This is a genomic window from Halobacillus sp. SY10 (assembly GCF_045401165.1).
GTDB lineage: Bacteria > Bacillota > Bacilli > Bacillales > Halobacillaceae > Halobacillus > Halobacillus aidingensis.
In genome coordinates this window covers 3,261,708-3,377,050 of record NZ_CP174345.1, presented here as the reverse complement: position 1 = coordinate 3,377,050, position 115,343 = coordinate 3,261,708, and the positions used below count along the sequence as shown (strand labels likewise).

Sequence of the window (115,343 nt, the reverse complement as noted above, 5' to 3'; positions counted from 1 at the left end):
TTAAAGAATTATCTGCCAAAGTAAAACTAAGCGGGCAGTTATTGGCTACCTTGGTTGTTGTTTTGGGCGGCGTTCAAATTGATTTCATCAACCTGCCTTTTGGCGGCCAAATCGAATTTGGGTATTTGAGCATTCCTATTACGATTTTGTGGATCGTCGGGATAACGAATGCCATTAATTTAATTGATGGACTTGATGGGTTAGCTGCAGGAGTGTCAGCCATCGCTTTGCTGACGATCTCGGGAATGGCCATTACGATGGGGAATGTATTTGTCGTTTTTGCTGGCTTAATGATGCTTGGAAGTACCGTTGGATTCCTTGTTTATAACTTTTATCCGGCTAAGATTTTCATGGGGGATACAGGCGCGTTATTCTTAGGGTTCATGATTAGTGTGCTCGCACTTCTGGGCTTTAAAAATGTCACATTGTTTTCTTTCATCATCCCGGTCATTATCTTAGGTGTACCTATTTCTGATACCTTGTTTGCGATTGTGAGAAGGGTCATTCACAGGAAACCGTTGTCTGCACCTGATAAATCACACTTGCATCACTGCTTATTGAATTTAGGTTACAGCCATCCGGAGTCTGTCCTGATGATTTATGCCGTTAGTGCCTTGTTCAGCCTGGCAGCCGTCATTTTCTCACAAGCCACGATGTATGGCGCGGTCATTGTACTTGCCATGTTGGTGTTGATGATCGAGATGATTGTAGAAATGACAGGTTTAATTGGCAAAGACTATAAACCGATCTTGAATATGATTAAGGGTCCAAAAGAAAAATAAGAAAAACGGCTTCCTTTTAGGAGGCCGTTTTTTATTTCACATTGATTCTTCAACATCGTCCGGTTCGCTGTTGGTTGAGGATGGATCTTCAGAAGCAAGCGGATTTCGTAATCCAAGGTGATCTTTTAATTCTTCACTGGTGGTTTCAATATCTTCTTTTGCTAATTGATAATACCAGCCTTTATCTGTAAAGCCACCTTCTCCATCAAGCTGCATTTTTTCGAAAGTGAAGCCTTCTTCTTGGAGGAAATAATCTTTAAAGGTGATGATCTCTTCAAAAGTTAAATTTGTACTCATGTTTTCACTGACGGAGGCCAAAATGTCATCGAAATGATTTAAGCCACGGGTTGAAGCTGTTTCACGGAAGATTTGTTGAATGATTTCCATCTGTCTCTCTCCGCGCGCCAAGTCACTATCGTATTTACGAGTTCTCGCTAAAGCCAGCGCCTCTTCTCCGTTCAACGTTTGTTGTCCTTCTTCGAGCTCAATGGCCCCTGCAAGGTCAGAACTGTTTTGCTCCGTAATCGCAAAAGGAACATCATAGGTGATGCCGCCGATAGAGTCAACAATTTCTACAAAAGATTGGAAGTTCATACGGACATAATAATCGACAGGCACGTCAAGCATACGCTCCACTGTTTGAACCGTAGCATCAATTCCTCCAAAAGCGTGGGCATGAGCAATTTTGTCTTCATATCCTACTTCCGGGATGTACGTTAAAGAATCCCGGGGGATGTTAAGCATTTTGATGGATTTATCATCATCGTTGAAAGTCGCTAGAACGAGGGCATCCGAACGGGACGTATCTTCAGACCTAGCTTCACTGTCATCAATTCCTACAAAAAGAACAGATGTGTGATCTTTGGCTGGGTTTACAACCTCCACCCGCTTTTCTGATTTGTCCCCTCTCTCGAGTTCCTGGTGGGATTCTGTAGCTGTTTCTTTCACCTGATCGGTAAGGTAGACGGCATAGCCGGTGGCAGCGCCAACGCCGATTAACACGATGAAAGCCACGGACCACATGAAAATGGCAAGCTTGCTGTGTTTCATGTTGATGTGAGCTCCTTTACTCAGCTGTGACATCAAATTCCACGTAGGAAGCGTCTCCTCTTTCAATCGTGGCTTGACCACTAGTCAAGTCAGTCATCCAATGTTCGAAGTCTTCTTCAAGGCCGCTTTCTACATATACTATTAATTCCACATTCTCCAAGTAATTAATCGTCTCCAATGTGTAGGTTGAATTCCTTACGGCGTTTTCTACTTTACCGAGCAGGTGGTATTCAATCTTCACTTTCATCTCCTGCATCAATTGGCGCTTCACAACACCCGTTGTATCAATAGCTGCTGATGTCGTTGAACCATAGGCACGAATCAGTCCGCCCGCACCCAGCTTGATCCCGCCAAAGTAACGGGTGACTACGACAGCCGTGTCCTTAAGACCTCTTTTTTTCAAAACTTCGAGCATCGGAACGCCAGCTGTGCCGCTCGGTTCTCCATCATCATTCGCTTTTTGTATAAGGTCATTCTCCCCAATCATGTAGGCGGAGCAGTTGTGGGTGGCATCATGGTGCTTCTTTTTGATTTGCGCGATAAAGTCCTGGGCTTCCTCTTCGGTTTCACAGCGTTTGACATAGCCAATAAAGCGGGACTTCTGGATCGTGACTTCTTCTGATCCATCTGGTTTTACGGTATAATAGCTTTCTAACATGGTCTTCAAAACCTCCTAAGGTTTTATTATATCGATGGGGAAAACAATCGGCAAACGGTTGGATTGCTGTTCATTATTTTACCTTTTTACTGAAAAACACCCCCATAAATGGACATGGGACTTACGAATGAGTATGTGAATATTGATGGAGGGACTTATGATGAGTGTACAAAAAACTGGGGATATCGCCCTTGATCATATCATCGATGAAATGGTTGATACGGTCACCAATAGTAAAGATGAAATCTTTCAAATTGGTGAAGAATCCCGCAATGAGTTTGAAAAGCTGAACAAGGAATTAAATGAAACGAAAAAGCAGGTCATCTCCCTCATTGATGAAGGGGACAAGCTTGACCAGAAGGTCCGTTCATCCCGTATGCGCTTGTCAGAAGTCAGCAAACACTTCCAAAAGTATTCAGAAGAAGAAATTCGAAAAGTGTATGAACAAACACATGGCCTTCAAATGGATTTATCCATGAAGCGTGAAAAAGAAAAGCAACTGCGCGAGCGAAGAGATGATTTAGAAATCAGACTTCGCAACCTGGAAGAGACGATCGGTCGTGCAGAAGCTCTTGGTGGCAAGATTTCTGTTGTTCTTAACTATTTGACAGAAGACTTCAAGCACGTCAGCGATGCGCTTGAAGATGCCAAAGAAAAGCAGGAGTTCGGTCTGCAGATTATTGAAGCACAAGAAGAAGAGCGGAGGCGACTATCAAGAGAGATCCATGATGGTCCAGCGCAAATGCTCGCAAACGTCATGCTGCGGTCTGATCTTGTTGACCGTACCTATCGTGAACGAGGGGTAGAAGAAGCCATGCAGGAAGTAAAAAGCGTACGAGCGCTTGTACGTTCTGCATTATATGAAGTAAGACGGATCATTTACGATCTGCGTCCGATGGCTCTCGATGACCTTGGGCTTATTCCTACGCTGAAGAAATACTTGGCGACCATCGAAGATTACAATAAAAGCATTCACATTTCTTTTGCTTCGTTTGGAAAAGAGCGTCGACTAGACACAAAATATGAAGTTGCACTTTTCCGCCTGGTACAGGAAGCCGTGCAAAATGCGGTCAAACATGCGGAGCCAAAGGAAATTAAAGTGAAAGTAGAGCTGAAGTCGAACGCAGTAATGATCGTCGTCAAAGATGACGGAAAAGGCTTCGACACGACTCAAAAAAAAGAAAAATCCTTTGGTCTCGTCGGAATGAGGGAGCGCGTCGATATGTTAGAAGGCGAACTCAATATCGACTCAAGTGTAGGAGAAGGGACGATTGTCACGATTCATTTACCAATAAATTGATATTTCAATGAAAAACTATGTAAATGGACGTGAATCGTTTATAATAGGGAATAGGATTAGGGTAGATTCACATTTCTAAAAAATAGAGAAAACAATAATAGAGAGATAGAGAATAGGTTAGGGGAACAAAAACCCATTCTATGTAGGAGAAACAGGAGGAAATGACCATGACGACCAGAATAGTCCTAATTGATGATCATAAATTATTTCGTGAAGGCGTAAAGAGAATTTTGGACTTTGAATCAAGCTTCGAAGTTGTAGCCGAAGGTGATGATGGGGATACAGCGGTTAACCTTATTGAAAACCATATGCCGGATGTAGTCTTGATGGATATCAACATGCCGAGCATGAATGGGGTAGAGGCAACAGCTGAAATCACAAAACGCTATCCAGATATGAAAGTGATCATTCTATCGATCCACGATGATGAGAACTATGTGACCCATGCACTGAAGACAGGGGCACAGGGGTATCTTCTAAAAGAGATGGATTCAGATGCCTTGATCGATGCGATTAAAGTTGTAGGTGCTGGTGGTTCTTACCTGCATCCTAAAGTCACACACAACTTAGTGGCTGAATATCGTCGTCTGGCAGATAGCAAAGGTGGCAGTGCGTATCGTACGATTGAATATCGTAAGCCATTGCACTTGCTTACACGTCGTGAATGTGAAGTGCTGCAACTGTTGGCGGACGGAAACAGCAACCGTGGCGTAGCAGAAGCGCTTTATATCAGTGAAAAGACCGTAAAGAACCACGTCAGTAACATCCTACAGAAAATGAATGTTAACGACCGTACTCAGGCTGTAGTCACAGCAATCAAAAACGGCTGGGTCGAAGTCATCTAAATAAAATCATTTAAAAAGAGTTAGGGCTGTTTTTTTTAAGGTGCAGAAATGTATACCTGAAAAAACAGCCCTTTTTTGTGTGCGGAGATGGAGTTTCAATGGGATTATTTGGTGCACCAGGTCATCCAGAATCTGGATGACCTGGTACACCAAATATAGACATACGGACGACTGTTTTCGTATTAGTTGGTGCATTGTGGGGTGGGTTCATGTAAAATAGAGAGGGAGAATATCGGAAATTATATTACATATATTCATAGAAAAACGATAAAGATAACAAGGAGTTGGATCGGATGAAAACAGCGGTAATCACAGACAGCACAGCTTACCTTCCGAGAGATGTACGCAAAGCCAACAACATACATATGGTTCCGTTGAACGTGATTTTTGGTCATGAATCCTATCAGGAAGAAGTAGATATCAACACAGATGACTTTTACGATATGGTGAAAGAGGGAGGAGAACTTCCAAAAACTTCTCAGCCTTCGATCGGCATCATGACTCAGAAGCTGGAGGAGCTCTCTCAAGACTATGATTCGGTCATATCTATTCACTTATCCAGCGGGATCAGTGGTACGTATCAGGCGATGGTTACCGCAGGCGAAATGGTCGAAGAGATCGATGTTCACGTATTTGATTCAGAAATCAGCTGTCACATGCAGGGTTTTTACGCACTTGAAGCTGCTGAGTTAGCGAACAACGGTGCAACGCCCGATCAAATCATCAGCCGTTTGAATGAAATGAAGAAATCGATGAGCGCGTACTTCATGGTCGATGATCTTAGTCACCTACAAAGAGGTGGTCGTTTGAATGGAGCTCAAGCCTTTGTGGGCAGCCTTCTACAAGTGAAGCCTGTTCTTCATTTTGTGGATACAAAAATCGTTCCGTACGAAAAAATCCGGACAAGGAAAAAAGCGATAAAGAAGATTGTGTCTCTTTTTGAAGAGAAGGTGGAAGAAGGCGGGACTTATAAAGCATGTCTGATTCACGCCAACCGACCGGAAGAAGCGGCGGAATTGAAAAAAGAATTGGAAGAAAAACATGACAATGTCGATGTCGTCCTCAGTTACTTCGGCCCCGTTATCGGCACGCACCTTGGTGAAGGGGCCATGGGCCTTGGATGGTACCGTCAATCCTAATAGAAAAGAGCCTGTTTGTGAGACTCAAACAGGCTCTACTTTTCTATAGGATGGTGGTTGTATGTTCAAAACGGTTAAGAAATACCTTCGAAAAGATTTCTCCTGGATTCCTCTTGAAAATCCTACTCACAGCTACTCTTATCTTACCGGAAAACTCCTTCTCCGTCATGAAATCCCTTATGAAGATGAAAAAGTAGATCAGCTATTAGCGCAACCTATTTTGACAAAAGTAACCAGCATTGAGTCCTACCCATGGGGTCATTGCTGCAGGCGTTGCGGAAACACGAAGTCCTACTTTTTTGCGAAAATGCCCCATGCGTCATGTGGTCAATCCTGTTTGTATTGCCGCTCCTGCATTCAAATGGGCAGAGTGATTGAATGTGAACCGTTATACTATGGAAGTTCTTCGTATGAATGGCCTATTCATGAAAATCCCTGCCAATGGGACGGGGAATTAACGGTGCATCAACAAAAAGCAGCGGATGAACTTGTAGCCCTCGTCCAAGAAGGTAAGGGTGAAAAGTTAGTGTGGGCGGTATGTGGAGCTGGGAAGACAGAGATTCTTTTTCCTGCCCTAACGGAAGCGCTGAAAAAGGGGAAGCGTATTTGTCTGGCCACGCCTAGAACGGATGTTGTAAGAGAACTGCTCCCTCGCTTAAAGAAGTCATTTCCTGGGGTGAACATTCAGGCTCTCTATGGAGATAGTCCAGATAAAGTTGGTGATGCTCCGTTTATTATAGCTACAACGCATCAGCTCCTACGTTTTGCGCATGCCTTTGATGTCATGATCATTGATGAAGTGGATGCTTTCCCGTTTCACAATGACGTATCCCTCCATTATGCAAGTGAACGAGCGGCCAAACCGCAAGCTTCCATCATCTATTTGACGGCCACACCAAGAAAGAAGCAGAAGCGAAGGATTCGTGCTAAAGACCTTCCCGTCGTTTTCATTCCTCAAAGATTCCACGGCCATCCTCTCCCTGTGCCACAACTCAAACTTACTCCTACCCTTCACCGTTATTTGCAAAAAGGTGAACTTCCACCAAAGGTTCTTCAACAAATCATTTACCAACAACAGACACCGAGGCAACTGCTTCTTTTTCTTCCTTCGATAAAAATGGCCGAACAGATAGCGGTATACTTGAAAAAACGGGACTTTGAGGTCCAATCGGTTCATGCCGAAGACAGTCAGCGGGCAGATAAGATCCAGGCGTTCCGGAAAAAAGAATACCGTGTACTCATCACAACGACGATTTTGGAACGAGGAGTGACGTTCCCTTCTGTCGATGTTTATGTCATTGACGCAGGGCACGTGGTATTCGATGAAGCTGCGCTCGTTCAGATCGCAGGAAGAGCTGGAAGAAGTCCAGACGATCCTACGGGAGATGTAATCTTTTATCATATAGGAAAAACCGATGAAATGCTGGATGCTGTGGAGTCGATCCGTTTCATGAATAAACTGGGACGGAAGCTATGAGGTGTCTGGTCTGCCATGTTGAAACCATTCCTGATGTCACGTGGGGAACGTTTTGGAAGCCTCCTGTTCAGAAAAAGACATGTCAGGAGTGTGAGGAGCAAATGGATAAAATAACAGCTCCTTTTTGTCCGGGTTGTCACCGTCCAGAGCATGAAGGGGTTTGTCGAGATTGTGAAAAATGGGAGGAAACAAACCCTGATCTCTTAGAACGAAATGTAGCTGTTTTTCCATACAATGAGTTTAATAAGGACCTTGTGGCACGCTGGAAATATAGAGGGGACTATGCGTTGTTGGAAGCTTATACGGAACACCTACGAAACATGTGGTTAGCTTCAGGTTTTAAAGGGAAGCAGTTTCTGAGTGTTCCTCTTAGTTGTAAGCGTCTCTATGAGCGTGGATTTAATCAGTCAGAAGCTATTATCAAGGCGTTGGAGGAAGAGCACATCTCTATATTTGAACGGTCGCATAGTGAGAAACAGTCGAAAAGAGGACGGAGAGACCGAATGCAATCTGAAAACCCATTCCGTCTCCTGCATCCAGTTACAGACCCTGTAGTCATTGTAGATGACATTTACACAACAGGAAGAACCGTCCGCCATATGGCTTCGTTGCTGAAAAAGCAAGGTTGCCCTTCCATTTCTTCTTTTACAATTTTTCGCTGAATGGGCTATAGGACTTTTGAATCTCTCCTTTTCTGCCGATATAATAGATAAATAGAGAACATGGAGGACGAGGAAGATGGGGGAATTAGCGAATTGCTCACTTTGTAATGGACTATTTTTGAAAGGATCAAGCACGGTTTGTCCAGAGTGTAGGAAGCAGGAAGAAAAAGATTTTCAGACGGTTTATGCCTTTTTAAGGAAAAAACAAAACCGGACAGCGACCGTTGAAGAAATTGAAGCAGGGACAGGGGTTTCTGAACAACAGATTCGTAAGTTTGTCAAAGAAAAAAGGCTTCACCCTGCGCACTTTCCGAATGTAAGCTATTCCTGTGAGAAGTGCGGAGCGTCCATTAGAGAAGACCGTTTATGCGTTGCCTGTAAAGATTCGATTCAAAAGGGTCTCGATGTACAAGAGCGTAATGATTCATTGGAGAAAAGAAAAGAAGAGAAGGAACGGGAAAAGGCAAACAGGACTTATTATTCATGGTGAAATGAATCTTAAGCATGATTTATATCTTCATGAACCTTGTCGATATTATAAATAATAAACAGTCGGTAGGAAATGAGGTGACACAATTGAAAATCAACGGCCCGAATCAAACGAATTTAAATCCATATCAAAAACAGATGAACAAACAGGCAGAAACCGGACCGAAGAAGCAAGCGAGCGATAAAATCGAGATATCTGAGACTGCCAAGCAGATGCAGGAATCTGGGAAGAGCGATTCTGTACGGAAAAAGCTGGTCAACCAAGTGAAGTCAGATGTACAGCAGGGAAATTATCAGTTGGATGCTAAGGCGACCGCAAAAAAGATGCTTGATTTTTGGTCGAAGTAATTATAGAGGAGAATCATCATGACGATCAATTCGGTCATTACTCATATGAACCAGCTTCAACAGTTGCATGAAAGTCTTTTGTCTTTGTCGCTAAGAAAAACAGAGGCATTGAAAACGAACGATGTAACCGGTATTCAACAGCTGTTGATTCAGGAAAAGAAGCATGTTCAGGCGATTGAAAAAATCGAAAAACAAAGAGAACGGTCTGTGAATCAGTGGGCAACGGAAAAGGGCATCCCTCCACGTGAGCGGACCGTATCCGAACTTATTGAAATTCTTAATGGAGAAGAAAAAGAGAAGCTTCAGAACGCATATGAAGCTCTCATCCTAGTGTTAGCTGACTTGAAACAACAGGAAAAGTTAAACACAGAACTGACTCAGCAATCGCTGCAGTTCATTAACATGTCGCTGGACCTTCTCCAACCGTCCATTCAATCTGTGAATTATGGAGGGCAAGAGGGAAACAACAGTGGAGCGGCTAAACGTTCCATTTTCGATTCAAAAGCATAAAGCAGAGGAGTAACCATCATGGGATCAACGTTTCACGGGTTGGAAGTAGCGAAGCGCGGGCTTTTCACTCAACAATCCGCATTATATACGACAGGACATAATATTGCCAATGCGAATACAGAAGGATACACGAGGCAGCGCGTCAATTTTGAACAGACGGGACCTTATCCGCCGGCTTCAAGAAACCGTCCGGAGATTCCTGGTCAAGTCGGGAGCGGTGTGGAAGCAGGATCGATTGAACGTGTAAGAGTCGGCTTCCTTGATCATCAGTATCGTGGTGAAAGTAGCAAGTCCGGCTATTATGATACTCGCTCTGATGCGTTAGGAAGGTTGGAAAATGTGATGAATGAACCTTCTGAAGATGGTCTTGCGAAGACGATGGATCGCTTTTGGCAATCGTTGCAGGACTTGTCCGTCAATCCAGAGGACTCTGGTGCGCGCTCTGTTGTACGTCAACGTGGACAAGCCGTAGCAGAAACGTTCAACTACCTTTCCAACACGATCCAATCGATGCAGAAAGACGTTAAAACAGAGGTTGGTGTCACGGAAAAAGAAATCAATTCATTGGCGAACCAAATCAATAACATTAATCAGCAAATTGCTGAAGTGGAACCACACGGCATGGTTCCGAATGATTTGTATGATGAACGTGATCGGTTGGTAGATCAACTATCACAACATATGAATATCGAAGTGAAATACGAAGATACACCATCCTCTGCTGATCCATTGGCTATGGGGAAAGCGAGCATTTCGATTGTAGGTAACAATGGGCAGCCACTGGATCCACCGGCCACACTTGTCGATGGAGCAGCGAATGAAGTGAACACCCTGAAAATCAATTATGATGAGGGGGAAGTTCACGCAAGCAGTATCCAAGTTGGGGACAGTGCTTCCTATACGATAGAAGACTTTTCTTCTAAAGGTAAATTGAAAGGTTTGCTTGATTCCGGGGGATATATGCAAGGCGATGAGAAAAAAGGAAACTATTCGCAAATGCTCTCGGATCTGGATAGGATGGCGACAGGATTTGCCCGTGAGTTTAACAAAGTCCATACACAAGGGGAATCTTTAAATAGTATAGAAAACGGGGATGAGGTTCCTCACTTTTTCAATATTGATATGGAAACAGAAGGAGTCATTGAAGGTGTAGCGGGTACCATTGGTTTGACTGATGAAATTAAAGCGGATGGGGACAATATTGCCGCAGCTGTATCAAATAAAGCCGGGGACGGAGAAAATGCTTCGAATTTAGCGGATGTCCAAAGTGAACCGAATGCAGTGTTTGGTGAAGAGACTTCTATGGACAGCTTTTATGAATCGATGATTGGTACGATGGCTGTCGAGACACAGGAAGCCGAGCGGATGTCAAGAAACGCGGGCACACTTAAAAGCTCTGTAGATGAACAAAGGCAGTCCGTCAGTTCTGTGTCATTGGATGAAGAAATGTCGAACATGATCAAGTTCCAACATGCGTATAATGCAGCGGCGAGAAACATTACTGTCGTCGATGAAATGCTTGATCGCGTCATCAACCAAATGGGGCGAGTAGGAAGGTAGGTGAATGACTGATGCGGGTAACTCAAAGTATGCTTTCGAATAATATGCTTCGAAACTTGAGTGATAGTTATAGAAATATGGGGAAGTATCAGGAGCAATTGTCGACAGGGAAGAAAATTTCCCGACCATCCCAAGATCCTGTGGTAGCTATGAAAGGCATTAATTACCGCCAGCAAGTAACCGAAGTGGAGCAATTCCAGCGTAATATCGGCGAAGTCCATAACTGGATGGACAATAGTGATGCAGCCCTTGATAAAGCGACACAGGCGATGCAGCGGGTTCGTGAACTGACCGTGCAGGCGAGCAATGATATATATGATGAAGGTCAGCGTGAAAATATTGCCAAGGAAATTCGTCAGCTGAAGGAACATATCGGATCGATCGCTAATACGAAAGTGAATGATAAATACATTTTCAATGGATCGAATACGACGGAAGCTCCTTTTGATATGGATGATTTAGAAGGTTCAGAACCACCTGGGAATGACCCAGTTAATATCGAGGTTTCGTCCGGTGTTAAGCTTCAGACGAATGTTACACCTGGGAATGTGTTCAATCAGCAACTTTTTGAAGACCTCGAGAATTTTGCATCTGCCCTCGAAGGTGATACAACTGAGGGAGAACTTGGCGATTTCATTGAATCATTCGACGGTCATATTGGAAATATCGTCAACGAACGTGCCGATTTGGGGGCACGAATGAACCGTGTCGAGCTGATTGAGGATCGTTTGGAGTCACAAAAAGTAAGTGCAACGAAAATGATGTCCGATAACGAAGATGCAGATATTGAGAAAGTGATCACGAATTTGAAAACTCAGGAAAGTGTCCATAGAGCGGCGATGGGCGTCGGAGCCCGGATCATCCAGCCGACGTTGATGGATTTTCTAAGATAAGGCTGTCTCGCTTTGAGACAGTCTCGTTTTTTGAATAAGCTTTTCATTGCAAGAAACCTTCATGAGGGGGGACACGGATGAATATTCCTAAGCTTCAAATGCAGTCCACTCCAGGACGGATTGGGGTGACAATTAATAAGCCGGAACAAACGATCAAGCAGCATAAAGCACAACAGTCGATTCAGCAACCGAAAGCGGATATGAAGATTGAACAAAAGCCTGGGAAGCTGACGATTGATCAGACAAATGCTTGGCACAACCTAGACATGAAAAGTGTAATGGTGCGAACCGAAGAGCTTGTCGGCATTGCGAAGAATTTGTGGATGGAAGGTCTTGCTCGTGTCTCTCGTGAAGGAGATGAGCTCATGCGCATTGAAAATGGTGGAAATCCCATTGCTGCGCAAGCGAAGCGGAATACAGGGTATGATTTCACCTTTCAACCTGGAGGACGTCCGACATATGAGCTCGTTCAGGTGAACTATCAACCAGGAAAAGCACAAATTGATATCCAACGGCGTGAACCGATTATTGAAAATAAGAAACGGAATCCTGAACATCACTACCGTCCTGGTGAAATTGATGTGAGTCTGGAACAGATGCCAGACTTGAAGATTGATTGGAAGGTGTAAACATGAAGATCGAAACGAAATACTTTGGTGCGATTGAAATTGAGAAGAAGGATTGTGTTGAATTCCCTGCTGGACTGCCAGGGTTTGAAAGTTATCAATCTTTCGTTCTTTTACCTGTTGATGAGTTAGGTACATACTTTGCGTTACAGTCTGTTGAAGAAGCAGGTCTGTCGCTCATCGTTACAAATCCTTATTATTTTTATAAAGATTATGAGTTTGACATTGATGAAGAAGATTTGGGTATAGGTCGTCCTGAAGATGTTGCCGTTTATAATGTCGTGACATTGCGAGATCCTTTTGAGATGTCTACGCTGAATTTGCAGGCTCCCATTGTTATGAACACGACTAAGGGAACAGCAATACAGTTAATCTTGAACAATCCAGACTACAAAACGAAGCATCCGTTGATTCCTTCTGAGAAAGGTGGTGAATCTCATGCTCGTCCTTAATCGCAAAGAAGGAGAAACTGTCAGAGTAGGGGATGACATCACCATTACCGTTGTCGGTGTCGAAGGTGGACAGGTGAAACTGGGTATTGAAGCACCTAAAAGTGTGGGTATTCATCGTCAGGAAGTGTATGTGGCGATTGAGAAAGAGAATGCGGAAGCGGCGAATGTGTCTGGGGATTTGCTGAATCTATTAAAAAATGCAAAAAAATATTAAAAAGATTGGGAAGTCGGTCGATATAAGTAATGTAAAACATTACATAAGTCGGCCGACTTTTTGTTTTGTAACTAGAGGATGCCACAAGGATGTGGGGTCACTTATTTCAAGGAGGAATTTTAAAAATGAGAATAAATCATAACATCGCGGCGCTTAATACGCACCGTCAACTAGGTCAAGCCAACCAAGCAAACCAGAATTCGATGGAAAAACTTTCTTCAGGGCTTCGTATCAACAATGCATCTGATGATGCAGCAGGTTTAGCTATCTCTGAGAAAATGCGTGGACAGATTCGTGGTCTTGAGCAAGCGCAGACAAATGCTCAGGATGGTGTAAGCCTACTCCAAACAGCTGAAGGTGCGTTAAATGAAACTCAAAGTATTCTTCAACGTATGCGTGAATTAGCTGTACAATCATCAAATGATACTAATACAGAAGCAGATAGAAAGGAAATTCAGAAAGAGGTTGAGGAATTAACAAACGAGATTGATAGAATTGGTAATACTACTGAATTTAACACTCAAAAACTTCTAAATGGTGATAAAGAAGGACTTAAAGCAGCTTCCACAGGTGAATATACAATTCAAAATAATAGTAAAGCAGATATCAGCTTAACTGTTACTGATTCTGATGATTTAGATGTTACTGGAACTATTACCATTACTAGAATAAATGATGAAACTGGATCAACAAATTTTGAAGTGAATGATCCAGCAAGTACTGGTATAAGCTTAGACGCAACTGATGAGACTGCAAGTGCACTTACAGGGATTACTGATGCGTCAGCTATAAGTGGTCTAACTGATATGGCAGTTGGTGAAAGTGTAACTCTAAGCTTTAAAGCTCAGGAAGATGCTCAAACTGATGCATCGAAATCATTATCATTCCAAATAGGAGCTAACAGTGGGCAAAACATGTTAGTGGGGATCGACGACATGCGTGCTGAAGCACTAGGTGTACGTGATTCAAACGGAGATGCTCTAGACCTTACAGATTCTGCATCAGCAAGTACTGCTGTAACCACTATTAATAATGCAATTGAACAAGTTTCTGCTCAACGTTCTAATCTAGGGGCATTTCAAAATCGTTTAGATCATTCAATCAATAACTTAGGTACATCATCTGAAAACCTAACTGCAGCGGAATCCCGTATCCGTGATGTAGATATGGCGAAAGAAATGATGAATCAAACGAAACAAAGTATTCTTTCTCAAGCATCTCAAGCAATGCTTGCAAAAGCAAATCAACAGCCACAAGGAGTTCTTCAACTTCTACGTTAATAATAAAGCAAAAAGGACCTCAGTATTGAGGTCTTTTTTTACAACATTCTAAATAAAGTACTTAAAAAACCCTCACCCTAAATAGTTTAATCTCCTCAACAAAAATATCTTCCATCCGATATAAAAAGAAACTACATAAAACAAGGGAGTTGTTGAAGGTGAATGTGAGAAGTTTTTCATCCCACTCACAACTCCTGCAGAGAAATCAAGAACAACTGGGTGTCCGTTCATCAGTTCAGGAGAAAACAAATAAAAATGAAGTATCAAAATATGAGCTTTCAAAATCAGATCAAAAAGATAAGTTAATGAAAGCAACAGATAATATGAATGAAATTTTGAGAAAGCTGAAGACATCCCTACGCTTCCAATTTCATGAAAAGCTTGAAGAATATTATGTAACGATCGTAGACAACCAAACAGAACAGGTTACAAAAGAAATCCCGCCAAGAAAAATACTCGATATGTATGCTTCAATCATAGAGTCTATTGGAATTATGGTGGATGATAAAATATAAAATATAAGTAGGTGAAAAGATGAGTGATATGCGAATTGGAGGCTTAGCTTCCGGCATGGATATTGATAAGCTTGTCAATGATCTGATGCGTGCAGAACGCCAACCATTAAATAAAATGGAGCAGGACCGTGAATGGTTGACGTGGCAGAGAGATGCGTATCGTGATGTGAATAAGCAGTTGAGTGAGCTGGATACACTGGCATTTGATATGAAATTGGAGCGGACGTTCAATTCGAAAAATGTGACTTCCTCTGATTCTGCTGTTTCAGCAACAGCAACAGCTACCTCGGGGAATGGTGATTATACGCTAAGCGTGGAACAGGTGGCGACAACGGCCTATAACTACAGCAGAAACCCGATTACTACAGATGGAAAAACATTGGACCCTAACGCCAACCTGAGCACTCAGACAGGGAACTTTAAACACGGGCTAACGCTTGGGGAAACGTTCTCTATTACTACATACAACGAAGATGGTTCAAAGAATACCCAGTCTTTTGATGTAACGGGAGATAAATCGCTGAACGACATCCTTTCAGAAATCAGCGATTCTGATTTAGGTGTACGAGCTTTTTATGATAAAAGCGCAGATCAAGTGATGATTGAACGGACAGTGACAGGGAACTTTAACCAGAATGAAAATGAGTTCCTAGGAGCAGAAATCGGCTTTGATGGAAATGCGGAGTTTTTAGTGGCGACTTTAGATATTAAAAACGGCGATAATTCGACTGGAACATGGAAGTTGAATGAAAAAGGTGGAGAAGATGCCAAATTCACCTATAACAATGGTTTGAAAATTACATCTCATTCGAATCAATACACATTGAACGGGGTCAACTTTCAGTTCAATGATGTCACAGACGGAAATATCAAAGTGAATGTCTCCAACAACGTCGATGACGCTGTCGATAAAATTGTAGAATTCGTTGATAAATACAACAAGGTCATCGAAGATCTAAATGAAAAGACAGATGAGAAGAGATACCGTGACTTTCCTCCTCTTACAGAAAAGCAGAAAGAGGACATGGAAGAGCGTGAGATTGAACTGTGGGAAGAAAAAGCTAAAAGTGGAATGCTCAAGAATGATTCTGTCATTGAAGGCGGATTGAATCAGATGCGTACGAACTGGTACACGCCGATTGAGAATGATGGAGCCTTCAAGATGATGTCTGAGATTGGAATTACAACTTCCTCCAACTATAGAGATGGAGGCAAACTATTCATTGACGAAGATGATTTGAGGACAGCCTTAAGTCAGGATCCGGAGTCTGTTCACAAGTTATTTTCAGGAACGGATGAGAACCCTGGTATAGCTCGCAGATTAGAACAGACCATTGATAACACCGTCCAGTCGATTGAAAAGAAGGCTGGAAAATCTACCACGGTAGATAACAGCTTTTTACTTGGCCGTCGAATTGAGGATTTGAATAAAGAAATGGATGACTTTCAGGACCGTTTGGTTCAGATTGAAGACAGGTATTGGCGTGAGTTCGGTGCGATGGAAAAAGCGATTCAGAGAATGAACCAGCAATCTGCTTATATTATGCAGAACTTTGGTTAATGGAAAAGGGAGTGTGCGGCTAGATGTCTATTCAAGCCTATCAAAATAATTCAGTAGAAACGGCTTCCCCTGGCGAATTGACGCTGATGCTTTATAATGGGTGCATCAAGTTCATTAAAGCGGCACGGAAGTCTATGGAAAATAAAGAGATTGAGCAAAGGAATACCAACATACAAAAGGCACAGAAGATCATTCAAGAATTGATGGTGACCATGGATCAGCAGTATGCCATCACCAAAGAGATCATGCCGTTGTACGATTACATGAACCGCCGGTTGATGGATGCGAATATTGCAAATGATGTGGAGATCTTGGATGAGGTTCAGGGACTTGTTGAGGAATTCAGGGATACGTGGAAGCAAGTCATTCTGGAAGCACGCAAATCACAGTATGGACAAGGTGGCAATGCTTGATGAGTGGTTGGACTGATTTTTTGTCAATCACGAAGGAACTGGATGAGCTCGTTCATTGTCCTATTCATGAAAAGAACCGCGCCTCCATCGTTGAGCAGGTCGATGTTCTTCTAGATAAGAGGGAAGCAATGCTTAAGGATTTGCGAAAGCCTACTCATGAGGAAAAAGAGATGGTTCAGGAAGCCATCCAACGTGATTTGAAGGTGAATCAGAAGCTCGAGTTTCTTTTTGAAGGATTGAAACGTGATATGCGCAACATGAAGAAGCAGAAGGCTAGTAAGCAACGCTACATCAATCCATATCAGAGCATTTCCGGGTACGACGGGACGTATGTAGACCATAAAAAGTAGAATAGGTGATTTTTTGTTAGAACTTACAGCAGAACAACACCATATGCTAGAGCAGTACGACCAACTGTTGGATACAATCAGTGAAGGTTTGGAGTACTTAGAGAATAACATTACCGCAGAGGCTCCTCCTCAAACCCAGCAAGTATTTCAGGACGTCCTGCTTGGCTTAGAACAAGTGAGCAGAAGCCATGACCAGATGGCCGTCCTATTTGAGGAGCGTGAAGAAATTCAACCGCTTATCATAGACTTCCATAAGGTCGTCCAGCTGCTTCAGGGCTGGTTCACACTTGAAACAAACGAAGAAAAACGAAGTTTGCTTGTAGAAAAAATTGTGCCTGCCTATGAGGCGTGGCGTACAAGAATGCAGGGCTTTGTAAAACCTTATATCTCTCATTGAATGGAAAGCGTCTACCCCTTTGTAGGCGCTTTTGTTATGCCGAAATCTATCAATTTCTGTCCTTCATTTCCCAGTGGGATACTTATTTTCTACTTATCCCAACAATTACCGACACAAATTAGACAAAATATTTCGAAAGTTTATGCAGGAATGGGCGTGGGTATGATAGAATATATATCACATAAGGATGAAAGGAGGACACTTCTAATGCTACAATACAACATTCGTGGTGAAAACTTGGAAGTGACGGATTCTATTAAAGAATATGTGGAGAAAAAGGTGAGCAAGCTCGAACGCTACTTTGATACTCCGCCGTCTTCCGAGGTACACGTTAATTTAAGTGTCTATAATGATGAGCAGACAATCGAGGTCACAATTCCGATGAAGAATCTACTTCTTCGTGCTGAGGAACACAACACAGATTTATACGCTGCCATCGACCTTGTGGTAGATAAATTGGAACGACAAATTCGCAAGCATAAAACGAAGGTGAATCGTAAGTTCCGCCAAGAGGGTGCTCCGAAATACGTCTTTGCCGAGCTTGAACGTGAAGCTCAGCAGCAAACGCAAACACTTGATGATGAGTTTGATGTTGATATCGTGAAAACAAAGCGTTTTGATTTGAAGCCGATGGATAGTGAAGAAGCGGCACTGCAGATGGATATGCTTGGTCACAACTTCTTCGTCTTTACAAACGCGGATACAGATGAAACGAACATTGTTTATAAACGTCGTGACGGCCGTTATGGTTTGATCGAAACTTGATAGCTTCATAGAGTAAGCGCCTCTGCTTCGGCAGAGGCGTTTTTTTGTTTTTTGCTAAAGAAATGGAATAGGAAAAACGAATTTTTGCTAGAGGAAAATCAATCTTTCATCATGATTAGGGACGTAAAATGGAGTTTTGTGTGTTCGCTCATTTTTAGGATAAGTAGTATAAAGGATACATCAGGAGGTGATGGCATGAATGGCAAGGAATGTGAGTACATTTATAAACGCTTAAACCAGCAGGAAGAAACGATCGCTCAGCTTGTGGAAATCATTGGGGCGACGAATCGACGCATTACGGATTTGGACCGCCGACAGCTCGGGGTTGAACACCAAATCATCCGCGAACGGCCCCTTTCTTTTACTCCCTCTACATAAATCCTCAACCGGTGTCCCTGGTCCTATGTCATTGATTGTCAGGCCGCTTCTCTTAGTGTTATGATAATAGAGGATTAAACTATTCAACCGAAGTTCGGAAATCAACAGAGGAGCGGTTGCAATGCTTGGTACTTTAAAGAAGATCTTTGGCGATGGAAATACACGTCAATTGAAGCGATTGGAAAAAATCGCGGATGACATCGAAGCGATGGAATCGCAAATCGAAAAAATGTCTGATGATGAATTAAAAAATAAGACAGATGAATTCAAAGAACGCTATCAAAATGGCGAAGATTTAGATGATATGTTGGTCGAAGCTTTTGCGGTTGTACGTGAAGCTTCTAAACGTGTGCTTGAAATGCGCCCGTTCCGCGTACAGCTCTTAGGCGCGATTTCCCTTCATGAGGGAAACATCGCGGAGATGAAAACCGGTGAAGGTAAAACACTGGCGTCTACGATGCCGGCGTACTTGAACGCAATCACAGGTAAAGGCGTGCACATCATCACGGTTAACGATTATTTGGCGAGCCGTGACGCGACAGAGATGGGCGAACTTTTCCAATTCCTTGGACTGACGGTCGGGTTGAACTCAAACGGCATGTCGAAGGATGAAAAGCGTGAAGCGTACCTAGCGGATATTACGTATGGTACAAACAACGAGTTCGGTTTCGACTACTTGCGTGACAACATGGTGCTTTACAAGGAGCAGATGGTTCAGCGTCCGCTTCATTTCGCTATCATTGATGAGGTCGACTCGATCTTGATTGACGAAGCGCGTACACCATTGATCATCAGTGGTTCGGCTTCAAAATCCGCTGACCTCTATCAAGGAGCGAACTCTTTTGTTCGTTTACTCGCGAATGAAGAAGACTACACGTATGATGAAAAAACGAAGAACGTTCAGCTTACAGAAGAAGGAATCAACAAAGCCGAGCGCTTTTTCAAAATTGAGAACTTGTTCGACCTTTCCAACGTATCCTTGATTCACCACATCAACCAGGGGCTCAAGGCGCATACGTCGATGCAGAAGGATACCGACTATGTTGTGGAGGACGGCGAAGTGGTCATCGTTGACCAGTTCACCGGTCGTCTTATGAAAGGGCGCCGCTATAGTGACGGATTGCACCAGGCAATTGAAGCAAAAGAAGGGCTCGAAATTCAAAATGAGAGCCAGACGCTTGCTTCCATCACGTTCCAGAACCTCTTCCGTATGTATGAAAAGCTTTCCGGTATGACCGGTACAGCGAAGACCGAGGAAGAGGAATTCCTGAACATATACAACATGCGTGTTATCGTTATTCCGACGAACCGTGATATCATCCGTGATGATAAAGCGGACCTTGTTTACAAGACGATGGACGGGAAGTTTAAAGCTGTTGTTGAGGATATTAAGGAACGTCATGAAAATGGACAGCCGGTGCTTGTCGGTACCGTAGCGGTCGAAACATCCGAAATCATTTCCCGTTACTTGACGAAAGCAGGAGTTCCGCATAACGTCCTGAACGCGAAAAACCACTTCCGTGAAGCGGAAATCATCGAGAACGCCGGTCAGAAGGGCGCGGTAACGATCGCGACGAACATGGCCGGTCGTGGTACGGACATTAAGCTCGGAGAAGGTGTCAGAGAAGCTGGAGGGCTGGCGGTCATTGGTACGGAACGTCACGAATCCCGCCGTATCGATAACCAGCTTCGTGGTCGTTCTGGTCGTCAAGGAGATCCGGGTATGTCCCAGTTCTACCTGGCGACTGATGACGAATTGATGCGCCGCTTCGCTTCAGATAATATTCGCAGCATGATGGACCGTCTTGGAATGGACGATTCGCAGCCAATTGAAAGTAAGATGATCTCTCGTGCTGTCGAATCTGCACAAAAGCGTGTGGAAGGAAACAATTTCGATGCGCGTAAGACGATTCTTTCTTATGACGATGTCCTGCGTCAGCAGCGTGAAGTCATTTACAAGCAGCGTTATGATGTGCTCACTTCCGAAAACTTACGTGAAATCATTGAACAAATGATCGAGCGTACCGTTTCTAAAACAGTCGGCACTCACACAAGTGAAGAAGAAGAGGAAAACTGGGAGCTTGAAAGCCTCGTCGAATACCTTCGTGCGAACTTGCTGCATGAAGGCGATGTAACGGTGGATGACTTGAAAGGAAAAGATCCTCAGGAAATGGAAGAGCTTATCCTTGAAAAAGTGAAACAGCGTTATGACGAGAAAGAAGAAGAACTCACGCCTGAACAGATGCGCGAGTTTGAAAAAGTCATCCTCTTACGTACGGTCGACCAGAAGTGGATGGATCACATCGATCAGATGGACCAGCTGCGTCAGGGAATCCACCTGCGTGCCTATGGTCAGAACGATCCGCTTCGTGAATATAATTTCGAAGGTTTCCGTATGTTTGAACAGATGGTTGCCAATATTGATGAAGAGGTCTCCCGCTATGTCATGAAGGCACAGATCCGCAACAACCTGCAGCGGCAGGAAGTGGCTCAGGGAGCACAGGCCGTCTCCGGCGGCAGTGAAAACAAAGAGCCGAAGAAGAAAACCCCGATCGTGAAAAAGGACAATGTCCGTCGTAATGATCCATGTCCTTGCGGAAGCGGGAAGAAATATAAAAATTGTCACGGAAAATAAGAGGTTGAGGCACTCTCTTTCTAGAGGGTGTCTTCCCTTGTGTGAAGAATCATATAGGAGTGATTGATATGGATATGGCAGAAATCCGCCATGCATTGGATAATACAGCTAAGCGATTAGCGGACTTCAGGGGGTCTCTTTGACGTCGATCAAAGAAAAACCCGTATTGCAGAACTAGAAGAACAAATGACAGAGCCAGGCTTTTGGGACGACCAGAACACGGCGCAAAAAGTCATTGACGAAGTGAACGGACTGAAAGGGTTGGTCCATACGCTTGAAGAGCATGAAGAAACGCATGAGAATCTGGAAGTTTCTTATGAGCTTGTCAAAGAAGAAGATGATGAAGAATTGCGTGAAGATCTTGAACAGGAAGTGCAGCAGCTGAAAAAGGACCTTGACCAATTCGAACTGAACATTCTTTTGAGCGAGCCTTATGACAAGAACAATGCGATTCTTGAGCTTCACCCTGGCGCTGGTGGTACCGAGTCCCAGGACTGGGCGAGCATGCTTCTACGCATGTACACACGTTGGGCAGAGAAGAAAGGTTTTTCAGTTTCGACGATGGACTATCTCCCAGGGGATGAAGCAGGTGTGAAGAGCGTGACCCTGCTCATTAAAGGGCACAATGCGTATGGCTATTTGAAAGCAGAAAAAGGCGTGCACCGTCTTGTCAGAATTTCTCCTTTTGATTCATCAGGCCGTCGTCACACTTCCTTCGTATCGTGTGAAGTGATGCCAGAGTTCAACGATGAAATCGAAATTGATGTTCGGACAGAAGATTTGAAGATTGATACGTACCGTTCCAGTGGTGCCGGTGGACAGCACGTCAACACGACAGACTCTGCCGTTCGTATCACGCACTTGCCGACAAATACGGTCGTGACGTGTCAGTCCGAACGTTCTCAGATTAAGAACCGCGAACAAGCGATGAAAATGTTGAAGGCGAAGCTTTATCAGCTGGAAATCGAACGTCAACAGCAACAGCTTGATGATATCCGCGGTGAGCAAAAAGAAATCGGCTGGGGAAGCCAGATCCGTTCTTACGTGTTCCACCCTTATTCCATGGTCAAAGACCATCGTACAAATGAAGAGGTTGGAAACACGCAAGGCGTGATGGATGGTGACCTCGATAAATTCATTAACTCATATCTCCGTTCTAAAATGGATGGATAATAGGGAAGACTCTCACTATGGTGAGGGTCTTTTTTTGTATAGAAAAGGTTAATCTTTTCCAAATAATAGAGAATCCCTACTTCCTCGCTGTCCAACTTGATAAAATTTTGCTACTATGAAGATACTTACATAGTAGGAGGCGAATGAAAGATGAAGGTGAAAAAAGCGATTATACCGGCTGCGGGTCTTGGAACGAGATTCTTGCCGGCGACAAAGGCGATGCCTAAAGAAATGCTTCCGGTTGTAGATAAGCCGACGATTCAATATATTGTTGAAGAAGCGATTGAGTCCGGGATTGAGGATATTATTATTGTTACAGGTAAAGGGAAGCGTGCGATTGAAGACCACTTCGATCATGCGTTTGAACTGGAAGATAACCTATATAAAAAAGAAAAGTTTGATTTGTTGGAGAAAGTTAAACAGTCAGCAAAGGTGGATATTCACTATATCCGTCAAAAAGAACCGAAAGGACTCGGTCATGCCATTTGGTGTGCGCGTAAATTTATCGGAGATGAGCCTTTTGCGGTGCTTTTAGGTGATGACATCGTCCGTTCTGATGAGCCGTGTTTAAAGCAGCTGATCAATCAATATGAGGAGACAGAGTCTTCGGTAATCGGAGTGAAACAGGTTCCGAAAGAAGAGACGGACCGCTATGGCATTATTGCTCCAAAGCATCAGGAAGGTCGACGTTATGAAGTTGAGCACTTTGTAGAAAAGCCAGCTGTTGACGAAGCACCATCGAACTTAGCGATCATTGGCCGCTATGTTTTCACTTCGGAAATCATGGATCTATTAGCTACGCAAGAAACAGGTAGAGGCGGAGAGATCCAGTTGACCGACGCCATTGAGCGTCTGAATGCCGATCAACCGGTATATGGTTATGAATTTGAAGGAGAACGTTTTGATGTCGGAGACCAAATCGGTTTCATCAAAACAACCTTAGCGATTGCTATGGAGCGTGATGAGATGCGTGACGATGTGCTGGAGCTTATGAAAGAAGTTATGGATAAACAAAAATCTATAAATATCTAATTTTTAGCGGCGGGTCTTAAGACTCGCCGCTTTTTGTATAGAAGTACCGAGGAAACAAAAACTAAAAGGAATACGACATCTTGCTCCTTTACCGTGTTAATACGTTATTCTACTCTCATTTACAGGAGAATTCCCTAGTGTTATACTCCTTACGGTTTATGGAGAATGATACATAGGGAGAGTCGAACAGCATGATGATGATGGCAAAAAAATATCGTCGGGAGCCGATGCCGCCGGCACTTAGGCAGACACTAGATTATGGCTTGGTCATTCTTGGATCATTTTTTGTAGCCTTAGCATTCAATTTATTTTTATTACCGAATAACATCGCCTCTGGAGGGGTTGCGGGTGTTAGTACGATCACAAAGGGCGTGTTCGGCTGGGAACCGGGTGTCGTTCAGTGGGTATTGAACATTCCTTTATTCATTATGGGCGTTGTCATATTAGGAAAAAACTTTGGTCTCAAGTCGTTCGTCGGGACTGTTACCCTGCCGTTGTTCGTTTTGATGACGAGTGAAATGGCACCGGCGACACCGAATCCGTTACTTGGCGCGATTTTCGGTGGAATGGGGGTCGGTCTCGGTCTTGGCATTGTTTTTAGAGGACGGGCTTCGACAGGCGGTATCGATTTGGCCGCTCAAGTCTTACACAAATTCACACATTTACCGCTGGGAATCAGTGTCGCTTTATTGGATGGAATGATTGTCCTCACGTCAGCGATTGTTTTCTCACTCGAAGAAGGTCTTTATGCGCTCATAGGGTTATTTGCTACCAGTCGGACGATCGACTTTGTACAAGTGGGACTGAACACTTCGAAGAACGTAATGATCATTACGGAGGATGTCGATGAAGTGCGTTCCGCTATTTTTGAACAAATTGATCGAGGCGTAACCGTATTAAGTGGAGCTGGTGGTTACACGGACAGGGAACGCCGGGTCGTCATGTGTGTTGTTCAGCAGAACGAATTCATCAAATTGACACAAACCGTAAAGACGGTTGACCCGGGGGCGTTTGTCGTCGCGATGAATGCCACCGAAGTTCTTGGAGAGGGTTTCAAAACGACCTGACTCGGTTATAATATCTCTATATCTCATCAAAATACGAGAGGGGATACAGGAATGAAAAAACTATTATCTGCTCTATTTTTAGGGCTGATCCTCGTCTTAAGTGCCTGTGGGGGCGGCGGAGACGAAGGAACGACTGATGACAGCGCGAACGATGAAACGACAGAAGAGCAAACAGGTGAAGATTCTGGAGAAGGTACTGATGAAGGAACTTCAGACAGTGGTGACGGCGAGACTGTCGACACAGCGGCAGCAGAAAAAGTGTACCAAAACAACTGTGCCAGCTGCCACGGCGGTGAACTTGGCGGTGGAATGGGACCAGCTCTAACTGAAGTAGGGTCCAAGTATTCAGCTGAAGATATCGTTGGCATCATTAAAAACGGTAAAGGCGGTATGCCAGCTCAGGACCAAGTATCTGATGACGATGCGCAGCTTGTAGCAAGCTGGCTTGCGACAATGAAATAAGTTCCTAGTGAAAAAGTCTGGTGACGCACCAGGCTTTTTTTTGTACTCTTTTCAACTAACTCTTTTACGGTTATGAACCTCTTTTGGTGTCTTCCGAAATTCAGCTACATAGTGGAATAACCGCCATATGAAAAACAAATGTAATAATTTCATGTCTAAATAAATCGAAAATTAATGTTATAATAAATGTGTTTGTAGACAAGAGAGAAGACAACTGACTTAACATTATGAGAGATACAGGTGATTTTACATGATTAACATGCAAGGAGTATATAAAACATATCCAAATGGAGTTACAGCCTTGAACGGCCTGGATATCCGTATTGATCAGGGAGAATTCGTTTATGTCGTAGGGCCGAGTGGTGCTGGTAAATCAACATTCACGAAACTGATCTACAGAGAAGAAAAACCGACCACTGGAACGGTTCTTGTGAACGACATGGATACATCTACAATGAAACAGCGTCGCATTCCGATGCTGCGCCGTCAAATTGGTGTCGTTTATCAGGACTTCCGTCTGCTGCCGACGCTTACCGTTTATGAGAACGTAGCTTTTGCCCTTGAAGTTATTGAAGAAAATCCACAAAATATCCGCCGCCGTGTCATGGACGTACTTGATCAAGTTCGTTTGAAAAACAAAGCACGTTTCCTTCCGGATGAACTTTCTGGAGGAGAGCAGCAGCGTGTATCCATCGCCCGTGCGATTGTGAACCACCCGAAAGTGCTGATCGCCGATGAGCCGACCGGTAACCTGGATCCAGAGACATCCTGGGAAATCATGCACATCCTTGAAGAAATCAATACAGCAGGGACAACCGTATTAATGGCGACCCACAGCCAGGAAATTGTGAACACGATCCGTAAGCGTGTCATCGCGATCGAAGACGGCATGGTCGTCCGTGACCAAAGCAATGGAGAATATGGCTACGAAATGTAAATGTATGAAGACTGTCTCAGTTTGGAGACGGTCTTTTTCTTTTGGCTTTGATGAAGTTTGGCACCTGCTTACCTCTTTTGGGTGCCAGGCACTAAAATGATAAATGTGGTGCCTGGCACCAAAAAGAAGTGGACCGGTGCCAGGCACCATACAAAGCTCATTCCATACCTGGCACTGAATGATGATTCACCGGTACCAGGTACGCCAAATTTTATTTGTGTACCGGGAACCCACCCGCCGGTTATCGGTACATGGAACCAAACATGTGGAACCAAACATGAATTTCTGCGATTCTCACATCTGATCCAATTACAGGTAGATAGATAGGTGGGGATGTCCTATAATGAAATGGACATGCTATCGTCAGTTTTGGCATATGTTAACTCAGGGAATAATCATTGATTTACGTTGAAGGCGCTTTTTTGCTAGTATAGAGGCAACATGAAATCCAAAATAGAAGGGTGAATGCGATGAATATAAAACCGCGCTACGTTGCGCTGTTGATGGCGCTAGCGGTCCTATTTGGAGCGGCAGGCTCGTACATAGGAATAGAATACTTCGCTGACGGCACGAACGAACAGGCACAATCCGAACAGTATGCAGATAAAGATGCGGAGAACTTTGGGAGTCTGTCAGAAGAGGAGCAGAAGGCATTCATACAAAGTATGTCCGGGAACACCGATTTGAAAAAGGTGGAACAGGCATTCAGTACGATCAAAGAAAATTATGTTGAAGAAGTAGATAAAAACACCCTTGTTGAAGGGGCGATTCAAGGGATGCTCGATACGCTTGAGGATCCATATAGTGTGTATATGGACCCTGAAACGATGGAGCAGTTCAACCAGACGATCGAATCCTCTTTCCAGGGGATTGGTGCGGAAGTGAGTATGGTCAATGATAAGGTGACGATTGTCGCACCAATCAAAGGTTCACCAGCTGAAGAGGCTGGGTTGAAGCCGAACGATCAGATTTTGAAAGTGGATGGCGACAGTGTGGAAGGTCTCGATCTTTACGAAGCCGTTCTGAAGATCCGTGGGGAAAAAGGGACGGAAGTGACATTGCAAATCGACCGCCCTGGGGTCACTGAACCACTCAACATCGATATCACCCGTGATGATATTCCATTAGAAACGGTGTACAGCGATACGAAAGAAGTCAACGGCAAAAAAGCGGGCATTATCGAAATCACCTCTTTTTCTGAGAAAACATCAGACGAATTCCATGAAGCTTTAGAGAAGCTTGAAAAGGATGGAATGGACGGGCTAGTCATTGATGTGCGTGGAAATCCTGGTGGCTTGTTCACAGACGTTCAGGAGATTTTGAAAGAGTTCATCCCGAAAGATAAACCGATCGTCCAGGTGGAAGACCGCAAAGGTGAGAAGACACGTTATTTCTCTGAAAATGAGGAGAAAAAGCCGTATCCGATCACTGTTTTGATGGACGAAGGAAGTGCATCCGCTTCAGAAATTTTAGCTGCGACGATGCAGGAAGCGGGCGGCTATGATCTTGTTGGAACGAAAAGTTTCGGTAAAGGAACCGTTCAACAGGCGTTGCCGATGGGCGATGGCAGTACAATCAAACTGACCTTGTTCAAGTGGTTGACGCCGGACGGCAACTGGATTCATGAAAAAGGGATCGAACCGACCGTGAAAGTGAAACAGCCGGAATATTTTTACACGAATCCGGTGGAAGTGGAAGAACCGCTTCAATACAATGATAATGATGAAAAAGTGAAAAACATTCAAATCATGCTAAAAGGTCTCGGCCATGATCCTGGCCGCACGGATGGATACTACAGCAAAGATACAGAAGCTGCCGTCCAGGCGTTCCAGGAAGAAGCGGGTCTTGAAGCGACCGGCGTTGTTGATGAGAAGACCGGAGGAAAGCTTGAAGAAGCGATCATAAAAGAAGTAAGAGACGAGAAAAACGACAAACAAATGCAAAAAGCGGTCGAGGTCTTGTTTCAATAGGCAGGAATTTGCCGCTGGATGACGAAATATATCCGTAGTCTGTGACTGCGGATTTTTTCGTTATTGGGTATGGACAACAGAGAGCGACACGACTTGAAAGGGGAATTACGTTGGACGTTTGGCTGATGGAATTTGCGAAAGGGATCGGGATGATGTTCACCCTCCCATTTTTATACATAGCTTTAGCGATGATCTTCATCGTGTCTGGAAAACGGGTGAAACAGGAACGAGCGGCGTTTGGGACACGAATCTTTGACCGCTTCACCGAATGGAAAGGGACGTGGGGGACGGCTCTCATAAGTGGCCTCATTTTATCCGTGTTGGGGGTGGGGGGAGGAATGGTATTCAGTTATCCGTTGCTACTCCTCATTTCCGGTGTTTTACTGCTCGTCAGTTTAACAGGGCGCTTAAGCTGGTACTCATCTGCTTATACGCTAGGGTTGAGTTACCTGGTCTTACTCGTCATCCCATATCTGCCTGAATCTGTGCGTGGTTACGAATGGGTAGGAGTACTCCAGGAAACGCCTCTCCACACACTTGCGGTGGTGATGGCCGTTCTTTTATTAACCGAATCGATTCTGATGCTGCGCACAACCTCATCTCATACGTATCCCGAACGGTTGAAAGGGACGCGGGGAATGTGGATCGGCCAGCATCGGTCAAGAAGAATGACAATCGTTCCGTTTCTGGCATTGTTTCCAGGAGGCATGATTGAACCGTTTGCCTCGTGGTGGCCGATGATTTCGCTTGGTGGAGATCCATACGGGGTTATTCTTATTCCTTTTGTTATGGGATGGGAATGGAAAGCTCGCGGGCAGTCTCCTGTCGTCGCAGCAAAGACGATGGGGCGGCACGTTTTTCTGTTGTCGATCATCGTCATAGGGTTTGCTGTCGGGAGCTTTTTCATAGGTGTGCTGTCACTTGTAGCAGTGATGATTGGTTTGATCGGTCGTGAATTCATCTTCGTTCTGCACCGGATGCGTGAAGAGAAAACCCCGTTCTTTTCTTCTGCGAAAAAAGGCATTCGTATTCTGGGTGTCATCCCCAAGGGTCCTGCCGATCAAATGGGACTCGCGCCAGGTGAGGTCATTGAACGTGTGAATGCGATTCCTGTACGAACGGAAAATCAATTTTATGAAGCATTGCAAAATTCAGGGGCGTTTACGAAAATGGAAGTACGTGATGAATGGGGAGAAAATCGCTATGTGCAGCGGGCCATGTATGAAGGCGAACACTATGAACTTGGGCTCGTTTTCGTTGAACCTGCGACCCATGAAGAGTCGGTCGGTTTTTTCTAAAATGATTGGAATCGGAACGGTTATCTTCTCCTTTAAAGTCCTGGAAGATAACCGTTCTATTTTTAAAAAGGGGAGAATCCATGCAGATGCTACATATTTTGAATGGTGAAGAAATGAAAAAGGCTTTTCAGCGTAATGGACGTCTGGAGGGGGAGCCGGTGATTCCTTTCAATGAAGCGATGTGTGCCGGTGAGACTTGTGAAACGATCTTCTCGGAAGAATTTATAAAAACAAGGGCTTTGACTCATGGAGTTTCTGAAAGTGACTACAGACGGATTACCGTAGAAAAACTGGAAGCTGTCTTCCATGAAGGACGAAATCATCTCAAGTTATGGTTTGATGAAGATATGTTCTGTCAGATCAATCTTCTCACCTTACTGGCATGGCTCGATCTAATCGGTTACGAAGGGGAAGTTGAGCTTAGTTTAACTACTCAACAGTTCGAACGTCTCGCCTCGTATACGCTTCATGTAGCTGGATACCATTCCATGTATAAACAGGTTCTTATAAACCGGGCAGTTCCATCCGAAGTTTCTCTCCCTCCGCTCAAAAAGGGGATGGAGTTGTATTTACATTACAAGGATGCAGATAATGAACTTGTGAGATTCATCAAGGATCACCCTGATTTATCGGAAGAGAAGCTGGTAGTGTTGATGATTGGTACGTTCCGAGCGTATGGGTTAGGGGATGTTCAATATTTACAATTGATCAGGAGTGTACGAGCTTCTAATCAATAATTAGAAAAAGTAACTCCAATCGATGTGTATTTAGCGGTGTTGTCCATAACCATTCTGTTAATGAGGCTGTAGGTTCTCATTTATTCCCGCCATGCATACACTTTTCACAGTCCAGTGATGAAAATGATTCTCAAATTCATTGACAGAGCGTGTTCAAGCCCATAAACTAGGAGTTAGAGAAAATATATAGAATTCGTGATTTTTCGTGTAGCTCCAACAGCGATAGATTTCGTGAGACATAAAGGAGAGGTCAGATTATGGATACCCTGTTGGCGAATAATTTAACTCTAGGCTATGGAGATTCCATCATCATAGATTCATTGGATATTACGATCCCGAAAGGCAAAGTCACTGTACTCATCGGTGGAAACGGTTGCGGCAAGTCCACTTTGCTTCGTTCGATGGCTCGTCTACTGCGTCCAAAATCAGGGGAAGTTGTGCTGGATAGTGCGGATATTTCCAAAATGCGTACGAAAGATGTGGCGAAGAAGATGGCGATTCTTCCACAAAGCCCGACAACTCCTGAAGGTCTCAGCGTCTATCAGCTTGTAAAGCAAGGCCGTTATCCTTACCAAGGGTTCGCTAAACGCTGGTCGGACGAAGATGAAAAGGCTGTGACGCGTGCGCTTGAAGATACGAACTTGATGGAGTTGAAAGACAGAACGGTCGATTCTCTGTCCGGTGGGCAGCGTCAACGTGCGTGGATTGCGATGACTCTTGCTCAGGATACAGATATTCTCCTATTGGATGAACCGACGACTTATTTAGATATGACGCACCAGATTGACATTCTGGATCTGCTTTTTGATTTGAATCAGGACAATGGACGTACGGTTGTCATGGTGCTCCATGATATTAACCTGGCCTGTCGTTATGCAGATCATATTATCGCAGTGAAAGATAAAACGGTCTTCGCACAAGGGAAGCCGGAGGATGTCGTGACTTGTGACATGATGCAGCATGTATTCGAAATGCTTTGTGATGTCAGAGAGGATCCTCTTTTCGGTACACCGATGTGCATTCCGCATGGAAAAGGGCGTTGTTTGATCAAAGAAGCGCAGGCGGAAGCTCAGGCTCAACAAAAACAAACGGTATAACTCTCAAAAGCAATGTGCGCTGCACATTGCTTTTTTACATATCTGGAAAGGATTTCTGACTTTTTGGTAGAAAGATACATAGAGAAGCAGGAATGAAACATGATAACATGGTATACATGTGTAAATACGATTATATGATTGAGGGGATAATCCATGGAACGAGTGAAAGAATGGATGGATCAGGGAATCATAGCAGGGATTGCTGACCGCATTCCTCATGAACACTTGTTACATATGCTTATGGATGGAATATCCGACTATATCTTTTTTATGGAAGTCGTCGGAGAGAGACGATTTAAATATGTGTATATGAATGAATCTGCCAAAAACCATTCCCCGATCAAAGGAGCGGGATGGGAAGGCAAATACATAGAAGATCTTTTAAGTGAGGAACAAGCAGAGGCTTTAATTGAAGCCTATCAAACAGTTGTTAAGAAAAAAGAAGCCCTCACTTATGAAGATGAAATTATCATAAATGGAACACTTTTCAGAGGACATTCCGTGCTGACTCCTATGATGGACGAATCGGGAGAAGTGACCCACATTGTCGCGATTACGAGGAACATTACCGAAGTGATCGAAAAAGAACGCGATCTCAGCCGGATCAATGCCATGTATCGTTCTTTGATGAAGGATACGACAGACGCGATTTTGATTGTCGATACAGCCGGCAATATTTTAGAAGCGAATCGTGCATTAGAAGAGCTGTACGGCTATACGAAAGAAGAAATGCATGCCTCTTCGTTCCCGTTTGTCCCTTCGAACAGAATAGAAGAAGCGCACGAGCTTGTTCGTAAAGGGAAGGAAAGAGCGATTGCCGGTTTTGAAACGGTCCGTCAAAGAAAAGACGGAACGCTTGTGGATGTTTCGATCAGCGTATCTCCGATTCAGAACGAAGATGGGGAAACAATCGGCATCAGTTCGATAGTAAGAGATATTTCGAAAGATAAAACCGCTCAGAGGAAGTTGGAAGCGAGCAGATCCCGCTATCGGTCGTTGTTCAAACATAACCCACAGCCAATCTTGACGCTTACTTTCCAGGGGCTGATTAAGAAAGCGAACTCAGCTACATTGCGTCTCTTGAAAATTGAGGAAGATGACCTAGTGCAAACGTCTATCGTCGATTGGGTGCCAAAAGAGCAGAGAAGCTGGTTGAGGAAGCAGCTGTTAGAATCCTTTTTCCAAAACGGTACCCGGTTTGAAACGAGTTTTTGGATGGATGGAGAAGAGCGTATTTTACGAGTTTCTCTCGTTCCGATTATTAATGAGGGGCAGAAAGAAGGGATTTATGCGATCCTTGAGGACCGGACGGAACAAGTGAGGGCCCATGAAGCTTTAAGGCAGAGTGAGGAAAAGTTCCGCCTGATTGCCGATCATTCCAATGATTTGATCTCTGTCTTCTCACCAATGGGAGAGTTGGTTTACGCGTCTCCATCACAAAAGAAATTCTTAGGCCGCGCTCCGCATGAGATGTCCTCAGAAGAGCTCATGAAGCAGCTTGAGCCCGATGATTTAAATAACCTTTCCAATGCTTTTAAGTGGAGCGAAGGGAGTAAAGAAGCGTTTACGGTTTCCTTAACATTGAAAAGCCAGAATGGAGAGCCTGTCTGGTTTGAATGCAGAGGGACGCCGGTTGTAAGCGAGCAGAATCAGGTCAGCCATTTTGTCATCGTGGCCCGGGATATTTCCGAGCAGAAAAATTATGAAGAAAAGCTTGAGCGTTTTGCTTTTTACGATTATTTGACGGATTTGCCGAACCGGAGGCTGTTTGAAGACCGGGTGGAACAGGCCATCGCGAAGGCTGAACGGTCCGGTGAATCATTCGCCCTCCTTTACTTAGATGGGGACGGGTTCAAGTGCATCAACGATGAATATGGTCATGAAATTGGTGATGAATTTTTGTGCAGTGTCGGGAAGCGGATGAAAGAATGTATCCGGTCGGGGGATTCTGTCGGACGAATCGGTGGGGACGAATTTGCGATTCTATTGGAAGATATTGCGGATCGTGATCAAATCTATGAAGTATCCATGCGCGCGCTCGAGAAATTGAGAGAGCCTTATATCGTCAAAGGAGAGGAAATCCGTTCCTCTTTTTCTATCGGTGTCGCCTGTTATCCGGAAGATGGACGGACATTGGATGACCTGTTCCGGTCAGCCGACCAGGCTCTTTACAGAGGAAAGCGAGACGGGAAAAATCAGGTGCGTCTATACGAGCATCATCCTTAAAAGACGGAGCCCCCCATGGGACTCCGTCTTTTTTAGTCAGGGATTTCATTAAGATTGCTTATGATGTGTGTCGGGTTGATTCCAAGTTCCGGCCATTTTTGCTGTTTTCGGTTCACCCAGGCCGTATGGAACCCGTAGGAAGCTGCTCCTGTAATGTCCCAGGGATTACTCGAAAAGAAAAGGATCTCTCCTTTTTCAAACCCTAATTGTTCATGAGCGTAGCTGTAGGCATTGGGGTGAGGCTTGTAAACCTCAACATCGTCAGCGCTGAGTAGATTAAAGTCTTCTTTCAGCTGATTATTTTCTAAGAGAGGCTCTAACATCGAACGGGTCCCGTTTGAAAAAATGGTAAACGTTTTGTCTTGATGGTTTTGTTTTAACGAAGGGACCTCATCGTAAGGCTGAAGTTGTTCATATTCGTGCATCAGGTCTTCCACAACATCCGGTTTCACATCCACATTACTGTAAGCGAGGGCATCTAAAAGCGCCCATCTGGTAATGTCGGTGAATGGCTTGTATCCTTGGATCAACTGTCGGACGAGGAAATAGTGAACCTGCCGGCTGCGCCACTCTTCACTTACCTTAGGACCTTGGTCAGGGAAAAATTGATGAATCTTCTTCATGACGCTATGGACGTCAAATAACGTTCCATACGCATCGAAAACGTAAGCTTTATAGGTCATAGTTCAGACTCCTTTCCATTGATTAGGTTCCCCTTGGGGATTAGGGGTAAACAAGAAGTTAGGGGAGGGTGAAAAAATGAATACACTGCACCATGGCTACTGGACATTTTTTGCAACTAGAAAACAAAGGTACACCGGCTGGTTTATTTTCGGGAGCCTTTCACCAGATATCGTGTATTATGTCATGTTCATCTATTTAAGTGTAAGAAGACAGGCGTGGCAGGTGGTGGACGATGCCGATCCAATGCGATCGTTGTTTGGTTTAGTCCATGATCTGTTTGATCATCCTGTCGTTTTTGTTTTGCGGCATGCGGGTCATTCCCTGCTTGTATGGGGGATCTTTTTTGTCATTTTTTTGATCTGGAAAGGAAGAAGGCTCTCGATGTGGACCGCTTTTTCCTATGGGTGGCTTGGGCATGTAATCCTTGATATTCTTACCCATCATGATGATGCGGTTCCTATGTTCTATCCAATCAGCAGCTATACGTTTAAAAGCCCCGTTTCCTACTGGGATGATGATCATTATGCGAACGTTTTCTCGATGGTCAATACCTTGCTAATTGCGGTTTCTCTCCTCTATTTACTCGTTAGAAAAATCAGGGATAAACGTCGTTCACAAAAAGTTCATGACTCATGACGGCGCTTTCCTTTCTCTATCATCCAAAATTCGTGATATGATTTACTTAGGAAACAAACAATATTCATGACATCATGATCATAGATAGAGAAAGGGTAAGACGATGAAGAAATTTTCAATTCTAACTACATTCGTTACGTTTCTCGCATTGATCCTCGGAAACCTTGTCGTTGCGACGGATTCAGGGGACGCGTGTGGGACGACGTGGCCGGTTTGTAACGGAAAGATTTTTCCTGATATTACAGACTATCACGTCATTATAGAGTATTCACACCGTTTGATGGTCCCATTACTTATCATGCTCACTGCCATCAATGCTGTAGGTGCGATCTATAAATACCGTAAAAACAAATCTGTATTTATTTTAGCTATTCTAAGTTTGGCGCTGCTTGTATTTCAGTCTATGGTTGGAGGGTTGAACGTTCTCCTAGGGACACCACCAGGGTTCACGACATTCGACGTTACGTTCAGCCAGCTATTGTTAATCGTTCTCGTGTTGTTGAGTTACAGTCTTCATGAAAAGAAAATCGAGCTGAACCGGACGAGCTGGGCATCGGTATCTATGAGTTATCGTGCTTTTCTGCTGGGTTATATCGCCTATATTGGACAGGTGATTCTCGGTGCATTCTTTAAACACAGCCGCGCGAGCAATGTCATGATGGACATTCCAGCGATGGAATACTTGATCACAAGTGAGTCCGTTGCGAATGCCGTGTATTCTTTACACTGGGTAGCGACCTTTGTTGTCATTGTCGCAGCGATTTGGTTCGTCATCTACGCTTCAAGGTTCAAATACCATATCGCGTTGTCCTGGGCTTATTTGATCTCTCTTCTGCTGAATGCAGTGGTAGGATTTATTATCGTCGTTACAGGAAACGTCGTGCTCGCTTCTTCGATGCATATGCTCATTTCTACGGTGACGATGGTCATCGGCGCTTGCATCCTCGGAGGATACTGGTTCAAACTGCAAAAGAAAACCATGAAAGTATAAGAAGAAAGCTGCCAACGCGGCAGCTTTCTTTTTTAGGGGTTTTATGGAAATTTCTGTATGACCTGGTCTGGAACTTTGTTCCAGACCAGGTCATACAGAAAATACCAATGAACTACGTGCAAAAGAAAAAGAGCCGTTTGGTAACGGCTCTTTATTGGAAGAGTTGCTTGATTTCTTCTTCGCTTAGGGAAGTAAGCATCGATTCTCCCGGTTGAATGATTTGGTCGACTAGATCGCGTTTCTTCTGTTGGAGCTGATAGATGCGCTCTTCGATCGTGCCTTCTGATATCATCCGGATGACTTGTACGACTTTTTCTTGACCGATGCGGTGCGCACGGCCAGCCGCCTGTTCTTCGATGGCCGGGTTCCACCAGAGGTCGTAAAGGATAACGGTGTCCGCACCTGTGAGGTTCAGACCGGTACCTCCCGCTTTCAAGGAGATGAAAAATGCATCTTTTTCTCCTTCGTTGAAAGCTTCGACCATTTCCATTCGTTTTTCCGATTTCGTGCTGCCATCTAAATAGAAGGCCTGTAACCCTTCTTTGGCAAGTTCATCGTGCATCTTGGTCAGCATGCTTGAAAACTGAGAAAAGATCAGCAGTCGGTGCCCGCCTTCTTTCAGCTCCCGCGTCAGTTCTTTCAACTGTTCAAGCTTTCCAGACTGTCCTTCGTAATTTTCAAGGAACAACCCGGGGTGACAGCAAATTTGCCTTAGTCTCGTAAGTCCGGCGAGAATTTCGAGTTTGCCTCGCTGTATGCCTTTCGTTGCAATTGTTTCTTGGATATCGTTTTGAATTCTTTCCAAGTAGGCGAGGTACACTTCTTTCTGTTCCCGTGTCAGCTCTGAATACTGGACGGTATCAATTTTATCTGGCAACTCATCGAGCACTTCTGTTTTCATCCGTCGTAAAATGAACGGGCGGGTCATCAAAGAGATCTTCTCCGGTTTTAATTGCATAAACTTTTTCTTACTCGTGAAAAATCCTGGCATGATGGTACGGAACAGCGACCATAGTTCCTGCAGGGAATTCTCAATGGGTGTACCACTTAAGGCAAAGCGATGTCTCGATTTGATCGATCGAACGGCCACAGCTGTTTTCGTCGTTTCATTTTTGATTGCTTGTGATTCATCGAGGACCATCGCGTGAAACTTTTGCTCTTCATAAGAAGTGATGTCCTGTCTGAGCAATGGATAAGATGTAATCCAAATATCTTTTTCTGCTGCTTCGTTCAGCGCTTCCTGTCTTGCCGTTGGATCCCCTGTCAAAATCTGTACCGACAATTTTGGTGCGAATTTTTCAAGTTCTTTTTTCCAATTGTATACAAGAGAAGCTGGAGCGATGATGATGGCCGGGTCTGTCATGTTCCCTTTCATTTTTTCATCTAACAAAAAGGTAATCGTTTGTATGGTTTTCCCTAATCCCATGTCATCAGCGAGCACACCGCCTAAACCGTAATGACTGAGCATTTTCATCCAACGAAAACCGGTTAATTGGTATGGTCGTAAGTCCGCCTGCAGACCTTCCGGAGGATCAATTTCAAAGGATTGAGGTGATTTCAGTCGATCCACAAGCTCTTGGAAAAGCTGATTTCTTTCTGCTTCATTCGGATTCAGTGCATCTTCCACTTGCAAGCTTCGTGCTGTTGAGACTTGGAAATGGTTGTTTTCTAAATCTTTTGTGCTCAACTCCAGATCATCGACGAGCTTTTGAAAACGATCGAAGGATTCGCTCGTCAAAGCCATGAGTGCACCGTCGGATAAACGGTAATACTTTTTCCGTTCAATGACGGCTTTAAGAGCTTCTGTCACATCGTTATCACTTATGCCATCGATGGTAAAATTGATATCGAGCCAATTGCCGTCGCTCTCCAGTTCAACCGACGTCTGCAGTTCGAGTGGTCGATCTTCCACAAGGGAACGGACGGAAGAGGAAAGGTAAACATCACTGTGCTCTTTTAGCTTTGGCAAGTAGTGATAAAGGAATTGATCCAGCTTGTCCTCGTCTTCAATATAGACCATCTCTCCATCAAACTTGAATTCGCCAAGTTCAATGATCTGCATGATTTCCTGCTCTGTCTGTCGATCGCGTCTTACAATCGTTTGATTGCTCAATGGCTGCTCATTGAACGGATCGATCGACAAGTCACCATATTGAAACTTAACATCAATCGTGAGTGTCCACTGTTGAAAATCCAAGTAGGTTTTAGCAACGAGTGACTCTTGCACAATTTTTTCTTGAGCGGAGCGATCAAGCTGTACATCTGCAATGGTCTCAAGCTCAGGAAGAACATACGATACAATTCCTTCCATATCATTGTGGCTTACCGTGTGGTTTCCATTCGAATTGTAAGGAAGGATGGTGTAAAGCGTTTGAAGGACCTCTTCCTGCTGAGCATCGACAGGATAAAAGCTGCCTTGTTTATAGAGAAGGTGGTAATCCGACAGGTAATCGTAATCTTTCAAATGATTCATGTGCATATGAAAGTGGCCTCGTTCTTCCGAAACGTAAAAAGAAAGGTTCGGGAACTCCTCTTCGAACCGGACGAGTCCCACGTTTTCCCCTCGCTCTATCACCTCTGCCTGTTGCTTTTCTAAAAGCGGAAGCAGTTGAGTAGCAAGCGTTGGAGAAACTTTTAATACTTTCGGTTCGGCTGAATTCCACTGTTGCTCATAAAATTGTTCTTGTTCGTAAGCGAGCTGTAATAGTCTTAGAATTTCCTTATCATCAGCTGAAAAGGAGTGTTCTGCGGGATCGTACGTGAACTTTTTTGTAATCCGGTATGCTTGATCTTTACGAATATGATCAAGCAGGTCACGGATGTTTTTAATCACATAGGGATAGTTTTCTCCGAGCTTCATTTCCAAGCCGAGGCTTTTTGAGCCAAGAATCGATTGTAGGTGAAGGAAATATTGGATTTGAAGAGGTTTCTTCAAGTCCTGTGCCCCTCGGTTTTCCTGACGCTGTCTGAAGGCCTCGAACAAGCTGACCGCAAACATCCGGTCCTGATTCGTCAAACCGGACTGGGATTTGCGGCCTTTTTCTGCTAGTTTCGGCGCCAGATCTTCTAACGTTTTTTCACGGATGGCGATCAGGACAGCCGCAATATGCTTACACTTGTAGTAGGTGGCATAAGCTGGACACTCACACGTCGCCTCCACATCTTCGTCCTCAAAAAAGAAAACACGGACTTCATAGTCGTGCGTTCCTGCAACGACCGCCCGCCATGAGCGAATCGCATTATTATGAGAAAGACCGTACACTTTCCCCCGGTCGAAATATTGCTTTCCACGTGTGTAAAAAGCTTGACCAGTAATTTTCTTTATATCGTTCGGTTGTAATAAGTAACTCTGCATAACTGGCATCCTTACTATCGTTTTTATCCCATTATAACAGGTTTGAACACCTAAAGAGAATGAGAGGGGTTTAGGAATAAATGTATGACCAGGTCATCCAGAATCTGGATGACCTGGTACACCAATATCTGGAAGATGTTTGTTTTTGTGATTGATTTTACATGTGGGTTATGCTAACTTTCAAAGTATAATCAAAAAATTCGACGAAGGCGCTTGAGTGTGTGAGCGCTTTTTTTATGGAGTGAATCTGCCAATGTAAAACGTATATCCTACCCATCCTAATGCATTGAAATTCTTAATAAACGGAGGATATCACGATGAGTCAAATACAAAACGAAATGAAAAAGCGCCGTACGTTTGCTATTATCTCCCACCCGGACGCCGGTAAAACAACAATGACGGAGAAAATGCTATTATTCGGAAACTTGATCCGATCTGCAGGTACGGTCAAAGGGAAAAAGTCTGGTAAGTTTGCAACATCTGACTGGATGGAAATTGAGAAGCAGCGTGGAATTTCTGTCACGTCCAGTGTGATGAACTTCCCTTATAAAGATTATCAAGTGAATATTTTGGATACACCCGGACACGAAGACTTCAGTGAAGACACGTACCGTACATTGACGGCTGTCGACAGTGTTGTCATGGTCATCGATGGAACAAAAGGGATTGAGGCGCAGACGCTCAAGCTGTTTAAAGTTTGTAAAATGCGCGGCATCCCAATCTTCACTTTTATCAACAAAATGGACCGTGAAGGCCGTGAGCCGTTGGAATTGATGGAAGAAATCGAAGAAACGTTGAATATTGAAACCTATCCAATGACATGGCCGGCAGGGATGGGCAAGCGCTTCTTAGGCGTCTTCGATCGTGAAAATGAGCAATTCGTTCATTACACAGGAAACGAGGAAGAAGAATACATTCCTTACAGCGAGCTTGATCAGCACCCTGAATTGACGGAAAATGCCACGTTCCAGGAATCGGAAGAAGAAATGGAAATGGTTGCTGAAGCTGGGGATACATTTGATATGGAAAAAGTGATGCGCGGAGATCAGACGCCTGTCTTCTTCGGAAGTGCTCTCGCCCCGTTCGGAGTGGAAACTTTCTTCAATTCATTCATTGATATGGCCCCTGAGCCGGCGCCGAGAAAATCGACAGAGGGTATCGTTTCGCCAGATCACGAAGAATTCTCTGGTTTCATCTTTAAAATCCAGGCCAACATGAATCCACAGCACCGTGACCGGATCGCTTTTGTCAGAATCTGCTCCGGAAAATTTGAACGCGGAATGAACGTTACGCTCTCCCGTACAGGAAAAACGTTCAAACTGGCTCAATCCCAGCAATTTGTGGCTTCTTCCCGTGGAACCGTAGAGGAAGGGTATGCCGGGGATATAATCGGAATCTATGATCCGAACGTCTACCGAATTGGGGATACCATCGTGACCGGAAAGTCCAATTTCGAGTACGATGAGCTTCCACAATTCCCTCCTGAATTATTTAAGAAAGTAACAGCGAAGAACGTCATGAAATCCAAGCAGTTCCGAAAAGGGTTGGAACAGCTTGTGCAGGAAGGCGCCATTCAGTTGTTTAAACGCTATCGATTTGAAGACTATATCATCGGAGCGGTTGGTGAGCTTCAATACGAAGTCTTTGAATATCGTATGAAGAACGAGTACAACGTGGACATTGAATTGACTCCTCTAGGTGAGCGCATCCCTCGTTGGTTGAAAGAAGATCAGGTGGATGAGTCGCTGTTTGATGAGCGAAACATGCTTGCAGAAGATCGAGAAGGCAATCCACTTGTCCTCTTTAAAAACGACTTCTCTCTACGTTGGTTCAAAGATAAAAATCCAGACATCGAGCTGACCGATCTGTTCGAAGTCAACGAATACAACCAAACGCTGAATTCTTAATAAGCGAAGCACTTTGCAATCTGCAAAGTGCTTTTTTTATCGTTGAAAATGGGATAAACTGGAGGACCTGGTGTGGAATTTTATTCCACACCAGGTCCTCCAGTAATTGACAGTGCACACCCAGATGCGAATGTTTGTTCGTTCGATGTTAGAATGGTAAACTGTTGTGGTAAACTAAAAAGTACGAGTATAGACAATGAACGGAGGTTTTCGTCGTGGAGGAGAAGTTTGAATTAGTTTCACAGTATTCACCTCAAGGAGATCAACCGCGAGCGATTGAGGAACTTGTTCAGGGGATTGAACGAGGAGATAAGCATCAGACATTGCTCGGGGCCACAGGTACAGGAAAGACATTTACGATGTCCAATGTCATTGAGCGAGTAAATAAACCGACACTGATCATCGCCCATAACAAAACGCTTGCTGGACAGTTATATAGTGAATTCAAAGAGTTTTTCCCGAACAACGCTGTCGAGTATTTCGTCAGTTATTATGACTATTATCAGCCAGAAGCTTATGTGCCTTCATCAGATACGTTTATCGAAAAAGATGCGAGCATCAATGATGAGATTGATAAATTGCGTCACTCAGCGACCTCTGCCCTGTTTGAGCGGAACGATGTCATCATCGTTGCCAGTGTTTCTTGTATCTATGGTCTCGGTTCTCCCGACGAATACCGCAGCCAGGTGCTTTCTATTCGAACGGGAATGGAAAAAGACCGTGATGAGTTATTGAGAAACCTTGTAGATATCCAGTATGCAAGAAATGATATCGACTTTCAGCGCGGGACGTTCCGAGTACGTGGGGATTCGGTTGAAATCATCCCCGCTTCAAGAGAGGAACATGCGATGCGGGTGGAATTTTTCGGAGATGAAATCGACCGCATTCGTGAAGTCGACGTACTGACTGGTGAAGTTGTCGGAGATCGAGACCACGTAGCGATTTTCCCTGCTTCACACTTCGTCACGCGTGAAGAAAAGCTGAAAAAAGCGATTAAAAATATAGAAAAAGAGTTGGAAGTCCGTCTGAAGGAATTGCGTGACCAAGATAAATTGCTGGAAGCCCAGCGTCTTGAACAACGGACAAATTATGATCTGGAAATGATGAACGAAATGGGCTTTTGTTCTGGAATCGAAAACTATTCGAGACACCTGACTTTCAGAGAAGAAGGCGCAACACCTTATACCCTGCTTGATTATTTTCCGGACGATTTCCTTATGATGGTGGATGAGTCTCACGTTACGCTTCCTCAAGTGAGGGGAATGTATAACGGGGACCGAGCGCGAAAACAAGTATTGGTGGACCATGGTTTCCGACTGCCTTCAGCAATGGATAACAGGCCGCTCATGTTTCCTGAATTTGAAGAACATATCAATCAGATTGCTTATGTTTCCGCGACCCCGGGTCCTTATGAAATTGAACATACACCGAAAATGATTGAACAGATCATTCGACCGACAGGGCTGCTGGATCCTGAAATAGACGTCCGCCCGATCCATGGTCAAATTGATGACCTTGTAGGGGAAATCAATAAACGGAAAGATAAGAACGAACGCGTCCTCGTGACGACATTAACGAAGAAGATGTCTGAGGATCTGACCGATTACCTTAAAGACCTTGGAGTCAAGGTTGCTTATTTACACTCGGAAATTAAGACACTGGAACGTATTGAGATCATCCGTGATTTAAGGGTCGGGAAATACGATGTTATTGTCGGAATCAACTTGCTTCGTGAAGGACTGGACATTCCCGAAGTCTCCCTCGTCACTATTTTGGATGCGGACAAGGAAGGTTTCTTGCGCTCCGACCGCTCCCTCATCCAAACGATTGGTCGAGCGGCACGTAATGAAAACGGCCGAGTGATTATGTATGCGGATAAGATGACGAAGTCCATGCAGTTTGCGATTGATGAAACGTACAGACGTCGTGAAAAACAAATCGCTTATAACGAAAAGCATGGGGTCACACCGAAAACGATCAAGAAGGAAGTACGTGACGTGATTAAAGCGACGAACGTAGCCGAAGACGAAGCTGGTTATGATACAGGTAAGAAGCCTTCAGAAATGACGAAGAAAGAACGTCAGGAAATGATCGACAATTTGGAAACCGAAATGAAACAAGCCGCACGCGACCTCGATTTCGAACGGGCAGCCGAACTGCGTGATGTGCTGTTGGAATTAAAAGCGGAGGGATGAAAAGAGTATGGCCAGTAAACATATCAGTATTAGAGGAGCACGCGCTCACAATTTAAAAAATATCGATATCGACATCCCGAAAAACAAACTGGTCGTCATGACCGGTTTGTCCGGTTCAGGGAAGTCTTCTTTGGCCTTCGATACGATTTATGCGGAAGGACAAAGACGCTACGTTGAATCACTAAGTGCCTATGCACGACAATTTTTAGGTCAGATGGACAAACCCGATGTGGATTCCATAGAAGGCCTGTCCCCGGCAATCTCTATCGACCAGAAAACAACCAGCCGTAACCCACGATCAACCGTAGGTACAGTAACGGAAATTTATGACTACCTGCGTCTGTTGTTCGCCCGCATCGGTCGTCCGACCTGTCCGAAGCACGGAGTGGAAATCAGTTCACAAACGGTTCAGCAGATGGTCGACCGTGTGATGGAATATCCGGAAAGAACGAAACTCCAAATCCTTGCACCGGTTGTATCTGGTAGAAAAGGGGAACACGCTAAAGTCTTTGAACAGCTCCAGAAGGAAGGGTATATCCGCCTTCGAGTCGACGGGGAAATGCGCGAAATTTCCGAGGAAATAAATCTCGAGAAAAATAAAAAGCACTCGATTGAGGTCGTCATCGATCGAATCGTCGTAAAAGAGGGTGTGGAAGGCAGACTTTCTGACTCTATTGAGACAGCTCTTAAACTTGGTGGCGGGCACACGATTGTGGACGTTATCGGTGAAGAAGAGCTGATGTTCAGTGAGCACCACGCATGTCCAATCTGTGGTTTTTCCGTTAGTGAATTAGAGCCGAGAATGTTCTCATTCAACAGCCCTTATGGAGCTTGTAACCGATGTGACGGGTTAGGCACACAGCTTGAAGTTGACATAGACCTTGTGATCCCGGATTGGAGTCGCTCCTTGAATGAACATGTGATTGCTGCCTGGGAACCGCAGAGTTCTCAATACTATCCTCAGCTTCTGAAAAGTGTTTCCGACCATTACGGAATCGATATGAATAAACCGTTCCGTGACCTGCCGGAAGAACATAAAGAGAAAGTGCTTTATGGAAGTGGTGAGGACAAAATCTACTTCCGCTACGAAAATGACTTTGGAAAAGTAAGGGAAAACGATATTTTCTTCGAGGGTGTCATTCCAAACATTTCTCGCCGTTACCGTGAAACGAGCTCTGATTACATTCGTGAACAGATGGAAAAGTACATGGCTCAAAAACCGTGTCCGAAATGTAAAGGAAATCGATTGAATGAAGAAGCGCTGGCGGTCTTGATCGATGGAAAGCATATCGGCATCACAACCGATTATTCCGTGACTGAAGCGAAGGAGTTCTTCGAGGCCCTTGAGTTGACAGAAAAAGAAGAAACGATCGCCCGTATGATTCTTAAAGAAATTTGCGAACGTCTCAGTTTCCTAGCGAACGTAGGCCTGGATTATTTAACCCTCTCGCGTTCGGCAGGGACACTATCCGGTGGTGAAGCCCAGCGTATACGTCTGGCGACCCAAATCGGTTCTGCCCTTACTGGTGTTTTATATGTGCTCGATGAGCCATCGATCGGCCTTCACCAGCGTGATAATGACCGTTTGATCAATACCCTGAAACGAATGCGTGATCTTGATAATACGTTGATTGTCGTTGAGCATGATGAAGATACGATGCTGGCCGCGGACTACTTGATCGACATCGGACCAGGAGCAGGCGCTCACGGAGGAGATATCGTCACTCAAGGAACACCAAAACAGGTGATGAAAAGCCGTAAATCCTTGACGGGTCAATATCTTTCAGGCAAAAAGTTCATTCCTCTGCCAGCCGAACGTCGGAAGGCGGATGACCGCTTCTTGAAAATAAAAGGAGCAGAAGAAAATAACCTTAAAAAAGTGGATACAGAAATTCCGCTCGGAGTGTTCACAGCGGTAACAGGAGTTTCCGGTTCCGGTAAAAGTACACTCATTAACGAAATTTTGTATAAGTCCCTTTCAATGAAACTTCACAATGGGAAACAAAAACCAGGAAAGCATAAAACGATCGAAGGGATGGAACATCTGGATAAAGTGATTGACATCGATCAATCCCCGATTGGCCGTACGCCACGTTCCAACCCGGCTACTTACACGGGTGTGTTTGATGATATTCGTGATGTTTTCGCACAAACGAATGAAGCGAAAATCAGAGGGTATAAAAAAGGACGATTCAGTTTCAATGTGAAAGGTGGACGCTGTGAGGCCTGCCGCGGGGATGGAATCATTAAAATTGAAATGCACTTCCTGCCAGACGTTTATGTCCCTTGTGAAGTTTGTGATGGGAAAAGGTATAACCGTGAAACATTGGAAGTGAAGTATAAAGGCAAGAGCATCGCTGATGTATTAGGCATGACGATTGAAGAAGCGCTTGACTTCTTTGCGAACATTCCTAAGATTAAGCGTAAGCTTCAAACGGTTGCCGACGTAGGACTGGAATATATTAAACTCGGTCAGCCCGCCACTACACTGTCGGGAGGAGAAGCACAGCGGGTGAAGCTAGCAAGTGAACTTCACCGCCGATCGAATGGAAAGTCCTTTTATATCCTGGATGAGCCGACAACCGGTCTGCATGTCGATGACATTTCAAGATTACTGAAAGTGTTGCAAAGACTTGTTGATAACGGTGATTCCGTATTGATCATTGAGCATAACCTTGATGTCATCAAAGAAGCCGACCATATCATTGACCTCGGACCAGAAGGTGGAGAAAACGGGGGAAGAATTATTGCAAGCGGCACTCCTGAACATGTAGCAGAGCAGGAGATTTCATATACGGGCCGTTATTTAAAACCTGTTCTAGAACGAGACAGGGCACGGATGGATAAGAAAATGAATGCCCGTGAAAAAGTAGGGAACAAGTAGATGTTTTGACGCTTGCCTCTAAATTGAGTATCGTTAAACAAGAATCGTTTGACGGGAGGAATACGAGTGGATGCCATTCAACAAAAAGTTGTTCAAGAAAAAATTGATCAACTAGCGAATAAAGAAGTTTATGTACACTTAGAAACGACGAACGGGGCTTATGCAAGCCATTTCGATGAAAATGCCTACAACGTCGGGGCTTTCATCCGAAACGCGCAAGTCTCTTACCAACACGGGAAAATTGTCAGTACCGGAGGGTCATACCGTGTAGGTCTGAAACTGGACTTAGGCTGGGTATATGCCGAAGGATTGACGGATTACGAAATTGATGAGAAGAACCGGCTGCTCATGGCAGGCCATGACCGTGAAGGCCGTTTGATGGTTGCTCTTGAAATCAGCGAAACACCTTTTTCACATGAGGCTGATCCTGATGAGTAAAGAAAGAGTGGTTGTCATTTTCCCTCATCCCGATGATGAATCGTTCGGAGCGTCTGGTACGATTTCTAAATTCCGTGATGAAGACGTACCGGTTACCTATCTATGCGGTACGCTCGGGGAGATGGGCCGAAACATGGGCAACCCTGAATTCGCTAATCGTGAAACGCTCTCTTCTTTTCGAAAAAAGGAGTTGGCTGAAGCAGCGAAACAGTTGGATATAGATGTTGAAATGCTTGGCTACAGGGATAAAACATTAGAGTTTGAACCCCGACAGCAAGTGGCTGAGCACTTGAAGGAACGTATCGAAGCATTAGGAGCGACTATCATCATTACGCACTATCCTGGATATGCTGTTCATCCGGATCATGACGCGCTTGGTGCAGCCGTGATCGAGGCTGTGGAAAACATGCCAGAGGAGAACCGTCCTCAAGTGTGGATGCATGCCATTTCCAATCACTCAGAACAAGATTTAGGGAAGCCTGAGATCATTACGGATGTACGACCTTACTGGGAAAGAAAATTGGCGGCCATCAAAGCCCACCTCTCCCAGGCTGACGGGATGTTTAGCTTGATTGAAGATCATGATCAGGCATCCGAACAATTAGAGCGGCTGAAAACGGAACGCTTTTACACGTACAACTTTCAATGACACCTTACACCTGAGAAACGAACTTAGTTTTCTCAGGTGTTTTTTAGTTTTTGAACCCTTTCAATAGGGAAAAACGTAAGAGATGAAAAGGAGCTGATCTTATGAATGAAGAACGTATGAAAATTCTACAAATGATCGAAAAAGGCACCATCTCTGCAGAAGAAGGCGCGAAACTATTGGAAGCTGTAGAAGAACCTTCTCCTAAAGGTTCAGAGCAACGCGATAAGTCTAAATACGGCCTGAGAAATTTCCTGGATGACGCCATGGAAAAAATTAAAAATGCAGATTTCGATTTGTCTTTTGGGGAATACGTCGAATTCACCGATGATACGGTTCTTCCGAAAGAGGAATTCCATGATGCCGACCTTTCTATATCCAACGGTTCTTTAAAACTCCATCCTTGGGACCAGGAGGATGTGAAAGCTTCCTATCAAGTTAAAGTCTATCAAGTGGAAACAGAAGAAGAGGCGCGAGCAAGGTTTCATGATGAAACACAAATGGAGGTTAAAAATGGTCTCCTTCGCATCGCAAGTCCATCTAAAAAGATGAAAATGAATGTGGATTTATACATTCCGAATAAAAAATACGAATTCATCAAATCACAATTAACAAATGGAAATTTGGATCTTGAAAATATTGAAAGTGATCATTTCCAGATGAAAACATCAAATGGAGCTGTTAAAGCGAAGCAGATTTCTGGGGAGACATGTAAAATACAAACCGGAAACGGCGCTATTCAATTGCAAGAGGGTACTTTCGAAGAGTGTGAAACAGACACAATCAATGGAGCCATTACACTTTCCGGAGATATTGGAAAAGCGGATGCTTCTACGGTCAGTAGCGGTATAACGGTTGATTATAGCGGATCAAAAGCGCACACAGGTTTTTATAAGACGACGACTGGCAAAATACAAGTATCTCTTCCTACAGAAAAGAAAGTCGATGGGGTCTTGAGAACGAAATTCGGTCAAATTCAATGTGAATTGGAGAATTACAAGATCTTAAAAGACCGAAAAGATGTTACCAACAAGATGTTGGAATTCGAAGCGTACGAACAATTTGAAAATGCATATCATATAGAAGCAGAGACGAAGACGGGATCTGTCCACGTACAACCTCCTGTCCAACTCTGAGAAGAGAACGATTCATGAAAGGCAGGTTGAAATTATGAAGAATTGGTTAATCCACATCGTGGTCAACGCTATCGCCATTATCGCGGTGGGAGCACTCTTTGATTCCGTAATGATTGACGGTGTTGGAGGCGCATTGCTCGCGGCACTGATTTTATCGATCCTCAATGCGATCGTAAGGCCGGTCTTAGTGATTCTCACTTTACCGATTACGATCCTATCGCTCGGTCTCTTCCTATTCATCATCAACGCCATTACCTTATGGCTGACGGATGCTTTCCTAGGAAGTACTTTTGAGATTGATGGCTTCGGCATGACCATCATTGCCGCCATCATCATATCCCTAATCAACCTTGTATTGAACAGCTTATTCAAGGATATGAAAAAATAACCCCCGTACCGTATGAGCCCGCTCATACGGTGTTTTTTTGTTCTCTTTCATCTACTAAAATTACCGATTCTTGAAGACTCAGTTTCGTGATGTTTCAGGGATTCGTTGCCCTGTTGGTTGTCAGGGGTTGTTGGGAAGCTACTCGTCTAGCTCCATCGCCCAGACACTCGCGTCATAAGCAGAACAGCAAAGGAATGAAAAGCACATTCCGTTGCTGTTCTGCTTATGCCAGTTGTGTCTCCCAGGTCGATTGCGCATTTGAACACTTTCCTGTGGGGGAGCGCCGAGCTTCCTCGGACTACGTCCTGCGGGATCTCGCCTATCTCCTTCTCCCACGGGAGTCTCGCAGCTTCCCAACAACCCCATTCCATGTAAGGGAGAAACGAACCCCTATACCGAGAAGGAGTTTCTCCCACTCTTCCCTCCTAAGCAGAAATAAAGCGCTCTATATCAAGTTTTTACGTTGTGAATATTCGCTTTAGAGGGGTTATATTATCCACTTCCCTCAATCATACGCGCTGTTTTTTCCAGAAGTGGTTTCGAGAATCTTTCATGGCAAAGGGGCGGAGGGGAATGGGGAGACTCCTGCGGGAAAAGAGTGCTTGGTGAGCCCCCGCAAGGCGACAGCCTGAGGAGGCTCACCGCGCTCCCGCGGAAAGCGAGTCATTCCCCGGAGCTCCATCCACTCAAAAAACATCTCGAAACGCAGTCTTCAAGAATCCTGCCAGATAGTTGAATAAGTTAGCTCCGGTAAAGAGGATTTTCTAGATGGAAATACTAGTAAAAAACCTCCCTATCCAAGATTTATTGAAAACATGCTACAATAGGGGACAGTGATTGATGAAAGAGGAGGTTGATGGACAAATGAGCAAGGTCCGTACACAAGATTTGTTAGAACAATTCGCGCTTGAACTCGTTGCCGGTGCTGACGGCGTCCACCGTGAAATACATATGAGTGATATTTCTCGTCCTGGAGTAGAAATGACAGGGTATTTCAAATTTTATCCGAAAGATCGTCTACAACTGCTCGGCAAGACAGAACTCTCTTACTTTAATGAACTGACGAAAGATCAGAGGAGAGAGAGAGCGGAAAAACTTTGTACAGATGTAACACCTGGAATCGTTATTACCCGGGGAATGGATATTCCTGATGAGCTTTATGAAGCTGCCAATGACGCAGGCGTTCCGCTGATGTTGTCGCCATATAAAACGACAAGAGTGATTAGCCGCCTGACGAATTATCTGGAATCCAAGTTTGCTCCGTTTACGGCTATCCATGGTGTGCTTGTCGACATTTATGGTATCGGTGTTTTGATTACGGGCCAAAGTGGTGTTGGTAAAAGTGAGACGGCCCTAGAGCTGGTTAAGCGAGGGCATCGTCTTGTGGCTGATGATAGTGTTGAAATTCGACAGGAGGATTATGACACGTTAATCGGAAACAGCCCTCCGCTTATTGAACACCTTTTGGAAATTCGTGGACTAGGCATTATTAATGTGATGACATTATTCGGTGCGGGAGCTGTTCGAAGTTACAAACGGATCACGCTCGTTATCAACCTTGAATTATGGGAAAAGAACAAACAATACGACCGTCTTGGTTTAGAAGAAGAAACGATGAAGATCATGGATGTTCAAGTTCCGAAAGCAACGATTCCTGTTCGTCCTGGTCGGAACCTTGCTGTCATTATAGAAGTTGCTGCTATGAACTTCCGTTTGAAGCGTATGGGCGTCAATGCTGCTGAAGAGTTTTCAGAGCGTTTGACGAAAGTCATCGACCAAGATCAAACACAGGAGTAAAGGAGGAAACCACTAATGATGTGTACACCTGAACCGTTGAACCCGGTCTTCCTCCAACTAGGTCCTCTTTCGATATACTGGTATGGCTTGATTATTGCCACAGGAGCTTTTCTTGGACTATGGATTGCAACGCGAGAGACCGAACGTCTCGGTTTGAAAAAAGACTACATGGTCGATATCGTCGTATTTGCGATTCCGGCAGCCATCGTGTGTGCCAGGCTTTATTATGTCATTTTTGAATGGGATCGTTATGCTGGTGGACCATGGTGGAAAGTTTTTGCCGTGTGGGAAGGCGGGATCGCCATTCACGGTGCACTGATTGGCTCAGTGTTGACTGCTTATATTTATACGAAAATTAAAGGATTGTCCTTCTGGATGATGGCGGACATTGCCGCACCAAGTATTATTCTTGGGCAGGCGATCGGTCGCTGGGGAAACTTTATGAACCAGGAAGCTCACGGCGGTCCGGTATCCGAATCTTTTTATAATAACTTTATGCAGTATTTACCCGGGTTTATCAATCAGCAAATGTGCATTGATGATACGGTCTATCACCCGACCTTTTTATATGAATCTGTATGGAATATCATCGGATTTGTATTGCTGTTAGTTTTGCGTCATAAATTTAATCCTCGCCGCGGAGAAGTGTTCTTAAGCTATGTGATTTGGTATTCTGTTGGTCGTTTCTTTGTAGAAGGTATGAGGACAGACAGCCTTTATCTCTTTGGTGAGATTCGTACGGCACAATTGATCTCCATCGTGCTTGTCGTTGGAGCGGTCATTGCGATCCTTTACCGGAGAAAGAGTGGTATGGCGAATAAATATTATAACGGAAAGAAAGTAAAATAAGGGAGCAGGTAGCATGAAGGGGATTTTAAAACGCGGAAGTAAAAAGGGATTGGAATTGACGTGGACGCTGGGAAAAGTCATTTTTCCCGTAACGTTAATTGTCACGATTCTTCAATACACGCCGGTCCTCCCATGGGTGATGGAGAAACTGGAACCTTTGATGGGATGGATCGGACTATCCGGTGAAGCTGCTGTTCCTCTTGTTTTAGGTAACTTTTTAAACCTTTATGCAGGCATTGCGGCGATCATATCTTTCGAATTCACGGTAAAAGAAGTGTTCATTCTTGCCGTGATGCTTTCCTTTTCCCATAACTTACTGATCGAATCGACGGTTGCTAAAAGGGTAGGTGTGAGCTGGTGGTTTGTAGCCGGCGTCCGGTTGAGTCTCGCATTGACCTCGGCTGCCCTCATCAACGTTTTTTGGAAAGGCGGAGGCGAAACAGCGAAATATGGCTTTGCGCCTGAGAAGACACCCGATCCGAATGGATGGACAGAGATCATTTTTCAGGGCGTGCAAACCGCCTTCATGGGGATCGTGCAGCTTGCATTGATTGTCATCCCTTTGATGATTTTCATGCAGTATCTACGTGAAAAAGGATGGCTTGACCGTTTTTCAGGCTGGGTAGCTCCTGCAACTAGGTTTCTCGGAATGGAACGCAACACATCGATGACCCTTGTCGCAGGACTGACGATTGGGCTCGCATACGGTGCAGGCTTGATGATTCAGGCAGTGGAAGAGGACGGCGTTTCAAGGAAAGATATGTATTTAGCCATTCTCTTCCTCGTCTCCTGTCACGCGGTGGTAGAGGATACGCTGATCTTTATTCCGCTCGGTATTCCGGTTTGGCCATTGCTTTTGATCCGTCTATTGACGGCGATTGTGTTAACGGCTGCCGTCGGCTTCGTTTGGAACAGACTACAACAGAAAAGAAAGGATCCTTCCAATGAGCATACGTACCATTCTCTTTGATTTAGATGGGACGTTGATCGATACGAATGAATTGATCATCGCTTCCTTTACCCATACGATTAAACAATATTCTGATCGCTCTTATGAGCGTGAAGAAATTCTCGACTTTATCGGTCCTCCTTTAAGGGAGAGCCTGCAAAAAGTGAACCCTGACAAAGTGGAGGAAATGGTCGAGACGTACCGTAAACATAACATTGAAAACCACAACCGTTACGTGAAAGCCTATGAGGGCGTGGTGGAAACGATTGAAACACTGAAAGAACAAGGATACAAATTAGGTATTGTGACGACGAAAATGAGGAATACCGTTCATATGGGTCTTGAACTGACAAATCTGGATGGACTATTTGAAACGGTCGTCACGCTTGATGATGTTACAAATGCGAAGCCACACCCTGAACCGATTGTGAAGGCTTTGAACCACTTGGATTCGCAAGCTTCTGAGGCGATGATGGTCGGAGACAACACGCACGACATCGAAGCAGGGCAGAATGCGGGAACGAAAACAGCCGGGGTTGCCTGGACGGTTAAAGGAAGAAAAGTACTCGACGACTTGAACCCTGATTACATGCTTGATAATATGCGTGATCTATTAAAAATTACAGGAGGATGACTGTATGAGGAAAACGGAACGCCACCCGGTCAAAGGAGCCAATTCACTTTGGCACATATATAAGACGGTCCCGTTTTTCAAAGTGGTCAAAAACTTCTTTTTTATTCAAATGGCCCGGTACACCCCGTTTCTTTCTATGAAGAATTGGTTGTACCGGACTTTTCTCCATATGAAGGTGGGCGATCAAACGGCTTTTGCCTTGATGGTCATGGTGGATATTATGTTTCCCGAAAAAATCAAGGTAGGGCGGAATTCGGTCATTGGTTACAATACAACGATTCTCGCTCATGAATATTTGATCGAAGAGTACCGTCTCGGAAATGTTGTGATTGGGGATGAGGTTTTGATTGGAGCGAATACGACGATTCTTCCTGGTGTCACAATCGGTGACCGTGCCGTTGTCTCTGCTGGTACCTTGGTACATAAAGATGTGCCTGCAGGTGCATTCGTCGGAGGAAACCCGATGCAGCTCATCTATACGAAAGAACAGATGGAAGAACGGAGAAAGAACGGGGGAGAAGAATGACTTTGACACAGTCGGTTCTGCCTGCAGTAAAAAAAATCAAAGAATTTGAAGCCTTGTTAGAAAGTGAAACGGATTATATTATTCTTTTGGAGAGCCGGTTAGGTCTCTTAAGAAAACTCGTCAAGATCGGACAAAAGGCTGGTAAGAAAGTATTTGTCCACGTAGACTTGATTCAAGGTTTGAAAGCGGATGATTATGGCATGGAATACATAGGGCAGGAAGTGAAGCCTGATGGTGTCATTTCAACGAGAGCTCATGTTATTCAACAAGCAAAAAAGTATCATCTTGTTTCTGTCCAGCGATTGTTTTTAATCGACAGCCAGGCGATTGAACATAATGTGAAGATCATTAAAAAAACTGAGCCGGACTTCGTTGAAGTTTTACCGGGCGTATTACCGGGAATGATAAAAGAGATCAAGGAGCATATCGGCATTCCTGTCATTGCTGGAGGCTTGATTCGTTCAAAGCAAGAAGTTGATCAAGCGCTTGCCTCGGGTGCTTCTGCAGTCTCTACTTCACGTTCTGAATTATGGCATTTTAACAGCGAGAATACATAATCACCTTTCGTGAAGAGGCTGACCCGATTATCCACACAATGATTAGATCAAACTAATTTTGTGTGGTTTTTTGTACGTCAATCGTGGTACACAGAAAGGAGATCGCATCATGACTGAATTCATGGGTGAGCTGATTGGCACCATGATCCTCATTATTTTCGGGGGCGGAGTCATCGCAGGTGCCAATTTAAAAGCAACAAAAGCAGAAGGGAACTGGGTGCTGATTACCATTGCCTGGGGACTTGCCGTAGCGATGGGTGTCTACGCTGTAGGGAGAGTGACAGGTGCTCATATCAACCCTGCCGTTACACTCGGACTTGCAACGGTCGGTGATTTTCCTTGGAGCAAAGTTCCGATGTATATTACCGCGCAGATGGCGGGTGCATTCTTAGGAGCTGTCATCGTTTTCTTTCACTATCTTCCTCACTGGAAGGATACAGAAGATCAGTTGGCGATCAAGTCGATTTTCTGTACAGACCCAGCCATCCGCAGTCCGATTTCAAATCTTGTCAGTGAAATCATCGGAACATTTGTATTAGTCATGGGAATCTTGTTTATCGGCGCGAATGATTTTACACAGGGATTAAACCCTCTCATTGTCGGCTTATTGATTGTAGCGATCGGGATGTCCCTTGGTGCGACAACGGGTTATGCAATCAATCCAGCCCGTGATTTAGGACCACGACTAGCTCATGCTCTGTTACCGATTCCAGGAAAAGGGGACTCGGATTGGGGGTACTCATGGATCCCAGTTTTCGGCCCGGTAATCGGCGGCGTCTATGGCGGGTTATTTTATCAAGCCATTTTCGAAACGAATGCGAATGGCTGGTTCTGGATTGGCACCATCATCATTTTACTTATTTTATTTTCCTCCATGCGTGTGGAGCTGAAAAAAGTACAGAAATCTGAAAAAGGAGTGGAATCATGAAACAGTACATTTTATCGATCGATCAGGGTACAACAAGTTCAAGAGCGATTTTGTTCAACCATGAAGGACAGATTGTAGAAACCGCTCAAAAAGAATTCGAGCAGCATTTTCCAAAACCAGGTTGGGTAGAACACGATGCGAACGAAATTTGGACATCTGTTCTTGCGTGTATTGCGGATGTATTAAGAAAATCAGATGTAGAAGCGAGTCAGGTCGCAGGCATTGGAATTACAAACCAACGTGAAACTACAGTCGTTTGGGACAAAAACACGGGCAAACCGATTTATAAAGCAATCGTCTGGCAGTCCCGTCAAACGCAGAGCATCTGTAATGAATTGAAAAAACAAGGGTTGGAAGATACATTCAGAGATAAAACAGGTCTCTTACTCGATCCATACTTTGCAGGAACTAAGGTGAAATGGATTTTAGACAATGTTGACGGAGCGAAAGAAAAAGCGGAAAACGGAGACCTCATGTTCGGAACGATTGATACATGGCTTGTCTACAAACTTTCTGGACAAAAAACACATGTGACAGACTATTCCAATGCATCCCGTACATTGATGTACAATATCCATGACTTGAAGTGGGATGACGAACTGCTCGATATCCTGGATGTACCGAAGAGCATGTTGCCGGAAGTCAAGCCTTCATCTGAGGTGTACGCGAATACTGTGGATTATCATTTCTACGGAAAAGAAGTCCCGATTGCAGGAATTGCCGGTGATCAGCAGGCGGCTCTTTTCGGACAAGCTTGTTTTGAAAAAGGGATGGGTAAGAACACCTACGGTACTGGTGGATTCATGTTGTTGAACACCGGAGAAGAAGCGGTCAAATCCGAGCATGGACTGTTGACGACGCTTGCCTGGGGCATTGATGGAAAAGTCGAATATGCCTTGGAAGGAAGCATCTTTGTGTCAGGTTCTGCCATCCAATGGCTTCGTGACGGGTTGAACATGGTTGAATCTTCTCCACAGAGTGAAGAAATCGCCGGTCAGGTGAAATCTACGGACGGCGTCTACGTTGTTCCTGCCTTTGTCGGTCTTGGCACGCCATATTGGGACAGCGAAGCTCGTGGGGCTGTTTTCGGTCTTACGCGTGGTACGACCAAAGCTCACTTTGTACGAGCTACGCTTGAATCTCTTGCTTATCAGACGAAAGATGTCGTGGATGCGATGGTCGAAGATTCAGGCATTGAAGTGAAAAAACTTCGTGTCGATGGAGGTGCCGTCAAAAACAACCTCTTGATGCAGTTCCAGAGTGATTTGCTTGATGTGACGGTTGAGCGACCGGAGGTTAATGAAACAACAGCTCTTGGTGCAGCTTACCTTGCGGGGCTTGCAGTAGGTTTCTGGGAAAATCGACAGGAAATCGCGAATCAATGGAAAGTGGAAAGAGAGTTCGAGCCTAGTATGAATGAAGAGAAAAGTAAGAAACTATACAAAGGCTGGCAAAAAGCTGTGGAAGCGACAAGGGTGTTCAAACAAGAAGAATAAATCCTTGAAAACATCTCCCTCTCTGATATAATTGAGTTACAAGTTAATGAAAACGGTCGGAGATACGGAGAGACCACGAAGCTTTATGCAATCCGCATAAGAGTTTTCGTGGTCTCTTTTTTTATGACATGAATGAGCACTCGATGAGCAATCCGACACATATTCTTTGCTGAAAAAGGGAATACCCGTATCAGACCATGAATTTGAAGACAACGGAAGAAGGAGAGATAGCATGCAATCATTTTCTAGTTACGAAAGACAAAATCAGTTCAACCGTTTAACCCAGGAAGAGTGGGATGTTCTCGTCATAGGCGGTGGAATCACAGGTTCTGGAATCGCTCTCGATGCAGCGAGCCGTGGCATGAAAACAGCGGTTGTTGAAATGCAGGATTATGCCGCAGGTACGTCCAGTCGTTCCACTAAACTGGTGCATGGCGGTTTGAGATATTTGAAACAGTTCGAAGTGAAAATGGTCGCTGAGGTAGGGAAAGAGCGGGAGATCGTTTATGAAAATGGCCCTCATGTGACGACACCAGAATGGATGATGCTTCCATTTCATGAAGGCGGAAACTTCGGGCCGTTCTCCACAAATGTCGGTCTTCGTGTGTATGACTACCTTGCAGGAGTAAAAAAAGCGGAACGTAGAACGATGATGAGTGCAGAGGAAGCTGTTGAACGGGAACCTCTTGTGAAAAGGGATGGTTTGAAAGGCGCAGGGTACTATGTGGAGTACAAGACAGATGATGCCCGCCTTACGCTCGAAGTCATGAAGAAAGCCGTAGAGCATGGTGCATGTTCGACCAACTATGCAAAAATCGTGGACTTCATTTATGATGACAATGGAAGTATCGTTGGTGCAAAAGTCGAAGATACGGTATCAGGAGAACAGTATCATGTCAAAGCGAAAAAAATCATCAATGCAGGCGGGCCGTGGGTCGATGAGCTTCGTGAAATTGATGGTTCGAAAAAAGGCAAAACTCTGCAGCTGACAAAAGGGGTTCATCTAGTCTTTGATCAGTCTGTCTTCCCATTGAGGCAGGCCATTTATTTCGACAGCCCGGACGGCCGCATGATTTTCGCCATTCCGCGTGACGGTAAGACCTATATCGGAACAACGGACACAACCTACGATCAGGAAATCGCTCATCCTACGATGACGGAAGAGGACCGCGATTATATTCTGAACGCAATGAAGATGATGTTCCCAACCGTTGATGTTACGGCTGACGACGTAGAATCAAGCTGGGCAGGCCTGCGTCCACTGATCCATGAAGAAGGAAAAGATCCGTCCGAGATTTCTCGTAAAGATGAAATTTTCGTTTCCGATTCTGGCCTCATTTCCATGGCCGGTGGGAAACTTACCGGGTATCGCAAAATGGCACAAACCGCTGTAGATCTTGTTCGTGATCAACTGATGGAAGAGTACGGCATTCGTTATTCTGATTCCGAAACAAAAAACATGCCGATCTCTGGTGGCGATGTTGGAGGTTCCAAAGGCTTCAAGAAATTTAAAGAAGAGCGGGTTCAGATCGGTGAATCTCTAGGACTGAGTCAAGAAGATGCCGATAAATTGATCCAGCTATACGGTTCAAATGTCGACAAAGTCTTCAACAACTTCAAGGATCGTAAAGAAGAAGCATCCCAAGAAGGGGTCGACCCAGTGGTCTTTGCCCAGCTTGTATATGCTCTGGAAGAAGAAATGACGTACAAACCTGTCGACTTCTTTGTCCGACGAACGGCTGCGCTATTCTTCAACATCCAGTGGGTACGTGATCATAAAACATCCGTTATCGATTATATGGCGAAAGCCCTGAATTACAGTGAGCAGCAAAAGCATGAATATACGGAACAGCTTGATCAACTTTTAGAAGAAGCTGTTACACCAATCGAATACGTGTAAAACACAGAGACTTCTCCTTCATCGGAGGAGTCTTTTTCTTACATAATTTTGAAACTTATTTCGCTTTCATTCGTACTTATAGTAAAGCTTCTTTTTTTAGGAGGATATAAGATGTCGCTTGTTCAGAACATGATTTATCAGGATGCAAGAAGACAATTATGGAGCGGAACACTTCTCTCATTCATATCTATCGTTTTTATTCTGGGGATGGTCACATTCAATCCCAGCAGTTTTATTATTTCTGTCGTTTACGCAGCGATTTTTGCCATCACAGGAGTTGGACTTCTAAAAGGTGGCTATGCCGATCTTCAAAAATCCAAAACCGTTTCGGATTTTGAACAGGACCCTACGCAAGATTCCTTAGAACGAGTACCTAAAAGGATGTATATGGGGCAAAATAAGCTTAAATCCTTTCAGGCTGGTTTGTTTGATATGGGTGGGAAGAGCTATGGCAAAATTCAGGAAAACATCCAGTGGAAACATAAATCTTTAACGATGTTTACAGCCATATTTTCCTATGACCACTTTAGACCGGCTATATTCTCTTTCAAAAACCAAATCGGCGAACAGCTTTATCAGATTGAGAAGAAAGGCGGTTTTAAGTGGAGAGGATATATCCAGCACAAAGAAGGCGCCTATGTGGCTTACACAAAGCAAACCAAAAATAAAACAACCGGCCAGCGCATCACCCGCTATATAGAGGGTGATCAATGCCGCTGGAGCGCAGAAGGAGACGACTTCATCGGGCATTTTAAGATTAGAGACCATGAAGGGAATCTATGGGCAGTTATTAAAAGAGGGGCTATTCCCCGCGAAGCTGCGGAGCGATTTGAAAACATGCCTGGATATTTGGTCGAATGGAAAATCCGCGACAACGTCCCAGCCTCCCTCCTAGCTTTCCTATTCCTCCTCCACTCCAAAGAAAGATAACTACCACGGCAGGATTGTGAAAGACTCAGTTTCGAGATAATCGGGGTTCGTTTGCTGTGTTGAGCGTCAGGGATGGCTGGGAAGCTACTCGCTTTCCTGTGGGGGAGCGCCGAGCTTCCTCGGACTTCGTCCTGCGGGATCTCGTCTATCTCCTTCTCCCACGGGAGTCTCGCAGCTTCCCAACCACCCCATTCGATAAAGGTGAGAAACGAACACCTTTACTGTGGGAGGGTGCCTTCAACTTTCCTAGTGTTATAAGCATAAAGCGCTCTATAACAAGCCTTTCACAGGAAGAGTAGCGCCCTTAGGAGTTCATTCCCCTCCAATAACTATGTACATAAAAGCAGCTTGTTCCGGAAGTGGTTTCGAGATACATATATGGCAAAGGGGCGGAGGGGAATGGCGAGACTCCTGCGGGAAAAAAGTGCATGGTGAGACCCCACAGGACGCAGTCCGAGGAGGCTCAAAAGGATAGAGGAAGTTCGATTAAGTTCGGCACGTCCTGTGCCAACATCGAACGACCCCACTTCGTGTGGGGCCCCGCGGAAAGCGAGCTATTCCCCGCAGCCCCCATCAACTCAACAAAAGTCTCGAAACTGAGTCTTCAAGAATAGGGAGCTATACTTTATGAAAGCACTTTTTTAGTAAGGTGCTTTTTTTATTGGAAAATTCCATATTTTTATAGTTGAACTTTACGTTAACGTTAATGGTATATTAAAATTGTTAGAATTTTCATTCAATGAGAGGGGATCGAATGACAGGACGTTTATCTATACAACAAGTGGCCGAAAAATTTGATGTGACTCAGCGGACCATCCGATACTATGAAGAACTTGGGCTGGTCAGACCTTCCCGCAGCTCGGGCGGGCACCGTTCTTTTTCTCCGAAGGATCTGACACGCCTCGGGCTTGTTTTTCGTGGGAAAAAGTATGGCTTCCAGCTTGATGAAATCAAAGAAATGATGCACCTTTTCGACCAGGACCCCTCAGGTGTCCGTCAGCTTGAACGGACGCTTATCTATGGCAGAGGAAAAATGCAGGAGGTGGACGACCGGATTGGGGAGTTGGAACAGTTAAAAGCAGAAATGGGTCAGTGGCTCGACAAATTCGAAGAAGAATTGAAGGAACGGAGAGGAGATCCTGTATGAATCTTTCTGAATTATTAGCTTACCAGTCTCGTAAATACCCGGAAAAAGAAGGGATTGTTACACCTGAAGAACGTCTGACCTATCAAGAGTGGAACAGTCAGGTGAACCAGTTTGCCAGAGGTTTGATGAGGGCAGGGATTCAGGCTGGAGATAAGGTGATCATCCATATGCCGAATACGAAGGAGTTTGTCATCAGTTACTTTGCCATCCACCGGCTTGGAGCGATCGTCGTCCCGATTAATGCTCGATTAGTATTGAATGAAATTACGTATATTTACGACCACAGTGATGCCGTCGCTTTGCTCACGCATGATTTGCTCATCGACCAAGTGAGAGGGCTTGCTGATGAAAGAGAGGGCACATTCATAAAAACAGGGAATGCGGACGGGGCATGGCACTCATTTTCTGAAATCCTTGCAAAAGAAGAACCGCTGGAAATGGTGAACGAAGCGCATGAAGATGAAGAAGCTTCGATTTTATATACATCAGGGACAACGGGGCAGCCGAAGGGGGTTGTCTTTACCCACAAAAATATTTTGACGGTCTCTTCGATGATGGCTGTGGAACTGGAAATGAAGCCAACCAGCCGTATGCTTCATATGATGCCATTCAGTCATTCCGCGCCTCTGCATCTCTTTTTAGCAGGGGGCACGTTCGTCGGTGCTACGCACATCATCGCTCCTACTTTTACTCCAGACTTATTGCTTGAGCTTGCTTCGAGCGAAAGGGCTTCACACTTTTTCGGAGCACCTGTCGCTTATTTAATGACGGCCAAGCATCCACAAGTGAAGGAAACGGATTTGAGCTGGGTGAAATATTGGACATATGGAGGCGCGCCTCTGTCTAAAAAAGAAGTCCAGTTTGTGAGAGAGCAGTTTGAAACGGACAGCCTCTGCTGTTTATATGGTCTGACGGAAGCGGGACCAAGCGGGACGTTGCTGCTTCCACAGGAGCATGATGAAAAAGCTGGCAGTGTAGGGAAACGTGCGGCGCTTCATTGTGAAGTGCGCGTTGTTGATGAAAATGGGCGAGAAGTAGGAAACGGCCAAGTGGGCGAAATCGCACTAAAAGGTGAAGGAATTATGAAAGGCTATTATAAAGATGAAGAAAAAACGGCCGCCACCTTCCGTGATGGCTGGCTGCTTACAGGGGATATGGGAGAAAAGGATGAGGACGGCTACTTGTGGGTCATTGACCGGAAAAAGGATATGATTATCTCGGGTGGTGTCAACATTTATCCACGCGAAGTAGAAGAGCTTTTGTTGCAGCATCCACACATTGAAGATGTGGCTGTCGTAGGCGTTCCACATCCAGATTGGGGCGAGACCGTCAAAGCGCACATCGTTCAAAACGGGCAAATGACAGATGTGGAAAATGAATGCCGTCTCTTTTTGCAAGAGCACCTGGCGGATTATAAGATTCCGAAACTCTATGAGGAAATGGACGAGCTGCCGAGGAACGTCACAGGGAAATTGTTGAAGCATCGTTTACGTGAACAGGCGCGTCAAGCCTAAGGGGGTGGTGGGATGAACTTTTACGAAAGAGATGTGAATCTTCAAGATCTCTTGAAGGAAGTGTGGGACGAGTCTTTTTACCAGTGGGCAGATGATCGACTCCGTTTCTTCGGTGGGAAGTGTGCAAAGGAGATCGATGAACGGGCGGTTCACACCGATCGTGAAGGGCAGCCAAAGTTGATCAAGTATGACAAAATGGGCAACGACATTTCAGAAGTGTGGTTGAACGAGGGGTACAAAAAAACAATAGAAGAAACATATGGCGAAGGGATCGTCGGTTATCTGCATAAGGACATACCTGAGCTTGAACAAAAAGGCAACTACATGTATTCGTATGCTCAAGGTTATCTTCTCTCCCAGGCAGAGCCTGGTTTTTACTGCCCGGTGACGTTAACGATGGCCACTGCCTATTTAATCGATCATTATGCGGACGAAGAGTTGAAAGCCAAATATTTACCGCATGTGTTATCGACGGGAGATGTGGAGTTGTATGAAGGCGCGACTTTTCTTACGGAACGCCAGGGCGGTTCTGATGTGGGCGCCAATGAAGTGAAAGCCATTAAAGAAGGGGATCATTATAGAATCCATGGTGAAAAGTATTTTGCCAGTAATGCGGGTGCTTGTGGCGTAGCCATGGTTCTTGCTCGAGTAGAAGGCGCTCCAACAGGAACGAAAGGTCTCAGTTTGTTCCTCGTTCCCTGGAGGAATGATGAAGGTGACTTGAATGGCATTCAAATACGCAGACTGAAAGATAAATTAGGCGTCCGTGCTGTTCCATCCGCTGAGGTTGAATTTACCGGGGCAAAAGCGTTTATGGTAGGAGAAGCGGAACGTGGGTTCTATTATATGATGGAAGCCTTGAACCTTTCCCGTGTTTGTAATGCGGTTGCTTCTATTGGAATTATGCGGCGTTCTTTAACGGAAGCCCAGGATTATGCCACTAAAAGAAATGCGTTCGGTCAGGTGTTGATACAATATCCGATGGTGAAGGATACGCTTGTTTCTATGACGGTGAAGCAGGAAGTGGAGACGAGGGCTGTTTTTGATTTGATTCAAGCTTTTGAAAAAGTGGGACGTAAACCGGAAGAAGCGAGAATTGAAGAACAAATCCTAAATCGGGTTCGGATTGCCATAATGAAAAAAGAAACAGCCGAACAGGCCGTGCATTTTACACACGAAGCGATTGAGATGCACGGAGGGAATGGATACATTGAAGATTTTGTTACACCAAGACTTTTGCGTGATGCTCAAGTGTTGACGGTTTGGGAAGGAACCGCGAACATTCTCGGCCTTGAAGTCTTGAAACTTTTCAATAAATATCAAGGTCATGAGCTGTTCGTCCAACATGTTCAAGAACGCTTGGAAAAGGTTACGAATAAAGGGAAAGAGTACACACTCGTGAAAGAGGGTGTCCTGAACTTCATCCCATATGCAGATGAAGTATTAAAACAGCCCGCTGAAGTGCAAACCTATTACAGTAAATCCCTGGCTGAAAAAATGGCTTTGCTTTATGAAGCCGTCGTTGCTTTGGAGATGATGGAAAAGGGAGCGCGATCTGAAAAGGTTGGGCGACTGTTCATTCACCAGCAGATGCAAAAAGAGGAACCGAATGCCGAACCACTCGCTCTTCGTTACGCTGATGAGATTCTCCATTTTAATAAGGCTTTAACCTGACCAAACGGGCGCACACTTTTGTGCGTCTTTTTTTGCGTTCGGCGAGATCTAATGCTCATTAACTCGCTGTCAATGTCCTCTAACGATTGGTTAACGTCCTCGAGCTGAAAAAAGCTCTCCCTCTCCCTATGAGTCCGTATTTATGAAGCGGTTTCTGCTATGATAAGAAGGGGAACAAAGCTAATGAGTTTCTTCATTGACGCTCCATCTTTATCATGTTAGCATATTAGCAAGCTAAAGGATTTGAGGAAAGGATGAATTCCATTGGTTAAACGCCTGATGTTTGAAAAACCACTGGGAATGCGAGATACGCTTCCCTTTTTTTATAACCAAAAATCAAAAGCGCGCCAACAATTATCGAATGCGATTCTTTCGTTCGGATATTCGTTCATGGATACGCCGATCATGGAATATCACGAAACGGTAGGAAAAGTGAGTGCGACGCTTGATCAGCAATTGTTCAAGCTTTTGGATCAGCAGGGACACACACTCGTATTGAGACCGGACATGACTGCACCAATTGCAAGAGTCGCTGCTTCTCAGCTGAAGGACGCTGAGTTTCCGCTTCGTCTCGCTTATGAAGGCCCGGTGTTCCGTGCCCAGCAGACAGAGGGAGGGAAGCCAGCTCAATTTGAACAGGTCGGAACGGAATTGATTGGCGACCATTCCTCTTATGGAGATGCAGAAGTCATCGCTCTCCTCGTCGAATCATTGAAACAGACAGGACTTGACGATTTTGTCATCACGGTCGGTCACATTGGTTATGTGAAAGCCTTCTTCACAGATTTGCTTGGTGATGATGAAGATACGATTGAATACCTTTTAAACTACTTATATCGCAAAAATTACGTCGGTTACAGGGAAGCTGTAAAGGAGCTATCTGTTCCAAAGGATAAAAAAGATGCTCTCCTTCAGCTGCTAACACTGAAAGGCGGCGATGAAATTTTTGATAGCAGCCGCTCGCTTGCGCGGAATCAAGCTTGCATGCAGGCAGTGAATGAATTGAAGCAATTGTATCGTCTGCTGCAACAGTATGAGGTTGAAAAGTATATTCATTTTGATCTGAACTTGATCAGCCACATGGATTATTACACGGGGATTTTGTTCGAAGGCTATGCGCCAAACCTCGGGGCCCTTCTTTGTAACGGTGGCCGCTATGATACGTTGCTGCCTTCTTTCCAGCTCAGCGCCTCGGCCACTGGTTTTGCCGTCCACCTGGAACGTCTCGTAGAAGCATTGAATGAACAGGATTCGGATGATGGGCGCGTCGGTGTCATCGTCGACGATGATAGTTACGGACAAGGATTGCAGGAAGCGAAACGCTATCGTGAGGATGGTCAGGCGGTTCTTTTACAACATGTGGACCAAATTCCGGACCTGCAGGCATTCAAAGCGGAATTATCAGAAACGATCGATTTGACAAAAGGCGGAGGTGAGCGTGATGAGTAAGCCGTTGACCATTGCCATGCCGAAGGGCCGTATTTATGAAGAAGCGGCGGAACTGATGAAAAGAGCGGGCTATGAGCTTGAAGCGGACATGGATGAGTCAAGAAAGTTGATCTTGGAATTTCCTGAACAGAACATCCGCGTCATGATGGCCAAACCGATGGATGTCGTCACTTATGTGGAGTATGGAGCAGCAGATATCGGGATTGCCGGCAAAGACGTCCTGCTTGAACAGGACCGGGATGTATACGAAGTGCTCGATTTGAAAATCAGCCCTTGCTATGTAGCCGTAGCTGGATTGCCTGATCAACCGCTGAGCCGGATTGCGCCGAAAATCGCTACGAAATATCCGAAAGTCGCATCTGACTATTTCCGCGAGCAGGGCGAACAGATTGAAATCATTCCTTTGAATGGTTCCATTGAGCTTGCGCCCCTGATTGGATTGGCGGATCGCATTGTCGATATCGTATCTACAGGTCGTACGTTGAAAGAAAATGGACTGGTAGAGTACGAGAAGATTACAGATATTACGTCGCGTTTGATTGTGAACCCGGTCAGTTACCGTTTGAAGAGTACCGAGATTGAGGAAATGGTAAGCAAACTAAGTGAAGTGATGGAAGGGGAGCGCTGATGAAGATCATTAATAAGTCCGATTTAAAGTCATTGAAGCGTTCCGTCGATCAAGGTACGGAAGAACAGCGGAGATCCGTCCAGGACATCATTGCACAGGTGAAGACCCGTGGGGATGAGGCGGTCAAAGAATATACGGAGCGTTTTGACCAAGCTACTTTAAAAAACTTCAAAGTTTCTAAAGAAGAGTTTGAACAAGCGTATGCCTCTCTCGATGGGGCGTTCGTCCAAATCTTACAGGAGGCCGCGGACAACATCCGAGCTTTTCATGAAAAGCAAAAGACCACTTCCTGGTTTGACAGCTCGGAAGACGGCACCCTCTTAGGACAAAAAATCACACCGATTGATGCCGCAGGGGTTTACGTGCCTGGGGGAACAGCCGCTTATCCTTCCTCTGTCTTTATGAATGTGATTCCGGCACAAGTAGCAGGCGTGGAGCGGGTCGTCATGGTGACTCCTCCCGGTAAGGATGGGAAAGTACCGGATGGTGTCCTTCTTGCTGCGCAGATCCTTGGCGTTGAAGATGTGTTCAAAGTAGGGGGCGCACAGGCGATTGCTGCTCTTGCTTATGGAACAGAAACGATCCCTTCGGTTGATAAAATTACAGGCCCGGGCAATGTCTTTGTTGCGCTAGCGAAAAGAGAAGTGTTTGGGGATGTTGATATTGATATGATCGCTGGACCCAGTGAGATCGCGATCCTTGCTGATGAAACCGCTCGTGCGGAAGAAATTGCTGCTGACCTTCTTTCTCAAGCGGAACACGATGCCCGTTCGTCAAGCGTACTTGTGACAACGAGTGAGAGGCTTGCAAAGGCTGTGGAAAAAGAAGTGCAATCACAGCTGGATTCCCTGCCTCGTGCTGATATCGCAAGAAAGAGCGTGGAAGACTATGGAATGATTGCCCTTTGTGAAACATGGGCAGAAGCGGTCGACACCATCAATGAAATCGCACCCGAACACTTGGAAATTGTGAGCGAAGATCCTTTTCAGGAATTAGGTAAGATCAAGCATGCGGGCGCGATTTTCCTTGGACCTTACAGCAGTGAGCCTGTCGGAGACTATTTTGCAGGACCGAACCATGTGCTGCCAACGAATGGAACGGCGCGTTTCTCAAGTCCTCTCAACGTGGATGACTTTGTGAAAAAATCGAGCGTCATTTCATACAGCAGACAGGCCCTCGAAACGAACGTTGACAAAATTGCCAGGTTCGCCCGATTGGAAGGGTTAGAAGCCCATGCACGCGCAGTAGAGACACGTAAGGAGCGATGGAAATGACAGAAACGAGAGCGGCAAGAATTGAACGCAAAACGAGAGAAACAGATATTCAGCTTGAACTTGGCATCGATGGAGGGGGGAAAGCGGACTTGGATGTCCAGGTTCCTTTTCTTTCTCACATGCTGGAATTGTTCACAAAACACGGCCTCTTTGATTTATCCGTTGTCGGAAGAGGCGATGTGGAAGTGGATGATCACCACTTAACGGAAGATATCGGGATTTGTCTTGGACAGGCGCTGCGAGAAGCGGTCGGCGATAAATACGGCATGAAGCGTTACGGATCCATGACTCTTCCGATGGACGAGACGCTTGTCACGGTAGCGGTTGATTTGAGTGACCGTCCGCACCTCGAGTGGCGCGCAGAGCTACCGAAAGATCGTGTCGGTACCTTTGATACGGAAAATGTTCACGAATTTTTCTGGAAGCTTGCTGTAGAAGCTCGGATGAATTTACATATCGTCTTACACCATGGGCATAACACCCATCATATTATTGAGGCGATGTTCAAAGCCTTCGCACGTGCTTTGGATGAAGCGACTCAAATCGATCCACGTGTCAAAGGAGTTCCGAGTACGAAAGGAAGTTTATAATGATAGGCATCATCGATTATGGAATGGGAAATTTATTTAGTGTTTCAAAAGCGCTTGAACGACTTGGAGTGGACTATAAAATCGGGGACCGGCCACAGTCATTGGGAGCCTGTGATGGTTACATCCTTCCTGGGGTGGGAGCATTTCCGGATGCGATGAAAGCACTTCAAGAGCATGGATTCATTGATTTTATAAAAGATAAAGTGACCGAAGGTGTACCGGTCTACGGCATATGTCTAGGGATGCAGCTGTTATTCGAGAGCAGTGAAGAAGGCGGACTTACGGAAGGTTTAGGATTGTTCCCTGGCACCATTTCTCGTTTTCCGGGGATGGATGATCAAGGACGTTCATACAAAGTTCCGCATATGGGCTGGAACCAGCTTGAGATCCATCAGCCGGACAAACCTCTGATGACAGATGTAAAAGAAGACCATGTTTACTTCGTTCACTCTTTCGTTGTGAAGACAGATGATCCTTCTATTTTATATGCGACATCTGATTATCACATGGAAGTGCCTGCAATTATCGGAAGAGAAAATCTTGTAGCCAGCCAGTTCCACCCGGAAAAAAGCGGGAGAGCCGGCATGCAGTTATTAGAGAACTTTTGTAAAGTAATGTGCAAACAGTGAGGAGTTTTAATGATGAGCTTTACGATCTATCCAGCGATTGATATGCGTGACGGAAAATGTGTGCGACTTGAACAAGGCGATTTTGATAAAGAAACCGTCTATGGGGAAAACCCTTTTGAAGTGGCAAAGGAATTTGTAGAAGCAGGGGCTTCATGGATCCATATGGTCGACCTTGATGGAGCGAAACAAGGTTCCAAGCAAAACGCGGAGCATGTGTTGAGAGTGGCGAAAGAATTGGACTGTCGCGTTCAGATTGGCGGCGGTATCCGCTCAGAAGAAGATGTCCGCTTTTACTTGGATGCGGGCGTTGATCGTGTCATCATCGGTTCACTTGCTGTCCGCGATGTGGAAACAACCAAACAACTTCTTTCAAAGTATGGGGAGCAAATTGCGATTGGTCTGGATGCACGTGACGGTTTTGTTTCGACAGCAGGTTGGCTGGAACAATCGGAAGTGAAGGCGGTTGATTTAGGAAAAGACCTAGCTTCCGCGGGCGCGAAGACGTTCATTTATACAGATATTGCAAAAGACGGTATGCTTTCAGGTCCGAATACGAAGGAAATCGTCCGTTTGGCTGAAGAAACAGGTGTAGATGTAATTGCATCTGGGGGTATCAAAGGCCTGGATGACCTTGTCGAGCTGAAAGAATATAAGGATCGAAATGTCATTGGTTCGATAGTCGGAAAAGCCTTGTACACGAACCAATTTACTTTAAAAGAAGCGCTCGACGTGGAGGTGAACTGAATGCTGTCAAAGCGGATTATTCCTTGCCTGGATGTAAAGGAAGGTCGTGTTGTTAAAGGCATACAGTTCGTTGATATCCGTGATGCCGGCGATCCTGTTGAACTTGCAAAAGTGTACGACGAACAAGGCGCAGATGAGCTCGTTTTTCTTGATATCTCCGCCAGTCATGAAGGTAAGAAAACGATGATTGATGTCGTCCGTTCTGTTGCTTCTGAACTTGCCATTCCTTTTACCGTCGGCGGTGGCATCCGCACGCTTGAGGACATCAAAGAAACCCTCCGTAATGGAGCAGATAAAGTATCCCTGAACTCTTCCGCTGTAAAAAGGCCAGCATTGATCACGGAAGGAGCGGATTACTTCGGGAGTCAGTGCATCGTTGTCGCGATTGATGCGAAGTATGATGAAGAGGCAGCGAACTGGCGTGTTTATACCCATGGTGGGCGGACACCAACCGATTGGCTCGTGACGGACTGGGCGAAAGAAGCGGTCAAGCTGGGAGCGGGAGAAATTCTGCTCACGTCCATGAATAAAGATGGAGAAAAATCCGGTTTTGATCTGCCTTTATTAAAAGCCGTACAGGAAGTTGTGAATGTACCTGTCATCGCTTCCGGCGGGGCGGGGTCCAGTGAACATTTTTATGACGTATTTACTGAAGCTGAAGCAGATGCTGCACTAGCCGCATCGATTTTTCACTATAAAGAAACGTCTGTGCAAAACGTGAAAGCGTATTTGAAGGAAAAAGGAGTGCCTGTCCGATGAATATAGATAACATTCAATTCGATGCACAAGGTCTCGTTCCAGCGATTGTGCAAGATACCAAGTCAAAAGCTGTCCTGACCTTAGCCTATATGAACGAAGAATCTTTGAAAAAAACGTTGGAGATCGGTGAAACAGTATTCTACAGCCGCTCCCGTCAAGAGTTATGGCACAAAGGGGAGACTTCCGGAAATACACAGGAAGTGAGAAGCATCCATTACGATTGTGACCAGGATGCCTTGCTTGTCCAAGTGGTGCCAGCAGGTCCAGCGTGCCACAGAGGGGATTATAGTTGTTTTTCTGAAGAACTGACAGATTCTGAAACTAAGCCAAAAGAAAATCGGTATGAAATTCTGGATGAACTTCAAACCGTATTGGCTGACCGAAAAGCAACTCTTCCTGAAGGGTCTTACACATCCACACTTTTCCAGGAAGGGGTCGACCGGATTGCGAAGAAGATCGGTGAGGAAGCAGGGGAGGTCATCATTGCTGCAAAAAATGATGATCCAGAAGAACTTGCTTTGGAATCTGCGGATCTATTATTCCACCTCTTACTCATCCTGACTGATCGTCAAGTCCCACTGGATGATGTTCTGGATGTTTTGGAAAAACGTCATTCCTAATGGATTACATTTTTCTCCTATTTCTCTGTGAGCATTTATGTTATACTGCATAATTAGTGAGATTTGAAACGGAAATAGGGGGACAGTCATGACGACAACACTTAAAGGAACTACAGCACAACAGGATACGAACATTATCCCATTTGTACCTACAGGTTCATTTTATTTTTCTCATGGGATTCAAGCTTTTCAAAAGCGTCGTTTCAGTGCTGCTGTCAAGTGGCTGAAAAAGGCGATTGAAGCTTCTCCCGAGGAACCATTATATCCATGCCAACTTTCTGTCGTTTATACGGAAGTTGGCTCTTATCATGCCGCAAATCAGGTGCTGACCGAGGTATTGGCTGAACACGGCAAAGAATATGTCGATTGTTACTATCTGATGGCGAATAATTACGCACACCTCGGTCTTCTTAATGATGCCAAAAAATATGTCGACACCTATTTAGAACAACCTGGGGACGGCGAATTTGAAGAAGCAGCTAAGCAATTGAGAGATATGCTGGATTCTTTAGAGGAAGAAGATGAAGACGATGATTGGGCGTTTGAGGATGAGGATGAGCTGATTATCTATCAGGAAACAGCTTTTTACCATTTAGAGCAAGAGGAGTGGGATGAAGCGTTAAGTGTCCTTGATGAAATGATGCAGCTTTTCCCGGAATTCAAAATCGCTAAACATCGATACGCCTACGCATTGTTCATGAACGGAGACCGTGAAGAAGCGATTCAGCTTGAAAAAGAGACCTTGGAAAAAGAACCGGCGAACATTCACTGTGACGTGAATTTGGCTGCTTTTTATCTGAAGCAGGGGATGACGGAAGAAGCGGCATTTCATATTGAACGACTCCGCAATGTATTTCCTATGCATGAACAGCAAAAACTAGCCGTAGCTGAGACTCTTGCAAGAGCAGGCTATTACCAAGAAGCGGTCGAACGGTTCAGGTCGCTTCGTGATAAGCAGGTTACTCGCCGCAGAGTTTACTACAAATGGTACAGCATCTCTGTTTATCATACAGGTAATCCGTCTAAAGCGTTGCAACTATGGGAAAAGGGATGCAAGCAGTTCCCGAAGATGGGGAACGAAGGCGGACCCTGGGAGCAGGAATAGGTGAACATGCATTTCTTTCACCAATAAGCACATTAATGGACGGTTTTCGTATGATTTACTATGATATGTACAGGAATTGCAACTGAGATTATTTGGATTCATAAGGAGTGAAGATTGATGAGTGAAGATCGCATTTATGATGTCATTATTGCCGGAGCAGGTCCTGCTGGCATGACAGCAGCTGTTTACACCTCTCGTGCCAACCTGGATACGCTTATGATCGAGCGTGGCATTCCGGGTGGTCAAATGGCGAACACGGAGGACGTTGAAAACTACCCAGGCTTTGAAAGTATTCTTGGCCCAGACTTATCTAACAAAATGTTCGATCACGCAAAAAAATTCGGTGCAGAATATGCGTATGGCGACATCAAAGAAGTCGTAGATGGTAAGGAATACAAAACGGTCAAAGCCGGTAACAAAGAATACAAAGCACGTGCCGTCATCGTAACGACAGGTGCTCAATATAAAGAACTTGGTGTGCAAGGTGAAAAAGAACTTGGCGGCCGCGGCGTTTCATATTGCGCGGTTTGTGACGGTGCATTCTTCCGTGATAAAGAACTAGTCGTTGTAGGCGGAGGAGATTCTGCAGTAGAAGAAGGTGTCTACCTTACGCGCTTTGCAAGCAAAGTAACAATCGTCCACCGTCGTGATGAATTACGCGCACAGAAGATTCTTCAGGATCGCGCTTTTGATAACGACAAGATCGACTTCATCTGGGATACCGTTGTCAAATCCATCAATGAAAAAGATGGAAAAGTGGGAAGCGTCACGCTTCACAATAAAAAAACAGATGAAGAATACGAATTCGATACCAATGGTACATTCATCTATATTGGAATGATTCCATTGTCCACACCATTCGAAAGTCTAGGCATCACGAATGAACAAGGATATATCGAAACAGATGAGAATATGGAAACGAAAGTACCGGGCGTATTCGCTGCCGGAGACATCCGCGAAAAAGAATTGCGTCAAATTGTGACAGCCACTGGTGATGGAAGTATCGCCGCACAATCTGCCCAGCACTATATTGAAAATCTTTTAGAGGAATTGAAGGTCGTCAATTAAAAAGAAACACCATTTTAACTCGGGTGTAACACTTATGAAACATTTTCCTGTTACGATGGAAATGATTAATTGACCCCCTTTTAATAGATTAATCTCTATGAGGCACAGGTGCTCGTCATCTGTGTCTTTTTTTGTTTTATAAATGGGCTTTTTGAAATGCAGAACTTTTATTAGTAGATATTCCTTTAATTTTCAGCTAAGGTTTCGTTCCATTCAATCACAACATAATCAACGAAACCTTTTTCCAAATAAGTTTAAAGGAGATAGTTTTCAATAACGGCTGTGGAACATAATATTGTAGCAACCTGTGTATTCATTGTATAATGGGTGGAGATGCCCTCTAGAAATAAAATGAGGTGACCATAACGATGCAGCGTGTAGCGAATTGTATTTTGAAAGTTGATGATTCCGTATTGATGTTAAAAAAACCACGCAGAGGCTGGTATGTAGCCCCTGGCGGAAAGATGGAAGCCGGAGAGAATATCAAAGATTCCGTCGTCCGGGAGTTTAAAGAAGAAACGGGGCTTTCAATCGAAAAACCAGAGCTTCGTGGTTCCTTTACATTCGTCATGCGGGAAGAAGAGAAAACCGCTCATGAATGGATGATGTTTACTTTTTACAGTACGAGCTATTCGGGGGATTTGCTTGATGAAAGTGAAGAAGGTGAACTGGAGTGGGTTCCGGTTAAAGAAGTTCTTCAAAAGCCGATGGCAGAGGGAGATCGGAGAATTTTCAAGCATATCCTAAGTAGTGAAGAGCAAGTATATGGAACATTTGTATATACGACGGACTTCCGCTTGATCGATCAAGATTTGGATCCGTCACGACCTGACTAATGGGGAGCGATGAAAGATGGAAGTAAATGCCAACGATACTCAGTTAGTAATCATCACAGGGATGTCAGGGGCAGGGAAAACCGTAGCTGTTCAAAGCTTTGAAGATCTCGGTTTTTTTTGTGTCGATAACTTACCACCGGCCCTGCTTCCGAAATTTCTCGAACTGATGAAAGATTCCAGCAACAATATCCAAAATGTGGCTCTAGTGATGGATTTACGTGGACGAGAATTTTTCGATGCGCTCTTTGATTCTCTTGACCGTCTGGGAAAAGAGGACTGGCTGCAAGAACATATTCTTTTCCTTGATTCAGAAGATCAGGCGCTTGTTTCCCGCTATAAAGAAACACGAAGATCTCATCCCCTTGCTAAAGAAGGGCTGCCGCTTGAAGGTATTCGTAGAGAGAGAAAAATGCTGGATGAGCTGAGAGGCCGTTCTCAGACGATCATTGATACGACATCATTGAAACCAAAAGAACTGCGGGAGCGCATCATTGAAAAATATCGTCAGAAGGAACAACAGGTGTTTTCTATTCAAATGGTATCCTTCGGCTTTAAATACGGCGTTCCCATTGATGCAGACTTGATGTTTGATGTGCGTTTCCTGCCGAACCCGCACTATGTCGAACATATGCGTCCGTTGACAGGGTTGAACACAGAAGTATCTTCCTATGTTTTTAAGTGGAGCGATACTCAGAAGTTCCTTGAAAAGCTGAAGGACTTGCTTCAATTCATGCTTCCTCAATACAAACGTGAAGGGAAAAGTCAGCTTGTCGTTGCTGTCGGCTGTACAGGCGGTCAACACCGCTCTGTAGCGCTTGCTGAACATTTATCGGAATACTTCTCTACTGACTTCGTGACCCATGTCACTCACAGAGACATTGATAAAAGAAAGGGTTTGTAACGGATGGATCATAAGACCAAGCCGCGTGTCGTCGTTGTAGGTGGCGGGACCGGGATGCCTGTGCTCTTGCGCGGGTTGAAAAATTTACCGATTGACCTGTCAGCGATTGTTACGGTTGCTGATGACGGTGGAAGCTCCGGCCGCTTACGTAACGAGATGGCGATTCCTGCCCCGGGGGATATCAGGAATGTCGTGGCTGCCCTTTCCGATGCTGAGCCTATGCTCCTTGAGCTTTTTCAGCACCGTTTTGCAGCGGGTAACGGCTTGTCTGGTCACTCCATGGGAAACCTTTTGCTAGCTGCGATGGCATCCATGACGGGAGACTTTTATAAAGGGATAAAAGAAATCTCCAGAGTCCTGAATGTGCGCGGTCATATTTATCCGATTGCCAATCATTCCATGAACCTCCATGCGGAGATGGAGGATGGAACGGTTGTTACCGGTGAGTCAAGTATTCCGAAACAGAACAAGAAAATCAAAAGGGTGTACGTGAGCCCTACGCCGATTCAGCCTTTGCCAGAAGCTGTAGAGGCAATCAAATCCGCGGATTTGATTGTCATCTCTCCGGGAAGTCTTTACACAAGTATATTACCGAACATCATCATTCCGGAAATTGGGCAGGCATTGAAAGAAACGAAAGCGATGGTCACTTATATATGCAACGTGATGACACAGGAGGGGGAAACTTCTGGTTACACGGCAGCTGATCATATCCAGGCCTTATTTGATCATATTGGAGAAGATGTGTTACAGTCAGTGATTGTGCATAATCAACCGATTGATCAAGGGTTGAGGGCTGCTTATGCTGAAGAAAATGCGGAGCCCGTCGTTTACGATATTGAAAGAATTAAATCCATGGGATTGAAAGTCATAGAAGAAGATATCATCGACCACAGTAAGCCTATGTTACGTCATGACACAGAAAAATTAGCAAAGTTATTGCACTCCATGCTATAGGTGTTGCGTGGTAGGTAGAAGGGGGTGTACATCATGTCATTTGCATCAGAGATCAAAAAAGAATTAACGAATGTAGAAGCTGATACTTGCTGCATGGAATCGGAACTGGCTGCCCTTGTCCGTATGAACGGCACATTTTCCCTTTCCAATCGTGAATATATTCTGGACGTACAAACAGAGAATGCAGCGATTGCCAGAAGGATCTACACGTTAATCAAAAAGCTTTATCCCTACCCGGTAGAACTCCTTGTTCGGAAAAAAATGAGGTTGAAAAAGAACAATGTTTATATTGTAAGGATGAAGGAGAAAGCGAATGTCGTTCTTGAAGATCTTGAAATCTTGAAAGGTCCTCTATCCATTAATCCAGATATCCCTCAAAAGTATTTGAACGATACATGTTGTAAAAGGGCTTATTTACGGGGAGCATTTCTTGCGGGCGGTTCCGTCAACAACCCAGAGACCTCTTCCTATCATCTTGAAATTTATTCTTCAGATGAGGAACACAACGAGGCGTTGTGTAAGCTTATGAATAGTTTTGGGTTACATGCAAGGACGCTCAGTCGTAAAAAAGGATACATCACGTACTTGAAAGAAGCGGATAAAATTACGGAGCTCATCAGCAATATCGGAGCCCACCAAGCCCTTTTCAAGTTTGAAGATGTGAGGATCGTCCGGGATATGAGAAACTCGGTCAATCGTCTCGTCAATTGTGAGACAGCGAATTTAAATAAGACGATCGGTGCAGCTTTCCGCCAAGTGGAGAACATAAAATTCATTAAACGGACAGTAGGCTTAGAAGCTCTCCCAGATAAATTGCAGGAGATTGCATCGTTAAGGCTGCAGCACCAGGAAGTTTCCTTGAAAGAGCTTGGGGAGTATGTTTCTGGTGGGTCGATTAGTAAATCAGGCATCAATCACCGCCTGCGTAAAATTGACGAGTTCGCCGAAAAAGTTAGAAAAGGTGAAGTCATAGAAAACACAAGAAATTAATGTTTCCTTAACAAATTCATGCTATAATGAAATACAATTATAAACGCTTTCTACAAGAGAGCGTTCTTTTTTCTCAGTATTGAATCCGCTTACAAAGAAGTTGAAATATAGAATGAGAGGAGAATGACAGGTGATTGAGAGGACGATAACGATTGAGCTTGAGACAGGTTTACAGGCAAGACCAGCAGCGCAATTCGTACAAGAAGCGAACAAGTTCACCGCAGATGTTTTTATCGAAAAAGGTGAGAAACGTGTGAATGCCAAAAGTATTATGGGGTTAATGAGCCTTGCTGTCGGAACCGATGAAGACATTAAGTTAATTGCAGACGGTTCTGATGAGGAAGAAGCTGTTCAGGTGCTTACTGACTTCGTGAAGAATGAGTAATCATTGTTTATGTGAAAAAATGAACGTTCTCCAATGAGGGAACGGTTTCATACAGCACAAAAAAATCCGCTGTGTCATCACAGCGGATTTTGTGTTTTTCTTATTGTTCGTTTTTCTCCATGACTTTATCGATCAAGCCGTAGTCAACAGCTTCATGGGCTGACATGAAGTTATCACGATCCGTGTCGCGTTCGATGACTTCCATCGGCTGTCCAGTACGCTCAGCAAGAATCTTATTCAGCTTCTCACGCATTTTAATAATACGCTTTGCGTGAATTTCGATATCTGAAGCCTGGCCTTGTGTTCCTCCAAGCGGTTGGTGAATCATGACTTCACTGTTAGGTAGTGCATAACGTTTACCAGGTTCACCAGCGTTAAGCAAGAAGGCACCCATAGATGCAGCCATACCTGTGCAGATCGTGGATACGTTCGGTTTGATGAACTGCATCGTATCATAAATCGCCATACCTGCTGTGATCGATCCACCAGGAGAGTTGATGTATAGGGAAATATCTTTTTCTGGATCGTCAGCCGCAAGGAAAAGCAACTGCGCAACAACAGAGTTTGAGATGTTATCATCAATCGGGCTTCCTAGCATGATGATGCGGTCTTTAAGTAAGCGGGAATAAATATCATAGGCACGTTCTCCGCGGTTTGTTTGTTCAATAACTGTAGGGACTAAATTCATTTGAAATTCCTCCTTAACATCAAATTAATAATGATGGAATACATTCATCATACCTATAAGGTCAATAAAGGTCAAACAAAAACAATCGACCTTTTATCCTTTATTTCAGCAAGGGTGGTTACGCCTTTTAAGTATGAAAAACGGCTATTCTTATTCGTTCTATGTGATGTGTTCCAATTCCTTCTACCATGATACCCTAAATTTACCTATATAAACGTCCGAACCTATAATTAAGCTATATGACAGGACTGTGGAAGACTCGATTTCGAGACTTTTGTGGGATTCTAGTGGCTCCGGGAAAAGGTTCGCTTTCCGTGGGCGAGTGATGAGCCTCCTCGAGCTAACGCTCTGCGGGGTCTCATCTACCACGCACTTCCCACAAGAAATCCCTCTAACATTAACCTGCCGAGCTCTGTAAGAATGACCTGCTCACCCTCGCCGTTATAGAGTCTTTTTAACCATAGATCCTGCACGAATAAGGTAAGGGGACAGGGTCTGGGAAACGTCCGCATGTAAAGCGAATGGAGACACAAACGTGTGTGTTTTTGTACAAACGGATTCAAAAAACCGCAAATAGTCGTTTCCCTGACCCCGTATCCATGGCAAGGGATTTATCATTCATTATTTCAACCAGACAAGTCTTTCTTAAGGTCTACTCGGGAGATGCTCCTTGCACTCCCGCGGAAAGCGAGTCAACCCCGGACGCCCCGAACCGCTCACACAAACGTCTCGAAACTGAGTCTTCCACAATCGGGAGCTTTTGTGGAAGACTATAAAAAATGGGTTGCGTTTTTTGGTGATTCTCCTTATAATATTAAATGCATGTCGCTTTTGCGCCCGTAGCTCAGTTGGATAGAGCGGTAGATTCCGGTTCTACGTCAGTCGGGGGTTCGAATCCTCTCGGGCGCGCTAAACTAGAAGGACCTTCCTTAAATGTAAGGGAGGTCCTATTTTTTACAGGAATATCATTATATTAATATATTAACCCTTGTAGAATCCTTTGCGGTTACATCAGTGTTATTTAAATATGGATTAGACAGAAATATCACAAGAATTATACGAACACTTATTTGGTTTATAGTATCGTAATGTAGTTTATTTCGGCTTTTTTCTATGTTATTATTGAATAAATAAAGTTAGACTTTTCGCTTTATTTAGAAGAGGGGTATATATGACAAAACTAATCCGTTACAAAATGTTGTCGACTGAAGAAGTTTCTGAAGACAGGCGGATTCATGTGTTCGACATGCAGGAGCAGCAAAAGTTATCCTTCAACTATGAGTCATTGAAACGAACACCTGAAAACTATGTAGGCGAAGAGTTAGCTCATTTCTTGAATAAACGAAAATTGAAAATCGATAATGGTTTTTATGATAAAAAAGGACATGCTTCCTGAAGCATGTCTTTTTTTGTTTCTTAATTTTAGTCAGCAAGTATTCAAAGTAAAGTAAATGGCTGAATAATGTATGATTTAATTTCGAGATTCTAGGGTTCGTTACATTATATTAAGAGTCAAGGGAGATTCCCGGGAATCTCCAAATGCTATCAAACATATCGGGTCCCTAAGTATCTTGAGCCTGAGTTTCCGGGATGGATGAGGCAAGCTTCCTTTGATATGATGAAAATGGAAGTTCAGGGAGGACTCTATATGTCTGAAGTTATCTTATATGTAAAAGAAAACTGTGGGTTATGCGATGAAGTTAAGGACTTGTTGTCTTTGTTTGATGTCAAAGTCATATTGGTTGATATTGAAAGCGATCCTGCATTCCTTGAGAAGTATATGCTCGAGATACCGGTTTTGAAAATCGGTGAGGAAGAGTTGGATTATCGTGAAATTGATTACTTCGAACTAATGAAGCGTTTACAATGAAAAACGTCTAGGTTTTCGCTTGCACGTGGACTACCCCACTGTTAATATAAAATTGAAATAAGATATTTTTTTGCTCCGAGCGGGACATAATATGACTAGCTGGGACGTAATACATCCCGGTTGGTACCATTTCAAAGAAGGGGCTTTTCCATGAGAGCGTTCATCGACTTACAAAAAAAATTATTCCCGGATGTCCTGGACGTTATACAGCGCCGTTATCAGCTGTTGTATTACATCCAGATCATGCAGCCTGTGGGCCGAAGAGCGTTAGCTGAAAGTGTTGAGCTTGCTGAACGTACGGTTCGAAGCGAAGTGGACTTTTTGAACAAACAAGGAGCTGTAGAGATCACCTCAAGAGGTATGCACTTAAGTTATGAAGGGCAGAACATTCTTGATCAGCTGGCCGAGTTTATTAAAGAGGTCTCTGGGATTAAGGTTTTAGAACAACAATTAAAGGATAAATTAAATTTAGACCATGTCGTTGTTGTTCCAGGTGATAGCGATGAGCTTAATTGGGTAAAACAAGAGATGGGAAAAGCATGTGTCCAATATTTGAAAGAACATATGTCGCCGGATCAGGTGATTGCCATTACAGGCGGAACAACGATGGCATCCGTCGCACAAGTGATGACGCCGCTGTCTGGAGCTGATCAGTGCTTATACGTTCCTGCGCGTGGAGGATTAGGTGAAAGAGTTGAAAACCAGGCCAACACGATTTGCGCGGAAATGGCGAAAAAGGCTAGGGGTGACTATCGTCTTTTATATGTACCCGATCCTCTCAGTGAGGAATCCTATCAGACGATAAAAGAAGAACCTTCGATCAAAGAAGTGTTGGACATCATCCGAAACGCGGAAATCGTCATTCACGGAGTCGGCGATGCGCTTACGATGGCAGAACGGAGAAAGACTTCCCCTGAACAATTGGAATTGATCAAAACGTACAACGCGGTAGGCGAAGCTTTTGGTTACTATTTCAATGTGGAGGGTGAGATCGTTCACAAAGTTCGTACGGTCGGTCTGCAATTAGAAGACCTGAAGCGTGCGAAACATGTCATTGCTGTTGCTGGAGGTCGTTCAAAAGCACAAGCCATCTCATCTTATTTCCAACCGGGCCAGAGTAATGTCCTGATCACTGATGAAGGTGCAGCCCAAGAGTTAATAAGGGGTTTATCCCTTTAAATAAATATGATTTCAATCATCCTAAGGAGGAATTTTGCATGACAGTAAGAATTGGTATTAACGGATTTGGACGTATTGGACGTAATGTTTTCCGTGCTGCTTTGAACAACAATGAAGTAGAGGTAGTAGCGGTTAACGACTTGACAGATGCAAATATGCTTGCACACTTGCTTCAATACGATACTGTACACGGTAAGCTTGAGCAAGAAGTGACAACAAACGGTGACAACCTGATTGTCGGCGGAAAAGAAGTTAAAGTACTTTCTGAAAAAGATCCAGCTCAACTTGGTTGGGGAGATCTTGGCGTAGATATCGTTATCGAATCTACAGGTCGCTTCACTCAGCGTGACGATGCGAAGAAACACTTGGATGCAGGCGCTAAGAAAGTCGTTATCTCTGCTCCAGCGAAGCAAGAAGACCTTACAGTCGTTATGGGTGTAAACGAAGACCAGTACGACAAAGATTCTCACCACGTTATCTCTAACGCTTCTTGCACAACGAACTGCTTGGCTCCATACGCAAAAGTTCTTGACGAGAAGTTCGGTCTTAAGCGCGGTATGATGACAACTGTTCACTCTTACACGAACGACCAACAGATCCTTGATCTTCCACACAAAGATTACCGTCGTGCTCGTGCAGCTGCTGAGAACATCATCCCAACGACAACTGGTGCTGCACAAGCCGTTGCAAAAGTTCTTCCACACCTTGATGGCAAGCTTAGCGGTATGGCTATGCGTGTACCAACATCCAACGTTTCAATCGTAGACTTGGTTGCTGAGCTTGATAAAGATGTAACAGCTGAAGAAGTGAACGAAGCTCTTCGCGCAGAAGCTGAAGGAAACCTTAAAGGAATCCTTGGCTACAGTGACGAGCCACTTGTTTCTACGGACTACAATGGCAACACTCACTCTTCTATCATTGATGGTCTTTCTACACTAATCCTTGAAAACAATATGGTTAAAATTGTTTCTTGGTATGACAACGAAACTGGTTACTCCAACCGTTGTGTAGACTTGGCTGTATACCTTAAAAACCAAGGCTTGTAATATCTGAGCCGTTTTAGAAAATACTATGAAAAAGCTGGAAAGGAGGAGGTCTCAGGTCCTCCTCCTTTATCCATGTTTTTTCGCATCCTGCTTATCGGCGTTTCTGCACAATGAAACTGTGGAAACGTACATAAGGGCAGGCGATGAACCTGACCACAAACCAAGGAGGTTGTCATTCTATGAATAAGAAAACAATCCGCGACGTTGAAGTGAACGGTAAAACCGTTTTTTGCCGTGTTGACTTCAATGTACCGATGAGCGAGGGAGAGGTCACAGACGACACTCGAATTAAAGCTGCCCTCCCTACAATCAAGCACCTGACTGGAAACGGTGCGAAAGTCATTCTTGCCAGTCACCTTGGACGTCCAAAAGGGGAAGTTGTCGAAGACCTTCGTCTTGATCCTGTAGCCAAGCGTCTGAGCGATGTTCTGGGACAAACCGTTACAAAAACGGATGAAGTATACGGCGGTGAAGTGAACAAAGCCATTTCTGAAATGGAAAACGGCGATGTTCTTCTGATCGAAAACGTACGCTTCAACCCTGGCGAAGAGAAGAATGATGCGGAATTAGCCAAAGCCTTTGCAGACATGGCTGACCTCTATGTAAACGATGCTTTCGGTGCTGCCCACCGTGCGCATGCTTCTACAGCAGGTGTTGCTGAGCATATTCCTGCCGTTGCTGGTTTCCTGATGGAGAAAGAAATCAACGTTCTAGGTAAGGCGCTGTCTAATCCTGAGCGTCCATTCACAGCCATCATTGGTGGTGCGAAAGTGAAAGATAAGATCGGCGTCATTGACAACTTGATTGATAAAGTCGATAACTTGATCATCGGTGGAGGTCTTGCCTACACATTCGTAAAAGCCCTGGGTCACGAAATCGGTAAGTCCCTACTGGAAGAAGATAAAATAGATCTAGCTAAAGAATATATGAAGAAAGCAGAAGAAAAAGGCGTCAATTTCCTTATGCCTGAAGATGTCGTCGTTGCTGATGATTTCTCTGATTCTGCAAACAAGAAAGAAGTCGGAATCGACAGTATCCCAGCCGACTGGGAAGCACTGGATATCGGTCCGAAAACGAGAGAAAAATATGCAGAAGTCATTAAAGATTCTAAATTGGTCATCTGGAACGGACCAATGGGCGTCTTTGAAATCGAATCTTTTGCTAACGGTACAAAAGCTGTAGCGAACGCTCTTTCTGAAACAGATGGCTACACGGTCATCGGTGGAGGCGACTCTGCAGCAGCCGTAGAGAAATTCGGATATGCAAATGACATGGACCACGTCTCCACAGGTGGCGGGGCTTCCTTGGAATTCATGGAAGGTAAAGATCTTCCTGGTGTATCCTTGTTGAACGATAAATAAAAAGGAGAGGTGAAACCATATGCGTAAAAAAGTAATTGCTGGTAACTGGAAAATGAATAAAAACCACCGTGAAGCAGAAGATTTTATTCAAACAGCTAAAAACGAAGTTCCTTCCTCTGAGCAGGTAGAATCGGTTGTTTGTGCTCCATTTCCTTTTCTACAAAAACTGGTAGAAGAAACTGAAGGTACAAGTCTTAAAATCGGTGCCCAGAACATGCACTTTGAAGAAAGCGGTGCGTTTACTGGTGAAGTAAGCCCGGTCATGCTGAAAGAACTTGGCGTTTCTTACGTCGTACTTGGCCACTCCGAGCGTCGCGAAATCTTCAAGGAAACTGATGAAGAGGTAAACAAAAAAGTTCATGCTGCATTTAACCACGGCTTGACACCAATCATTTGTGTAGGGGAATCTCTAGAACAACGTGAAGCAAATGAAACGATGAACGTTGTTGAGACACAAGTGAAAAAAGCATTGGACGGCCTGACAAATGACCAATGTGCAGAGACAATCATTGCTTATGAGCCGATCTGGGCGATTGGCACAGGTCGTACAGCGACATCTGAACAAGCGAATGAAGTTTGCACTCACATTCGTAAAGTCGTCAGTGATTATGTAAGTGCGGATGCAGCGGAAGCTGTTCGCATTCAATATGGTGGCAGCGTGAAGCCTGCAAACGTTGATGAACTACTATCTCAGTCCGACATCGATGGTGCTCTAGTAGGAGGAGCCAGCCTTGAAGCTGATTCTTTCCTAAAACTAGTGGAGGCAGGTAAGAATGAGTAAGCAGAACCTTGCTGCCTTAATCATCCTTGACGGCTACGCTCTTCGTGATGAAGAGAAAGGCAATGCTGTCAAACAAGCGAACACACCAAACTTTGATCGTTACTGGAACCAATTCCCGCATTCTCAATTAACGGCATGCGGGGAAGCTGTCGGACTGCCAGAAGGTCAAATGGGTAACTCTGAAGTCGGACACTTGAACATCGGCGCAGGTCGTGTCGTTTATCAAAGTCTGACAAGAATTAACCTTTCCATCCGTGAAGGGGACTTCTTTGAAAATGAAGTGTTGCTGAACGCGGTTCGTGAAGCAAAGGCGAAAAGTAAAGCTCTTCATATTTTCGGTCTTTTATCTGATGGCGGGATTCACAGCCATATCGACCATATGATTGCTACCTTGAAACTGGCTAAAGAAGAAGGTCTTGAAAAAGTCTATATTCACGCTTTTCTTGATGGCCGTGATGTAGGTCAGCAATCGGCTAAGACTTATATCAAACAGGCGCTAGAAGCGATTGAAGAAGTAGGCGTAGGGCAAATCGCTACCCTTTCCGGACGTTACTATGCGATGGATCGTGACAATCGCTGGGAACGTGTGAAAAAAGCTTATGATGCCATCGCCTACGGTGAGGGTCCAACGTACAAGGATCCAATCAAGGCAATTGATGATTCTTATGAGCAGGAAGTGTACGATGAGTTTGTTGAACCTGTTGTCTTAACAGATGAGGACAACAACCCTATCGGCACGGTGGAAGATGAAGACAGTGTTATTTTCTTCAATTTCAGACCGGATCGCGCCATCCAACTTTCTCGTACATTCGCAAACGACGACTTTGATGGTTATGAGCGTGGTGACAAAGCACCGAAGAATCTTCACTTTGTGGGGATGACTCAATACAGCGACCAGGTCAAAAGTAAGATTGCTTTCCCACCGAATGACTTGAAAAACACCGTCGGGGAAGTTCTCGCTGACAATGATATGAAACAGTTGCGTATTGCGGAGACAGAGAAGTATCCACACGTGACGTTCTTCATGAGTGGCGGTCGTGAAAAAGAATTCGAAGGGGAAGAGCGCATCCTCATCGATTCTCCGAAAGTTGCGACGTATGACCTGCAGCCGGAAATGAGTGCTTATGAAGTTACAGATGCACTTCTTGAGGCACTGGATGCAGAGAAACACAACGCGATTATTTTAAACTTTGCCAATCCTGATATGGTTGGACACTCAGGGATGCTTGAGCCGACCATTAAAGCGATTGAAGCCGTAGATGAATGCTTAGGTAAGATCGTAGATAAGATCCATGAAAAAGGTGGACATGCGATCATTACGGCTGACCATGGGAACTCTGATGAGGTGACGACCTTGGATGGAGACGCTATGACAGCTCATACGACAAACCCTGTACCCGTCATTGTAACGAAAGATGGGGCGGAACTCCGTGATGGAGGAATTCTTGGTGATCTTTCACCAACATTGCTAGAACTATTGAACGTTGAACAACCTGAAGAAATGACAGGAAAATCACTAATTAAAAAATAAGGGAGAGATATTCATGCCTTACATTACTGACGTATATGCACGTGAAGTCCTTGACTCTCGTGGTAACCCGACTGTTGAAGTAGAAGTTTATACAGAATCAGGAGCTTTCGGTACAGCACTTGTTCCAAGTGGTGCTTCTACTGGTGAATACGAAGCAGTAGAGCTTCGTGATGGTGACAAAGAACGTTACCTTGGCAAAGGTGTACAAAACGCTGTGGATAACGTAAACGAAAAAATTGCTCCAAACCTTCTTGGTATGGACGTGACTCAACAAGTGATCATCGACCAAATGATGAGAGAACTTGATGGTACAGAAAACAAAGGTAACCTTGGCGCAAACGCGATCCTTGGTGTATCCATGGCGGTTGCACACGCGGCTGCAGACGTTGTAGGTCTTCCACTTTACAAGTATCTTGGAGGATTCACAGCGGCTACCCTTCCAACACCAATGATGAACATTCTGAACGGTGGAGAGCACGCAGACAACAACGTAGATATTCAGGAATTCATGATCATGCCAGTTGGTGCGCCAACTTTCAAAGAAGCTCTACGCATGGGTGCAGAAATTTTCCACTCACTTAAAAAAGTTCTTGGAAGCAAAGGATATAACACTGGCGTAGGTGATGAAGGTGGCTTCGCTCCAGACTTAGGTTCCAACGAAGAAGCTCTATCTACAATCATCGAAGCGATTGAAGCTGCTGGCTACAAGCCTGATGCTGAAGTGAAGCTTGCGATGGACGTTGCCTCTTCTGAGATTTATGAAGATGGCAAGTACAACCTGATAGGTGAAGGTGTTGTACGTACGTCTGAAGAAATGGTTGATTGGTATGAAGAGCTTGTGAACAAATATCCAATCGTTTCAATCGAAGATGGTCTTGACGAAAACGACTGGGAAGGAACGAAACTTCTTACAGACCGTATCGGAGACCGCGTACAGCTTGTCGGTGACGACCTGTTCGTAACTAACACAGAGAAGCTGGGCCGTGCGATTGAAGAAGGCGTTGGCAACTCCATTCTAATCAAAGTGAACCAAATCGGTACACTTACAGAAACATTTGAAGCGATCGAAATGGCGAAGCGCGCAGGTTACACTGCTGTCATCTCTCACCGTTCTGGTGAAACAGAAGATGCAACCATCGCGGACATCGCTGTTGCGACAAATGCAGGACAAATCAAAACAGGTGCTCCTTCCCGTACGGACCGTGTGGCGAAGTACAACCAGCTTCTTCGTATTGAAGACCAGCTGCTTGGAACAGCGACATACGCTGGCGAGAAAGCATTCTACAACTTGAATAAATAAGTTTTAAAATGAGCCTCTCTGATGATTCAGAGAGGCTTTTTTCTATGATATGATGGAACATATATTCAGGGAGTAGGAGAACCAGAAGATATGAAAAGATTCATTCAGATCATTTTATTCTTGATGCTAGGCTATGCATTATACACGGGGTATTCCGTATGGACCTATGGAGATGAAAAAGCATCAGAAGCCGATGCAGCCATTGTCCTCGGTGCCGCCCAATGGAATGGAAAGCCAAGTCCTGTTTTTGAGGGGCGTTTGAAGCAGGGGATTGAGTTGTATAAAGAAGAACAAGTTGAATACTTGATTCTCACAGGTGGTAAAAGTGAACAAGCAGCCTCTTCTGAAGCAGAAGTAGGAAAAGACTATGCGATGGATCATGGAGTAAAAGAAGAGGATATTCTGTTTGAGGATCGATCACTAATCACCGAAGATAACTTGAGTAATGCGAAAGAAGTCAGTCATGAAAAAGGAATCCGTTCTTTTTTAATTGTCAGCGACCAATTTCATTTGAAAAGAGCTGTGGCTATGGCTGAGAAACTGGATATGGAGGTCGAAGGTGTCCCGACTGAGTATTCAGCATATAAAAGTATGGAAACGAAAGTGCCATTCTTCTTGCGTGAATGGGGCTATTGGATGGGACAACCTGTGACAAAGTTGATCATGTTGTGAGGTGTACGTGATGGAATTGATGGAAGCGATTCGGACCCGCCGCTCGATTAATGAATATAAAGAGGAAAAAGTGGATCATGAAGTACTGTCACGTATTTTTGGTGAAGCTGCATGGGCGCCTAACCATCGGATGAAAGAGCCGTGGCATATACGATTATACCAGGATAAAGGGAAAGAAGCGTATGCCCAGGCCGTAATGAAAAGTTATCAAAGGCAAGGGTTCTTTGATGGCTATGACTTAAACAAAACCCAAAGACTGCAGGACGGAATTCAGGACTTCTTATTAAATATTCCTCATCACGCTTTGATTTATATGGAAAGAGATGAGGATATTCGGAAGTATGAAGAAGATTATGCCGCTGTTTGTGCCTATATACAAAATGTTCAGCTTTTGGCATGGGAAGCAGGCGTAGGCGTTCTTTGGACGACGAGTCCATATTTGCATGATAATCAATTTTATCAAGATATTGGGCTGGACAGCCAGCGTTTTAAATTGGTTTCTGTGTTACAGATGGGCTACCCTAAAAGAATTCCGAAGCCGAAGATACGCACACCGATACAGAAAAAACTTTCCCTGTATGATGGAAAAGAAAAAAGCTGACGCTATGGTTAAGCGTCAGCTTTTTTATGCTCATCTTTATGATGTTTGTCGTCTGGTAACGGGTCAACGGTGTGCTTGTAATCGTAGCCTTTAGAGACAGCCATACCGAACATGGCGGCAATCCCTAAAACAATGGCGATACATACAATCAAGATCACAGTAAATGTCATGGAAACACATCTCTTTCTCATGAACTAGCCGAAAGGAAGTCGGCACACACCTATTGTCCCACACTCATACTACAAATACTACTTCGTTTGTGTTTTTTCTTTAACAAAAGCCACAACTTCTTCTGCTGTACCCATAGAAAGGATTTCTTCTTTATAAGAAGTCCATTCCTTCCTGGATAGATCTCTGATCTGCGTACGGGCAGGCAGGATGGATGTTGCACTCATGCTGAATTCATCCAAACCAAGTCCAAGTAGAAGCGGAATGGCAATTTCATCTCCAGCCATTTCCCCGCACATGCCAGCCCATTTGCCTTCCGCATGTGCTGCTTCGATCACATTGTTGACGAGGTTGAGAATCGCCGGGTTGTAAGGCTGATACAAGTAAGACACGCGTTCGTTCATACGGTCTGCTGCCATTGTATATTGAATCAAGTCATTGGTACCAATACTGAAGAAATCGACTTCTTTAGCGAACTGACGGGCAATCACTGCTGTTGCAGGAATTTCAACCATCATTCCGACTTCGATTTCATCTGAAACATCATGACCTTCTTCCTTAAGGTTCGCGCGTTCTTCGTCAAGGATCGCTTTAGCTTGACGGAATTCTTCCAGCGTAGCAATCATAGGGAACATGATTTTCAAGTTTCCGTGGACACTGGCACGTAGCAATGCACGAAGTTGAACGCGGAAAATATCGTCGCGCTCCAGGCAAAGGCGGATCGCACGGTAACCAAGGAATGGGTTCATTTCCTCAGGTAGATCCAAGTAGTCAAGCTCCTTGTCACCACCGATATCCAGTGTACGTACGACGACTGGCTTGTCTCCCATTTGCTTCAACACAGAAGAGTAAGCATCGAACTGCTCTTCCTCTGTCGGAAGCTGGCTTTTGCCCATATAAAGGAATTCTGTACGGTAAAGGCCGACACCTTCGCCTCCGTTGTTCAGAACGCCTTCAACGTCGTCAGGAGTTCCAATGTTGGCTACAAGTTCTACGTGATCGCCTTCAGAAGTGACGGTCGCTTCATCTTTAAGCTTCGCCCATTCTTGTTTCTGCTTCTCGAAATCGTCCTGTTTTTGCTTGTATTCTGCAATTTGATCTTCGCTAGGGTCAATGATGACATCACCATTAATTCCGTCGACGATGATCATGGTATCCTTTCCAGCCTGGGAAGTGATATTTTTCGTTCCAACGACTGCAGGGATCTCAAGAGAACGAGCCATGATGGCCGAGTGAGACGTACGGCCTCCGATATCAGTCGTGAACCCTTTTACGTATTGTTTGTTCAATTGAGCGGTATCGGAAGGTGTCAAATCGTCTGCAACGATGACAACTTCTTCATTGATGAGTGCAGGATCCGGGAAAGTCACACCAAGAAGGTGGGCCATTACACGTTTAGTTACGTCCTGGATGTCTGCCGCACGTTCGCGCATGTATTCATTATCCATGCCTTTGAACATGTCAATGAACATGTTTGCCGTCTCAGAAAGAGCCGCTTCTGCGTTAACATTTTCGCTCTTGATCTTATCTTCAATCGGTTGAATCAATTCTGGATCGCTCAAGACCAATAGGTGAGCAGAAAAGATTTCCGCGTGTTCATCACCTAAAGATTTTCTTGTATGTTCTTTAATTTTTTCCAGCTCTGATTTTGATGTATCCAGAGCCTCATGCAGGCGTTTGACTTCTTGTTCCGGCTGATCAATATCTTTCTTATCGAAAGAAAGGTCCGGAGCTTCCAAGCGGTACACTTTTGCAATGGCAATTCCGCTGGAAGCTGCAATACCTTGAAGCTGTGTCATGCTGTTATTCCCCCAAGCCTTCGTTCTTCATTGTTGTTTCCAAATGGTCGATCGCTTCTTGTTCGTCACTGCCTTCCGCTGTGATTTTGACTTCAGCGTCTGCAGGGATCCCAAGACTCATGATTCCCATGATGGATTTGAGATTTACGGATTTTTCTTTGTAATGTAGGTTGATATCAGACTCGTACTTTCCTGCATTTTGTACAAGTACTGTTGCTGGACGAGCGTGAACACCGTCGGACGATGTAATTTTAAATGTTTTCTCTACCATTATAATTCCTCCTTAAAAACATGCTATTGTTTATGAGTTACCCTAACTTTATTATTTTAAGCCTTTTGGAGGTCTTTTTTCAAGAATCCTACAACAATTGCTGAAAGAATTGCACCGGCAATGATTGCCACTAGATAAAGGACGATTTGCATGAACCCACCTTCTACGAGCGGAGCAACAATAATACCGCCGTGCGGGGCGCGCAGCCCGATCCCGAATAACATGGTCAGCATACCAGTCAAAGCACTACCTGCGACCATGGATGGGATGACACGAGCGGGATCCGCTGCGGCGAATGGGATTGCTCCTTCTGTGATGAAGAATGCTCCAAGTGGGTAAGCGGCTTTCCCTGTTTCACGCTCTTGTTTCGTGAATTTATTTTTGAAAAGGGTCGTTGCTAAGCCCATCGCAAGTGGTGGAACCATGCCACCAGCCATCGCAGCTGCTATAAATGTATAGTTCCCTGCATCAAGTGCCGCAATTCCGAATGTGTAGGCAGCTTTGTTTACTGGACCTCCCATATCAACAGCCATCATGCCACCGACAATTAATCCAAGCAGAGCTAAGTTGGATCCGCTCATACTTTCTAAGAAACCGAATAGAGCCGTGTAGACACTAGTCAACGCAGGGTTAATTAGTAACATAATCATTCCTGTTCCGAAAATCGCAAGGACCGGATAGAAAAGGACCGTTTTCATACCATCAAGAATTGCTGGTAAACCTTCTAACCATTTCTTAATAAGCAATGTCAGATAACCAGCTAAGAAACCGGCAATGAGACCGCCTAAGAAGCCAGATCCATTACCCGCACCTTCGACCGTCTGTGTTATAGCAATAAAACCACCAATCATACCAGGAGCAAAACCAGGACGATCAGCGATGCTCATCGCAATAAAACCGGCCAAGACAGGGACGAGTAAGAAGAAGGCAGCATCTCCGCCAATAGTACTTAGCATTTGTGCGAAGCGATTATCAGACTCAATACCGAAAAAGAAGGAGATGGCAATTAAAATTCCGCCACCAACAACGAATGGAAGCATGTTCGAAACACCATTCATCAAGTGTTTATAGACACCTTTGCGCTGACCTTTTTCATCCGATGTATCTTTATTGCTTCCACCATCTTGATAAATAGGTGCATCTTTATTTACTGCTTTGTTAATCAATTCTTTTGGTTCGTGAATCGCTTTAGCGACCGGAACTTCAATAACAGGCTTGCCATTGAACGGCTCCATATCGACTTTCGTATCTGCTGCAACGATAATGGCGTCCGCTTCTGCAATATCTTCCTTGGTCAGTCGGTTCTTTATACCGCCAGATCCATTGGTTTGGACTTTAATATTTACACCCATTTCCTTTGCCGTAGCTTTCAATTTATCAGCGGCCATAAAGGTGTGGGCAATACCTGTTGGACATGCAGTGACGGCCAAAATTTTTCCTGCTGGCTGTTCTGCCGTCTCTTCCTCTCCATCTTCTTCTGCTTCTTTTGCGTTAATGGCTTCGATCACATCAGCTTCTGTTTTGGCTGCTTCCAGTTGTTCACGGAATTTATTATCCATTAAAAAGGAAGAAAGACGGGACAGTGTTTCTAAATGTGTGTTGTTAGCGCCTTCAGAAGCTGCAATCATGAAAAAGAGGTTCGTCGGCTGTCCGTCCAAGGATTCATAATCTAATCCATCCTGCGACCTTCCAAAAGCGATGGCAGGATCCTTTACGGCAGAAGTTTTCGCGTGCGGGATGGCAATTCCTTCTCCAATTCCTGTGGTGCTTTGCTCTTCCCGAGCCTCAATGGCTTGCTTGAAATCATCGCGATCATTCAGCTTACCGGCACGGTCCAATTGACCGACAAGCTCATCGATTGCTTCTGGCTTGGAAGAGGCAGACATATTCAATACGATGGTTTCTTTCGTCAGTAAATCTGTAATTTTCATGGTGATTCACTCCCCTTAGTTTATATTGGAAACGTGGATTTCAGTCAGCAACCGTTCTACATCTTCTTTTTGACAAAGGTCATCCTGAAAAGCTGTGGCACTTCCTGAAGCCACACCATAACGGAAAGCTTGTTCAATTGGTTCGTCTTTTTCCAGTCCTGCTAGAAAACCCGATACAACGGAATCTCCCGCTCCGACAGAGTTTTTCACATGACCTTGAGGTACATTGGCGAACATTTCCTGGTTCTGCCCCACATAAACAGCGCCCTCTCCGCCCATGGATACAATGACGTGCTCAACGCCTTGTTGGATTAACTTCCTTCCGTAAAGGGCTGCCTTTTCTTTTGTATCTATCTCAACGTTGAAAAGCTCACCCAATTCATGATGGTTCGGTTTCAATAGGAAGAGCGGGTGGCCGAGCAATTGTTCCAATGCTTTCCCTGACGTATCGGCAACGACTTTTGTTCCATTTTCAGCACAGATTGAAGCCATGGTTATATAAAAGTCGGACGGCAGGGAAGAGGGAAGACTTCCTGCTAGTACAAGTGTGTCTTTATTTGAAAGGTTTTTCACTTGCTCTAAAAGTTCTTCCTGTAAAGGTTCTGATATTTCCGCTCCAGGGCCGTTGATTTCTGTTTCGTTGTTACTTTTCAACTTCACGTTTACTCTTGTCGTTTGTGATGTTTCGATAAAAGCATGGTCAATGGCTTCCTGATTTAAAAACTGTTGGACAAAAGCACCTGTAAAGCCGCCGATATACCCGAGCGCTTTGGTTTTGACACCAAGGCGGTTCATGACACGAGAAACGTTTATGCCTTTCCCCCCAGGGTAATAGAAGGTTTCTTTTGCCCGGTTCAAAGCCCCTGCTTCAAATGCTTCAACGTTCATGATGTAATCGATGGAAGGGTTTAATGTACACGTGTAAATCATGTTGTCACAACCTTTATATTCGTTTTCTTACGATAGTCTTCAATTGATGCACCATTATAATCTGTAATGATTTCTGCTTCTGACAGATTAGAGAACTTCATGAAAGCGACCTTCTCAAATTTGGAATGATCGGCAAGGACGTAACGATTCTTCGATAAGTTCAACGTCATCTGTTTAATCGCCGCTTCTTCGGGATCGGGTGTTGTGTACCCATCCTGTAGGGTGACTCCGTTCGCTCCCATGAAACATTGGTCGAAGCGGTATTGTTGAAGGTTTTGAATCGCACCGGCTCCGACAACCGCGCCTGTCTGGTGTTTAACAAGACCGCCAAGGACGTAGGTTTTGATCTGATGGGTGTTCAAGGCATCCAGGTGACTCAAACCATTCGTTACGACAATGATATTTTTCTCTTTAAGGAAAGGAATCATTTCAAAAGTGGTCGAACCAGCATCAATGAAAATACAGTCTCCCTCCTGCACAAGGGAGGCGGAGAATTGGGCGATCGCTTGTTTTTCGCTGTGAAACTTTGTGACTTTTTCCCTCATGGTCGGTTCTTCACTCGCGGAGCTTCTTAATGACGCTCCCCCATGGACGCGCCTTAAGAGTCCTTGTTCTTCCAACTGATCTAAATCACGGCGAATGGTCGATTCTGATGCACCTGTCACTTCAACTAAACGTTTGATTTTGGATGTATGATCGTTTTTGACTGTTTTTAATATAAGTTGTTGGCGCTCTGGTGTAAGCATGTTCCTACACTCCTTGCATGTCTTCTATATTTATAATAAAAGAAAACCCTTACAAAAATCAACCATAAACTTTCAAAATCAATCAAAACCATTCATAACTGTTCAAAGATGAGCAGATTGAATAAGATTAAGATTTTATATCACCCTTATAAGAAGCGGTCCGTACCCAAAGAATCTTCTGCAAAAATAATTTGTCCTTTCTATCATTAAATAAGTTTTATTTCCTATACGACATTCTTTTTTTTTCAGTTCGTCCGTTACCTGTGTATAAACCTTTTATGAATTTAGAATAAGCTTGCTGATGAAAGGCTTTTATGCTACATTTAAACTAGTTATCTGTACGTTTTTAGGAGGTGTGGGCACATCATGGAAACACTTGCAATTACTTTACTAACCATCAACACGATTGCAATGATCGTCCTTGTACTATTGCAATCCGGAAAGAGTGCCGGTCTTTCCGGAGCGATTTCTGGCGGAGCGGAACAACTATTTGGGAAGCAGAAAGCACGGGGAATTGACGCAGTGTTGCACAAAGCAACGGTAGTAACAGGCGTTCTTTTCTTTGTTTTAGCTTTCTTAACTGCATATATCCTCGGTTAATCAAAAAGACTGCGCTTCATAAAACGAAGCGCAGTTTTTTTATGTTCTCCTAATTCAAAACTTAACTAGCTAAAGCTTCTGATTGTGGAAGGCTCAGTTTCGAGACTTTTATTGAGTGGATGGGGGCTGCAGGTAATAGCTCGCTTTCCGCGGGAGCGCGGTGAGCCTCCTCGGACTGCGTTCTGTGGGGTCTCACCATGCACTTTTTCCCTCTTCGATATCCGGTTCCGGCGCCTAGCGGCTAGTGAGACTTCCCTCGCTTCTGTACGATAAGTCAACATCGAACCACTCCGTTCTTCGTGTTTCCTTTATCTCCGCCAGCTCAGTCCAGTCCATACGCCGCTGATCGAGGCGCCTGCACACTTAGAATAGGAGTCTCGCCATTCCCCTTCGCCCTTTGCCATACAAGTATCTCGAAACCACTTCCGGAATAAGCAGCTCTTATGCACATGGTAATTGGAGGGGAATCAACTCCTAAGGACACTATTTTACATGCTAAAAGTTTGTTATAGAGCGCTTTATGCTTATAACACTAAGGTAGTGGAAGGCACCCTCCCACAGTAAAGGGGTTCGTTTATCTCAATTCTCGAAGGGGTGGTTGGGAAGCTGCGAGACTTCCGTGGGAGAAGGAGATAGACGAGATCCCGCAGGACGTAGTCCGAGAAAGCTCGGCGCTCCCCCACAGGAAAGCTCGGCGCTTCCCAGCCACCCCCCACCGCTCAACACAGCAAACGAACCCCGGAACATCTCAAAATCAAGTCTTCCATAATCCTGCCATTTAGCTTAATAATAAGGTGAAAAGGTAATTCAGGTTCAAAATGTGCCAGGGGAACTTAATTTTGGTAAAATAGAATACATTGCACTTTAGAATGAAATCTTAAAAACAGGACATAGATGAAGTAAGGAGAGAATGACATGAAAATTAAACAACCTCAGCCATTTACGTTTGAGGAAGGAGAACGTGCGGTATTATTACTACATGGTTTTACTGGTCACTCTGCCGATGTGCGGATGCTTGGCCGGTTTTTACAAAAGCACGGCTATACGACACATGCACCTATTTATGCAGGGCATGGACAAGAGCTTGAGGCATTGATCGAGGCAAGACCTGAAGATTGGTGGGCGGATGTTCAAAACGCCTTGAACCATTTGCGCGAGCTTGGGTATGAGAAAATTGCTGTCGCCGGATTGTCACTTGGAGGCGTCCTTGGCCTGAAACTTGCTTATTCGGAACCAATCAAAGGAATCATTACGATGTGTTCCCCGATGTTTTTTGACAATGAGAAACAATTAACCCAAGGTTTTGAATTCAAAGCAAGGCAGTATAAACAACTAGAAGGAAAAGATAAAGAAACTATCGATCGCGAAGTAGAGGAGCTTCTGGATGAATCAAAAGAGATGTTCAAGCAATTGGGCGGATTTATTACAGAGGTTCATGACGAAGTCGATCAAATTTATACTCCTACCTTTGTTGTACAAGCAGAAAATGATGAAATGATTAACACAGAAAGTGCAAACTATATTTATGAACAAGTAGAAGCTGATCAAAAAGATATTAAATGGTACAAAAACTCTGGTCACGTGATCACAATGGATAAGGAAAAAGAGCAGCTGCACGAAGACGTCCTCGCTTTCCTAGAGTCTCTGGACTGGTCATGACGCCGGAGTCTTGTCCTTCATTTAAAAGGAGGTAAGACAATTGAGTATAGAGTTAAAACAGCAAATTTTAGACTTTTTCAAAGAAACAGCATCAAAACCACTATCTGTACAAGAACTTGAAGAGACATTAGAACTTGGGAGTTCTGATGAATTCAAGGACCTCATGAAGGTACTGAATGAGCTTGAGGAAGAGGGAGAGCTTGTGCGGACGCGTAAAAACCGCTTTGGTCTTCCGGAGAAGATGAACCTGATTCGCGGACGTATTCAAATGCATGCGAAAGGCTTCGCTTTTCTAATCCCTGATGAGGAAGACAAGGATGATGTGTACATTCATCATTCCGACCTTCATTCAGCCATGAACAATGATAAAGTTCTTGTCCGTATTGAAAAACGGAAAGAGGATGGGACGCGGCCGGAAGGTACGGTCATCCGTATTTTGGAAAGGGCCACGACGCGTGTCGTTGGAACATACGAATCCAGCCGCAATTTCGGTTTTGTCATTGCCGATGATAAGCGGATTCCAAATGATATCTTCATTCCGAAGAGTCAGAACAATGGCGCCATCGATGGACATAAAGTGATCGTGAATATAACGAAGTTCCCGGAAGATCGTATGAGTGCTGAAGGGGAAATCGTAGAAATTCTCGGCCATAAAAATGACCCTGGTATTGATATCATCTCCATCATTTATAAGCATGGCATCAAAGTGGACTTTCCAGAGGAAGTGTTGCAACAAGCGGCAGACACGCCGGATGAAATCCACCCAGATGAAATCAAAAACCGCCGCGATCTGCGTGATGAAATGATCGTTACGATTGATGGAGCGGACGCTAAGGACCTTGATGATGCCGTCATGGTCAAAAAGCTTGATAACGGCAACTATAAACTCGGCGTTTCCATTGCTGATGTCACCTATTATGTTGAAGAAGGCTCTCCGATCGATCAGGAAGCGAGGGAACGTGCGACGAGTGTGTATTTAGTGGATCGTGTTATTCCAATGATCCCGCACCGTTTATCCAACGGGATCTGCTCCTTGAATCCACAAGTGGATCGTCTGACATTGACTTGTGAAATGGAAATCAACAGCCATGGAGAAGTCGTGAACCACGAAATTTTCCAAAGTGTCATTAAGACCAATGAACGAATGACCTATAAAGATGTGAACAGCATTTTACAGGACGAGGATCCTGAATTGATCAAAAAATATGAAGAGCTTGTGCCTATGTTCAGAGATATGGAGAAGCTGGCGAGTATTTTGAGAGGAAAAAGAATGGGTCGCGGAGCGATTGATTTTGACTTTAAAGAAGCCGGAGTGGTCGTTGATGAAGAAGGTAAAGCTGTCGATGTCCGCTTGCGTGAGCGTTCTGTCGCAGAGCGTTTGATTGAAGAGTTCATGTTGGCTGCGAACGAAACTGTAGCTGAACATTTCCACTGGATGGATGTTCCGTTCATTCACCGTATTCACCAGGATCCGGATGAAGATAAGCTCCAGAACTTTTTTGAGTTTGTTGCCAATATGGGGTATTCAGTAAAAGGAACGGCCGATAATGTGCATCCGCAGGCTTTACAGAAGGTGCTGGAAGAAGTTAAGGGCACACAGGAAGATATGATTATCTCGAAACTGATGCTGCGTTCCATGCAGCAGGCGAAGTATGACCCTCAAGGTCTCGGTCACTTCGGATTGGCCACAGATTTCTACACTCACTTCACTTCCCCGATCCGTCGGTATCCGGACTTGATCGTCCACCGTCTGATCCGCACTTACTTAGTTGAAGAGAAGCTGGATTACAAGACACGGAAACATTGGAAAGATCAAATGCCTGAAATCGCCCGCCATTCTTCAGAAATGGAACGAGCGGCAGTGGATGCAGAACGAGAAACGGATGATTTGAAAAAGGCAGAATTCATGCAGGATAAAATCGGAGAAGAATATGAAGGTGTTATCAGTTCAGTGACAAGCTTTGGAATGTTCGTCGAACTTCCGAACACCGTTGAAGGACTGGTGCACGTTAGTACATTGACCGACGATTATTATCATTACCATGAAAAGCAATATGCCATGATTGGTGAACGCACAGGGAATGTTTACCGTATCGGCGATGAAGTAACCATCAAGGTGACGAATGTAAATATTGATGAGCGAGTGGTTGATTTCGAAATTGATGGCATGAAACCGAGGAAAGAACGGAAACGCCCAGAGCGTCCGAAACAGATCAAGTCCAAAGGACCGGATCGCAAAAAAGAGAAGAAGAAAAACAAACAAAAAGGGAACAAACCTTTTTACAGAAACAAGGGCGTTAAAAAAGGAAGCAAAAAGAAAAAATAAGAAAAACGCGCGAAATCATTCGCGCGTTTTTTAGTGAAGTTTTATGCACTGATCGTATTTTGAACAGTGGCTACATCTTGTTCATTCAAATAGCGTGCCGAATTGGTAAGGTCCAGATTTACGAAACGGGACCACTGAGACAATTCATCGGCTTCCACGAGGTGGTTATTCATGATGCTGCCTCCGTTTTCAGCGCAAATGTGATAAGAAACAAAAAGTTTCCCCTGCATCAATTCGCGATCATGAGAGACAGAAACGATCGTCCATTGATCTTTATCTGTTTGTTCCCAATCAGATGCGAGGGCATCTTCTGTCGTTAAGGAATAAAAAGTAGGTTCATTATGATCAAAGAAAACAATTTTCCCTTTTTCATCTTTTACGATATATCCGGAACTTTTCCATGTATGACGTTCCAAAGCATGACCTTCATCTAACAGCTGTACGGCTTGCATAAAGTTCATAGTCTTTAATCCTTTCTTGCGTTAAAATTTTTCCTTAGAGGATTCTAAATACTATGAAGGAGCTTGTCAATATATGCAGGAGAATTTTCATAATTGTGGCTTTTTCCAAGAGCCATAAAGAATCCATGGTTCCTGGACATCATAGGCGGTCAGTTCAGGAATGTTCTTAAATCCCTGGTCGGAAAAATCAATCCAGCAACCGACATTATCCGGGTTGTTATTCCAATGATGGAGGATGGTTTCAAACAAGCCGGGTTGAGCATAATGATCGTCCCAAAAGTATTTGACATGAGAATAATCGTATTTCTTTGTATCATTTTTTATGATGACAAACCGGCTTTGATCGGGATTCTCAAAAAAGGAGCAAGCCTGTAAATAATCATCGGTGAATAGAGCCTCGTCAAAAGGGAAGGGATAGTAGCATTCGTATGGAAAAGTTCCTAAGGAGTTTTCTTCCAAACCGGTCAACAGGCCGCGCTTTCTTTTTAAATCATGGACAGGATTCCATACAGGACCTGGCGTATGTCCTGTCAACAAATCGGGGTGTTTTAAAATCAGGTAATGGATGATTGGCCCTTGATCGATCCCGAGTTTTTCAAGGACACGTCTTGCAGGTAAATTTCCAAGGTGTGTATTTGCGCCGATCCAGCTTACTCTTGGATCTCTTCTCAATTGATTAACGACAGGCTTGAGTAATTCGGTGGCGTTTCCTTTCATATGAAAGCGGCGGTCACTTCGCAGCCGGCCGAGCATAGCGAATTTATCCTGACCAAATAAGCTGTAGCCGCCAACAGCAAGCATCCGTCCATTTTGAAAGAGTCCGAAGAGTTCATGACTGTCAGAAGTGATGAGACGATCAAAAATCCGTACCACATAGTCGTCTTCTATCCCTGTATCCATTTCATTGAGGGCGGGGTAGTCTTCTATCGTTAATGGTTTTACGTTCATGACTTGTTCCATTCGTTGTATCTCCTTTATCAAGCATGTGCAACTTTATATTCTCACACGCTGACAGAAAAAGTCTATTCAGACAGATCAGATTTCATCCGTTTGATATCAATTGGAAATGACAATGAGTTTTGGTACAATGAAGGGACGCAACAGAGGAGGAAAAGGTATGCCAAGAGGACATGGAAAAACGTTAGCTCAAAATAAAAAAGCCCGTCACGATTTTGCCATAGAAGAAACATTTGAAGCAGGAATCGTTTTACAGGGGACAGAAATCAAATCGATCCGTAATGGACGTTTGAACTTGAAAGACAGCTTTGCCCGCATCAATAAAGGGGAAGTGTATTTACACAACATGCACATTTCTCCATACGAGCAGGGGAATATTTACAACCATGAACCAACACGGGCACGTAAGCTGTTGCTGCACCGAAAGGAAATCAACCAGCTGATTGGTCAAACCCAGCAGAAAGGTTATTCTTTAGTTCCATTGAAAGTATATATTAAGAATGGTGTGGCTAAAGTGCTTGTTGGAGTTGGTCGAGGCAAGAAGAAATATGATAAGCGAGAAGATCTGAAGCGTAAACAACAGAAGCGTGAGATCGACCGTGCAATCAAGGACAGCCTTCGCTAACGCATACCCCCTTGAAAAATATTATATTTCTGCTATAATAGTATTTGTCGTCAACACGACATGGATGAACAGCTTGACTGTTATCCCTTAATCCTAACGGGGACGTTACGGATTCGACGGGGATAGGTCGAGCTCGGGTTGCGAGTCGAGCGACGCCTCGTAAAACCGTCATTTGCCTAAATATAACTGGCGAATCTAACGAAAACCTAGCTGTAGCTGCGTAAGTAGACTATAGCTGATCCTTCCTGGCATCGCCCATGTGCTAGATGAAGGGTCTCAAACTAAAGTGGGCTACGCGTTTTTCCACCGCCTGAGGAAAAACGAAGAGAACAATCAGGCTAGCTCCTCGGAAGCCTGTTGGTAGGCTGAAGAGGCAGTGAACTATAATATATCAACTACACTCGTAGAAGCCCGAGTGCCGATATCTCCGGACGTGGGTTCGACTCCCACCGTCTCCACCAATACATACATTGGTGGTTTTTTTATGCTTTAATTTTCTTTCAAGGGAATGTAACTCCTTCATGATGCCCCCTTAATAAAACCTTCTCCTTCCTTCATACTCATTGTTAAAAATGATTTCCATTCATAACTAAGATGAAATTTTTGTATTTATAACAGAACAAATTTGGTAAAATATTCTTAAGGAAACCTTTAGCAAAACGAGCGAAGGAAAAGTATCTTCGAAAAGCTAGGGTCTTTTTTTATAAGAACAACCGGAAGCGTTTTCAATTTTATTGTGAAGCTATTCTATTCATAAATATTTCTTTGAAGGAGCGAATTCTAATGTCGCAAAAAATTTTAGTACCGATTGATGGTTCAGATTTCTCGATAAGAGCTTTACTTCATGCATTGGAAATAGCGAAAGTAATGGATGCAGAAATTCTTCTTTTAAATGTTCAATATAATTACAATTCCCCTAATATCAATCGGTTTGTAAGCAGAGAAGAAGTGCGTAAGTATCAGCAGGAAAGTGCCAAAGAAGTGATTGATGGTGCACTGAAAGTAGTTGAAAATTCAGAGGTAACCGTTCACACAAAAATGAGAATTGGTTCACCAGATTATGAAATTGCTAAAGAAGCAAAAGAATCCAATGTCTATAGTATCGTAATGGGGTCTCGTGGATTAGGTGCGATTAAAAGTAAGATTGTAGGCAGTGTTAGCTTTAATGTCCTACATGTAGCGTCCTGTCCAGTCACAATGGTTAAATAAGTAAAAACAAGAAGCAATCATGAGTTTCTGTCATAGCTGTTATCTGTCAACATGCGACAATGAAATGACCATCAAATAGAAGACCTGGTCCCCTGATTTTGAGGGAGCAGGTCTTCTATTATTTCTTATCATTACCTTCGTATGGCGTCAGCTCTTCAGAGGCTTCTGTGCGCAGTTCTCCTGCTGGAGTGAATGCATCGTTGTCGGTTTCATTTTCTTCCATGGTTCTGACGACAGTTTGATGGAAGAAGTATTCAAATGTGGCTAAAGAGAGTGCAGAAAGGAAGGAAGCGGTGAGAACTCCGTCCCCGATTGTAAGAGCTTCTGTCATAAAATAGACAAAACCGAAAATTAACACTACATCGATCAGTGTGGCTGTAGTGTTTTTAGTACGGTCAAGAACGATTCGGTCTCCTACAGCATAGCCCACTAGGCTAAGAACTAAGCTGATAAGAAAAACATCTCCAAAAGGGATATTAAAACCAGCACCTAAAAGAATGAAAAGGATCGCAAACGTGAAGATGAATTTCATTGCGAATAATTTAAGATGTTCCATAATAAACACCTCCTAATCTTATCCTTTCTCAGTCCTTTATTTGTCATTCGTATAGAGAAAACGAATGTTGTAACGTTCAGAAGAAGAGAGCACGCATACACATGCTTTCTAACTTCTACGCTCAATAGGCAAGGTCATACAGCGAAGTCCGCCCCCGCCAGCTTCCAATTCATCAACATCCACTTCAATCAGCCGCTTCTTTATCAAACGCTCATGGCGAAAGATTTTTTTGTGAGCTTTCGTGCTGATGAGTAATGTTTCTGGATCCAGGTTCAAGAAGTTGATATCTGCCACCGTATGTTTCACTTCATCGGTCCAGATGATCTCATATCCATGACGATGAAGGAATTCGTGCATCATGACATACGTGGATCCATCTGCAGATAAAATTTCGACAGGAAAATAGCGCATATAACTTTTAGCTAAAGCTAGTCCTTCTCCAGCAATATTGAAATTCATATCTAAGTGCATCGTATCTCCACGACGGGGAAGGTCGATGACACCGATCTCAGAAAAACCGAGAGGAATTAATTTATCTTTTAACGCTTTTGCGCTTTCATAGCTTGACCGCATTCCCACATTGATAAAAACCGCATCCTTGCTTAAAACAAATACATCCCCGTTCTCAAGCGCATTTACTGTATCATTTTCGTGAATGGAAAAATGTGCTTCATCAAACCATTGCTCAAAAACCTTATGTGCATGAATATATTCAGGTCTCCTCATGGTGGTTCCCGCTTCCCCAGGGATTACATGATTCCCGAACACACAGGCGAGATCACGGACAAAGACGCGGTTGATCAACTGTTCATGGAAAGCCCTTTCCTCATCTTTGAGGAAAGTGGAATAGTCAACAACTTGAACCCCCGCGTTACTCATGGCGTCGACCATTTTGGTGAAGCATCGTCTCATCTTATTGCTATCTGCTGTCTTTTCCCACCGGAGATCCGTTGCGGTTTGTTTATCAGGGACATGGAGGGCAGAGGGTGTACAAACAACGACACTCTTAAGCTCGTCAAATTCATTCCAACAATTAGGGGTCAATGTAAACAAGAATGCCACGCTCCTTTTTTCATCTCTTGATACTTTCTCCTCATCACAAAAAAACATTCTTGCTCCGCCGCACATAATCCTGACGAATCATTTCAAACTAAATGCAGGAGGAGGGGTGGGAATGGCTGATGTACATAAAAAAGGTAAGCTAGCATGGTGGCAGCTTTCATTCATTGGGATTGGATGTATTATCGGAACAGGTTTTTTTCTCGGATCCAGCATTGCCATCGAAAAAGCGGGACCAGCTGTATTGCTCGCCTATTTATTGGCGGGGATAGGGACCTATATCGTTTTCCGGTCGCTGGCCGCCATGACCGCGAACCATCCTGAAAAAGGGTCGTTTCGGACGTATGCCAAACAAGCCTTTGGGCCATGGGCTGGATTCAGTAACGGCTGGGTTTACTGGTCCTCAGAAATGTTGATTATGGGGAGTCAGCTGACCGCCCTCGCCATTTTTGCACAGTTCTGGTTTTCGGCGATTCCATTATGGATGTTGGCCTGTGTTTTTGCGGTCCTCGGTCTCTTGGTCATTTGGCTTGGGGTACAACAAGTAGAGAGAATGGAGAATGTTTTCGGACTGATTAAGATATCTGCGATTCTTATGTTCATTCTTATTGCTATTCTTGCTATGACTGGAGTGATCGGTGGAGGAAAACCACAGGCTGTAACAACCCCGATGTCTGCTCTTTTTGATGGAGAGTGGTCCGGACTTTGGATCGCCCTGCTTTATGCGTTTTACGCCTTTGGTGGCATCGAAGTCATGGGATTGATGGCTAATGAATTGAAAGACCCGAAAGATGCACCAAAATCAGGAACGCTGATGCTTATTGCGCTCACCTGTGTTTATGTGGTTGCCTTTTATTTTGTTATCACTCTTACCTCGTGGAAGAATATCTCGACAGAGGAAAGCCCTTTTCTCACAGCCTTGACAGAATATTCTTTTCCTTGGGTGCCGCATCTCTTCAATAGTGTATTAATCATTGCGGGATTCTCAACAATGGTCGCTTCTCTTTATGCGGTTACAACGATGGTGATGACTTTGAGTGAGGAAGGGGATGCCCCGAAGATATTCGTAGAAAAAGAAGAAGGAAAAGTCTCAAAACCTGCGTTTCTTCTGACGATAAGTGTTGTGATCCTCTCCATCATTCTTGCCGTCCTCCTTCCTGATCGGATATTTGAGTATGTAACGACGGCAGCAGGCTTGATGCTCTTATACAACTGGGCTTTTATCTTATTGTCATACCGGAAATTAATGGTGAAAGGGAAAAAGGGAACGGCACTCGTGTTCATTGGGATCAGCCTGATCGTTGTTGCTGTAACAGGAACATGGATCGACTCCATGACGAGAATCGGTTTCCTTGTCAGCCTTTCGTTCTTAGTCCTCATCGCAGTCGCTACATGGGTGAAACAAAATAAAACACCCCAGTCAGGGGCGTAAACTTTTCCATTTGTTTTTCAGAGAGGTAAAAGGGCATTTGGGTAAGGTCGACTCATCATCTTTTAAAAAGTATTGCTTCCATTCATGGTTATCTTTTTGCCCATACCACTTTAATGCAGGATGTGTGGGAATACCGTCATATTCCACCAAACGCTTACGAATCACCTTTTTGATCTTCCTGCCAAAAGGAGTAGAATCATTGATCTCATCAAAAACCCAACGTGGCTGAAAAGCGAGTAACAGAAAAGGAAAGAAGCGGCTGTTTCTTATTTCATGAGCAGGGGTTGCACAGAAAGCAAAGTAAGGTTCTCCATTGAAACAAAATTCCCATGACGGGTCTTCAGGATCTTTAGGGATGTCTTCAGGCCAAGGAGCAGGGTCTTTTTTGTGCGTTTCGTTGAGCGTATTCCAGAAAAGATCTTCATAACCATCGATGGTTGTTTGTTCTTCCAAGAGTGCTCGTGTATCGCAAAAGATGACGAGCGAAGCATAGTTCCCCGTGTCTCTTGAAATTTCTCCATAATCCTTTAATAAACGAGCCAACTGATTTGTACTATCATTTGTACGTGGATCATCCACAAAACCGAAACGCAGCATATTTTTCATAAACCCTTGTATTCCAGGCACACACGGATAAGGGGTTTCACGCTGATTCATCATGTCCGAAAATTGCTCGTAAGCCTCATGTTGCCAAAGTTCAAGGTTATTTGTATGGTTCTCTATATCTTCTTTGGTGTACAACATAAAAAATCTCCCTCCTAGGATACATCCATATCCTATTGGAGAGAGGAGTTATAGGTGACTGTCTATCCAACAAACATCTTGATTGCCTGATACCCAAAATAAAGTCCAAAACCAATCAACAATAGCCCTGAAAATACAGAAACTCCTCGTAGCAACCTTGCTGTCATCCATCTTCTAGCGCCTGAAGCGGTTCCAGCCATTGTCAGGTCCCACAACATAATTCCAATAAAAATTCCCCCGCTGTAAACAAGCAGTTGAGCATGTTCATATTGAGAAGAAATTTGGGCTAGAATGGAACCGTAAATGCCGATCCAAAAAAGAATGTTCAAAGGATTGGATAAAGCCATCAGAAATCCCGTTCGGAAAGCTTTCATTTTTGTTGATGAAAGGGAGCGGTCTGTTTCTTTTGTATGGGAGGCAGTCATGCTTTCTATGCCTGTATAAATCAATACGAAAGCTCCGAAAGACCAAAGGAACGTTTTCACTAGAGGGAGTTCTACGTATTGAGCAAGTCCAAGGTAGATCATAAGCATAAATAAGGCATCCGCGCACATCGCTCCCACCCCGACAAGCCAGGCATGCCAAAAGCCATACCGGATCCCCTTGTCCAACTGGGCAGCATTGATGGGACCAATCGGAGCAGATAATGATAGGCCTAGAAGAATATAACTGAAAAGCAAGATGAACGGCCTCCTTTATAGGTGCATGTCCCTATACTATATTAAAACGCTGATCCTTGTATTAATAAAATCGCACACCACCTTATTGCATTAAAGCTCCCTTTTCTTGAAGACTCAGTTTCGAGACTTTTGTTGAGTGGATGGGGCTGCGGGGAATAGCTCGCTTTCCGCGGGAGCGCGGTGAGCCTCCTCGGACTACGTCCTGTGGGGTCTCACCATGCACTTTTTTCCCACAGGAGTCTCGCCGTTCCCCTCCGCCCCTTTGCCATATAAGTGTCTCGAAACCACTTCAACAAATAGCGGAACTTCCAAAAGTAGCGTGTAGATACTAAAGAGTGTACATTTTTCATGGAAAGCCTGCTACAGAGCGCTTTATCAATCTAGGACAGGGATGGTGGAAGACACTCGCCCTGGGCTAAGTGGGTTCGTTTTTCACACTTATCAAATGGGGTGGTTGGGAAGCTGCGAGACTCCCGTGGGAGAAGGAGATAGGCGAGATCCCGCAGGACGTAGTCCGAGGAAGCTTGCCACTCCCCCACAGGAAAGCGAGTAGCTTCCCGCCACCCCTGACGCTCAACATGGTAACGAACCCCGAAAACATCTCGAAACTGAGTCTTCCACAATCCTGCCATATAGCTTAATATGTAATCGAAAGGACGCCCGCTAAAAGCAGGCGTCCTTGGTTGTTTAGTGTGGCATGTTTCCTTGAGGAGCAGTTGTATAGCTTTGTAGCATTTGGTTCATGTCCTGTTGTTGCAACTGTGGAACCTGGTAGTACCCATGCTTGTTCTGATAAAGGAAAATCTCATAACTCATCTCGATGAAGTTCGGGACGCTGTCTGCAACCACACGGCGCAAGACAGGGTTCGTCATTTCCAGCGCTGTCATGGACAATAAAGTTGCAAGCGTCTTTGTTTGTCCCAGCATATAGGCGGAGAGCCCTTTATCTGCGAGTTCATTGACCGATTGGTTCGGTTTCTTTGGTTGGCCGGGTTTGATTCCGTAAACGACTTCGTTGCTTTGCTGCATTTTATATTGTTGTGTATCTTGAGCTGGATCTTGACCTGTGCTGAAACTCTGGACAATAGTGTTGTACATTTGAGTCACAAACGCATGTTGACGCTGCTGAATGCTTTGAAGCTCAGGGTCCTGGATATGCTGTGCATACATCTGATACTGATCAAGCATATTGATTAAGCTTGCGATGACTTCATGAGCATCAAATAACTCATGTCCTCCGTGGTTGGGATTCATCATGTTTTGTGGCATTTGCTGTCCTTGCTGGTTTTGATTTTGACCTTGATTTGGATTCATATCTTTACCTCCTCCTTTTTCATCTTTTAAGTTTTCCTTATTTTCTTGTTTCATGTATAGGGAAAGAAACCCACATGAAAATTGGAGGAGTCAGGAATCTTTGTAAGCGTGAATTTCAAATGTGGTGAACTGAAATTTTGACAGGCAGTGGAGAGTAAGGACTCCTTAAACGCTGTTAATGGTATGCTGATGATCATTCAACAAAAGGTGCAAAAGTGAGAAACTGGAAACGGTTTCTTTTTGCTTATGGACAACCACGGAGAAAATGGTAAAATAAAGTCATCCTGAAATAGAGGGAGAATGTCTGAAATGAAGCCGCTAATGAGAAAAGTATTTGTTGTACTTATATCTGTCATGACTTTAGGCCTTTACGTACCACCGATGCAGATCGATACAGACGCAGCCGATAAAAAAGAGCTGTCGGCCGATCGGCATGTTCAAGAATCACCTCATTCCTCAAAGACAGAAGAATTCGAAATAACCCCTCCATCCTCTGTTGAGCCTCTGACAACTGATGATTGGATTGAAACAATAACGGAACAAGCAAAAACACAGACGCTTACAAAGATGGGACCACGAATTATTGAAAAAGTAGATGAAGACATGACAACGACGATCTTACCAAAAATCGAAGAGGTCATGGAGGAGATCCTTACATCTGCTGATGAAAACGAAGTCCCTTATTATGAAATTACAGAAGATCCATCTCCGGGATATGGAGAAAGAATTTTTAATATCCAAAACAAACATACAGATGAAGAAATCGCCCGTTTTCATGTGCGAAGAGATAAACGGCCTGGTGAAGGATACTGGTTTAACTTCCATTATCATTTGCAAGAGGATGATTTCATGAAACACCATGAGCTTGGCGAGATTTATTGGGAAAAAAACACGCCACCGAAATGGATGTCCTAATAAAGAAAGCGACCTGACAACAGGTCGCTTTTATTTTTGCATGAAATCCCGGCCTGTCCAACAGCTGTTCATCTGAATCCCTTCTTTTTCTGCGTAATCATCACCTCATTGACACATTCCATAAAGCACAGGTTGAAGCTTGCGTCCGAAGTCAGTCGTAGAGTACACCACCCTTGGAGGAACTTCTTCAAAAACTGTCCGCTTCACAAGTCCGTGTCCCTCAAGCTCTCTCAATTGTTGGGTCAGCATTTTTTTGGTGATCTCAGGGATGGTTCTTCTCAATTCATTGAACCGTTTGTCCCCTTCATTCAAATGCCAGAGTAATAACACTTTCCATTTTCCTCCGATTAAATCAATCACTAAATTGATGGCGCATTGGTATTCCGATTGCAGTTCCTTCATCGTGTTTCCCTCATTTCTAACCATCATTAGGTTACCCTTTAGTAACTCAGTTACTGAAAAGTGCCTTCTTGTTTCTACCTGAACCTCTCGTTAGTATATAGTATATCGTTTCACTTGTTGAAGGAAACTGTTTAAAGAGGAGATGAAGACTGTTGAAAGCACTTCTTTTACAAGATAAAAATCAATGGAAAGAAATGAAGGTGCAGGAAGTAGAAAAGCCTTATCCTAAAAAAGGAGAAGTTTTAATTGAGGTTCATGCGGCTGGGTTGAACCCTGTGGATTATAAGACTGCAACGAATGGCAATCCGAATTGGACGTACCCTCATATCCTTGGTCTTGACGGTGCGGGGACGATTGTCGAGCTTGGAGAGGATGTGACTGAGTGGGAAAAAGGAGATCGAGTGGTCTACCACGGTGATTTGCTAAAAAAAGGGGCTTATGCGCAATATGCTGTAACGACAGCTCATACGATTTCCCACATTCCTGATGAAGTCAGTTTTGAAGATGCGGCTGCCTTGCCGACAGCTGGGTACACCGCTTACCAAGCCATCCATCGTAAGCTACCGTTGGATCAAGTGGAAACCATACTGATTCACGCAGGAGCAGGGGGTGTTGGAGGTTTTGCTATTCAACTGGCAAAAGCGACAGGAAAGACGGTCATTACGACAGCGTCGGCCCATAATCACGATCATGTCCGCGAGTTAGGTGCAGACTTCGTCATTGATTACCGTAGTGAAGATGTCCAACAAAGAGTCAAAGAAATCACAGATGGTAAAGGTGTCGATGCAGTTGTGGACACAGTAAGTCGCGACAATGCTACCTTATCACTCGAATTTCTTTCCTTTATGGGCCATCTGGTATACATTGCCGGTGCGCCTGATTTCACTAAAGTAAAACCCTTTACCAGCGTTGTATCGTACCATGAAATCGCCCTAGCAGCGGCACATAGAGCGGATGTAAAGTCTCAAAAAGATCTTGCTGTTATTGGGGATGAGATGCTTGAGATGATGGTTGAAGGAAAACTTTCGTCTCTACGGGAAGAGACCATCTCATTGGAAGAGGTTCCACAGGCTCTTGAGCGACTGTCCGAACGCCATGTAAAAGGTAAAATCGTAGCGAAAATAAAATCATAAGAAGGAGTTTTAAACCATGTACCCATATCCAAGAAGTTTTTCACATATCGGTTTGTCTGTACCAAATTTAGAAAAAGCGATTGAGTTTTATACAGAGTTATTCGGGTGGTATGTCATTATGGAACCATCAGACGTCCATAACGATGATACACCAGTCGGTCAAATGTGCCGCGACGTTTTCGGCAATGATTGGGACACATTCAGAATTGCTCACCTATCTACCGGAGATAAAATAGGTATTGAACTTTTTGAATTCCCGCACCAGGAAGATCCGGAAGACAACTTTGAATATTGGAAGACAGGCATCTTCCATTTCTGTATTCAAGACCCGGATATCGAAGGCGTTGTCGAGAAAGTGAAGGCCAAGGGTGGAAAACAGCGCATGCCTATTCGGGAATATTACCCTGGGGAAAAACCATACAAGATGGTTTACGTAGAAGATCCTTTCGGAAATGTTTTCGAAATTTACACCCACAGTTATGAATTGACCTATTCCAAAGGTGCTTATTAAGGAATAACGATATGTCCTTATTCATAAACGAGCCGTTTTGCCAACTTTGAAACGGAGTCTTCAAGATCATGGAACTTAGGTGGGAATAAGAAAGAGCCTGCGCGTTGCGCAGGCTCTTTTTTAGTCTTTATCATCACCGATGATTCGAACTTCCCGTTCCAAATCGACTCCGAATTTATCTTTAACCGTTTTTTGAACGTGCTCAATCAAAGAGATATAATCAGAAGTCGTTGCATTATCTTTATTAATGATAAACCCAGCATGCTTTTTAGAAACTTCTGCACCACCGATATTGGTGCCTTGAAGATCGCTGTCTTGAATCAGCTTTCCAGCGAAATATCCCGGAGGCCGTTTGAAGACACTCCCGCATGAAGGATACTCAAGGGGTTGTTTAGACTCGCGCTTGAACGTCAAGTCGTCCATCACTTCTTTAATATCTTCATATTTCGCAGGTTTCAGTTGGAATGTGGCCTCTACTACGATATCTCCATTATCAGATATGTTACTTGTTCGATAATCAAGATCAAGTTCAGCTGCGAGACGCTTCACGAGAGTTCCGTGTTTATCTACCACATACGCGTAGTCGAGCACATCTTTGATTTCTCCACCATAAGCACCTGCATTCATGTATAACGCCCCTCCGACAGTTCCAGGGATACCACAGGCAAACTCTAATCCGGATAACTTTTTATCAAGAGCATAACGAGAGGCGTCAATGATACGGGCACCGCTTTGGGCGACCACTGTGTTGCCTTCAGAATAAATGGCATCCAGATGTTTTAAGTTGATGACGATTCCACGAATGCCGCCGTCTTTAATAATTAAGTTGGATCCATTTCCAAGCAAAGTGAAAGGGATATTGTCTTCATTCGAAAGCTTTACGACATTTTGAATTTCTTCGTAGGATGTTGGAGTAATGAAAAAGTCGGCTTTTCCGCCAAGCTTCGTGTATAAGTGGTCTCGCAACATTTCATCCACTTTAACATTTTCCTCTTTTACGAGTTCCAACAATTTATTATAGATCTTTTGCTTCTTATTCATAAACACCAGTCCTATTATAAGTTGATTATATTCTGATTGGACCTCAATCAGTTTTTCCAGCGATCTCTTTTCATACAATTTATGAAATAACGTGGGAAAAGTTCATTTTGACCTTTTACAATCACGCTTCCTATTCTATCACAAAACGGAGTGGTCATTGTGTAGGATTTTGCTTCAGACCTTTGTGGGGAGGACTGACACGAATATTCAACGTCCGTTCAGCAGAAAATAACGGTTATAGGGAGGTGTTAGAGGATGGCGCTGGATGTAAAATGTGAAGTTCGAAACTGTGTTCATAACAATGACGGAATTTCCTGCGGAGCGGATGAAATTTTCGTTGTCAGTCATAAAGGCAAAAAAGCGAGCCACAGTGAAGAAACGGATTGTAAAACATTTGAACCTGCAAATGTGTAAGATTCCCCCTATAAATCAAGGTCTGCTTTTTCAGCAGGCCTTTTTTTCATTTTTTTCTCTCAATGAAAGCGTTTTAATTGTAGGGAATGTTTATTATATTCAGAAAAATCATTGCTATGCTCCTTACTTGTTAGTATTATCATGGTAAGTTCATTCATTTACGAAATGATTCGACCATTTTTTAAGGGGTGTTAGGGATGGAGAAAACGAAAAAAGATCTAAGAATAAGAAGTAAAGACATCAGTGAAGGCGTCAATCGAGTCCCGAACCGCTCGATGTTGAGAGCTGTTGGATTTACAGACGAAGATTTCAAAAAACCGATGATTGGAATTGCGAGTACATGGAGTGAGGTTACCCCATGTAATGTACATATCGATAAACTTGCGCAAGAAGCGAAAAGTGGAGCCGGTGAAAATGGCGGAGCGCCGATGATTTTCAATACCATTACAGTAGCTGATGGGATCGCGATGGGACACGAGGGTATGTTTTATTCTCTGCCAAGTCGTGAAGTGATTGCAGATTCCATCGAAACTGTCACAAATGCTGAAAGATTGGATGGTCTGGTTGCCATCGGCGGCTGCGACAAAACGACACCAGGCTGTTTAATATCCATTGGCCGTTTGAATATTCCTTCGGTGTACGTATACGGAGGAACAATTCAACCAGGAAAGCTTGATGGAGAGGACATTGACATTGTGTCGTCCTTTGAAGCTGTAGGAAAGTACCATGAAGGACAAATTGACGACGAACAGCTGCACAGAGTTGAATGTCATGCATGTCCTGGAGCGGGTGCTTGTGGCGGAATGTACACAGCGAATACGATGGCTTCTGCCGTTGAAGCTTTAGGCATGAGTATTCCTGGGTCTTCTTCTACACCTGCGGTTAACGATTATAAAGAAACCGAATGCAAACAAGCGGGAGAGCTTGTCATCGAGCTGCTCGAAAAAGAGATCTATCCTCGCGACATTATGACCAAAGAAGCATTTGAAAATGCTATCACCGTGGTTATGGCCTTAGGTGGATCCACAAATGCGTTCCTTCACCTCCTTGCTATGGCCCATTCTGCAGGAGTTGATTTGACACTTGATGACTTTGAGCGCATCAGACAGGAAGTCCCTCATATTGCAGATATGAAGCCGAGTGGTAAATACGTGATGCAGGACCTGTATGAAAGTGGCGGCGTTCCAGCTGTTATGAAATTACTCCTTGAGGAAGGTTTATTGCACGGTGACTGTCTTACAGTCACTGGAAAAACGGTCGCTGAAAACTTGGCAGAAGTCCCTTCTCTTAAAGAAGGCCAAAAGGTTATTGTTCCTTTTGACCAGCCGATCAAAGAAAAAGGACCACTCGTCGTTCTGAAAGGAAACCTGGCTCCTGAAGGGGCTGTGGCCAAAATGTCCGGCCAGAAAATCAGCCGTTTCGAAGGACCTGCACGTGTGTACAACAGTGAAGATGAAGCGACGGAAGCAATCGTCAACGATGAAATCAAAGAAGGAGATGTTCTCGTCGTACGAAACGTAGGTCCAAAAGGAGGACCTGGCATGCCGGAAATGCTTTCCATTACAGCCATGATCGTAGGGAAAGGATTAGGCGGAAAGGTTGCTTTGCTTACGGATGGTCGTTTCTCAGGTGGGTCCCATGGTTTCGTGATTGGTCACGTTGCTCCTGAAGCAGTCGTGGGAGGTCCTATCGGGTTACTTCAAGAAGGCGATACCATCACAATCGATAGTGATACACAGCAAATTAACTTTGAAGTTGATGATGAAGAATATGAGCGCAGAAAAAGCGAGTGGAAACGTCCAGAACCTAAGCATAAGAGAGGCGTGCTGGCGAAGTATGCCAGACTCGTATCTTCCTCTTCCAAAGGCGCCGTTACAGATTTGGATCTTGATGAATAAAATCATATGCTTCACAAAAAGCCCGGACACCGCTCCGGGCTTTTCTATTTATCCCCCAACAATCTTCCACTAAAGCTCCCTATTCTTGAAGACTCAGTTTCGAGATGTTTCCGGGCTTCGTTTGCCATATTGGGAGTCAGGGGTTGTTGGGAAGCTACTCGCTTTCCTGTGGGGATGACGGCAAGCCTCCTCGAGCTTCGCTCTGCGGGGTCTCGCCAGCCAATCCATTCCCACGGGAGTCTCGCAGCTTCCCAACAACCCCATTCGATCCATGGAGAAACGAACCCCTCTATCATGATGGGACGTCTTACTCCCCAATCAGAAACTGGTAAAAAACGCTTTACATCAAGCTTTCACCGTTGGAATGCCCAATGGGGGGGAGTTTTAAATTATCTACTTCGTTTGAGCATACAAGCAGAGATTCTGAGAAGTGGTTTCGAGAGACTACACATGGTAAAGCGACTCATTCCCCGCAGCCCCTACCTACTCCATAAACATCTCGAAACTGAGTCTTCAACAATCCTGCCATTATGTGTAATAAGTATTGTATAAAAAGTTAGGTTTAAAGGATATGGTCATCTTGTTGTAGAAAAGGAAGGAGGGAGGGTGATTAGAAATGACGAAGGTTGCATGGATTAGACATGGAAGTACACCATGGAATAAAGAAAAAAGGGCGCAGGGAAGCTCTGATATTCCGTTGGATGAAGAAGGAAAGGCGGATGCTCGAAAATTAGCCGAACGCTTACATAAGGAAACATGGGATGTTCTTTATTCAAGCCCACTAAAGAGAGCGAAACAGACAGCGGCATTCATCAGTGAAAAAGTAGGGTTGGACATTCAATTTGACTCTCGAATAGTAGAAGCTAGTGGTGGTCAGATAGAAGGAACGACAGAACCTGAAAGAATCAAAAAATGGGGAGAGGACTGGCGGTCTTTGGACTTGAGCATCGAAACCCCTGAGAGCGTTGTTTCCCGGGGGATGGCATTTATGGATGATGTTTTAAGAAAACATGCAGGGAAGAAAGTCATCGTTGTGAGTCATGGTGCTTTAATCAGTCATTTATTGAGAGAACTGGATAGTGAAAATGTTAGAGATGAACATATGAAAAACACTTCTTTGTCAGAAGTTCATCTTAGAGAAGAACAATGGTTTTGTGATCGTTTTAATTGTACGATCCATTTGGATTGAGAGAAGCGGCTCAGAGGTGAGCCGCTTTATTTATTGTTCTTTTGTGTAGTTTAAATCCCACGTGATTCCGTAAGGGTCTTTCACTTTCGCATACGTAGCACCCCAAAAGGTGTCCTGTAGTTCCATCATTACGTTTCCACCATCTTTTAACCGGTCGTAATACGTCTGAATTTCATCCGCACTTTCACATTCTATTACGAGGGCAATATTGCTCCCAGTCTGAACGCTTTGGTCTGTAAATGAATCGGAGACCATAAAAAATAAGGCATCTTTTCTGAATTGTGCATGCATGACTCTCTCGTCAATTTCCTTCGGGGTTTCAAAATCAGCCTCCCCAAAGGTTTGGAGATTGATAATCTCACCATGGAAGACTTGCTTGTAATAGCCTAGCGCTTCTTTTGCGTTACCGTTAAAAGTAAAATAAGGGGTTGCTTGATGCTTCATAGCCTTGAAACACTCCTTTTGGAATTTTTTATCCACCACCATTATAAGATGCTGAGAGAAATAAAACAAGAACATTTGTTCGTTTATTTTTTTAAGGTATGGTTCCAGGCATTCATTTTATCTAAGGCAAGTAAATCTTCCTTAATTTCTCCAGGTTTGACTGCATTCCCTATAACATAATCTTCGAATGACATTCCTACAAAATCGAAAATATGCCCGAACTGTTGAATCAGAGGCAGCCCTGAAACATAAGGATTACTTCCGCCTGTAGTAATCACATAGGCTTTCTTTCCGCGCACCTGATTTTTGAAGTCAAATCGATCATCACGCATATATTGGGACCAGCGGTCGAAAAACAACTTCATGTGGGAAGTCATTCCGAACCAGTAAATAGGAGTGACAAAAATGATTAGGTCATGAGCTAAAAACTCAGACAGCACGGATTCATAATCATCATCGACAGGTGAAAACCCTTCATCCGTATGCCGCATGTCATTGATCGGGTG

At 44.3% G+C, this 115,343-nt stretch carries 114 protein-coding genes, 1 tRNA gene and 1 other RNA gene (2 of these 116 cut by a window edge); 94 read left to right on the top strand and 22 right to left on the bottom strand.

Annotated elements, in window-relative coordinates; genetic code table 11:
• Positions 1–782 carry the 3' portion of a glycosyltransferase family 4 protein gene (locus ACJA3J_RS17315; RefSeq protein ID WP_406944717.1) on the top strand. It extends 262 nt beyond the left edge of the window, so 782 of the gene's 1,044 nt are visible here — the last part of the coding sequence; the start codon falls outside the window, past its left edge; the stop codon is at positions 780–782.
• 36 nt (positions 783–818) lie between these two features.
• On the opposite strand, the gene ACJA3J_RS17310 is transcribed toward ACJA3J_RS17315, so the two are convergent.
• Both ACJA3J_RS17310 and ACJA3J_RS17305 read right to left on the bottom strand, forming a co-directional pair.
• A complete protein-coding gene (locus tag ACJA3J_RS17310; RefSeq protein WP_406944716.1) occupies positions 819–1,832 on the bottom strand; it encodes an LCP family protein in 1,014 nt (337 codons plus the stop codon).
• A gap of 16 nt (positions 1,833–1,848) precedes the next feature.
• A complete protein-coding gene (locus ACJA3J_RS17305) occupies positions 1,849–2,490 on the bottom strand; it encodes a YigZ family protein (RefSeq protein WP_406944715.1) in 642 nt (213 codons plus the stop codon).
• A gap of 160 nt (positions 2,491–2,650) precedes the next feature.
• On the opposite strand from ACJA3J_RS17305, the gene ACJA3J_RS17300 reads away from it, so the two are divergent.
• The 32 genes from ACJA3J_RS17300 (at position 2,651) to ACJA3J_RS17145 (ending at position 33,298) form a co-directional block, all read left to right on the top strand.
• Positions 2,651–3,790: a sensor histidine kinase gene (locus ACJA3J_RS17300; protein ID WP_406944714.1), complete on the top strand. Its 1,140-nt coding sequence runs from the start codon at positions 2,651–2,653 to the stop codon at positions 3,788–3,790.
• Between the two features lie 167 nt (positions 3,791–3,957).
• Positions 3,958–4,635 (top strand): response regulator, encoded by a 678-nt coding sequence (locus ACJA3J_RS17295; protein ID WP_406944713.1) that lies wholly within the window; start codon positions 3,958–3,960, stop codon positions 4,633–4,635.
• Positions 4,636–4,928: 293 nt separating this feature from the next.
• The gene (locus ACJA3J_RS17290) at positions 4,929–5,774 is read left to right on the top strand and encodes a DegV family protein (protein WP_406944712.1); all 846 of its coding nucleotides are present in this window, start codon (positions 4,929–4,931) and stop codon (positions 5,772–5,774) included.
• Positions 5,775–5,835: 61 nt separating this feature from the next.
• Entirely contained in the window at positions 5,836–7,251 is a 1,416-nt protein-coding gene (locus tag ACJA3J_RS17285; protein ID WP_406944711.1) for a DEAD/DEAH box helicase, read from the top strand.
• A gap of 101 nt (positions 7,252–7,352) precedes the next feature.
• A complete protein-coding gene (locus ACJA3J_RS17280) occupies positions 7,353–7,913 on the top strand; it encodes a ComF family protein (protein WP_406944710.1) in 561 nt (186 codons plus the stop codon).
• Positions 7,914–7,989: 76 nt separating this feature from the next.
• The gene (locus ACJA3J_RS17275) at positions 7,990–8,403 is read left to right on the top strand and encodes a TIGR03826 family flagellar region protein (RefSeq protein ID WP_406944709.1); all 414 of its coding nucleotides are present in this window, start codon (positions 7,990–7,992) and stop codon (positions 8,401–8,403) included.
• A 14-nt stretch (positions 8,404–8,417) separates the two neighbouring features.
• Positions 8,418–8,750: a flagellar biosynthesis anti-sigma factor FlgM gene (flgM, locus tag ACJA3J_RS17270; protein WP_406944708.1), complete on the top strand. Its 333-nt coding sequence runs from the start codon at positions 8,418–8,420 to the stop codon at positions 8,748–8,750.
• Between the two features lie 18 nt (positions 8,751–8,768).
• The gene (locus tag ACJA3J_RS17265; protein WP_406944707.1) at positions 8,769–9,260 is read left to right on the top strand and encodes a flagellar protein FlgN; all 492 of its coding nucleotides are present in this window, start codon (positions 8,769–8,771) and stop codon (positions 9,258–9,260) included.
• An 18-nt stretch (positions 9,261–9,278) separates the two neighbouring features.
• Positions 9,279–10,820 (top strand): flagellar hook-associated protein FlgK, encoded by a 1,542-nt coding sequence (gene flgK, locus ACJA3J_RS17260; RefSeq protein ID WP_406944706.1) that lies wholly within the window; start codon positions 9,279–9,281, stop codon positions 10,818–10,820.
• Positions 10,821–10,831: 11 nt separating this feature from the next.
• Positions 10,832–11,713: a flagellar hook-associated protein FlgL gene (flgL, locus tag ACJA3J_RS17255; RefSeq protein ID WP_406944705.1), complete on the top strand. Its 882-nt coding sequence runs from the start codon at positions 10,832–10,834 to the stop codon at positions 11,711–11,713.
• Positions 11,714–11,790: 77 nt separating this feature from the next.
• Complete coding sequence (locus tag ACJA3J_RS17250; RefSeq protein WP_406944704.1) at positions 11,791–12,342, top strand: DUF6470 family protein; 552 nt, start codon at positions 11,791–11,793, stop codon at positions 12,340–12,342.
• Between the two features lie 2 nt (positions 12,343–12,344).
• Positions 12,345–12,791: a flagellar assembly protein FliW gene (gene fliW / locus ACJA3J_RS17245; RefSeq protein WP_406944703.1), complete on the top strand. Its 447-nt coding sequence runs from the start codon at positions 12,345–12,347 to the stop codon at positions 12,789–12,791.
• Positions 12,778–13,005, top strand: coding sequence for a carbon storage regulator CsrA (gene csrA / locus ACJA3J_RS17240; RefSeq protein WP_406944702.1), 228 nt, complete (start codon positions 12,778–12,780; stop codon positions 13,003–13,005). The genes fliW and csrA overlap by 14 nt, the downstream gene beginning before the upstream one ends.
• A 125-nt stretch (positions 13,006–13,130) precedes the next feature.
• The gene (gene flgL, locus ACJA3J_RS17235) at positions 13,131–14,285 is read left to right on the top strand and encodes a flagellar hook-associated protein FlgL (RefSeq protein ID WP_406944701.1); all 1,155 of its coding nucleotides are present in this window, start codon (positions 13,131–13,133) and stop codon (positions 14,283–14,285) included.
• 158 nt (positions 14,286–14,443) lie between these two features.
• Entirely contained in the window at positions 14,444–14,800 is a 357-nt protein-coding gene (gene flaG / locus ACJA3J_RS17230; protein ID WP_406944700.1) for a flagellar protein FlaG, read from the top strand.
• 19 nt (positions 14,801–14,819) lie between these two features.
• Positions 14,820–16,361, top strand: coding sequence for a flagellar hook-associated protein 2 (locus ACJA3J_RS17225; protein WP_406944699.1), 1,542 nt, complete (start codon positions 14,820–14,822; stop codon positions 16,359–16,361).
• Positions 16,362–16,384: 23 nt separating this feature from the next.
• Complete coding sequence (fliS, locus tag ACJA3J_RS17220; RefSeq protein WP_406944698.1) at positions 16,385–16,774, top strand: flagellar export chaperone FliS; 390 nt, start codon at positions 16,385–16,387, stop codon at positions 16,772–16,774.
• Positions 16,774–17,124 carry a flagellar protein FliT gene (locus ACJA3J_RS17215; RefSeq protein WP_406944697.1) on the top strand — a complete coding sequence of 117 codons (351 nt, stop codon included), beginning with the start codon at positions 16,774–16,776 and terminating at the stop codon, positions 17,122–17,124. Before fliS ends, ACJA3J_RS17215 begins: the two co-directional genes overlap by 1 nt.
• A gap of 13 nt (positions 17,125–17,137) precedes the next feature.
• Positions 17,138–17,521, top strand: coding sequence for a hypothetical protein (locus ACJA3J_RS17210; protein WP_406944696.1), 384 nt, complete (start codon positions 17,138–17,140; stop codon positions 17,519–17,521).
• A gap of 207 nt (positions 17,522–17,728) precedes the next feature.
• Positions 17,729–18,286 (top strand): ribosome hibernation-promoting factor, HPF/YfiA family, encoded by a 558-nt coding sequence (gene hpf, locus ACJA3J_RS17205; RefSeq protein WP_089651314.1) that lies wholly within the window; start codon positions 17,729–17,731, stop codon positions 18,284–18,286.
• 195 nt (positions 18,287–18,481) lie between these two features.
• Entirely contained in the window at positions 18,482–18,664 is a 183-nt protein-coding gene (locus tag ACJA3J_RS17200; protein ID WP_089651315.1) for a hypothetical protein, read from the top strand.
• Between the two features lie 121 nt (positions 18,665–18,785).
• Entirely contained in the window at positions 18,786–21,299 is a 2,514-nt protein-coding gene (gene secA / locus ACJA3J_RS17195) for a preprotein translocase subunit SecA (RefSeq protein WP_406944695.1), read from the top strand.
• A 68-nt stretch (positions 21,300–21,367) separates the two neighbouring features.
• Positions 21,368–22,472 (top strand): peptide chain release factor 2 gene (gene prfB, locus ACJA3J_RS17190; RefSeq protein ID WP_226592038.1). Its coding sequence is split into 2 segments (ribosomal slippage): positions 21,368–21,439 and positions 21,441–22,472, totalling 1,104 coding nucleotides; the frame shifts between segments, so codons are not numbered across the junction.
• 150 nt (positions 22,473–22,622) lie between these two features.
• Positions 22,623–23,504 (top strand): UTP--glucose-1-phosphate uridylyltransferase GalU, encoded by an 882-nt coding sequence (gene galU / locus ACJA3J_RS17185; RefSeq protein WP_406944694.1) that lies wholly within the window; start codon positions 22,623–22,625, stop codon positions 23,502–23,504.
• A 227-nt stretch (positions 23,505–23,731) separates the two neighbouring features.
• Positions 23,732–24,571, top strand: coding sequence for a YitT family protein (locus ACJA3J_RS17180; protein WP_374189721.1), 840 nt, complete (start codon positions 23,732–23,734; stop codon positions 24,569–24,571).
• A 51-nt stretch (positions 24,572–24,622) separates the two neighbouring features.
• Complete coding sequence (locus ACJA3J_RS17175) at positions 24,623–25,033, top strand: c-type cytochrome (protein WP_406944693.1); 411 nt, start codon at positions 24,623–24,625, stop codon at positions 25,031–25,033.
• Positions 25,034–25,283: 250 nt separating this feature from the next.
• Positions 25,284–25,970, top strand: coding sequence for a cell division ATP-binding protein FtsE (gene ftsE / locus ACJA3J_RS17170; protein ID WP_115822764.1), 687 nt, complete (start codon positions 25,284–25,286; stop codon positions 25,968–25,970).
• A gap of 470 nt (positions 25,971–26,440) precedes the next feature.
• Positions 26,441–27,940 carry a S41 family peptidase gene (locus tag ACJA3J_RS17165; protein ID WP_406944692.1) on the top strand — a complete coding sequence of 500 codons (1,500 nt, stop codon included), beginning with the start codon at positions 26,441–26,443 and terminating at the stop codon, positions 27,938–27,940.
• Positions 27,941–28,050: 110 nt separating this feature from the next.
• Positions 28,051–29,238 (top strand): PDZ domain-containing protein, encoded by a 1,188-nt coding sequence (locus ACJA3J_RS17160; RefSeq protein ID WP_406944691.1) that lies wholly within the window; start codon positions 28,051–28,053, stop codon positions 29,236–29,238.
• A gap of 80 nt (positions 29,239–29,318) precedes the next feature.
• Positions 29,319–29,975, top strand: a complete 657-nt coding sequence (locus ACJA3J_RS17155; RefSeq protein ID WP_406944690.1) for a hypothetical protein — start codon at positions 29,319–29,321, stop codon at positions 29,973–29,975.
• Between the two features lie 257 nt (positions 29,976–30,232).
• The gene (locus ACJA3J_RS17150) at positions 30,233–31,072 is read left to right on the top strand and encodes an ABC transporter ATP-binding protein (protein WP_406944689.1); all 840 of its coding nucleotides are present in this window, start codon (positions 30,233–30,235) and stop codon (positions 31,070–31,072) included.
• Between the two features lie 153 nt (positions 31,073–31,225).
• Positions 31,226–33,298 (top strand): PAS domain S-box protein, encoded by a 2,073-nt coding sequence (locus tag ACJA3J_RS17145; RefSeq protein ID WP_406944688.1) that lies wholly within the window; start codon positions 31,226–31,228, stop codon positions 33,296–33,298.
• Positions 33,299–33,330: 32 nt separating this feature from the next.
• On the opposite strand, the gene ACJA3J_RS17140 is transcribed toward ACJA3J_RS17145, so the two are convergent.
• Entirely contained in the window at positions 33,331–33,981 is a 651-nt protein-coding gene (locus tag ACJA3J_RS17140) for a haloacid dehalogenase type II (protein ID WP_406944687.1), read from the bottom strand.
• A gap of 76 nt (positions 33,982–34,057) precedes the next feature.
• On the opposite strand from ACJA3J_RS17140, the gene ACJA3J_RS17135 reads away from it, so the two are divergent.
• Positions 34,058–34,618, top strand: coding sequence for a metal-dependent hydrolase (locus tag ACJA3J_RS17135; RefSeq protein WP_089651327.1), 561 nt, complete (start codon positions 34,058–34,060; stop codon positions 34,616–34,618).
• Between the two features lie 103 nt (positions 34,619–34,721).
• Complete coding sequence (locus ACJA3J_RS17130) at positions 34,722–35,609, top strand: heme A synthase (protein WP_089651328.1); 888 nt, start codon at positions 34,722–34,724, stop codon at positions 35,607–35,609.
• Between the two features lie 151 nt (positions 35,610–35,760).
• Here ACJA3J_RS17130 and ACJA3J_RS17125 read toward each other — a convergent pair whose 3' ends face one another.
• Entirely contained in the window at positions 35,761–38,964 is a 3,204-nt protein-coding gene (locus tag ACJA3J_RS17125; RefSeq protein WP_406944686.1) for an SNF2 helicase associated domain-containing protein, read from the bottom strand.
• A 317-nt stretch (positions 38,965–39,281) separates the two neighbouring features.
• Here ACJA3J_RS17125 and ACJA3J_RS17120 point away from each other — a divergent pair, with 317 nt between their 5' ends.
• The 35 genes from ACJA3J_RS17120 to ACJA3J_RS16950 all read left to right on the top strand — a co-directional run bounded on the left by ACJA3J_RS17120 (position 39,282) and on the right by ACJA3J_RS16950 (position 76,394).
• Complete coding sequence (locus ACJA3J_RS17120) at positions 39,282–40,871, top strand: peptide chain release factor 3 (RefSeq protein WP_115822754.1); 1,590 nt, start codon at positions 39,282–39,284, stop codon at positions 40,869–40,871.
• Between the two features lie 215 nt (positions 40,872–41,086).
• Complete coding sequence (gene uvrB, locus ACJA3J_RS17115; protein ID WP_089651331.1) at positions 41,087–43,066, top strand: excinuclease ABC subunit UvrB; 1,980 nt, start codon at positions 41,087–41,089, stop codon at positions 43,064–43,066.
• A gap of 7 nt (positions 43,067–43,073) precedes the next feature.
• Positions 43,074–45,950: an excinuclease ABC subunit UvrA gene (gene uvrA / locus ACJA3J_RS17110; protein WP_406944685.1), complete on the top strand. Its 2,877-nt coding sequence runs from the start codon at positions 43,074–43,076 to the stop codon at positions 45,948–45,950.
• Between the two features lie 66 nt (positions 45,951–46,016).
• A complete protein-coding gene (locus ACJA3J_RS17105) occupies positions 46,017–46,388 on the top strand; it encodes a YojF family protein (protein WP_089651333.1) in 372 nt (123 codons plus the stop codon).
• Complete coding sequence (gene bshB2 / locus ACJA3J_RS17100; protein WP_406944684.1) at positions 46,381–47,037, top strand: bacillithiol biosynthesis deacetylase BshB2; 657 nt, start codon at positions 46,381–46,383, stop codon at positions 47,035–47,037. The genes ACJA3J_RS17105 and bshB2 overlap by 8 nt, the downstream gene beginning before the upstream one ends.
• Positions 47,038–47,138: 101 nt before the next feature.
• Positions 47,139–48,170, top strand: coding sequence for a DUF4097 family beta strand repeat-containing protein (locus ACJA3J_RS17095; protein ID WP_406944683.1), 1,032 nt, complete (start codon positions 47,139–47,141; stop codon positions 48,168–48,170).
• 34 nt (positions 48,171–48,204) lie between these two features.
• Positions 48,205–48,558: a phage holin family protein gene (locus tag ACJA3J_RS17090; RefSeq protein ID WP_181898657.1), complete on the top strand. Its 354-nt coding sequence runs from the start codon at positions 48,205–48,207 to the stop codon at positions 48,556–48,558.
• Between the two features lie 864 nt (positions 48,559–49,422).
• Entirely contained in the window at positions 49,423–50,355 is a 933-nt protein-coding gene (hprK, locus tag ACJA3J_RS17085; RefSeq protein WP_089651425.1) for an HPr(Ser) kinase/phosphatase, read from the top strand.
• 15 nt (positions 50,356–50,370) lie between these two features.
• A complete protein-coding gene (gene lgt / locus ACJA3J_RS17080; RefSeq protein WP_406944682.1) occupies positions 50,371–51,204 on the top strand; it encodes a prolipoprotein diacylglyceryl transferase in 834 nt (277 codons plus the stop codon).
• 13 nt (positions 51,205–51,217) lie between these two features.
• On the top strand, positions 51,218–52,174 hold the full coding sequence (locus ACJA3J_RS17075) for a nucleoside recognition domain-containing protein (RefSeq protein WP_406944681.1): 957 nt from the start codon (positions 51,218–51,220) through the stop codon (positions 52,172–52,174).
• Positions 52,149–52,787 carry a pyrophosphatase PpaX gene (ppaX, locus tag ACJA3J_RS17070; protein WP_406944680.1) on the top strand — a complete coding sequence of 213 codons (639 nt, stop codon included), beginning with the start codon at positions 52,149–52,151 and terminating at the stop codon, positions 52,785–52,787. Before ACJA3J_RS17075 ends, ppaX begins: the two co-directional genes overlap by 26 nt.
• Before the next feature lie 4 nt (positions 52,788–52,791).
• Complete coding sequence (locus ACJA3J_RS17065; protein ID WP_089651340.1) at positions 52,792–53,313, top strand: DapH/DapD/GlmU-related protein; 522 nt, start codon at positions 52,792–52,794, stop codon at positions 53,311–53,313.
• Entirely contained in the window at positions 53,310–53,870 is a 561-nt protein-coding gene (locus tag ACJA3J_RS17060; RefSeq protein ID WP_089651341.1) for a glycerol-3-phosphate responsive antiterminator, read from the top strand. Before ACJA3J_RS17065 ends, ACJA3J_RS17060 begins: the two co-directional genes overlap by 4 nt.
• A gap of 109 nt (positions 53,871–53,979) precedes the next feature.
• Entirely contained in the window at positions 53,980–54,798 is an 819-nt protein-coding gene (locus ACJA3J_RS17055; RefSeq protein WP_406944679.1) for an MIP/aquaporin family protein, read from the top strand.
• Complete coding sequence (glpK, locus tag ACJA3J_RS17050; RefSeq protein ID WP_374189718.1) at positions 54,795–56,294, top strand: glycerol kinase GlpK; 1,500 nt, start codon at positions 54,795–54,797, stop codon at positions 56,292–56,294. Before ACJA3J_RS17055 ends, glpK begins: the two co-directional genes overlap by 4 nt.
• Before the next feature lie 232 nt (positions 56,295–56,526).
• The gene (locus ACJA3J_RS17045) at positions 56,527–58,194 is read left to right on the top strand and encodes a glycerol-3-phosphate dehydrogenase/oxidase (protein WP_406944678.1); all 1,668 of its coding nucleotides are present in this window, start codon (positions 56,527–56,529) and stop codon (positions 58,192–58,194) included.
• A 111-nt stretch (positions 58,195–58,305) separates the two neighbouring features.
• On the top strand, positions 58,306–59,124 hold the full coding sequence (locus ACJA3J_RS17040) for a hypothetical protein (RefSeq protein WP_406944677.1): 819 nt from the start codon (positions 58,306–58,308) through the stop codon (positions 59,122–59,124).
• A gap of 754 nt (positions 59,125–59,878) precedes the next feature.
• Positions 59,879–60,271 carry a MerR family transcriptional regulator gene (locus tag ACJA3J_RS17035; RefSeq protein ID WP_406944676.1) on the top strand — a complete coding sequence of 131 codons (393 nt, stop codon included), beginning with the start codon at positions 59,879–59,881 and terminating at the stop codon, positions 60,269–60,271.
• Positions 60,268–61,785, top strand: coding sequence for a class I adenylate-forming enzyme family protein (locus ACJA3J_RS17030; protein WP_406944675.1), 1,518 nt, complete (start codon positions 60,268–60,270; stop codon positions 61,783–61,785). The genes ACJA3J_RS17035 and ACJA3J_RS17030 overlap by 4 nt, the downstream gene beginning before the upstream one ends.
• 12 nt (positions 61,786–61,797) lie before the next feature.
• The gene (locus tag ACJA3J_RS17025) at positions 61,798–63,459 is read left to right on the top strand and encodes an acyl-CoA dehydrogenase family protein (protein ID WP_406944674.1); all 1,662 of its coding nucleotides are present in this window, start codon (positions 61,798–61,800) and stop codon (positions 63,457–63,459) included.
• A gap of 264 nt (positions 63,460–63,723) precedes the next feature.
• Positions 63,724–64,908, top strand: coding sequence for an ATP phosphoribosyltransferase regulatory subunit (locus ACJA3J_RS17020; protein ID WP_406944673.1), 1,185 nt, complete (start codon positions 63,724–63,726; stop codon positions 64,906–64,908).
• A complete protein-coding gene (hisG, locus tag ACJA3J_RS17015; protein WP_089651350.1) occupies positions 64,901–65,536 on the top strand; it encodes an ATP phosphoribosyltransferase in 636 nt (211 codons plus the stop codon). Before ACJA3J_RS17020 ends, hisG begins: the two co-directional genes overlap by 8 nt.
• Complete coding sequence (gene hisD, locus ACJA3J_RS17010; protein WP_406944672.1) at positions 65,536–66,810, top strand: histidinol dehydrogenase; 1,275 nt, start codon at positions 65,536–65,538, stop codon at positions 66,808–66,810. Before hisG ends, hisD begins: the two co-directional genes overlap by 1 nt.
• Positions 66,807–67,400 (top strand): imidazoleglycerol-phosphate dehydratase HisB, encoded by a 594-nt coding sequence (hisB, locus tag ACJA3J_RS17005; protein WP_089651352.1) that lies wholly within the window; start codon positions 66,807–66,809, stop codon positions 67,398–67,400. Before hisD ends, hisB begins: the two co-directional genes overlap by 4 nt.
• The gene (gene hisH / locus ACJA3J_RS17000) at positions 67,400–68,029 is read left to right on the top strand and encodes an imidazole glycerol phosphate synthase subunit HisH (RefSeq protein WP_406944671.1); all 630 of its coding nucleotides are present in this window, start codon (positions 67,400–67,402) and stop codon (positions 68,027–68,029) included. The genes hisB and hisH overlap by 1 nt, the downstream gene beginning before the upstream one ends.
• Positions 68,030–68,041: 12 nt before the next feature.
• A complete protein-coding gene (gene hisA / locus ACJA3J_RS16995; protein ID WP_089651354.1) occupies positions 68,042–68,773 on the top strand; it encodes a 1-(5-phosphoribosyl)-5-[(5-phosphoribosylamino)methylideneamino]imidazole-4-carboxamide isomerase in 732 nt (243 codons plus the stop codon).
• Positions 68,774–69,532, top strand: coding sequence for an imidazole glycerol phosphate synthase subunit HisF (hisF, locus tag ACJA3J_RS16990; protein WP_406944670.1), 759 nt, complete (start codon positions 68,774–68,776; stop codon positions 69,530–69,532).
• On the top strand, positions 69,529–70,152 hold the full coding sequence (gene hisIE / locus ACJA3J_RS16985; RefSeq protein ID WP_406944669.1) for a bifunctional phosphoribosyl-AMP cyclohydrolase/phosphoribosyl-ATP diphosphatase HisIE: 624 nt from the start codon (positions 69,529–69,531) through the stop codon (positions 70,150–70,152). Before hisF ends, hisIE begins: the two co-directional genes overlap by 4 nt.
• 88 nt (positions 70,153–70,240) lie before the next feature.
• Positions 70,241–71,257 carry a tetratricopeptide repeat protein gene (locus ACJA3J_RS16980; protein WP_406944668.1) on the top strand — a complete coding sequence of 339 codons (1,017 nt, stop codon included), beginning with the start codon at positions 70,241–70,243 and terminating at the stop codon, positions 71,255–71,257.
• A 117-nt stretch (positions 71,258–71,374) separates the two neighbouring features.
• A complete protein-coding gene (gene trxB / locus ACJA3J_RS16975; protein WP_115822725.1) occupies positions 71,375–72,325 on the top strand; it encodes a thioredoxin-disulfide reductase in 951 nt (316 codons plus the stop codon).
• Between the two features lie 368 nt (positions 72,326–72,693).
• Positions 72,694–73,161: an 8-oxo-dGTP diphosphatase gene (locus tag ACJA3J_RS16970; protein WP_406944667.1), complete on the top strand. Its 468-nt coding sequence runs from the start codon at positions 72,694–72,696 to the stop codon at positions 73,159–73,161.
• A 16-nt stretch (positions 73,162–73,177) separates the two neighbouring features.
• A complete protein-coding gene (gene rapZ, locus ACJA3J_RS16965) occupies positions 73,178–74,062 on the top strand; it encodes an RNase adapter RapZ (protein ID WP_115822723.1) in 885 nt (294 codons plus the stop codon).
• Positions 74,063–74,065: 3 nt separating this feature from the next.
• Positions 74,066–75,019 carry a YvcK family protein gene (gene yvcK / locus ACJA3J_RS16960; protein WP_089651361.1) on the top strand — a complete coding sequence of 318 codons (954 nt, stop codon included), beginning with the start codon at positions 74,066–74,068 and terminating at the stop codon, positions 75,017–75,019.
• 33 nt (positions 75,020–75,052) lie between these two features.
• Positions 75,053–76,009: a DNA-binding protein WhiA gene (gene whiA / locus ACJA3J_RS16955; RefSeq protein WP_115822721.1), complete on the top strand. Its 957-nt coding sequence runs from the start codon at positions 75,053–75,055 to the stop codon at positions 76,007–76,009.
• Positions 76,010–76,139: 130 nt separating this feature from the next.
• Positions 76,140–76,394 carry an HPr family phosphocarrier protein gene (locus ACJA3J_RS16950; protein WP_089651363.1) on the top strand — a complete coding sequence of 85 codons (255 nt, stop codon included), beginning with the start codon at positions 76,140–76,142 and terminating at the stop codon, positions 76,392–76,394.
• A gap of 100 nt (positions 76,395–76,494) precedes the next feature.
• Here ACJA3J_RS16950 and clpP read toward each other — a convergent pair whose 3' ends face one another.
• Positions 76,495–77,082 carry an ATP-dependent Clp endopeptidase proteolytic subunit ClpP gene (gene clpP / locus ACJA3J_RS16945; RefSeq protein ID WP_089651364.1) on the bottom strand — a complete coding sequence of 196 codons (588 nt, stop codon included), beginning with the start codon at positions 77,080–77,082 and terminating at the stop codon, positions 76,495–76,497.
• An 833-nt stretch (positions 77,083–77,915) separates the two neighbouring features.
• On the opposite strand from clpP, the gene ACJA3J_RS16940 reads away from it, so the two are divergent.
• The 11 genes from ACJA3J_RS16940 (at position 77,916) to ACJA3J_RS16890 (ending at position 87,423) form a co-directional block, all read left to right on the top strand.
• Positions 77,916–77,991, top strand: a tRNA-Arg gene (locus ACJA3J_RS16940).
• A gap of 262 nt (positions 77,992–78,253) precedes the next feature.
• The gene (locus ACJA3J_RS16935) at positions 78,254–78,478 is read left to right on the top strand and encodes a hypothetical protein (RefSeq protein ID WP_089651365.1); all 225 of its coding nucleotides are present in this window, start codon (positions 78,254–78,256) and stop codon (positions 78,476–78,478) included.
• Positions 78,479–78,730: 252 nt separating this feature from the next.
• A complete protein-coding gene (locus ACJA3J_RS16930; protein ID WP_167356004.1) occupies positions 78,731–78,952 on the top strand; it encodes a glutaredoxin family protein in 222 nt (73 codons plus the stop codon).
• 150 nt (positions 78,953–79,102) lie between these two features.
• A complete protein-coding gene (locus ACJA3J_RS16925) occupies positions 79,103–80,131 on the top strand; it encodes a sugar-binding transcriptional regulator (RefSeq protein WP_089651367.1) in 1,029 nt (342 codons plus the stop codon).
• Positions 80,132–80,169: 38 nt separating this feature from the next.
• Positions 80,170–81,177 (top strand): type I glyceraldehyde-3-phosphate dehydrogenase, encoded by a 1,008-nt coding sequence (gene gap, locus ACJA3J_RS16920; protein ID WP_089651368.1) that lies wholly within the window; start codon positions 80,170–80,172, stop codon positions 81,175–81,177.
• 179 nt (positions 81,178–81,356) lie between these two features.
• Positions 81,357–82,538: a phosphoglycerate kinase gene (locus ACJA3J_RS16915; RefSeq protein ID WP_089651369.1), complete on the top strand. Its 1,182-nt coding sequence runs from the start codon at positions 81,357–81,359 to the stop codon at positions 82,536–82,538.
• Positions 82,539–82,557: 19 nt separating this feature from the next.
• Positions 82,558–83,319, top strand: a complete 762-nt coding sequence (tpiA, locus tag ACJA3J_RS16910; protein WP_089651370.1) for a triose-phosphate isomerase — start codon at positions 82,558–82,560, stop codon at positions 83,317–83,319.
• Positions 83,312–84,850, top strand: coding sequence for a 2,3-bisphosphoglycerate-independent phosphoglycerate mutase (gene gpmI, locus ACJA3J_RS16905; protein WP_406944666.1), 1,539 nt, complete (start codon positions 83,312–83,314; stop codon positions 84,848–84,850). The genes tpiA and gpmI overlap by 8 nt, the downstream gene beginning before the upstream one ends.
• A gap of 13 nt (positions 84,851–84,863) precedes the next feature.
• Positions 84,864–86,150, top strand: coding sequence for a phosphopyruvate hydratase (gene eno / locus ACJA3J_RS16900; RefSeq protein ID WP_406944665.1), 1,287 nt, complete (start codon positions 84,864–84,866; stop codon positions 86,148–86,150).
• Between the two features lie 90 nt (positions 86,151–86,240).
• Positions 86,241–86,822, top strand: coding sequence for a YdcF family protein (locus tag ACJA3J_RS16895; RefSeq protein WP_406944664.1), 582 nt, complete (start codon positions 86,241–86,243; stop codon positions 86,820–86,822).
• A 10-nt stretch (positions 86,823–86,832) separates the two neighbouring features.
• Positions 86,833–87,423, top strand: coding sequence for a nitroreductase (locus ACJA3J_RS16890; protein WP_406944663.1), 591 nt, complete (start codon positions 86,833–86,835; stop codon positions 87,421–87,423).
• 8 nt (positions 87,424–87,431) lie between these two features.
• Here ACJA3J_RS16890 and ytzI read toward each other — a convergent pair whose 3' ends face one another.
• The 6 genes from ytzI to ACJA3J_RS16860 form a co-directional block, all read right to left on the bottom strand.
• Positions 87,432–87,593, bottom strand: coding sequence for a YtzI protein (ytzI, locus tag ACJA3J_RS16885; RefSeq protein WP_089651375.1), 162 nt, complete (start codon positions 87,591–87,593; stop codon positions 87,432–87,434).
• 78 nt (positions 87,594–87,671) lie between these two features.
• Entirely contained in the window at positions 87,672–89,390 is a 1,719-nt protein-coding gene (gene ptsP / locus ACJA3J_RS16880) for a phosphoenolpyruvate--protein phosphotransferase (RefSeq protein ID WP_406944662.1), read from the bottom strand.
• Positions 89,391–89,394: 4 nt separating this feature from the next.
• A complete protein-coding gene (locus ACJA3J_RS16875; protein WP_035506024.1) occupies positions 89,395–89,661 on the bottom strand; it encodes a phosphocarrier protein HPr in 267 nt (88 codons plus the stop codon).
• A 56-nt stretch (positions 89,662–89,717) separates the two neighbouring features.
• Positions 89,718–91,592 (bottom strand): fructose-specific PTS transporter subunit EIIC, encoded by a 1,875-nt coding sequence (locus tag ACJA3J_RS16870; protein ID WP_406944661.1) that lies wholly within the window; start codon positions 91,590–91,592, stop codon positions 89,718–89,720.
• Between the two features lie 15 nt (positions 91,593–91,607).
• Complete coding sequence (gene pfkB / locus ACJA3J_RS16865) at positions 91,608–92,522, bottom strand: 1-phosphofructokinase (protein WP_406944660.1); 915 nt, start codon at positions 92,520–92,522, stop codon at positions 91,608–91,610.
• Positions 92,519–93,268 (bottom strand): DeoR/GlpR family DNA-binding transcription regulator, encoded by a 750-nt coding sequence (locus ACJA3J_RS16860; RefSeq protein ID WP_406944659.1) that lies wholly within the window; start codon positions 93,266–93,268, stop codon positions 92,519–92,521. The genes pfkB and ACJA3J_RS16860 overlap by 4 nt, the downstream gene beginning before the upstream one ends.
• Before the next feature lie 366 nt (positions 93,269–93,634).
• On the opposite strand from ACJA3J_RS16860, the gene secG reads away from it, so the two are divergent.
• The 3 genes from secG (at position 93,635) to rnr (ending at position 97,853) form a co-directional block, all read left to right on the top strand.
• Positions 93,635–93,868: a preprotein translocase subunit SecG gene (secG, locus tag ACJA3J_RS16855; RefSeq protein WP_089651380.1), complete on the top strand. Its 234-nt coding sequence runs from the start codon at positions 93,635–93,637 to the stop codon at positions 93,866–93,868.
• 915 nt (positions 93,869–94,783) lie between these two features.
• Entirely contained in the window at positions 94,784–95,527 is a 744-nt protein-coding gene (locus ACJA3J_RS16850) for a carboxylesterase (RefSeq protein WP_089651381.1), read from the top strand.
• Positions 95,528–95,567: 40 nt separating this feature from the next.
• The gene (gene rnr / locus ACJA3J_RS16845) at positions 95,568–97,853 is read left to right on the top strand and encodes a ribonuclease R (RefSeq protein ID WP_089651382.1); all 2,286 of its coding nucleotides are present in this window, start codon (positions 95,568–95,570) and stop codon (positions 97,851–97,853) included.
• A 41-nt stretch (positions 97,854–97,894) separates the two neighbouring features.
• On the opposite strand, the gene ACJA3J_RS16840 is transcribed toward rnr, so the two are convergent.
• Together ACJA3J_RS16840 and ACJA3J_RS16835 are read right to left on the bottom strand one after the other, a co-directional pair.
• The gene (locus tag ACJA3J_RS16840) at positions 97,895–98,314 is read right to left on the bottom strand and encodes a hypothetical protein (RefSeq protein WP_089651383.1); all 420 of its coding nucleotides are present in this window, start codon (positions 98,312–98,314) and stop codon (positions 97,895–97,897) included.
• Positions 98,315–98,401: 87 nt separating this feature from the next.
• Positions 98,402–99,274: a GNAT family N-acetyltransferase gene (locus ACJA3J_RS16835; protein WP_115894158.1), complete on the bottom strand. Its 873-nt coding sequence runs from the start codon at positions 99,272–99,274 to the stop codon at positions 98,402–98,404.
• A gap of 157 nt (positions 99,275–99,431) precedes the next feature.
• Between ACJA3J_RS16835 and smpB the strand changes: the two genes are divergently transcribed.
• The 3 genes from smpB to ACJA3J_RS16820 all read left to right on the top strand — a co-directional run bounded on the left by smpB (position 99,432) and on the right by ACJA3J_RS16820 (position 101,105).
• Positions 99,432–99,896: an SsrA-binding protein SmpB gene (gene smpB, locus ACJA3J_RS16830; protein WP_089651385.1), complete on the top strand. Its 465-nt coding sequence runs from the start codon at positions 99,432–99,434 to the stop codon at positions 99,894–99,896.
• A 98-nt stretch (positions 99,897–99,994) separates the two neighbouring features.
• Positions 99,995–100,357, top strand: a transfer-messenger RNA (tmRNA) gene (gene ssrA, locus ACJA3J_RS16825).
• Between the two features lie 322 nt (positions 100,358–100,679).
• Entirely contained in the window at positions 100,680–101,105 is a 426-nt protein-coding gene (locus ACJA3J_RS16820; protein WP_406944658.1) for a universal stress protein, read from the top strand.
• Positions 101,106–101,223: 118 nt separating this feature from the next.
• Here the strand turns inward: ACJA3J_RS16820 and ACJA3J_RS16815 are convergent, their stop codons facing one another.
• Together ACJA3J_RS16815 and ACJA3J_RS16810 are read right to left on the bottom strand one after the other, a co-directional pair.
• Positions 101,224–101,661 (bottom strand): YndM family protein, encoded by a 438-nt coding sequence (locus tag ACJA3J_RS16815; RefSeq protein ID WP_406944657.1) that lies wholly within the window; start codon positions 101,659–101,661, stop codon positions 101,224–101,226.
• A 108-nt stretch (positions 101,662–101,769) separates the two neighbouring features.
• Positions 101,770–102,714: an arginine deiminase family protein gene (locus ACJA3J_RS16810; protein WP_406944656.1), complete on the bottom strand. Its 945-nt coding sequence runs from the start codon at positions 102,712–102,714 to the stop codon at positions 101,770–101,772.
• Positions 102,715–102,835: 121 nt separating this feature from the next.
• Between ACJA3J_RS16810 and ACJA3J_RS16805 the strand changes: the two genes are divergently transcribed.
• Positions 102,836–104,152, top strand: a complete 1,317-nt coding sequence (locus tag ACJA3J_RS16805) for an amino acid permease (protein ID WP_406944655.1) — start codon at positions 102,836–102,838, stop codon at positions 104,150–104,152.
• Here the strand turns inward: ACJA3J_RS16805 and ACJA3J_RS16800 are convergent.
• From ACJA3J_RS16800 to ACJA3J_RS16790, 3 genes are all read right to left on the bottom strand, one after another.
• Positions 104,141–104,896, bottom strand: a complete 756-nt coding sequence (locus ACJA3J_RS16800; protein ID WP_406944654.1) for a YqcI/YcgG family protein — start codon at positions 104,894–104,896, stop codon at positions 104,141–104,143. The two genes, ACJA3J_RS16805 and ACJA3J_RS16800, sit on opposite strands and share 12 nt — an antisense overlap.
• 62 nt (positions 104,897–104,958) lie before the next feature.
• Positions 104,959–105,576 carry a LysE family transporter gene (locus tag ACJA3J_RS16795; RefSeq protein WP_406944653.1) on the bottom strand — a complete coding sequence of 206 codons (618 nt, stop codon included), beginning with the start codon at positions 105,574–105,576 and terminating at the stop codon, positions 104,959–104,961.
• Positions 105,577–106,263: 687 nt separating this feature from the next.
• The gene (locus ACJA3J_RS16790) at positions 106,264–106,890 is read right to left on the bottom strand and encodes a spore coat protein (protein ID WP_089651426.1); all 627 of its coding nucleotides are present in this window, start codon (positions 106,888–106,890) and stop codon (positions 106,264–106,266) included.
• Between the two features lie 309 nt (positions 106,891–107,199).
• On the opposite strand from ACJA3J_RS16790, the gene ACJA3J_RS16785 reads away from it, so the two are divergent.
• Positions 107,200–107,805: a YpjP family protein gene (locus ACJA3J_RS16785; RefSeq protein WP_089651392.1), complete on the top strand. Its 606-nt coding sequence runs from the start codon at positions 107,200–107,202 to the stop codon at positions 107,803–107,805.
• Between the two features lie 105 nt (positions 107,806–107,910).
• Here the strand turns inward: ACJA3J_RS16785 and ACJA3J_RS16780 are convergent, their stop codons facing one another.
• Positions 107,911–108,207: a winged helix-turn-helix transcriptional regulator gene (locus ACJA3J_RS16780; protein WP_406944652.1), complete on the bottom strand. Its 297-nt coding sequence runs from the start codon at positions 108,205–108,207 to the stop codon at positions 107,911–107,913.
• A 152-nt stretch (positions 108,208–108,359) separates the two neighbouring features.
• Here ACJA3J_RS16780 and ACJA3J_RS16775 point away from each other — a divergent pair, with 152 nt between their 5' ends.
• Both ACJA3J_RS16775 and ACJA3J_RS16770 read left to right on the top strand, forming a co-directional pair.
• Positions 108,360–109,340, top strand: a complete 981-nt coding sequence (locus tag ACJA3J_RS16775) for a zinc-binding dehydrogenase (protein WP_406944651.1) — start codon at positions 108,360–108,362, stop codon at positions 109,338–109,340.
• A 16-nt stretch (positions 109,341–109,356) separates the two neighbouring features.
• The gene (locus tag ACJA3J_RS16770) at positions 109,357–109,851 is read left to right on the top strand and encodes a lactoylglutathione lyase family protein (protein ID WP_089651395.1); all 495 of its coding nucleotides are present in this window, start codon (positions 109,357–109,359) and stop codon (positions 109,849–109,851) included.
• A gap of 120 nt (positions 109,852–109,971) precedes the next feature.
• Here ACJA3J_RS16770 and murB read toward each other — a convergent pair whose 3' ends face one another.
• The gene (gene murB / locus ACJA3J_RS16765; RefSeq protein ID WP_406944650.1) at positions 109,972–110,892 is read right to left on the bottom strand and encodes a UDP-N-acetylmuramate dehydrogenase; all 921 of its coding nucleotides are present in this window, start codon (positions 110,890–110,892) and stop codon (positions 109,972–109,974) included.
• Between the two features lie 255 nt (positions 110,893–111,147).
• On the opposite strand from murB, the gene ACJA3J_RS16760 reads away from it, so the two are divergent.
• The 3 genes from ACJA3J_RS16760 to ACJA3J_RS16750 all read left to right on the top strand — a co-directional run bounded on the left by ACJA3J_RS16760 (position 111,148) and on the right by ACJA3J_RS16750 (position 114,393).
• Positions 111,148–111,306 carry a DUF1540 domain-containing protein gene (locus ACJA3J_RS16760; protein ID WP_089651397.1) on the top strand — a complete coding sequence of 53 codons (159 nt, stop codon included), beginning with the start codon at positions 111,148–111,150 and terminating at the stop codon, positions 111,304–111,306.
• A 197-nt stretch (positions 111,307–111,503) separates the two neighbouring features.
• Positions 111,504–113,204, top strand: a complete 1,701-nt coding sequence (gene ilvD, locus ACJA3J_RS16755) for a dihydroxy-acid dehydratase (protein WP_089651398.1) — start codon at positions 111,504–111,506, stop codon at positions 113,202–113,204.
• Between the two features lie 616 nt (positions 113,205–113,820).
• Positions 113,821–114,393 carry a histidine phosphatase family protein gene (locus ACJA3J_RS16750; protein WP_115894153.1) on the top strand — a complete coding sequence of 191 codons (573 nt, stop codon included), beginning with the start codon at positions 113,821–113,823 and terminating at the stop codon, positions 114,391–114,393.
• A 30-nt stretch (positions 114,394–114,423) separates the two neighbouring features.
• Here the strand turns inward: ACJA3J_RS16750 and ACJA3J_RS16745 are convergent, their stop codons facing one another.
• Positions 114,424–114,837 (bottom strand): VOC family protein, encoded by a 414-nt coding sequence (locus ACJA3J_RS16745; protein ID WP_406944649.1) that lies wholly within the window; start codon positions 114,835–114,837, stop codon positions 114,424–114,426.
• A gap of 83 nt (positions 114,838–114,920) precedes the next feature.
• Positions 114,921–115,343: the 3' portion of a flavodoxin family protein gene (locus ACJA3J_RS16740; RefSeq protein WP_406944648.1), read on the bottom strand. Its footprint extends 117 nt past the window's final position; the window shows 423 of its 540 coding nt (coding positions 118–540); its start codon lies off the right edge, out of view — the gene reads right to left on this strand; it ends in the stop codon at positions 114,921–114,923.

Bases quoted from the DNA above. Each gene is read 5' to 3' on its own strand.
- bshB2 (WP_406944684.1), top strand. From the start codon at position 46,381: ATGAGTAAAGAAAGAGTGGTTGTCATTTTCCCTCATCCCGATGATGAA.
- ACJA3J_RS16745 (WP_406944649.1), bottom strand. From the start codon at position 114,837: ATGAAGCATCAAGCAACCCCTTATTTTACTTTTAACGGTAACGCAAAA.
- ACJA3J_RS16800 (WP_406944654.1), bottom strand. From the start codon at position 104,896: ATGTTGTACACCAAAGAAGATATAGAGAACCATACAAATAACCTTGAA.
- pfkB (WP_406944660.1), bottom strand. From the start codon at position 92,522: ATGATTTACACGTGTACATTAAACCCTTCCATCGATTACATCATGAAC.
- ACJA3J_RS17035 (WP_406944676.1), top strand. From the start codon at position 59,879: ATGACAGGACGTTTATCTATACAACAAGTGGCCGAAAAATTTGATGTG.
- ytzI (WP_089651375.1), bottom strand. From the start codon at position 87,593: ATGACATTTACTGTGATCTTGATTGTATGTATCGCCATTGTTTTAGGG.
- ACJA3J_RS17145 (WP_406944688.1), top strand. From the start codon at position 31,226: ATGGAACGAGTGAAAGAATGGATGGATCAGGGAATCATAGCAGGGATT.
- ilvD (WP_089651398.1), top strand. From the start codon at position 111,504: ATGGAGAAAACGAAAAAAGATCTAAGAATAAGAAGTAAAGACATCAGT.
- ACJA3J_RS17215 (WP_406944697.1), top strand. From the start codon at position 16,774: ATGAGTGGTTGGACTGATTTTTTGTCAATCACGAAGGAACTGGATGAG.
- trxB (WP_115822725.1), top strand. From the start codon at position 71,375: ATGAGTGAAGATCGCATTTATGATGTCATTATTGCCGGAGCAGGTCCT.
- ACJA3J_RS17095 (WP_406944683.1), top strand. From the start codon at position 47,139: ATGAATGAAGAACGTATGAAAATTCTACAAATGATCGAAAAAGGCACC.
- ACJA3J_RS17075 (WP_406944681.1), top strand. From the start codon at position 51,218: ATGAAGGGGATTTTAAAACGCGGAAGTAAAAAGGGATTGGAATTGACG.
- ACJA3J_RS16875 (WP_035506024.1), bottom strand. From the start codon at position 89,661: ATGGTAGAGAAAACATTTAAAATTACATCGTCCGACGGTGTTCACGCT.
- ACJA3J_RS16970 (WP_406944667.1), top strand. From the start codon at position 72,694: ATGCAGCGTGTAGCGAATTGTATTTTGAAAGTTGATGATTCCGTATTG.
- ACJA3J_RS17025 (WP_406944674.1), top strand. From the start codon at position 61,798: ATGAACTTTTACGAAAGAGATGTGAATCTTCAAGATCTCTTGAAGGAA.
- hisH (WP_406944671.1), top strand. From the start codon at position 67,400: ATGATAGGCATCATCGATTATGGAATGGGAAATTTATTTAGTGTTTCA.
- ACJA3J_RS16870 (WP_406944661.1), bottom strand. From the start codon at position 91,592: ATGAAAATTACAGATTTACTGACGAAAGAAACCATCGTATTGAATATG.
- ACJA3J_RS17290 (WP_406944712.1), top strand. From the start codon at position 4,929: ATGAAAACAGCGGTAATCACAGACAGCACAGCTTACCTTCCGAGAGAT.
- hprK (WP_089651425.1), top strand. From the start codon at position 49,423: ATGAGCAAGGTCCGTACACAAGATTTGTTAGAACAATTCGCGCTTGAA.
- ACJA3J_RS16835 (WP_115894158.1), bottom strand. From the start codon at position 99,274: ATGGAACAAGTCATGAACGTAAAACCATTAACGATAGAAGACTACCCC.
- ppaX (WP_406944680.1), top strand. From the start codon at position 52,149: ATGAGCATACGTACCATTCTCTTTGATTTAGATGGGACGTTGATCGAT.
- ACJA3J_RS17040 (WP_406944677.1), top strand. From the start codon at position 58,306: ATGTCGCTTGTTCAGAACATGATTTATCAGGATGCAAGAAGACAATTA.
- ACJA3J_RS16980 (WP_406944668.1), top strand. From the start codon at position 70,241: ATGACGACAACACTTAAAGGAACTACAGCACAACAGGATACGAACATT.
- tpiA (WP_089651370.1), top strand. From the start codon at position 82,558: ATGCGTAAAAAAGTAATTGCTGGTAACTGGAAAATGAATAAAAACCAC.
- ACJA3J_RS17060 (WP_089651341.1), top strand. From the start codon at position 53,310: ATGACTTTGACACAGTCGGTTCTGCCTGCAGTAAAAAAAATCAAAGAA.
- lgt (WP_406944682.1), top strand. From the start codon at position 50,371: ATGATGTGTACACCTGAACCGTTGAACCCGGTCTTCCTCCAACTAGGT.
- ACJA3J_RS16850 (WP_089651381.1), top strand. From the start codon at position 94,784: ATGAAAATTAAACAACCTCAGCCATTTACGTTTGAGGAAGGAGAACGT.
- ACJA3J_RS17265 (WP_406944707.1), top strand. From the start codon at position 8,769: ATGACGATCAATTCGGTCATTACTCATATGAACCAGCTTCAACAGTTG.
- ACJA3J_RS16815 (WP_406944657.1), bottom strand. From the start codon at position 101,661: ATGGAACATCTTAAATTATTCGCAATGAAATTCATCTTCACGTTTGCG.
- ACJA3J_RS16840 (WP_089651383.1), bottom strand. From the start codon at position 98,314: ATGAACTTTATGCAAGCCGTACAGCTGTTAGATGAAGGTCATGCTTTG.
- galU (WP_406944694.1), top strand. From the start codon at position 22,623: ATGAAGGTGAAAAAAGCGATTATACCGGCTGCGGGTCTTGGAACGAGA.
- ACJA3J_RS16890 (WP_406944663.1), top strand. From the start codon at position 86,833: ATGGAATTGATGGAAGCGATTCGGACCCGCCGCTCGATTAATGAATAT.
- ACJA3J_RS16770 (WP_089651395.1), top strand. From the start codon at position 109,357: ATGTACCCATATCCAAGAAGTTTTTCACATATCGGTTTGTCTGTACCA.
- hisG (WP_089651350.1), top strand. From the start codon at position 64,901: ATGAGTAAGCCGTTGACCATTGCCATGCCGAAGGGCCGTATTTATGAA.
- ACJA3J_RS17300 (WP_406944714.1), top strand. From the start codon at position 2,651: ATGAGTGTACAAAAAACTGGGGATATCGCCCTTGATCATATCATCGAT.
- ftsE (WP_115822764.1), top strand. From the start codon at position 25,284: ATGATTAACATGCAAGGAGTATATAAAACATATCCAAATGGAGTTACA.
- ACJA3J_RS17130 (WP_089651328.1), top strand. From the start codon at position 34,722: ATGAAGAAATTTTCAATTCTAACTACATTCGTTACGTTTCTCGCATTG.
- ACJA3J_RS17055 (WP_406944679.1), top strand. From the start codon at position 53,980: ATGACTGAATTCATGGGTGAGCTGATTGGCACCATGATCCTCATTATT.
- hpf (WP_089651314.1), top strand. From the start codon at position 17,729: ATGCTACAATACAACATTCGTGGTGAAAACTTGGAAGTGACGGATTCT.
- ACJA3J_RS17295 (WP_406944713.1), top strand. From the start codon at position 3,958: ATGACGACCAGAATAGTCCTAATTGATGATCATAAATTATTTCGTGAA.
- ACJA3J_RS17065 (WP_089651340.1), top strand. From the start codon at position 52,792: ATGAGGAAAACGGAACGCCACCCGGTCAAAGGAGCCAATTCACTTTGG.
- ACJA3J_RS16930 (WP_167356004.1), top strand. From the start codon at position 78,731: ATGTCTGAAGTTATCTTATATGTAAAAGAAAACTGTGGGTTATGCGAT.
- fliS (WP_406944698.1), top strand. From the start codon at position 16,385: ATGTCTATTCAAGCCTATCAAAATAATTCAGTAGAAACGGCTTCCCCT.
- smpB (WP_089651385.1), top strand. From the start codon at position 99,432: ATGCCAAGAGGACATGGAAAAACGTTAGCTCAAAATAAAAAAGCCCGT.
- ACJA3J_RS17030 (WP_406944675.1), top strand. From the start codon at position 60,268: ATGAATCTTTCTGAATTATTAGCTTACCAGTCTCGTAAATACCCGGAA.
- fliW (WP_406944703.1), top strand. From the start codon at position 12,345: ATGAAGATCGAAACGAAATACTTTGGTGCGATTGAAATTGAGAAGAAG.
- ACJA3J_RS16805 (WP_406944655.1), top strand. From the start codon at position 102,836: ATGGCTGATGTACATAAAAAAGGTAAGCTAGCATGGTGGCAGCTTTCA.
- ACJA3J_RS16895 (WP_406944664.1), top strand. From the start codon at position 86,241: ATGAAAAGATTCATTCAGATCATTTTATTCTTGATGCTAGGCTATGCA.
- ACJA3J_RS17225 (WP_406944699.1), top strand. From the start codon at position 14,820: ATGAGTGATATGCGAATTGGAGGCTTAGCTTCCGGCATGGATATTGAT.
- hisIE (WP_406944669.1), top strand. From the start codon at position 69,529: ATGAATATAGATAACATTCAATTCGATGCACAAGGTCTCGTTCCAGCG.
- ACJA3J_RS17180 (WP_374189721.1), top strand. From the start codon at position 23,732: ATGCCGCCGGCACTTAGGCAGACACTAGATTATGGCTTGGTCATTCTT.
- ptsP (WP_406944662.1), bottom strand. From the start codon at position 89,390: ATGACACAGCTTCAAGGTATTGCAGCTTCCAGCGGAATTGCCATTGCA.
- murB (WP_406944650.1), bottom strand. From the start codon at position 110,892: ATGAATAAGAAGCAAAAGATCTATAATAAATTGTTGGAACTCGTAAAA.
- ACJA3J_RS17250 (WP_406944704.1), top strand. From the start codon at position 11,791: ATGAATATTCCTAAGCTTCAAATGCAGTCCACTCCAGGACGGATTGGG.
- ACJA3J_RS17120 (WP_115822754.1), top strand. From the start codon at position 39,282: ATGAGTCAAATACAAAACGAAATGAAAAAGCGCCGTACGTTTGCTATT.
- ACJA3J_RS17125 (WP_406944686.1), bottom strand. From the start codon at position 38,964: ATGCAGAGTTACTTATTACAACCGAACGATATAAAGAAAATTACTGGT.
- gpmI (WP_406944666.1), top strand. From the start codon at position 83,312: ATGAGTAAGCAGAACCTTGCTGCCTTAATCATCCTTGACGGCTACGCT.
- ACJA3J_RS16820 (WP_406944658.1), top strand. From the start codon at position 100,680: ATGTCGCAAAAAATTTTAGTACCGATTGATGGTTCAGATTTCTCGATA.
- ACJA3J_RS17200 (WP_089651315.1), top strand. From the start codon at position 18,482: ATGAATGGCAAGGAATGTGAGTACATTTATAAACGCTTAAACCAGCAG.
- whiA (WP_115822721.1), top strand. From the start codon at position 75,053: ATGTCATTTGCATCAGAGATCAAAAAAGAATTAACGAATGTAGAAGCT.
- clpP (WP_089651364.1), bottom strand. From the start codon at position 77,082: ATGAATTTAGTCCCTACAGTTATTGAACAAACAAACCGCGGAGAACGT.
- ACJA3J_RS16860 (WP_406944659.1), bottom strand. From the start codon at position 93,268: ATGCTTACACCAGAGCGCCAACAACTTATATTAAAAACAGTCAAAAAC.
- ACJA3J_RS17150 (WP_406944689.1), top strand. From the start codon at position 30,233: ATGGATACCCTGTTGGCGAATAATTTAACTCTAGGCTATGGAGATTCC.
- ACJA3J_RS16785 (WP_089651392.1), top strand. From the start codon at position 107,200: ATGAAGCCGCTAATGAGAAAAGTATTTGTTGTACTTATATCTGTCATG.
- eno (WP_406944665.1), top strand. From the start codon at position 84,864: ATGCCTTACATTACTGACGTATATGCACGTGAAGTCCTTGACTCTCGT.
- ACJA3J_RS16935 (WP_089651365.1), top strand. From the start codon at position 78,254: ATGACAAAACTAATCCGTTACAAAATGTTGTCGACTGAAGAAGTTTCT.
- ACJA3J_RS17285 (WP_406944711.1), top strand. From the start codon at position 5,836: ATGTTCAAAACGGTTAAGAAATACCTTCGAAAAGATTTCTCCTGGATT.
- ACJA3J_RS17045 (WP_406944678.1), top strand. From the start codon at position 56,527: ATGCAATCATTTTCTAGTTACGAAAGACAAAATCAGTTCAACCGTTTA.
- gap (WP_089651368.1), top strand. From the start codon at position 80,170: ATGACAGTAAGAATTGGTATTAACGGATTTGGACGTATTGGACGTAAT.
- ACJA3J_RS16780 (WP_406944652.1), bottom strand. From the start codon at position 108,207: ATGAAGGAACTGCAATCGGAATACCAATGCGCCATCAATTTAGTGATT.
- ACJA3J_RS17165 (WP_406944692.1), top strand. From the start codon at position 26,441: ATGAATATAAAACCGCGCTACGTTGCGCTGTTGATGGCGCTAGCGGTC.
- flgK (WP_406944706.1), top strand. From the start codon at position 9,279: ATGGGATCAACGTTTCACGGGTTGGAAGTAGCGAAGCGCGGGCTTTTC.
- rapZ (WP_115822723.1), top strand. From the start codon at position 73,178: ATGGAAGTAAATGCCAACGATACTCAGTTAGTAATCATCACAGGGATG.
- ACJA3J_RS17090 (WP_181898657.1), top strand. From the start codon at position 48,205: ATGAAGAATTGGTTAATCCACATCGTGGTCAACGCTATCGCCATTATC.
- ACJA3J_RS17140 (WP_406944687.1), bottom strand. From the start codon at position 33,981: ATGACCTATAAAGCTTACGTTTTCGATGCGTATGGAACGTTATTTGAC.
- flgL (WP_406944701.1), top strand. From the start codon at position 13,131: ATGAGAATAAATCATAACATCGCGGCGCTTAATACGCACCGTCAACTA.
- ACJA3J_RS17310 (WP_406944716.1), bottom strand. From the start codon at position 1,832: ATGAAACACAGCAAGCTTGCCATTTTCATGTGGTCCGTGGCTTTCATC.
- uvrA (WP_406944685.1), top strand. From the start codon at position 43,074: ATGGCCAGTAAACATATCAGTATTAGAGGAGCACGCGCTCACAATTTA.
- secA (WP_406944695.1), top strand. From the start codon at position 18,786: ATGCTTGGTACTTTAAAGAAGATCTTTGGCGATGGAAATACACGTCAA.
- hisD (WP_406944672.1), top strand. From the start codon at position 65,536: ATGAAGATCATTAATAAGTCCGATTTAAAGTCATTGAAGCGTTCCGTC.
- ACJA3J_RS16790 (WP_089651426.1), bottom strand. From the start codon at position 106,890: ATGAATCCAAATCAAGGTCAAAATCAAAACCAGCAAGGACAGCAAATG.
- ACJA3J_RS17280 (WP_406944710.1), top strand. From the start codon at position 7,353: ATGGATAAAATAACAGCTCCTTTTTGTCCGGGTTGTCACCGTCCAGAG.
- ACJA3J_RS16915 (WP_089651369.1), top strand. From the start codon at position 81,357: ATGAATAAGAAAACAATCCGCGACGTTGAAGTGAACGGTAAAACCGTT.
- ACJA3J_RS16750 (WP_115894153.1), top strand. From the start codon at position 113,821: ATGACGAAGGTTGCATGGATTAGACATGGAAGTACACCATGGAATAAA.
- csrA (WP_406944702.1), top strand. From the start codon at position 12,778: ATGCTCGTCCTTAATCGCAAAGAAGGAGAAACTGTCAGAGTAGGGGAT.
- ACJA3J_RS16760 (WP_089651397.1), top strand. From the start codon at position 111,148: ATGGCGCTGGATGTAAAATGTGAAGTTCGAAACTGTGTTCATAACAAT.
- ACJA3J_RS17305 (WP_406944715.1), bottom strand. From the start codon at position 2,490: ATGTTAGAAAGCTATTATACCGTAAAACCAGATGGATCAGAAGAAGTC.
- ACJA3J_RS17155 (WP_406944690.1), top strand. From the start codon at position 29,319: ATGCAGATGCTACATATTTTGAATGGTGAAGAAATGAAAAAGGCTTTT.
- ACJA3J_RS17175 (WP_406944693.1), top strand. From the start codon at position 24,623: ATGAAAAAACTATTATCTGCTCTATTTTTAGGGCTGATCCTCGTCTTA.
- secG (WP_089651380.1), top strand. From the start codon at position 93,635: ATGGAAACACTTGCAATTACTTTACTAACCATCAACACGATTGCAATG.
- glpK (WP_374189718.1), top strand. From the start codon at position 54,795: ATGAAACAGTACATTTTATCGATCGATCAGGGTACAACAAGTTCAAGA.
- ACJA3J_RS16925 (WP_089651367.1), top strand. From the start codon at position 79,103: ATGAGAGCGTTCATCGACTTACAAAAAAAATTATTCCCGGATGTCCTG.
- hisA (WP_089651354.1), top strand. From the start codon at position 68,042: ATGAGCTTTACGATCTATCCAGCGATTGATATGCGTGACGGAAAATGT.
- yvcK (WP_089651361.1), top strand. From the start codon at position 74,066: ATGGATCATAAGACCAAGCCGCGTGTCGTCGTTGTAGGTGGCGGGACC.
- flgM (WP_406944708.1), top strand. From the start codon at position 8,418: ATGATTTATATCTTCATGAACCTTGTCGATATTATAAATAATAAACAG.
- ACJA3J_RS17135 (WP_089651327.1), top strand. From the start codon at position 34,058: ATGAATACACTGCACCATGGCTACTGGACATTTTTTGCAACTAGAAAA.
- hisB (WP_089651352.1), top strand. From the start codon at position 66,807: ATGACAGAAACGAGAGCGGCAAGAATTGAACGCAAAACGAGAGAAACA.
- ACJA3J_RS17275 (WP_406944709.1), top strand. From the start codon at position 7,990: ATGGGGGAATTAGCGAATTGCTCACTTTGTAATGGACTATTTTTGAAA.
- hisF (WP_406944670.1), top strand. From the start codon at position 68,774: ATGCTGTCAAAGCGGATTATTCCTTGCCTGGATGTAAAGGAAGGTCGT.
- flgL (WP_406944705.1), top strand. From the start codon at position 10,832: ATGCGGGTAACTCAAAGTATGCTTTCGAATAATATGCTTCGAAACTTG.